Here is a 115,343-nt window from a genome sequence, read left to right as displayed (position 1 = left end):
GCGGCTAGTGGCGGCCATGTAACCCTGCGCCAATTCAGCTGAACTTGCGCCGGTCAGCGACGACGAGAACGGATGCGTGGGCGACCACCACACCTCGGAACTCAGGTTGTTGCCTGCGTTGCCCAAAGCTTCGACGGCCTGCGGGAACAGGATCGCCTTGCCGATGCTCGCCGCCTTAGGGGTGAAGCCTTGCTGCTTGGCCTGGCTCCAGAAGGTGGTGAAGTCAGGCGGGATGGGAACGCCGGTTACAATTTCAACATTCGCCTGGCGGAACGCGTTGATCTGGGCCGAGAAATCGTCGGTCAGGTTCTGGTACCGTCCGGGATCTGTCAGTGAATAGCCCAGTTCTGACAATACTGGCGGGAATCCTACATTCGGATCGCCCCAGGCATTGCCATCGCCGTCATTCGGGAACAATGCACCGACCTGCTTGTTGGTCTCCAACTGGCCCCACATCGCCGTAAAGACTGAGATAACGTCCTCAAGACCCCAGAAAAAGTGATAGGCGTAGTAGAACGGCTCCCAACTGGCTGGATCGCCGGGGTTGCCCTGCTGGCCGATGAACCACGGCTGCCACGGGGCAACAGTGGAAATACACGGTACTTCCTCGGCCTCACAGGTGGAGGCAACCGGGTTGGTCGTTTCGGGAGTCGAGGCAACCAGCATCAGGTCGATCTCATCGTCCACGATAAGCTCGCCCGCCACGTCTGCTGCTCGGTTCGGGTTCGACTGGCTGTCTTTGACGATGACTTCAAAATTCGCACCGGCCTCAGATGCGGCGAAATTGTCGAGAATAAACTTGTCGGCCTCAGAGAACGCGGCCAGAGGACCTGATTGCGGGCTGACATAGCCCAGCTTGATCTTGGCGCCCTGAGCGATAGCGGGCGCAGCGAGCGTGCCGGCCGCTAGGCCGAGGCCGGTTGCAGCGCTGGATTGCAGCAATTTGCGTCGTGTGATCATGTGTCCCTCCCTTGACACGGTGAAGTCAAACGCTTGGGGCGTTGCCCGCCCACGCGTTTTGAAGAAGCGCCCGCAGCCCATCAGCAGTGACCGGCTGCGGGTTCCAATACGGGTTCTTGAGTGCGATTTCGGTGGCGCGATCCAGATCGGCCTCTGATAAGCCGATGTCTTTAAGAGCCATTGGTGCGCCCATGGATTTGGAAAAATCCCAAAGAACCTGGCCGGGCTCAGAACCTCCAAGAATGTCCGACACGGGTGCCAACAGATCCGGTACACCCGCCGCGTTGTAGGCGATGGCATGGGGCAGAATGACCGCGTGGGTTTCCGCGTGCGGCAGATTGAAGGACCCGCCCAGCGTATGACAAAGCTTGTGATGCAACGCCATTCCGACCAGACCAAGTACCGTGCCGCAGGCCCATGCACCACGCTGCGTTTCTTCTCTGGCTTTCAGGTCGCCGGGGCTTTCGACAACGGTCGGCAGACCTTCCGCAAAGGCCCTAAGGCCGTCGATCGCCAATTCCGTGCTCTGATCCGTGCGATCCTTGGCATAAAGCGCCTCGGCTGCATGAGCCAATGCGTTCAAGGCGCTGGTCACGGTCATTGCGGGCGGCAATGACGCCACAAGTTCGGGATCGTACAGAATGACCCGCGGCAGAACCTTCGGGTCTGTCAGGGTAGTTTTGATGCCATCCTCAGTCTGGCCCAGGATTGGAGTGGCCTCGCTGCCGGCATATGTGGTCGGGATGGCGATTTGTGGCAAAGAGGTCCGAAGGGCAATCGCCTTGCCTAAGCCAATCGTCGAACCTCCACCGATAGAGACAATGCTATCGGCCTTGACTGACAAAGCGTGTTCAACCGCTTCTTCGGTCACGCCGACCGGAGTGTGCATTGTTGCCCGAGTGAACACGCCTGCAGCGCGATCCCCAACGGTTGTCGCAAGCTCCATTGCCATATCGACTTGTTGAGGCGTCGACAGGATCAGCGCCTTATTCGATCCCAACTCCGCCAACTCCGCGCAGATTTCGTTGCGCAAACCCACGCCGAACCGGACTTTCTGGCCATTGATGCTGGTGGTGCTAAGAGCCATTGGGCGAGTTCCTGACAAGCGATGGATTGCGGGTCTGGAGGGAAAGCTAGCAGGCAATGACAGCACTCTTGATCGAATTATCGACCATCAATATAACTTTGAGTTATGAAGCTTGATCCAAGACATCTTGAGATTCTCGCGGCTATTGTCGAGGCCGGAGGGTTGACCGAAGGCGCTGCTTTACTTGGGAAATCTCAACCCAGTGTCTCCAGAAGCGTCTCTCTCTTAGAGGACAGGGTGGGAGAGCCCTTATTCCTGCCGACCCGCAGACCTTTGCAACCCACTGAGCTTGGTCTTGCGCTCGCTCAGGAAGGTCAAAGAATCCTAAGCGCAGGTCGCCATGCAAGCCGCGTTGTGGACGAACACCGTCAGGGCATTGCCGGTGCAGTGCGGGTTGCGGGTACGCCGATCTTTATGGACGGTGTCATCTCGAACGTGATTGCAGAGTTTCAGGCCGAGTATCCCAATATTCGGATCGACCAATCCTATGGATACCCCACTGAACTATTGTCCCAACTGTCCGCTGAAACTCTGGACTTGGCCATTCTTCCTATGCGCCCGGCAGACGTGTCGGATGAGTTCGAATTTCGTCAAATCCTGCCTGGTCGAAACGTCATTGCGTGCCGTGTTGGGCACCCATTGGCGCGCAAAAAAGAGGTGAAGCTGGAAGACATTACCGAGTATTCCTGGATCGCGCCGCCTGCGAACAGCCCGCTTTTTCGTGACTTGAGAAACACGCTGGACGGTATCGGTATGCGAGACCTCAAAATCAGTTTCACAGGCGGGTCTTTGAGTGCGGTTGTGAACGTTCTGACCGGTTCAGACTCCCTGACCGTTTTGCCTTTTTCGGTGGTCTTCATGATGCAAAGGCAAAAAACTTTGGCAGCACTTCCGATAAAAATCGGTGACCCCGACCGGCACTTGGGATGCGTTACGCTAAGCACCCGAAGCATGCCGGCTTCATCGAACCGCGTGCTTGAGTTCATAAAGCAGAAGTTCGAAATGCTTGATCGGCTGATTTGTAGCGCGGGGTGATCCTTTTGGTCCAAGCAGCAACACAAAGCGCGTGTTGTTCAACAAGAGCTGTACTGGGTATCCCTTTGGATCTGGTTTTAACTTCTTTGATTTAGTCGTACTGGGTCAGAAGTAATTGATCGTTTTATGGCCTTAGGGCAAATCTTGAATGCACTGTAGTAGACGCCAAAACGGTCAATTTCCAGAAATTGATCTCCTTCAGATGACATCCGAGTGCCAACAAGGACGGCCAGAGTAGACAGGTTTGGATTTCGACGTCCTCTCTAAAAGTCAGCAGGAGAACAGTGAGCAACAGCCTCCCGCATTCCGACTTTGTAGCGTTCAGGGTGACGATTGCGAAATGAACGAGGAAAGGGATGAAATGAAGGAGGAAAGGGATAGTGAACGCGGCAATTCCGATCAGCCCTTAAGGTACGGCTACAACCAGTGTGCGGCAGGACTAGTGTCAACTTGCCTATGAGGTGGCATAGTCGGCTACCGCTGCCCGGCAACCATCTTGCCAGATTGAGGTCAGCCAAGCGTTGAAAGCTTCGGCAAACTGCGCGTTGCCAGCTAGCTCACCATAATACTGGCGTTGCTCGATCCACAATTTCGGGTCGGCCTTGGAGGCGCGAGCGGTGTTTTGCAAATGCTCCCATTGGGGGTCGTTTGGCGCGATCTCCGAGCCATCTTCACGAACGCCTGCGCACATCCGGCACCAGAACGCTTCGGCCAGTGCCAAACCAGTCAGAGAAGGGCCAGAGGTAAGGGCATCGCGTAACGACGGCAGCAAGAACCCTGGATGTCGTGAAGACCCGTCAAATGCCACGCGACGTGTCGTGTCGCGGATGGTGCTGTTTGCAAATCGCTTTTCAACCAATCCAAGATATTCAGTTGCCGTGGTGCCTGGAACGGCTTCGACATAGGGCAAAATCTCTTCTCTCTGAACCTTGTTGAAAAACGCTACGATGTCCGGATCCTGCATGCAGTCTGAAATCGTCGGTACATTCAGAATTTCCCCAATATTGGCAAGCAGCTGATGACCTCCGTTCAGAATGCGCAGTTTCATCATTTCATATCCGTGAACATCGTGGGTCATCGTGACCCCAGCCTGTTCGAGAGGTGGCCGCCCGGCACAGAAATCATCTTCGACGACCCATTGCCGAAAATTCTCATGCGAGACCGGAGCGCGATCGTCGATTCCAAGCGCCCGACATTGCGAAATGACCTGTTCGGTCGTTGCGGGCACGATACAATCCACCATCGAGTTCGGGAATGCGCCCTTTTGGGCGATCCAGTCGGCCAGCTCCGTGTCGACCAGACGCGCCAAACCAACAATGCAGGTTTTTAGTATTGTGCCGTTGCCCTGAAGATTGTCGCAGCTCAGCGCCGTAAACGGGTCCAATCCATTCTCACGTCTTTGCCTGTATGCCTCGACCATCGCGCCAAATACTGTACGTGGCTGGTGCGGGTTCTCGGCGTCGTGCCTTATGTCTTCATGATCCAAGTTGAACACGCCGGTGTTGGCATCCAGAAAATAGCCGCCTTCGGTTACAGTCAGGGACACAATTCGGATAGACGGATCAGCCATCCTGCGGATCAGTGCTGTGTTACCTGCCTCAATCGGTAGATAGTCGATCATCGGGCCTATGACCTCTGCGGATATTCCTTGTGGATCCAACTCGATCAACGTGGTCAGGCAATCCTGCGCCAACAGCCTCTCACGCATCTCGGCGTCATAGCTGCGCACTCCGGCTCCGATGATAGCCCAATCTTGGGCTTGGCCTTGCTGCAAAAGCTGATGAATGTACCACGCCTGATGGGCGCGGTGGAAATTTCCAAGACCGATATGAACAATGCCCGGTGTCAGCTCCGAACGCTGATAGTTAGGGGTGCGGACAATCGCTGGCAGGTCTGCAAGCCGGTCTTGCCGCAGCTGAATCAGAGGGTTTGAGTGTGCCATTGGGTTCATCAGCTCATCCAATTTCCACCATCGACATTGTAGGTTTGTGCAACGATGTATTTTGCCTCGTCCGAGGCGAGAAACACCGCCATGCCCGTCAGGTCTTCGGCCCGGCCCATGCGGCCATAGGGAACGGCAGCGGCCACTTCGCGTTTCTTCTGTCCCGGCGGTTTACCTTCGTGTTTGGCAAAGAACGCATCGACGCCGTCCCAATGTTCGCCGTCCACCACGCCCGGAGCTATCGCGTTCACGTTGATCCCGTGCGAGATCAGGTTCAGGCCCGCAGACTGGGTCAGGGAAATGATCGCGGCCTTGCTGGCACAATAAACGGCGACCAGCGGTTCACCGCGCCGCCCGGCTTGAGACGCCATATTGATGATCCGGCCTTTGGTGCCATGCGCAATCATATGGCGCGCGACGGCTTGCATGGTGAACAAGGCACCCGCGACGTTGATATCAAAGACGCGCTCGTAGTCGGCGCGCTCAATCTCGACAATCGGGGCAGCGGTGAAGATCGCTGCATTGTTGATCAATATGTCGATCGGGCCGAAATGCGATGCCGTGCGGGTGATGGCGTCGTCGATACTCTGCTGGTTTGTCACGTTCATTTCGACGGCCATGGCGGACGCGCCGATCTCGGCTGCGGCCCGTTGGGCGCGTTCGATGTTGATATCCGCGATGGCAACACGTGCGCGTTCCGCGACATAGGATTTGGCAAAGGCCAGCCCGATGCCGCGCGCGGCACCGGTGATCAGAGCGATTTTGCCATTCAGACGAGTCATTCGATCCGCAGTCCTTGTTCGTCGAAGCGGTGGATGACGTCGGCCCGTGGCGTCAGGTGAATACGATCCCCGTGACGGAACCCAACCTCGCCATCGGCGCGAACCGTGATCGTTTCGGTGAGTCCGGTATCGTGGACGTGGAAGAAGGTGTCCGAACCCAAATGCTCCGAGACGCTGACAACCCCGGACCATTCGCCTTCAGTTTCCGAAACAGCAATATGTTCCGGGCGGATGCCGATGGTTTTCGCGCCATGTTTTGCAGCCTCTTCACCCTCGATGAAGTTCATCTTGGGTGAGCCGATGAAGCCCGCGACGAACAGATTTCGCGGGGTGCGGTAGAGTTCCAGAGGCGAGCCGACCTGCTCGATCACACCAGCTTGCAGTACGACGATCTTGTCGGCCATGGTCATGGCTTCGACCTGATCGTGGGTCACGTAAATCATAGTGGTCGCCAGGCGTTCGTGCAGCTCACTGATCTCTAGCCGCATACCGACGCGTAGTGCCGCGTCGAGGTTTGACAGAGGTTCGTCGAACAGAAACGCCGCCGGTTCGCGCACGATAGCGCGCCCAATGGCGACCCGCTGGCGTTGGCCGCCCGATAGCTGGCCGGGGCGGCGGTCCAGATAGTCGGTCAGGTTCAGAACGCTGGCGGCTCCTTCGACGCGCTTGTCGATCTCGGCCTGATCCAGTTTTGCCATGCGCAGGGGAAAGGCGATGTTCTTGCGCACGGTCATATGGGGGTAGAGCGCATAGGACTGGAACACCATCGCCAGCCCTCGTTTCGCGGGTGGCACATCGGTGGCGTCCGCCCCGTCAATGTCGATAGAGCCCGAGGTGATATCCTCCAACCCAGCGATCAGACGTAGCAGGGTGGATTTTCCGCAGCCCGAGGGGCCGACGAAAACGGTGAACTCGCCATCTTCGATGGTCAGGTCCAGCGGTGGAATGACCTGTACGTCGCCGAAGCTTTTGGTCACGGACTTGAGTTGAATGCGTCCCATGTGTCGTGTTCCTTATTTCACAGCGCCGAAGGTCAGGCCGCGGACAAGTTGTTTCTGGCTGAACCAGCCAAGGATCAGAATTGGCGCAATCGCCATGGTCGAGGCCGCGCTGAGCTTGGCAAAGAACAGGCCTTCGGGGCTGGAGTAGCTGGCGATGAACGCTGTTAGCGGAGCCGCGTCGACGGCAGTGAGGTTGAGGGTCCAGAACGCCTCGTTCCAAGCCAGAATGAAGTTCAGCAGCACGGTCGAAGCGATGCCGGGGATGGCCATTGGCGTCAGGACGTAGAGAATTTCTTCTTTCAATGTCGCCCCGTCCATCCGTGCAGCTTCCAGAATTTCACCCGGAATTTCGCGGAAATAGGTGTAGAGCATCCAGACGATGATCGGCAGGTTTATAAGCATCAGCACGACGACCAGCCCTCCGCGCGTATCCAGCAGACCCAACTGAATGAACAGTAGGTAGATCGGATAGAGTACGCCGACCGCAGGCAACATCTTGGTGGACAGCATCCATAGCAGAATGTCCTTGGTGCGCTTGGACGGAACGAATGCCATCGCCCAAGCAGCGGGGACGGCGATGATGACGCCCAGAATGGTCGAGCCCCCGGCTATGATGACCGAATTCCATAGGAACCGCATATAGTCGGACCGTTCCTGCACAATGGCGTAGTTTTCCAACGTCCAGTTGAAGTTCAGGAACAGCGGTGGGCTGGCGATCGCCTGCGCCTCGGTCTTAAAACTGGTCAGAATGGTCCAGAGGATCGGGAAAAAGATCAGCAAACCAACGGCCCAGGCGAGGGCGGTATTCAGCGATTTGCGGCGGGTTGTGGCAGCGCGGGCCATGATCTTACCTCCTCACGCGTCCAGGTTCTTGCCGACGATGCGCATCAGGAAGATCGCAACGATGTTGGCTAAGATGATTGCGTAGACACCTCCGGCTGATCCAAGGCCGACGTTCTGGCTTTCCAAAACGCGCTGGAAGATCAGGTAGGTGAGTGTGCGGGTGCCGAACGCGCCGCCGGTGGTCACGAAAATCTCGGCGAAGATCGACAAAAGGAAGATCGTCTGGATCAGGATCACGATGGTGATCGCGCGGCTCAGATGCGGCAGGATGATGTGGTAGAAGCGTTTCAGGACCGGCGCGCCGTCCATTTCGGCAGCTTCCAACTGCTCACTATCCAGCGACTGGATCGCGGTCAGCAGGATCAGCGTCGCGAAGGGCAACCATTGCCACGAGACGATCATGATGATTGAGGTCATCGACGCCTCGGACAGCCATGAGATCGGCTCGGCCCCGAAAAAGCGCCACAGATGCGCCAGAAGGCCGTTCACCGGATCCATGAACATGTTCTTCCATACCAATGCAGACACGGTTGGCATGACAAAGAAGGGCGCGATCACGAGGATGCGGACAACACCTTGGCCCCACATCGGCTGGTCCAGTAGCATCGCCAGAAGGATGCCCAGGATAACGGTGATGACCAGAACCCCACCGACGATCACAAGCGTTGCCTGAACCGCGGGCCAGAAGGAACTGGACGATACGAACCGGACGTAGTTGTCGAAGCCGACCCAGCCCAGATCCCCACCGCGCAGGGGCAGATATTTCTTGAAGGAAAAATACAGCGTCATCGTCAGGGGCACGAGCATCCAGCCTAGCAGCAGGACCACTGCGGGTGCCATCATCAGGCGCGCGACGGATCGGGAATGTTGAGTAGCCATTACGCAAACCCTCTCTGTTCAGGCGTAGCTTAGCCTGCGAGAAAAACGTGGGTTGTGGAAGGGGTGAGCGGGGGGCAGCTCTCTGCCCGCCCGCGTGGGAGGATGCCTCAGTACCCTGCGGCTTCCATTTCTTCAGCAGTGAAGGCCTGCGCTTTGGCAAGTGCTTCATCCACCGTTTGCTGTCCGGCATAGACTGCCGAGAATTCCTGGCTCACCTGCGTGGCAATGCCTGCGAATTCTGGGATCGCAACGAACTGGATGCCAACATAAGGCGTCGGTTGCGCACAGCAGTTATCCGGATCGGCCGCAAGGATTGAATCCAGCGTTTTCTGGGCGAACGGAACCTTCTGGTATTCCGGGTTTTCATAGAGCGACGTCCGCGCACCCGGAGGCACATTGGCCCAACCTTCATTCTCGGCTACCAGTTCGATATATTCCTTGGACGTGGCCCATTCGATGAATTGCTTGGCCGCTTCTTCCTGTTGCGTGCCAGCCGGAACGGCCAGCGCCCAGGCCCAGAGCCAGTTGGCGCGCTTGTCGACACCTTCTGAATTTGGCGCCAACGCAAAACCGACCTGATCTGCGACAGTCGAGTCGTCAGGGTTGGTTACAAAGGATGCCGCAACGGTGGCGTCGATCCACATACCGCACTTGCCTTGCTGGAACAGCGACAGGTTCTCGTTGAACCCGTTTGTGGCATATCCTGCCGGGCCGGATTCATTCATCATGTCGACGAAGAATGTCAGAGCTTCTTTCCACTCGGGCTGATCGAACTGGGGCTTCCAGTCCTCATCAAACCAACGCGCGCCAAACGAGTTCCCGGTGACGGTAATGAAGGCGCCGCCTTCACCCCACCCGGCCTTGCCGCGTAGGCAGATACCGTTGATGTCGTTGTCGCGATCGGTCATGGCTGCCGCAGCTTCGCGGATGAACTGCCATGTCGGAGCGTCGGGCATCTCAAGACCGGCCTGTTCCATCAGGTCGGTGCGATACATCACCATCGAGCTTTCGCCGTAGAACGGTGCCGCATACAGTGTGCCATCATTGCTGAGGCCGTTGCGCATGGCGGGTAGAATATCGTCAACGTCATATTCGGCGGACATGCCGTCGAGCGGCACCAGCCAGCCATTTGCGCCCCAAATCGGGGTCTCGTACATACCAATGGTCATGATGTCGAACTGACCACCTTTTGTGGTGATGTCGGTAGTCACGCGCTGGCGCAGTACGTTTTCTTCCAGTGTCACCCACTCGACTTCAATGCCAGTCGCTTCGGTGAATTTGTCGGTGTAGCCCTGCATCCGGATCATGTCGCCGTTGTTTACTGTGGCGATCGTGATGGATTGTGCGTGGGCCGCGGCCGTCGCGACGAACGTCAAAGCAGTCGCCGCACGAAGTGCGTGTTTCAAGTACATCCCTGTCCTCCCTGAGCTTGGATGCTGTGCAGAAAGACTAGTTCAAGAATTGTCGCGCCGTCAATAAAAACTTTACGCGCGTTAATTTTTGGCGCTATGCGGATTCCCTGAGAACCAATCGTGCGGGGAAGAGGGTTTCTGTCCGCTTCTCAAATTTCCCACCGTTTTCAATGAGTTCGAAGAGCGTTTCGACACTTCGGGCCGCCACATTGTCATAATCATGTGCTGCGGTTGTCAGTGAGGGGCATGTGAACTTTGCAAAGGGATGATCGTCGTTCGAGGCCACACGCAGTGCACAATCCTCTTTCCGCCCGACACGAATCCCCTGCTCAAAACACGCCGCCAGAAAGCCGATGGCCAATCGGTCATTGCTGCACAAAACCGAATCCGTGCGCAATTTGCGTTCATCCAACACCCTAAGCGCACCCTGTCGGCCAATCTCTTCAAAGGCCCAGCCGGTGCCGTCGATTTTGATCACATGAGGTTCAAAACCCAAACGCTCCATCACCTCGACATAGGCCTTGCGCCGCTTGTTGGCGTTGGGGTTTGCAGGGGTCCGCATTTCGAAGAACGAGGGCGGTTCACCCGTGCGCGTCATGTATTCCACGGTCTGGGACACAAAGCTGAAATTGTCGGACCCGATAAACGCCGCGCCCAAACCGTCAAGATTGCTGTCGAACAGAACCGTGGGCACACTGGCGCAGAATTTCTCGATCACGGACTTGTCCGAGATACGCCCCAAAGGCGCCAGCAACACGCCCGCTGGTTTCAAAGATTGCAAACCGTCCAGGATTTCGTTTTCCAGCTTTTGTTCGCCATGAGAGCTGAACAGAAACGGGCGGTACCCGGCTGTGATACAGCTTTGTTCCAGATACCGCGCGATTTCAGCAAAGAACGGATCAGCCAGATAGGGCACGACAATGCCGATATTCTTGGTCAGCTTCCGGTTTTGGTTCACCGCATAGATGTTCGGGCGATAGTCAAATCGCTCCAGCGCCTCTTCGATCCGCGCCCTTGTCGTTGGGCGAACGCTATCGGGATCGTGGAAGTACTTGGACACCGTGGGCCGCGAGATTCCGCTGAGCGCCGCGAACTCTTCCATATTCTTGATTTTGGTCATGCCAGTCTGCCTGCGGGTCATAGCCGCCTTGAACTTATCTTACTTTTACATATTCTTTGCGCGCGCTAAAAATCAATAGCCAGACAAGTTCCAGTCGCCTTTGCCTGCAAGGGTAAGAATGCATCTTGGTATCGGAGGGTTTCCACACAAACCAGGATAAGCGGAGACGGATCGCATAATGGCGACATTTACGGCTCGTTCCTAGGATAGAACGGTTTGCCGCTCAGCCCAATATTGCGCGATGGGCTGTTCTGATATCTCCCAGAAAACCCCACATCGAGAGGTGCGGCTAGCAACCTAGTCAAAGGTGTCAAACGCAAGACACCTAAGCAATACTCAGTGAGGAGGAGATCGGGATTGTTTTGACTAGCCTCGGTGGAGATGTACATTGCCACTCTGTACTCGCGTGAAGGTGTAGCTGAAAGGCTGCATCCCTTCTGAGCGAAAGAGTTCCTCGAAGTTGGGGCAATCATCTAGCAGGTGACAGGGACTACCGGGCGACCACGTCGGAGGTTCAGAATGGCTATCCGAAGCTTCGGTCCAGATGCGCCGCGGTGGCCGCTTTTGGTAACAATCCTCTGAAGCAGGCGGGGCGTCCGAGCCTGCCTGCTTCTCCGGGCATTCAAGCGTTTTTAGGCGTCTGAGCGTAGGATGACGGGCGTGATCCGCGTGCCTTCGCCCTGAACATAGGCCATCTGAATGATCAACTCGGCCAGAGGTTCCAGATACCGTGCACTTAGCATAGCTCCGCTATCGACCGGGTCATAATTGATGGCACGCACCAGCTCGGCAACCGTTTCTTTTGCCTCGGTGTCATCCCCGGCCAGGAAGACCTGAGGGCGGATGCCGCCATAGGTCGGGTCCGAGTCAACAACATCAGCAAAGATCGCGTTGAAGGCCTTGACGACCGGAACGCCCGGCAGCTTCGCCTGGCAAACCTCACCTGCGGATGTGGTATGCCCCAGGGTCAGAGCCATGTAGTCATCGGTCAGAGGGTTAGTGCAGTCGACCACCACCTTGCCTTCCAGCGATCCCAGAGCCTCCAATGTATCGTCCAGCGCCGTGAACGGGACGGCGATGAACACAACCTCGGCGTGTTGAACCAGATCGGCTGCAAGGCCGCCTTTAATACCACGTCGGTCCGCGGCCTTGGCCCCCCGTCCGGCATCCCGCGAGCCGATATGAACCACATGATCCGTTGTAGAAAACCGGCGCGCAAGCGCGTTGGCGACATTGCCGGTTCCGACGATAAGCAAATTTCTTGAGTTGGGCACGACGACGTTCTTCCCCTTGATAATGTTGCGATTCCGAGGATAGTGGAATCGGTATCATGATGATAATTGTTTTTTTGCGCTCTCTTTCAGATTGCAGCGCTCTAGGCGGGCGATTGGTGTGCTGCAGCCGCGCTGTAATTGCCCGTCGGCAGGGTGAATGGTGAAACAACACGATGGCAATTGATCTCGACGATTGGCTGCGCGCGCTTGGAATGGAGCGCTACATCTCGGCGTTTCATGACCATGATGTGGATGGCAGCCTGCTGCCGACGATCACTGCAGAAGACCTCAGGGATATGGGGATCGCGTCGGTCGGCCATCGCCGTCAGTTACTGAACGCGATTGCCTTGCTGCGCAGCGGGCAGGCATCGGACCTGGCAAATGGTCCTTTTGCGGAAAAGGCGGATCGTAGCCACTCGGTCGCGCCGCAACAGCGGCGACAGCTGTCAGTGGTGTTTACGGATCTTGTCGGCTCGACCCAACTGTCCGAACAACTGGATGCAGAAGAGCTTTCGACCCTGTTGACCAGCTACAAAAGCGCCGTGACCGAGATCGTCGAGGAATATGGCGGCTTTGTCGCGCAATATCTGGGCGATGGCGTTCTGGCCTATTTCGGCTGGCCGCAGGCCTATGATCATGACGCCGAACGGGCGGTCCGATCGGGGCTAAGCATCGCCGACTCGATGCATTTTCTGGGGCGGCCGCATGGGGTTAAGCTGAATTGCCGCATTGGCATCGCCACGGGCAATGTCGTTGTCGGGGACCTGATCCGCAACTCGTATATCGAAGAGGATCAGGCCGTCGGGCGCGCGCCCAACCTAGCTGCCCGTATCCAGTTGATGGCAAAACCGGGCACCTTGGCGATTTCGGATGAAACCAAGAAGATCGTCGAAGGCAAATTCGATCTGACCGATCTGGGAAATCACAAATTGAAAGGCTTCCGGGGTGAGGTACGTATCTGGCGCGTCGAAGGTGCATCGGACGGCCCCACCCCCGATTTCAAACGTCGGTCCAAGGAGAAGCTGCCGATCATCAACCGCAAGTTTGAACTGGCCCAGTTGGATAGCGCGTGGGAACGGGTCGAGCAGGGCGTTCCTCGCTCGTCGCTCATTTCTGGGGAGCCGGGGATCGGCAAGTCCCGACTGGTGGAAGAGTTCGTATCGCATGTGCTTGAGGCCGACGGCGCCGTTCTGCGCTTTCAATGCTCGCCCTTTCACACCAATGATGCCTTGTATCCGGTACTGAACCAAATCTGGTCTATGGTTTTGGGCGGGGGGCAGCTTTCGGCCGGGGACACAGCCCAGCGGCTGGAACAGATTTTTTCGGCTACAACCCTGGATCCGGGCAAGACAGCCTCATTGGCGGATGCCTTGATGCAGTTTCGCGAACACGGGCGCGACACCACGCTGCCTCTTGATGCGCTGGGCCGGAAAGAGATGACGTTTCAGGCGCTGATTGCTCTGTTCGAATGGTATGTGCGCGACAAGAAAGTGCTGGTTGTCTTCGAGGACCTTCACTGGATCGACCCGACCACCAAAGAGCTATTGGGACGGCTGCTTGAAACGTTCAAAGATGAGCAGGTCATGGTGCTGCTGACCTGCAGGCCCGCGTTTCAAACCGCGTGGGAGGTCAATACCCGCATCGAGCTGACCCGGCTGTCCAACGAGGAAATCGGTGAGATTGCGGCACATGTCTACGATCTGAAACCGGTGCCGATGCCGGTGCTGGAATTAATCGCAGATCGGTCCGACGGGGTGCCGCTTTTTGCCGAAGAGCTTTCCAAGTCGTTCATAGAAACCGGCGTCTTTGACCGGACCGATGGGGGTGGCGCTTCGATTGATGAGACGGCAGTGCCGACCACGCTGAACGAGTTGTTGGTCGCGCGCCTTGATCGTCACCCCGAATCCCGACGCATTTTGCAGACGGCTGCAGCCATCGGTCGGGATTTTTCCTTCGACGTTCTGTCTGCCGTGATTGATGAATCCGATCATGCGCTGTCGGCTCATTTGAACACGCTGGTATCTGCGCAGATTATTGTTCCCGCCCCGGCTGCGGCTCGCAGATACTCATTCCGCCACGCCCTGATGCGCGATGCAGCGTATGAGACCATGCTGCGATCCGTGCGTGCAATGGTACATGCGCGTATTGCGGCTGTACTTGGTGCGCGGTTTCGCAAAATCACCCCCGCCCACGTTCTGGGCAGCCATTGGGGGTTGTCCGGCAACCACGCGGAAGCAACACGGTGCTTCCAGCAAGCGGCGGAGCAGGCAAGTTCGCGCTATGCAAATACCGAGGCCACGGCTTATTTCAAATCCGCGTTGAACCATCTGGAACAGGTCGCCCTGTCGGATGGGTTGCACCCCGGCACTCTGCCGGAACGTGCCGATCTGCTGGAACAGCTTGGCACCGTCTTGACCTTGGTCCACGATCTGGACGGCGCGGTTGCGGCCTACCGCGAAGCCGGAGGGCTGGTCCATGACAATCCCCGGAAAACTGCTCGGCTACACCGTCTGACCGGCAATGCCTTACAACAGGATCGCGCGGGATCACTGGCCGAACTTGCCGCCGCCGAGGCCGCGCTCGATCAAACCGCGTGGCGGGACGATGCCGAGCTGCTGCGGGAGTGGATCGACATCCAGCTGAATACGCTCAACGTTCATTACTGGAGCGGGGACGGTGGGGCGATGTCACAACTGGCGGCTGGACTGGCGCAGGATGTGGGCAGCATGACCGCAGAACAACGCGCCGAGTATTTCGATCAACTGGTACTGCGTGACCTCAGAATGTCGCGTTATGATCCCACCGAGGACACGATTGAAACCGCATCGAACTATGTGTCTGCGGCTGAGGAAACCGGCAATCTGGCCATTATAGCCTCGGCCCTGTTTATCCTTGGGTTCGTCAATCTGCACCGCATCCGCCTGCCTCAGGCACAAGAGGCGATGAGCGCGGGTCTGGAAGCCGCGCGCCAATCCGGTCACCGCAAGATCGAGTTGCGCTGCATGACTTATCTGTCCCTCGTCTACCGGCGCATGCACAACCCATCCGAGGCCACGCGCCTGTCTCATGAAAGCATCGCGTTGGCGCGGGAGCTCCAGATGCATGAATATATCGCATTGGCAACCGCCAACCTGTCGTGGGAGGCATGGCAGCGCGGCGCTGACAGCACCGCGTGCAAGCTGGCCCGCGACGCGATGATTCAGTTCGAGAAGACCTCAATCGCTTATCCGTTTGAATGGTCCGCGCTGTTGCCTTTGATCGCATCCAGCCAGACGCAGAAAGACCTTTCGGAGGTGCCAAAGCTGTGCGCGCGCCTTCTGGACAGCAGCCAGCAAAACCTGCCCGAGACGCTGCGCAATGTCGTGGCAGATATCGCCACCCTGACAGGCTCGGATGACATGCCCCTGATCAAACAGCGCATCACTGCGTTAATCGACGCTGCACGCTATTCTGGGTTCCTCTAACACGGCCCATTTGCGCAAGACTGCCCCAGCCCGAAGGAAAGCTTGCGGCAACGGGTTCGATTTGCTGTAGTGAACGTGCCTGTATTGAGTGGAGGAGACATAATGTCCGAAAGCGATATTGAAAACTTTAGACACGACCTGATTATTGCAAACGATGATGGCAGCGTTCTGTGCATCCCGCGCGAGGTTTGGGACAATGACGCCTATCGTGTTGATCCGAAAAAATACCAGAACGACGACGGCTGGGCCTTGGTCCGAGAGCTTCTGGAATGTGGTGTGAACCTTGCCACCATCCCGCCAAAAGACTTCCTGCCGCCTGACAAGTTCGAACCCGAAGGCACCTGCTATCTGGTCAATATCGACGGGCTGAAACAGAGGCACAAATTCACACGCAGCTAGGATCAGCCCCGCTGACAGACATGGGGCAGGAGGGGGAAGACCAGCACCGAGCGCCTGCCCACGCGGTTCCGTCCGTACAGGTTCTGGACCGCATCTTGCCCCATATGAAACGCCTTGGCGTTACCCGGCTGGCTGATCTGACCGGCCTGGATTGCATCGGCATTCCCGTCTACGCCGCGCATCGCCCGAATGCGCGGTCTTTGGCCGTGACGCAAGGCAAAGGCGCGACCATCGCGGATGCAAAGGTTTCGGCTTTGATGGAGGCGGTCGAGCTCAGCTACGCTGAAACTCCGGTTTTGCCCCTGCGTCTGGCAAGCGCCGATGACTTGGCGAAGTCGGAAAACGTGATTGATCTTGAGCGTCTGCCCCGGATCTCAGATCACCCCATTTCGCGCAGCAAACCCGTGCTTTGGGCCGAGGGCAAGGCGCTCTCAGATGATCATACGGTCTGGGTTCCTTACGAGCTGGTCCATATGGATTACACGTTGCCCCTGCAGCCCGGATTGGGGTGTTTTCTGATGTCGTCGACCGGCCTCGCCTCAGGCAGCAGCGTTGATGAGGCCACCTGTCAGGCGCTGGCCGAAACGCTGGAGCGTGATGCAGTGACCTTGTGGAAGCGCAACCCAAGCATCATGGCGTCCTGCCGGGTCGATCTGCACTCCGTCACAGACCCGACTTGCAAAGCGCTTCTTGACAGGTTCGACGCCGCAGGGGTGGCTTGTGCAGTCTGGGATGTGACCTCGGACCTTGGAATTCCCGCTTTCTTTGCAACGATCATCGACCGTCAGGATGACACGAGACGTGGCTTGCAAGCGGCCTCGGGGGCAGGATGCCACCCTGCGCGGGGCATAGCCTTGTCTCGTGCCCTGACCGAAGCGGCGCAAAGTCGGCTGACACTCATCTCAGGCGCGCGGGATGATCGGACGCGCGACTATTATGAAGCGCGGCGCAATGCGGAAACGCTCCGGTCTCAGCGCGCCGAGATCGTCGAGGCGGACACACCACACCGGTTCGATCAGGTGCCGTTGCATCAGGTCCGCTCCCCTCGTGATAGCCTCAACTGTATGCTGGCCGCGCTTGAACGCGCCGGGCTTGAGGTGCCGGTCGCCGTTGATCTTTCGGTGCCCGACCTGCCCGCGACGGTCATACGAGTCATTGCGCCGGGGCTTGAAGGTACATCCTATGCGCCCGGATACCGCCCCGGCGCGCGCGCGCGGAAGGTGTTATGAGCCAAGGTGACATCGTCCTCTTTGCCGGTCCTTCCCTGCCGCACCCGTGTGGTGTGGAAAACCGGTTGCCGATCCGACGCCTTGGGCCTGCGGCGCAGGGCGATCTGCTGAAGGCGGCGCTCGCCCGCCCACGTGCCATCATCCTGCTGGATGGCTATTTCGAGGCCTTGCCCGCCGTCTACCACAAGGAAATCCTTTGGGCGCTGTCCGAAGGCATCTCCGTCTATGGTGCCGCCTCGATCGGGGCTCTGCGCGCCTGTGAGCTTGGCAGTTTTGGCATGATCGGGGTCGGAGAGATCTTTGACGCGTTCGCCCAATTCCGGCTTGAGGCTGATGATGAGGTCGCTCTGATCCATGCGCCCGAAGAGGTTGGTTTTGCCAATCTCTCAGAGCCACTGGTGAACATCCGCTGGACACTGGATGCCGCTGTCGCCGCGCAGGTTGTTGAGCGGCGGTTGGCGGATGCCCTTGTCGTAGCCGCCCGCCGCAGGTTCTATCCCGATCGCAGCTTTGACGGGCTCTTGGAAGACTGTGCGGCTTTGGACCCAGCCGCCGCAGACCGCCTGAAGGTATGGCTTCCCGAGGGCCGAATTGATCAGAAAAACAGGGATGCGCTGGCCTGTTTGAAGCGTGTCGAGAGCGACTGGCGGAACGATACGCTTCCCGACGCGCCAGCGTTCGAGTTTCGGCATACGGATGCGTTCGAAACCCTTCTGACGGGTGTGCTGTCTCACAACCCGCTGAACGATCCCGAGGTTCTTATACGATGCAAGACAGCCTCCGGTGATCGGTTCGACGCGCTGCGCCTTGCCGCAGAGATCGACGCGTTGGCTCTTGCGCTGGACCAGCACTCAGGGCAACCCGTTCCGGGCGAAGACCTTGTGCGTGCAGTATCAGAGTTTCGGCAGCAGCACGGCCTGCTTGATCAGCAGGCGCTGCAGCACTGGCTGAGTCGAAACGGCGTGGATATCGACGCCTTGTCCCGCAAGTTGGAGGAAAGCGCACGGATCGCCCGTGCGCGGCAACAGATTGAGCCCCACCTGAACGATCGTATGCGAGACTTGCTCGTGTTCGCACAGGGGACGTCACAACCTGCGGACAAAGGCTAGCGCTGACGCCGTTTTCGTTCGACCTTACGCTTGATCTTGTCCTTCTTGCGCTTGGTGCTGACCGCCTTGCGTCTGGTTGCGCGTCCCTTCGGCCCGCGTCCTCGGGGCAAGGCCTGATCGTCGATGGAGAGCAGCTCTAACTCCAAGCCGCCCGTAACCGGCGTCGCCTCGGTCAGTCGCACGGTGACACGTTGGCCAATCGCTATGATCAGACCGGTATCCGAGCCCATGAGGGTTCCTGCCTCGCGGTCGAAATGGAAGAACTCGCGCCCCAGCGAGCGGACCGGCACCAGCCCATCCGCGCCGGTTTCGTCCATCTTCACGAAGGCCCCGAACCGCGCGATGCCGCTGATCCGGCCCGTGAACTCATTGCCGACACGCTCGCTGAGGTAGGCCGCCAAATAGCGGTCGGTCGTGTCGCGCTCGGCCATCATCGAACGTCGCTCGGTGTCAGAGATATGGGTCGCGGTTTCGTCAAGCCGGGCGATTTCATCTTCGGTCAGACCGTCATCACCCCAGCCATGGCCCGAGATCAGCGCGCGGTGGACGATCAGGTCGGCATAGCGCCGAATGGGCGAGGTGAAATGTGCATAGTTCCGCAGCGCCAACCCAAAATGACCGAAGTTTTCGGGGTTGTAATAGGCCTGCGCCATCGACCGCAGGGTCGTCAGGTTGATCAGCTCCGCGTCCTCGGTACCCGCCGCCGCGTTCAGCAAGGCGTTCAGGTGACGGGTTTGCAGAACCTGCCCTTTGGCCAAGTTCAGGCCCGCAGCTTGGGCCGTTTCACGCAGGCTCTCTAGCTTTTCGGGCGCGGGTTCCTCGTGGACGCGGAACAGCAAGGGCCGACGTTTTGCAATCAGCGTTTCAGCCGCCGCGACGTTGGCGAGGATCATGAATTCTTCGATCAGCTTATGCGCATCTACACGGTCGCGGAAGGCAACGCTCGTCACCTCACCCGTGTCGCTGAGGACGATCTTGCGTTCGGGCAGGTCCAGTTCCAGCGGTTGCCGCGCCGCGCGCGCGGTTTTCAGTGCGGTATAGGCGGCGTAGAGCGGTTTCAGGACTGTCTCCAACAGCGGTCCGGTACGGTCGTTGGGGGTGCCGTCGATGGCCTCCTGCACCTCAGCATAGTGCAGCGACGCGGCTGAGCGCATCAGGCCGCGCACAAAGCGGTGGCCGATCTTGTTGCCCTCGGCGTCGATCTGCATCCGTACGGCGATACAGGCGCGCGGAACGCCTTCGTGCAACGAACACAGATCACCGGACAGACGATCCGGCAGCATCGGCACGACGCGATCCGGGAAATAGCTGGAGTTGCCTCGCTTGCGCGCCTCGCGGTCCAGCGCGGTGCCGGGCTGCACATAGGCGGCGACGTCGGCGATGGCGACCCAGATCACATGACCACCGGGGTTCTTGGGGTCGTCATCGGCATGGGCATAGCAGGCGTCATCATGATCACGCGCATCCGAAGGGTCGATGGTCAGCAGCGGCATGTCGCGCAGGTCTTCGCGCCCCTTCAGGCCAACGGGTTTGGCCTTGTCAGCCTCGGCGATGACCTTGTCGGGAAAATCGTCGGGGATGCCGTGCTGGTGGATCGCGATCAGCGACACCGCCTTGGGTGCGGTCGGGTCGCCCAGACGTTCAACAATGCGGGCGCGGGGCAGGCCCATGCGCGATTTGGGCCCAGCCTGCTCGGCCTCGACCAATTCCCCATCCTTGGCACCCAGCAAGGCCCCTTCGGGCACTTGCCATTCGGTCTGCCCGGCCTTGTCGATGGGCACGATGCGCCCGCCCTCGGCCCCTTTGCGAAAGATGCCAACGATCTTGCGCGGGTTGGTGCCGATGCGGCGGATCAGGCGGGCCTCATAATTGTGGTCTTCTTCCTGCACCACGCTCAGTCGGGCCAGAATCCGGTCGCCCTCGCCCAAGGCGGGATCGCTGGCGCGGGTGATCAGCAGCACGACCGGCTCAACCCCTTCGCCATGCCACTCCAGAGGCCGCGCGAACAGGTCGCCATCCTCATTGGGGGCCTTCACCTGCAGCACGCTGACCGGAGGTAGACGGTCCGGGTCGCGATAGCTGCGCTTGCGCTTTTCCAGATGCCCTTCGGCCTCAAGCTCTTTGAGGATGCGTTTCAGATCAATCCGATCCGCGCCCTTGATGCCAAAGGCCTTGGCGATATCGCGTTTCGAGGTCAGGGTGGGGTTCGCCGAGATCCAGTCGAGGACCTCTTGCTTGGTGGGGATGCGAGTCATGGGTTTGGCCTAGCACGGCGGTGCGACGGCGTCATGACTAAAATCGCAGCCCCCTGACCCGCTCAGGCGAAGTAGTCTTTCAGAATGCGGGTGTAGATCGCCTTGAGTTGTTCGATCTGGGCCACCTCGACGCATTCATCCACCTGATGCATGGTCCGTCCGACCAGCCCGAACTCTACCACCGGACAGTGGTTCTTGACGAACCGCGCGTCGGATGTGCCGCCCGTGGTCGACAGCTCGGGCGTTATGCCGGTCTCGGCTTTGACGGCATTTGACACCAGATCGGACAGCGCGCCCGGAGGGGTCAGAAAGCTTTCGCCCGAGATCTTGATCCGGGTCTCAACCTCGACGCCGTAATCCTGCGCCACCTGATCGGCCTCCTGCAGCAACCAATCGCTAAGGGCAGCCCCGGAATGCAGCTCGTTAAAGCGGATATTCACTGCCCCACTGCATTGCGCCGGGATCACGTTGGTCGCGGCGTTGCCGGTGTCGATTGTCACAACGGCCAGCGTGGAGGCATCGAAGTGATCGCTGCCCTGATCCAACTCGTGACTGGCGAGCCGATCCATCAGCCGCGCCATCGCTGGCAGAGGGTTCTTCGCCCGATGGGGATAGGCCGAATGTCCCTGCACCCCGGTCACCGTGAACCACGCAGTCATTGAGCCGCGACGACCGATCTTGATCATCTCGCCCATATGGTTTGGACAGGTCGGCTCGCCCACCAGACAGACCGACATCTGCTCATCCGACTGATCCATATAGTCCAGCAGGGCCGTCGTGCCGTCCAGCGCATCGGCTTCCTCATCCCCGGTGATGGTCAGGATGATGGCCCCGTCAGGTGGTGTATCGCGCACAAAATCCACAGCCGCCGCTGCAAAGGCCGCAACCCCGGATTTCATATCGGTTGTGCCGCGTCCGAACATGACGCCGTCATGCACCTCGGCCCCGAACGGTGGCTTGGTCCAGGCGGCCTCGTCGCCCACCGGAACAACGTCAGTGTGGCCGTTAAAGCCAAAACTGCGCGCGTGCCCTTTGGCCCCCCAACGGGCGAACAGATTGCAGATGCCGCCGCGATCCACCCGCGTGCAGTCAAACCCCGCATCTGACAGCAGATTTTCCAACAAGACCAAAGCCCCCCCTTCAACGGGTGTGACCGATGGGCAACGGATCAAATCCGCTGTCAATTGAACTGCGTCCGTCATGTCGGGCCTCGGGGTTGGGTTTTCGCTCAGGTTCCCGCACAGATTCAACGAATTGGCCGGATTGCCAACCCCAATCCGCCAGATTTCCCCGGTAATTCCCACAATGTGTCGAGTTGAGACGCCAATAAAACATGGTGCTTTACCCTGCGGTGACCTTGCTGTTTTGACCTCAATCGCGCTACAGGGCGGCGAAACAGGTAATTTGACCATGAAACGCGCCTATTACGCATTGATCAGCCTGACTTTCGCCGTTCTCGCACAGCAAAGCCTGGCCCAAACCTTGAACGTCACCACGGTGACCCGCCCACCGTTTTCCTATGTTGAGGACGGTGCCGAGGCTGGTTTTTCCATGGATCTGCTGGCCGCCCTCGCCGAGTCGCTGGAGTGGGAGTACTCCGTCACCCGGGTCGAGGCCTTTGCAGACATGCTGGGGGCCGTGCAGGATGGCTCGGCGGATCTGGCGATCGCAAATATCTCGATCACTGCGCTGCGCGAGACGCAGATGGATTTCAGCCAGCCGATCTTCGAGGCTGGGTTGCAGATCATGGTGCCCTCGGATTCGGCACGCAAGCCGTCGCTGCTGCAGGCGCTGCTGTCGGCCGAGCTGTTCTTTGCCATCGGCTTGGCCTTTGCCATCCTTCTTGGGGGCGGCATGCTGATGTGGGGGTTCGAACGTCGCGCGCAGCCCTATTTCGACCGAAAATTGAACGAGGCTTGGTTCCCTTCCTTCTGGTGGGCACTGAACTTGGTCGTCAATGGCGGCTTTGAAGAGAGGATGCCGCGCACGCCCTTTGGCAGGATCTTGGGCGTCATACTGGTAGTGTCGTCCCTGTTCATCGTCTCGGTCTTCACCGCCCGGATCACCAGTGTAATGACGGTGGATGCGATCACCGGAAATGTGAACTCCGTCAATGACCTTTACGGCAAAAATGTCGGCACGATCGAGGGATCGACGGCCGCCAGTTTCCTCAACCGACGCGAGATCGAATACGTGGCCTATCCGGGGCTTGATGAAATGTTGGAGGCCTTCAAGGCCGAAGACCTGAACGCCGTCGTATTCGACGCCCCGGTCCTGTCCTATTTTGCCGCCCATGAGGGTCGCCGTATCGCCACGATGACCGGAGGGATCTTCCTGCGCGAAAACTACGGCATAGCCTTCCCGACGGGATCGCCCTTGGTGGAAGAGGTCAATCAGGCGCTTTTGGCTTTGCGCGAAGATGGCACCTATGACGAGATTTACCGCAAATGGTTCGGGTCGCGAAACTAAGGGGCAGGCCTCTGTTTTCACAGGGACAGCCAACTGAGCGGACCAGCTAAAACGCTACAATTATCGCCTATGGATGTCAGTGGTGCGGGTGGAGGGACTTGAACCCCCACGCCTTGCGGCGCCAGAACCTAAATCTGGTGCGTCTACCAATTTCGCCACACCCGCAACCGGACGCTTTTGCGTCGGACTGGAGCGCTGGATAGCAAAGCTTTTCCGCCAGCGCGAGGGGTAAAATCCACCCAATGGCAAGTTTTTGCGCTTGAACAAAACGCCATTGCGATTCGCTGGTGTTTGCCAAGCGCTGCGGTATAGTCCGCCAACGTTGCCAATTCGCGAACTATGCGGTTCGTCGCGAGATAGATGTTTTTGAAAGAGAACCCCATACACGTTGGGGTTGAGGCATTCTTATGAATCACGCGCCTTAATGGCGCCACATTTGAAACGCCAAAATATCTTATTCGCGTCAAATTAACACCGCCTTGAACGGGCTTCTTGGTCGCGTAGGAGTTAATGAGTCTTTTCTGCCACTTAGGCGCCTTTACGAGTTTTTTGCTCAACTCCAGTCTCGAGGTTCTTTGCTGTGACCGATCTGAACAACTCCGCTGCCCACGAGCAGGATGCCGTCATCTTTGCACGTGAGAGTTTTCTGGGTGAACTCAAAACCCTGAACCGTGATTACCCCAATACCGGCTTTGGAATTTCACTACGCACCCATTCGGGTCAGCACTATCTGCTGGCAAACGCGCGGATGCCGCTGCCTGCCAGCAAGTCTGATGGCTTCCCGACCGGGCGTCGCGTTGCCTGCCTTGAAAACGGCGACCGCTTCAGCTCAATCGAGGTTCTGGCAGATTCCGAAGGCTATGAAACCATTACACCACGGGCCGAGGCCGAAATTCTGGGCAACGCCCTGAACCTGATCGCCCGTATCGACACCCTGACCGGGATCCCGGCTCAAGGCGCGGACCACGCGCCCCGGATCACGGCAACAGGAACCGGAGGCTGAACATGGCGCGCAATGACCACCTTTTGTCTGTGGGCAATGAAGCTCTGATGCCGATGACGTCGGCGATGACGTCGTTGACATCGCAGATCGACCAACTGACAGAGGTGGCGGATGCGCGCTCCTCGGCGCGTCTGGCAACGCTCAAGACGCGAATGGAAAACTTCACCGCCAGCGTGACGATGGTAGGGCAGGTCAAGGCCGGCAAGTCCTCGATCGTTAACATTCTGGCAGGCCGTCCAGCGTTGCTACCGTCGGATGTGAACCCGTGGACTTCGGTGGTCACGACGCTGAACATCAACACGCGCCCGCCGGGCGACACCAAGTCCAAGTTCACCTTCTTCGAGCAGGAAGAATGGGACAACCTGATGGTGGGCGGCGGTCGTCTGGGCGAGCTGGCCAACCGCGCCGGTGCGGATGACGAAATGGACGATATCCGCCGCCAGATCGGTGAGATGAAGGCCAAATCAGAAGAACGTCTTGGCAAGCATTTCGACCTGATCCTAGGTCAAAGTCACCAGTACGATTACTTCGACGAAGAGCTGATCCAGCGCTACGTTTGTCTGGGCGATGAGGACGATCCGGATATCGACCCCAAAACCGGACGGTTCGCCGATGTAACCAAATCGGCCGAGCTTTACATGGACATCCCGCAATACCCGATTGCGCTGAAGCTCTGCGACACGCCCGGTGTGAACGATACCTTCATGGTGCGCGAGCAGATCACGCTGCGCAGCCTGCGCGGGTCCGAGGTTTGTGTTGTCGTGCTGGCCGCAAGCCAGGCGCTGACCACGATGGATATGGCGTTGATGCGGATCATCGCCCAGTTCGAAAACCGTCAGATCGTCCTTTTCGTGAACCGTATCGATGAGCTGGCTGATCCGGTGAACCAGGTGCCCGAGATCCGCGACCGGATTCAGGACACGCTGAAACAGAACAACATCGACGCTAACACAAGTGTCGTGTTCGGCAGCGCCCTATGGGCCGAAGCTGCCTTGACTGGCAACCCCGAAATCCTGACCGAGGAATCGCGTGAGGCCCTGAACACCTTCTATCTTGCCGCAGGGTTCGGGGATCAGGCGCCGTCGCTGGATAAGATCTGGGCGCTTTCGGGCCTGCCCGATCTGCTTTTGGCAATGAACGAACGTATCGCCGAAGGGGCAGGGGCCAGATTGCTGGACCGTGTGCGCCACCGGGCGCGCAACATTGCCAGCCAGATTCGCGCCACCGCGGTTGCAAAGACTCTGTCCGGGGGTGAGGGCGTCGTCCGTGATCTCGACGGTGCGTCGCCCGAGGATGCGATTGCCGCGGTTTCCGCCGAGTATGACAAAAAGGCCGCTGACTTGACCGCCAAGCTGCGCGACAAGGTGCTGGAGCGTTTGAACTCAGCCGAGACGAGCTTTGTCAAACGGGCCACCGACTCTCTGATTTCGCACCTGGAACAGAATGGCGAACAGGGTACGTGGCAGTATGATCCTGCAGGTCTGCGGACGCTGCAAAAAGCGGCCTATTTCAGCTTTGCCCGTTCGATGCGCAAGGAAGCTGGGGCTCTCTATTCGGCTGCGGCGGCGGATGTCGAGGCGCTCTATCAGAAACTACTTGGCAATCATCTGGGCGAGTTCAATATCGAAGCCCCGATTGTGCCCCGTGTACCGCCCCCGCTGGGGATTGGCCGCACCATCGCGCTGGACCTGCAAAGTACATGGTGGCGGCGCTGGTGGCAGAAGCGCAAAGGGTTTGAAGCTTATGCATCTGACTACACCCGCCTGATCGCGTCCGAGGCGAACTCGATCACCAAAGATATCGAGGAAAATCAGGTCGCCGCCGTACTTGAAAACGTACGGGCCGTCCTGACCGACTTCCTGCGCGAGCAGAAGGAAACCCTGCTGAATATCTCGGCCACGGCCGAGAAGGATGCAGGGCAGAATCCGGCGCTGATGGCAGGTCTGCAATTGCAGAAATCCCGTGACGAGATTCTGGGCAACATCCTCAAAGACCTAAGCAACGAAGCGGCGTAAGTAGAAAAATGGCAAAAGATATCCAAAACCGTTTCGTCACCCCCAAGGCATGGAAGCGTATCGAGCAGTGGTCGCGCCGTAAGCCGGTTTTCGCCCTCATGGGCGAGTTCAGCGCCGGTAAATCGACGCTTATGAATTTTCTGCTGCGCAAGCAGGCCTTGCCGACACAAGTCACCGCAACCCAACTGCCGCCGGTCTGGTTCAGCTATGGCAACCGCTCGGCCTACGTCAAACGCCATGATGGCAGCACCGAAGATATCTCGCTGGATCAGCTTGAGAGTGTGGGTGTCAACGACGCGCAGTTCATTCGAATCTTCCTTGAGGCCGATATTCTTGAGGCGGTGGATCTGATCGACACGCCCGGTATCTCGGATCCCAAAATCTCGACCGATGTTTGGCAGCGCGCTGTCGGGCAGGCCAATGGCGTTCTGTGGTGTACCCATGCGACGCAGGCCTGGCGGGAAACCGAACGGGCGACATGGGTCTCTCTGCCGGAACGGTTGCAGCACAACTCGATCCTGTTGATCACGCGCGCCGATGCCCTGGGCCAGAAGGACCGACAAAAGGTTCTGCGGCGGGTCAACCGCGAGGCGGGGCATCTGTTTAACCGTTCGATCCTGTTTTCTGCCCGAGATGCGATCACCGCGCGTGACAAGACCGGCGACGCCGAGATGTGGGCGCGCAGCGGTGGCGGCAAGATGATCGATTGCTTCCTCGGGATCACCGAGCAGATCATGGACACCCGCGCTGGCCATCTGTCGCGGTACCAAATTGACAAGAGCCAGTCTGACAGTCCGCTGGTGCGCCCGACCCGGCCCAAGCGCAAGGATGAGACCGCTGAGGTCGCGCCGCTGCAGCTGGTGGATCCGGTGCCTTCGGAGCCCCCGGAGGTGGCAGATCAGGACAGTGGCGTGGTCACCAATTTCCCAGTGCGCCCGTCCCGCGTCGAACGCCGCTCGGACGAGGTCGAGCGGGAGCGGATCAACGCGGATGAGGCCGAGCGCCTGCGCGCCGAAATGGTCCCGACGCCGGACGCTCAACCCGCCGAGACGGAAGAGGACCAACTGCGCGCCCAGTTCAGAGAAGAGCCGAAGGACCCGCTGGACCTGTCCTCTTTCGCTGACACCGAGGCGGACCTGGATGTGTTCGAATTCTCGGGCGCGGAAGGCGAAGATGAGAATGTCTTTGCCGCAGAGGTCGAAACACCCAGCCCAGCCAATGACGTGGCTGAAACAGCGCCTGAGGCTGAGGAATCCGAAGACCTTCTGGTGTCGCTCAACAAGACCCTGTCCAACACACCCGAGGTTGCGCCGGCGGAGGATACCGACGACCAGCCTGATGCGCCCGGGATCGAGGTTTCGGTCTCGTCGATCACCGCGCTGATGGCGGAACAATCGAAGAGCGATGAAGACGACTATGAGCCGGAGCCTGAGACCAACGGTCTGGTCGAAGTGCGGCTGATGCCGCAGCCCGAACCGGAAGAGGTTGAGGAAGATGCAAACGAGGGGCTGATGGACATCCCCACAGGTGAGCTTCCCAGCGCAGCCGCAATGTGGCGAGAGCTTGCCGCCGCCGGGGATCTGCCGACCGATGCCGAGGGGCTTCAACGCGCATTCTTGGCCTTCCTGGCCGAGTTCGACCAGATCGCCCGCGAGCACGCAGACTCTCAGACGAAAGAGGCGATCAGGTCCATTCCCAAAGCCGGGGAACACAGAGGGGCAGAATGGCATGTTCTATAGCCCACAAGACATGAAGAAGGTCAGGGGTTAGATGTCTATTCAAGCTGCTCTGACCACGGCGATGGAGACCATACCCGACTGCGTTGCAGCCGGGTATGTCGACATGGAAACGGGGATGTTGCTGGGTACCAGCGTCAAGGACCCTGATGCCTCGGATGTGCTGGACACGCTGGCTTTGGCCGCGGCAAACCTGTTTCAGGGGCGCGGGGTGGTGGCTTTTGAAACCATGCTGCGTGAAGCAGGTGGCGAGGCGTCTGAAACACCGGGGTTTGGGGAAATCGCGGTGTTTTCCGGCGAAAGGTTGATCATTTTCCAGCGGACCCGGGAGTATCCCGCACATGTGGTCTGCTACATCTGCAGCAACAGCGCGAATGTAGGGTTGGCGCTTACCAAATCACATCTCAGCCTGGGGCCAGTTGCGGCCGCAGTCTGAACGGGACCAGAGGGGGTCACGGTATGATGGATACGAACATACTCGACATGCTCGACAATATCGGGCGGTCCTCGGTTGCTCGTTTGTCGCCCGCCGTTACGGTCGAGGGTGAGACCTCGGTTGCGCGCCGCGCGGGCGTTCTACGCGCCATTCGCGGCACCGTTCTGCCGCGCCGGTTGGAGTTCACTGCGGCCAACGGGGACGTGCTGGCGATCGAGGTCAGCAATGCCCGCGTGACCGATGTGTTCCGCGTCCGGTCGGGTATGGTGCCGGATTTTGAAACCGAACCGCGCGAAGAATTGATCGGCAAGCTAGCGCAACTGGTGTCGGACATCGCCGACGCGCCCGCGCCGCTGGAATTTGTCTCGCTAAAACCCGACGCCGAGCTTGAGGCCGATGACGTTGGTGTCACGCTTGGCGAAATCGAAACGGCCTGCGCCCGGATCGAACTTCCGGCGGAGCCGATTGTTTCGGTTGTACCGGATGTTGAAGAGCCTGCATCTCAGGTATCTGATGTGGCCTCGGCCGCGCGGGGGTTCTTTGACAGTGCCGAGCGTTTCGCGCAGGCGCGTGGCCTGATCGACGGGGGTGATCCTCAGTTCGAAGGGGACGCTGCATTGAGCCCGGATGCCGATCTTTTAACGCGTTTCATGGCGGATCTGACCGGATGGAACGAGGATAGCCAGTCCGAGCTGCAGCAACCTCAGCTGATTGTCATGCGTCCTTCGGGGGGCAAGGGGGCCGCCGTGGCGGTGGTGCAGGATCAAGGCCAGACCGCTATTGCCGTCCATGACGCGCGCAAGCTGGGTGCTGTTGTTGGCCTGTGGACCAAACTTTCCGGGGGTGACTCATGAGCGCCTCCCGATCCTTCAAATTTTCCATCAATTCAAACCAGTGTTTCTTGTTATCAGGGTAAAAAGTTATGAGTGAGACCAGTCGCCGCGAGCTTATTCGCATCGCCGAAGACATGAACGAGACGAGCAATGACGAAACCCGTCAGTTCATCTCGCGCATTGTCGGAGACCTTTCGGGGTTGAAACCGTCGATTGCCTTTGTCGGGCAGATCAAGGCGGGAAAATCGCGTTTGATCAACGGCTTCACGGGGCAGGCGGAATACCTGCCCTCGGATGTGAATCCGTGGACGACGGTGATCACCGATATGCATTTCGGCCATCCTTCGGGTCGCACCGAGGGGGCAGAGTTCCACTTCTTCGACAATCACCAGTGGCAGGCCTTGATCGCCGAGGGTGAAGAGCTGCGCAACATGTTCCCTGATGAAGAGGACAGCTATAAGCGCGAGATGATCGAAGAGCAGGTCGAGGCGATGAAAACCCGCGCCCGTCTGCGTCTGGGCGACAGCTACGAACAATTGTTGGGTCAGCATCACGATCTGGAAGACCTGAACTCGGACGATCTGGCCCGCTATGTCTGCGCGGGCGATGACCCAAGCGATAGCGAAACCCACGATCCCGGCTCGGATCGGGGACTTTACAGCGATATCACCCGTAAGGCCGAGGTCTATTTTGACATCGGCCATTTTCCGTTTCCGCTGACCGTTACCGATACGCCGGGCGTTAACGACCCGCTGCTGATCCGCGAGGAAATCTCGCGCCAGTACCTCAAGGAATCCGATTTCTTTGTGGTGGTTCTGTCCGCGCATCAGGCTTTGTCACGGGCTGATCTGAAGCTGTTCCGCCTGATGCAAGCGCTGGAACTGGGCCAGATCGTCGTCTTCATCAACCGCGTGGATGAGCTGGGTGGCGGGGCCGAGGATGCTGGCAAGGTACGCAGCGACGTTCTGGACGGTCTGGAACAAGCGCTGGGCAACTCGGACATTGACGTGCTGATGGGCAGTGCCCAATGGGCGCATTATGCGCTGACCGGGGATGAGACCGGCGTCAATCACGATGACGTTCTGGCCTGGCTGCGCGCCCATCCCGAGCAAATGAAGCAGTATCTGGACGGTGTGGAAGAGATCAAGCAAGGTCCCGGCCCGATCAGCCGTGAGGGCGTGTTGCGCTTTGCTGCCATGATCGCCTCGGGCCTACCGGATCTGCGGCGGCATGTGACACAGGCCTTGGCCGACGGCCCTCGCAGCGAACAGCTGCGGATGGCGTGGCAACATCTGAACAGTTTTGCGCAGGGCGAATTGGAACGGTCGCAGGCCGAGCTGCGCGCGCTGGAGTCCGAGGACGGCTCGGCCACAGTCGATCTGGACGAAAACAACAAGACGCTTGGCGAACTCAGGGCGCTCGTCGCCGAGAAGACCGAGGTGATGACGCGCGACATGGACGACGTGCTGGCCAACCTGCGCGGCGTCATGGATGACACGGTGGCCGAGGCGGTCTCGGCCGTAGTGCGCGGCCCGGATGGCAATTCGCCTCTGTTGGCGAAAGGCGCTGAGACCGAGCTGAACTTTACCCCTCTGCGCGACCGGATGCGCGAGTTGATCCAGGGGGCCACGCAGGTCGTTCGCCAGCGCATGCTGAGCGAGCTTTACGCGATCGACATGCAGGCCAACGCGGCCCTGCGCGCCTTGCCCGGATGGCAGGATCCCGTTGACAACCGCATGAACACCAGCGCGGTGCGGTGGTTCCGTCCGGACACCACAGCTCTTACTCGCGGTATTACGGTGGAGTTGCGGGTGAACTGGCTGTCGCGCCTGATTTCGCGCAAAAGCGTCGTAACCCGTGCTGAGCGGATGATCGTTCAGGAATTCGAACTGATCGGGGATGATCTGATCGACACGGCGCGTGAAAACATGATGGAGCGGCTGAAAACGGTTCTGGACCACTATGTGGCGCTGTTGGGCGGTTATCTTGAACACCGGACCGGTTCGGGTGAAACTAATGCTCAGGCCGAAGCGCAGGATGCGTTCGACCGGGCCCGTCGCATCGCCGATGAACTGGAAACGGTGTTCGGCCCGGTGCGCGCGGATGAAGGACAAGCAAAGGCAGCGGAATGATCGAATTTCCCGGAACCGAACAGGACGTCAGGCAGCTTGAACGCTTTCTGAACGCAACCGAATCCCTGCCAATGGATTCGGCGCTGGAGGATATGCGCGCGAAGGCTCTCGCCCATGCCGAGCGTCTGTCCAACGCGGTCAATATCGGTTTTGCCGGGGAATTCGGGGCGGGCAAATCCAGCCTCGCCAATATGCTGGCGGGGGCGGACATCTTGCCCACCGGGCCACAGCATTTGAAGTTGCCCCTCGTGATCGTCGCTTATGCGGACGCACCGGAAACCACCGTCGGCTGGTGGGACAAGGAGCCCAAGACTTACTCAGGGATCGTGCTTGAGAAAGCAGCGGAAGATAAGCCCGACTTCATCTCGGTCGGGTTGAACACGCCTGCGCTGCGCGAGATCTCTCTGTTCGACCTGCCCGGCTCGGGCGCGTTGGATGAGACCTACAAGCCAACGCTCGACCTGCTGCGTTTCGTGGACTGCGCCATCTGGTGCACCAACGGCACAAACGCCTGGCGCGAGACTGAGCGTCATCTCTGGGCACAGGTCCCGCAGGAATTGCGCGACAACAGTCTGCTGGCCGTTACCCATACCGATTTGCCTCACGTCCGTGATGCTCTGGACCGTGTGCTTGCCCGATTGAACAAGGAAAAAACAGGCCTTTTCAACGCCGTGGTTCCAATCGGTACGCCTGTCGCTGTGAAAGCTATGGCGCAAGAGCCTGAACCAGATTTTGATCTGTGGGAAAACTGCGGCGGTCAGAATCTGGCCGAGAAGGTGCTCGAGGCGGCTTCCGCTCGTCGGATGCATGACCTAAACGCAGCCCGAAAAGACATCGCCGAGCTGTTCCAGCCATTTCTGGACACGCTCGCTGGCCCCGAGCCAGAGCCGGAGACCGAAAGCCCCTCGGTTCAAGCGGCGCTTGGGTCAGCCCTGCCACCGTTGAACAACCCGATCCTCGAAGACTGGCTGGCCGCGATTGCCAGCATCTATGAGGACCTGCGTGAATCCTCGGATATCGAACCGGCCGCTTTTCTGCAAAGCTGCCAGGAAATCGTTGAGGATTTTGCCGAACGTCTGGAACAGGGCGGTGAGATCGACCCCGATGCAGACTGGATTCCCGGTGAATTCGAAAAGGCCACCGACCTTCTTCTTCTCTTGCAATTCGAAAGCGGCGATGCGCCTTTGCGTGATGCCATCAGCATTCTGGCACAGCTGAGCGACAACCTGGCTTGGGCTGGTAGCACCGTGGCGACCGAGCAGTCCAAGACCGGAACCTGACGCGCGCCACCTGGAATTGAGCTGCACTGCGGCGATTCGAAGCCTGCCCAAAACGATTCCTTATTGTTTCGAATTCGTAGACCAACCTCGTGTTTTGGTCGGTTCAGTTTTCGAATTATATATGCAAGCTTACCACATATATGATTGCAATATAGGCTCAACACTATATGTTGATTTAGGGGAAATACGATCCATAGTGAAGCCATGAGGCGGCCCCAATAAAGTCAAATTTGAAACGTCTAACCGGACTTAAGTGTCCTGCGGTTGTTTTTGGTTATGAGTTCGCGGGCTGATTGCCCAGTTTTCTGTACCGCGATTTGAGAAATACGGGCGGATTGAAATGAGCCATAACCAGGCTGTCGGTGCATCGCACGACGAACCAAAAATTGAAGGTCTGCAACCCGGAGCCAAGCTCCTGCGGGGGCAGTATGAAATCCTGAGCTATCTCAGCAATGGTGGCTTCGGAATCACCTATCTGGCCCGTGACAGCCTGGAGCGGGACGTGGTGATCAAAGAATGTTTCCCCGGCGCGCTCTGCCGTCGCGACGGTGACCTTGTTGAAGCCGCTGATCCCTCCTACTCCGAAGACCTGCGCGCGATCGTGGACCTCTTCATCCAGGAAGCGCGTAACCACGCGCGGCTGGTGCATCCCAACATCGTCGACGTGCATCAGGTGTTCGAGGACAACAACACCGCCTATATCGCCATGGACCTGATCCGCGGATGCGACCTGCTGGACTACATGGACAAGCCCGAGAACGAAAGCGGCCCTGACTTCATCGTGCAGGTGACTGAAAAGATGCTGTCGGCGGTCTCTTTCATCCACCAGAGCGGCATGCTGCACCGGGACATTTCCCCCGACAACATCCTGATCGACGAGAATGGCGATCCGGTTCTGATCGACTTTGGCGCTGCGCGCGAGCAGGCGGCGAACAAGTCGGCGGCGCTGTTGACGCTGCGGGTGATCAAGGATGGCTACTCGCCCCATGAATTCTATGTGCGCGGAGCTGAGCAAGGCCCCAGCAGTGACCTCTATGTGCTGGCGGCAACGCTGTATCACGCGATCAGCGGTGAGCGTCCGATTGACGGTCAAAGCCGCCTGAACGCGTTCAATAACGGACAGGAAGATCCCTACACCCCGCTGACCGGTCGGTTCGAAGGCTATCCCGAAGGATTCCTGGAAGCGATCGACAAGGCGATGGAAGTTCACGCCACCGACCGTCTGCAATCGGCGCTGGACTGGCTGCGTATGTTCCGCGGGCCGGGGGTGATGTTCGACACATTCGCCTATCGTCCGGTCTCGGTCATCGTTGGTATGGACCGTGAAGACAAAGAGGCCGAGAAAGCCCGGATCAAGGCTGAAAGCGAAAATGCCGAGGCGGTTGTGACCGCTCTGCTGGCGGGCAATTCCGATATTGTCAAAGGCAATGAGGACAAGAAGGAAGACGACCTGTCCAAGCTCTCACCCCGCGAAGAACCGGCGGTTGCTGTTGATACGGTTGTCAAAAGCGGATCGAGCGGCAATGGCAAGCTGTTGGCAGGCGTGGCTGTTGTGGCCATCGCACTGGCCGCAGGTGGGTATGTGATGATGTCCGGTGATGCGGACAAGGTCGAGACAGCGGCGGTGGCCCCTGCGACGGAAGCGGCGGAACCCGCAACCGCAGCGGTGGAAACTGAAACGGCGGCGGTCGAACCGGCCCAAACTGAAGAGCCTTCACAGGAACTGGAACAAGTCAGCGCTGCAGTGCAGCCTGTCGAGCAGGAGCCGGTTGAAACTGCGGAGACGGTTGCCACAGAAGCAACCCCCGCAGAAACTGTGACCGAAGAAGCAACGCCTGAAGAAATCGCACCTGCGCCCGAAGAAACCGCAGCCACGCCCGAAGTGACCGCGCCTGAGGCTGAGGCCCCCGCAGCTCCGATCAATCTGGCCGAGGCTCAGGTTGCGTTCTCGCATTGGGATGTTGAGGTTCCGTTTGACACGTCCCGTCGTCGCGCCTCGACCGGCAATATGTTCTCGATCACGGGTGTGGACGCCAATCAGGATATGTCGGTGATCGGCGATTGGGTTCAGCGCGGAGCTACCATCTTTACTTTGAACGGCAAGCCGGTACGCGACGATGCCTCGTTTGCGGCACAGGTGCTTGAGAACCTGCAGGTGGATCCCGACGGGTATCTGCGCGTGGCTGCGCGCTACCGTCCTCTGGGGGAGACACGGGCGCAGAACGGATTGCTCGCTTTGCCCGCATTCCGCACGATTGGTTTGGAAAACGGCTACGGCTTTAGCGTCAACGGCAATGGGGCCGGTGGTTGGCAGACAGTTGTGACAGATGTGCCCGAGGGCGCGTCGGGCAGCTTGCAAACAGGGGATGTGCTGGTAAGCGAGGCCGAAACGGGTCTTGCGTTCGAAGGACCGGAAAGCCTTGATGCGGTGCTGGCGCAACTGGTGTCGGGCGAACAGCCTCAGGCGCGGTTTGCGGTATTGCGCAACGGTGCAAATGCCAACGCAACCATGCCTCTTGCGCAGGAGTGATCAGACCGGTTCGAACGTAATCTGCCAGCGTGTGTTTGCTGAGGGTGGCCCCCGAAAGACAGCCACCCTGACGGGATCCGGTCCGACGCAGAAAGGTAAAAAGTTTCCTGGTTTCAAGATTGAAGACCGCAGCGCGAACAGACGCGGTGCGGGTAGCGAAACGGCACAGAATTGCGTGCCAACAAGTTGAAGGTGTCGACACCATGTTCAAATACAAAAGCCCTCTCAGCCGGCTTCTAGAAGGTGCCGGCAAAGCCAAAGAAGAAGAAACGACCGAGGCAGCGGCCCCGGCCGAGGAAAAGCCCGAACCGATTGCGGATTTCAACGCGCTGCGCGCGGCGCTGGGCGGCGGCAATCTGGCTTCTGAGGCGTATGAAGAGACCTATGACGAAGAGGATGAGCTGACCGTCGAAGGCGAGATGCCCGAGTTTTCGGATGCCGAGGACGTGGCCGAGGACACCGAGGAAGAGACGTCGATCTTCGTAGAAGAAGCTCCGGTGACCGAAGAGGTGGCCGAGGAAGTAGCGATTGATGAGCCGGAAGCTGACGAGCAGATCGTGACCCTGCATCTCTCCGAAGACGAGCGGGTCGAAGCGCCGGTTCAGGATGAGGTCGAAGTGGCAGAGCCCGAAGTGATCGAACCTGTCGCAGTCGAACCCACTCCGGAACCGACCCCTGCGCCGGTTGAGCCTGTGGTCGAAGTTCAGGAACCGGTGGCGGAAGCCGCCGAACCGCAGCCTGAACCCGAGGTGCAGGCCGCAGTGGTTGAGCCGACGCCGACACCAGCGCCGATTCCGGCCCCAGCCGAGGACCGCCGCTCGCGCGTAAAGACCACTTTCCTGGGTTTCGAACGCGCAGATACCCACGTTCAGGACCTAATCGAAACCGCCGAGCCGGTTGCCAAGACCGAAGCCGCGCAAGAGACCTTCCCGGTGGGTTGGCTGGTTGTCACCCAAGGCCCCGGCCGTGGGTCCAGCATCACCCTAACCGAAGGTCTGATGCAGATCGGACGCAATGATGATCAGGCCATCCAGCTGGATTTCGGCGACACTGGCATTTCGCGCAGCAACCACGCCGTGATTGCTTATGACCCGGAAGATCGCAAATGCTATCTGGGTCACGGCGGCAAGGCCAATCTGGTGCGCCTGAATGGCAAGCCGGTCCTCAGCACCGTGGCGCTGTCGAATGGCGACCTGATCCGCATCAGCGAAACCTCGATCCGTTTCATGGCCTTCTGCGACGAAGGTTTTGATTGGCGGGATTCCTGATAGATGCTCGCGACTCCGGCATATGACGTTGCGCTGATCCTGAACCAGGGTCAGCGGGACACGCAGGAGGATGCTATCGCTGCGCGTATGTTCGACGCGGCGGATGCAGGCTATGTGGTGATTGCTGACGGTATGGGCGGGCATGAGGCCGGTGAGGTCGCCTCAGGCCTCGTGGTTGCCGCCTGGCGAGAGGCGCTGGACGCCGAGCTGGAAAGCGACACCCTGTCGGAACGCGCGGCGATAGATGCATTGCCTTTGGCGGCCATGCAGGCCAACGCATTGATTTCGAACCGCAATGAAGAACAGGGCGATGGCTGCAATATGGGGTCCACCTTGCTGGGCACCTTGCTGTTGGGGCAGCGTCTGTTCTGGATTTCGATTGGCGACAGCCCGCTCTACCTGTTTCGGGACGGCGCGCTGATGCAGATCAATGAAGACCACTCGATGGCGCCGATGATCGACGCGCAGGTTGCCGATGGGACGCTGACCGAAGCGCAGGCGCGGTCTCATCCGGACCGCAATCAGCTGACCTCGGTCATCATGGGCGGTGCAATTCCCAAAGTGGATTGCCCGGAAGATCCTATGGCCGTGACGGCTGCGGATATCCTCATCCTCGGCAGTGACGGCCTGCAGACCCTGACCGATGACGAGCTTCAGGCGGTCGTAGGCAGCCACGCGCAGGCATTGGCGCAAGAAATCGCAGAGGCACTGCAACAGGCAGTGCTGGCGAAGAACAACCCTGATCAAGACAACCTCTCAATCGCAGTCGTGAAACTTGCGAAACAATAATAAGGCAAAGCAACGGGACCCATGAAAAACACATTGATCATATCGAGCCTGGCCCTGGCGGCGGCTACAGGTGCAGCATCGGCGCAAGAGGCGTGCTCGAACTACGAGATTCAGCGCGGCGACAGTCTGCGAGAGCTGGCGATTCAGGTCTATGCGACGGAAGATTTCCGCATCATATTTGACGCCAACCGCGATGTGATTGGATCCAATCCGAACATCATTCGGGTCGGTGACGTGCTGGCAATGCCCTGCCTTGAAGATATCGGTCGTACTCCGGTTCTGGCTGATACCGAGGCCGAGCGTCTGGCCGCCGAAATGGCTGCCGAGCTGGTCAAAGCTGCCGAAGAGCGTGCAGAACAGGCGATCGCCGAGGCCGAAGCCCGAGTGGCTGCCGCCGAAGCTGAGGCCAAGCAGGTCAGTGAACAGGCCGTGGTTGAAGCAAAGGCCGCCGCGCGTGAGGAAATCGAGGCCGCACGCGCCGAAGGCGCCGCCCTGATCCGCGACGCCGGTACGGGCGAACGCCCTGAGGTGCGCGACCGTCAGGTGCTATTGATCACCGGCGGTGACTATCAGCCCTTCACCGACGAAGCACTGCCGCATCGGGGCCTCTATACGCATCTAGTGGAAACCGCGATGCTGCGCGCCGCACCTGAGCAGGCCTACAAGATTCAGTTCGTCAACGACTGGAACTCGCATCTGGATTTGCTGATGCCGACACTTGCGTTTGACGGCACGTTCCCCTGGTCGCGTCCGAATTGCGAAGAACCCGCGGCGCTGTCCGAAAACGACCGCAACCGCTGTGAGACCTACAACTTCTCGAACCCGTTCTACGAAGTGGTCGACACGTTCTTCGCCCGCGAAGGCACAAGCTATGTCGAAGCGCTCAGCTACGCTGATTTCGCCGGCACCACGATCTGCCGCCCTGAAGGTTGGTCGCTGTCACACATGGATGCGGTCAGCCTGTACGAGCCGATCATCACCTTGCTGCGCCCGGAATCGCCGGACGAGTGCTTTGAAGCCGTGATGACGGGCGAGGCCGACATTGTCGCAATCGAAGCGCACCTGGCCGACGGAGCCATCGGTCGTCTTGGCTACGAACACCGCATTGTCGAGAACCCGAATTTGGCGGCGATCAAGTCGCTGAATGTCATGACGCACAAGGACAACCCGGACGGAGAAGCGATTCTGGAAACGCTCAACAAGGGTCTGGCGATCATGCAGCAATCCGGCGAATGGCGAGACATCGTCTCATCCGCTCTTCGCTATCAAATGGAAAACGGCTGAGAAAACTGAAAAGCCATCTCAAATTTTATCTGGAGAAAACACCGAATGCCCAACTTCACGCTCCATAATGTTGCGTTGACAACCGCTGCCGTATTGACGGTCAGTGCCGGAGCCGCTGCCGCCCAACAAGCCTGTACGAATTATACCGTGCAGGACGGCGATACCATGGCGTCCATCGCGTTGACCGCGTATGGCACGTCCAACTACCAGCCGATCTTCAACGCGAACCGCGATGCGATCAGCAACCCCAACGCGCTGGATCCCGGGCTGTCTCTGGTCCTGCCTTGTGAGGACGGAAACCTGCCAAACGGTCAGAGCGCCAGCGACATCATCGCGGCACAGCAGGAACGTTTTGCAAACTCTGCACAAAGCAGTGCGTTCAAACGGCCGATCAAACTAGTGACCGGCAATGGCTGGGCTCCGTTCGCGGATGAAACCCTGAACGGTGGCGGGTTCATCACCCGTCTGGGCACCACAACACTGCAGCGTGGTGGCAATAACGAGCAATTCTCGATCAGCTTCGTGGATGACTGGAACTCGCATATCGAAACCCTGCTGCCGCTGGGCGCGTTCGATGTGTCGATGGCCTGGAACATCCCTGACTGCACCAACCGCAGCTATGAATGGTCATGGGAGACCGAGGTCCGCTGCACCCAGTTCCACGCTTCGGCGCCAGTCTACGACATCGTGTTCGGCTTCTACAGCGTGCCCGAGGGTAAATACGCCGGAGCCACAAGCTTTGACGACCTGCACGGCGCCACAATCTGCCGTATGGAAGGCTGGCCTCTGCACGATCTGGAGCAAGAAGGTTTGCTGCGCGACGATACGATGACCGTTGTGCAACCCGCCACCGCACGGGAATGTCTGGATGCGGTCATCACTGGAACAGCTGACATCGCCACGTTCGAATTGCAGCTGTTCGCAGACGCCATGAGCGAAATGGGCCTGAATGCCAACGACCTGGTCGAGAACCCCTATGTCTCGACGCTGTCGTCGCTTCGCTTCATTACTCACCGGTCCAATCCTCAGGGTCAAAGATACCTTGCCCTGATGAACAAGGGCCTGAACGAAATGCGTGAAACCGGGGAATGGTACGCCATCATCTCGGATAGCCTGAATGAGCATAACGAAAGACTGCTAGACGCAATCAACTGAAACCTCATCTCCACATTCCAACTTATGGGAGGAATAAAAAATGCTAAGAGAAAAACTCAATACCAAAGTGATGACGGCAACCGCCGTCCTCACACTCTCCGCAGGTGCTGCAGCAGCGCAGGAAGCCTGTTCAAATTACACCGTGCAGGACGGCGACACGATGGCAACCATCGCGATCGCAGCCTATGGCACATCGAACTATCAGCCGATCTTCAACGCGAACCGCAACGAGATCACCAACCCCAATTCGCTAGAGCCCGGTCTGGTCCTGGCTCTGCCGTGTGAGGATGGAAGCCTGCCCAACGGTCAATCGGCGCAGGAAATCATCGCGGCGGAAGAACAGCGTGCGGCCAGCGTGAAACGGTCGAACGTCTATGCACCGCCGATCAAGCTGGTTGCGGGCAACGGCTGGGAACCGTTCACGACAGAATCCCTGAGCGGTGGCGGCATCATGACCCGTCTGGCAACAACCAGCCTGCAGCGCGCTGGCAACAGCCGCGACTTCTCGGTCAGCTTCGTGGATGACTGGTCTTCGCACTTGGACACTCTCCTGCCGCTGGGCGCATTCGACATCTCGATTGCCTGGACGCTGCCCGATTGTACAAACCGCTCTTACGAGTGGTCTGAGGCAACCGAAGCCCGCTGCACGCAGTTCGTGGCGTCTGTTCCGATCTACGACGTTGTTGGTGGCTTCTTCACGCTGCCCGAAAGCGAATACGCCGCCGCAACAGAGTTTTCGGATCTCGAAGGCGCAACCCTTTGCCGTATGGCGGGTTGGAGCATGGTTGTTCTGGAAGAAGTTGGCCTGAACGGCAAAAACCTGAACCTGGTTCATCCCAACTCAGCGCGTGAATGCTTGGACGCCGTTCTCACCGGCACAGCAGACGTTGCTGCATTCGAGGTTGAGCTGTTTGCCTCGACCATGAATGACATGGGTTTGACATCGGACGATATCGTCGAGAACCCCTATGTGTCCACCCTGTCGTCGATGAGCTTCCTGGCCCACCGTTCGAACCCGTTCGCGCGCGAATACATCGCGATGATGAACAAAGGTCTGAACGAGATGCGCCAGTCCGGCGAATGGTACGCCATCATCTCGGACACGCTGCGCGAGCAGAACGAAAAGCTGAACGCCGGTTCGAACTGATCCCTCGGTTCAACTGATGTGGAAGGGCCGGTTGTTTCAACTGGCCCTTTTTCTTGTCATGGGGACAAAACCGGTGTTTGAATTCGATCCGTTCGGCACGCCTGTGCAAGCAGTCCGAACGCGCTGACTTTCCACAGGACTGAGCCATGATCCAAGACAACCCCGCGCTTATTGATGCCATTCGCGACAGGTTCGCCCATGTCGACACTTGCCCGTTTCAGGGCGAACGCATTTTCTTTGAGAATGCAGGCGGCGCCCTGACGCTGAAATCGGTGGCCGAGACCTCGGCTTTCTATGCGGCGATCCCGGACAATCCGGGCCGTATCAACCCTGCGGGGCAGGGTACGCAGAATGTGATCAACAAGGCCAAACAGGATCTGGGGGTGTTCATGAACGCCTCAAGCGGCCAGTTCTTTGCTGGCGAAAGCGGCACTGAGCTGTTATTCCGCATGATCCGTACCGCGTGTTTGGCCGCACCAAAGGGGGCCAAAGTGATCGGGTCCTCCATCGAACACCCGGCCACCCGCAGCGCCGCGCGCCGCTGGGCCGAGGTTGCGGGGCTCGACTATGTGAACGTGCTGCATGACAACGATACCGGTCTGGTCACGGCTGAGGACTACACCGCATTGATGTCCCCGGATGTGGCGGTGGCGACGATCCTGCATGCCTCGCCTGTGACGGGCATGGGCATGGATGTGGCCGCGATCTCGGCTGCGATCCGGGCGGTTGCGCCGGATTGCATGATCATTGTCGACGGGATCCAACACGCGGCCCACGGGCAGCTCGATCTGGATGCCTACAACGTCGATGGCTATGCGATCTCACCTTACAAAGTGTTCTCGCGCCACGGATACGGGATTGCATGGATCTCTGACCGGCTGACCCATACGCCTCACGACATGCTGATCGACGCCCCCGCGACAGGGTGGGAATTCGGCACCCGCGATACCGGTTCCTACGCGACGGTCTCGGATGTGGTGTCTTATTTCGACTGGCTGGGTGGAGAAGTATCGGACGAGACTGACCCGCGCGCGCGGATTGAGGCTGCGGGTCGTGCCATTCACGCCTATGAAACCCATCTGACCAACACCGCAATCAACGGCACGGGCAACCTGCCGGGTCTGCGCGATATGGATCACGTCACCATTCTGGCCGGGGCCGACAACCCAGCGCGAGAGGGGCTGGTGTCGATTGTGGTCAAAGGCAAGGCATCCGAAGACGTGGTTGAGACGCTGAACCAGCAGGGCATTCGAACCCATACGCGCAAGGCCGACCATTACTCGGGCAATGTGCTGGGGCCATTGGGACTATCGGATTGCATCCGCATTTCCTTCTGTCACTACAACACGGAACAGGAAATCGCCCGCCTTTTGGCCGCCGTCAAAGAGCTTGGGGAAGACGCGTAGCGCTATAGTCTCTGCCCGTCCTCGCCAAAGGCGAGGACGTTTGCCTGATCGAATGCGATCCCTGTCTGCGCGCCCGGTTCAACCCTGTGCTGGCCGAAGGCGCGGATGGTGAAGGGTTTTCCGGTTCCGATATCGACCATGATATTCGTATCCGCACCCAGATTTTCCACATGCACCACGGTACCGGATAGGGCCCCGGTCTCGGAATGGGTGGCGTATTCCGGGCGGATACCGAAATAGGTGCCCTTTGGCCCGCCGATCATATCCGCCGGGACAAAGTTCATGGCGGGAGAGCCGATGAACTCGGCCACAAAGCGGTTGGCGGGGTTGTTGTAGAGGTCCATTGGGCTGCCGATCTGCTCCACGCGCCCGTCCCTCAAAACCACGATCTTGTCGGCGAGTGTCATCGCCTCGGTCTGATCATGGGTCACGTAGATCATGCTGGCGTCAATCTGGCGGTGCAGATTGGCGATCTCGACCCGTGTATTCAGGCGCAGGGCGGCATCCAGATTGGACAGCGGCTCGTCAAATAGGAACAGTTTCGGGTTGCGCACAATCGCGCGCCCGATGGCGACGCGTTGCCGCTGGCCGCCTGAGAGTTCGGCAGGGCGACGCTCCAGGTAGTCATCAAGCGACAGCATCCGGCTGGCCTCGGAAATGCGGCGCGAGATTTCATCCTTCGGGTGGCCAGCCTGTTTCAGCCCAAGCGCCATATTCCCACGCACCGTGAGATGCGGGTAGAGCGCGTAGGACTGGAACACCATCGCGAGCCCGCGTTTCGCCGGGGGCACTGTGTTGACCTGTTCGCCGTCGATCTCGACCGTGCCCGAGGTTGCATCCTCCAACCCCGCAATCACCCGCAGCAAGGTCGATTTCCCGCAGCCTGAGGGGCCGACAAAGACCACGAATTCGTTCTCCTCGACGGTCAGGTCGATGTTCTTCAGCACCTCAACCGGCCCGAAGGATTTACACACTTTGCTCAGCTTCAGGGCGGTCACGTCACGCCTCCTTCAGGTCAACCGGCTGCCCGGTTCGAATGCTCTCATCGGCCGCCAGGCAGATCCGCAGGGATTGCACCGCGTCGCTCATGTGGCGGGTCAGGTCGATATCCTCGGCGATGGCGCGCAGCATGTAGGCTTGCTCTGCATCGCACAGCTCCTGATGGCCCGGTTCGCCGTCCATTTCGATCAGGCTGTCCCCATCCGGGCGATGCACCAGAATGCCGCCCACTTTGGTGTGCCCGTCCACGTCGTCCGAGGCGCCCTTGTTGCCCTCGGTGATCGAAACTGCCCCATTGGGTGAGATGATGTCTTTCACGAAGAACGCGGTTTCGGACATCATCGGGCCCCATCCGGCCTCGTACCAGCCGACCGAGCCGTCCGCGAACACCACCTGGAACTGGCCGTAATTGTACATATCCGGTGCGATCTCGTCCGACAGGCGTAGGCCCATGCCGTTGACCCGTACGGGTAGGGCATCGGTGATCTGGCACATCACATCCACGTAGTGGACGCCGCAATCGACGATCGGCGAGGTGGTCTGCATCAACGCCTTATGCGTCTCCCAAGTCGGGCCGGTGGATTGCTGGTTCAGGTTCAGGCGGAATACATAGGGGCCGCCCAGATCGCGCGCCTCAGAGATCAAACGCATCCATGAGGGGTGGTGGCGCAGGATATAGCCGATCACCAGCTTGCGCCCCGTCTCAACCGCTTTGGCGACAACACGGCGCGCATCCTCGACCGTGGTGGCCAGAGGTTTCTCGACAAATACATGCGCGCCTGCTTCCATCGCAGCGCAGGCATAATCAGCGTGGCTATCGGAATAGGTCGCGATGACCACCAGATCAGGAGTGGTCTCTGCCAGAGCGGTGTGGAAGTCCGAGAAGGCGGGATAGCCCTGCAACTCCGACTGGTCGACCTGACCAGAGCGATTGACTAACCCGACAATCTGCGCGTCTGGATGATGGTGATGCGCCAGCGCGTGGCTGAGGCCCATATTGCCCAGACCTGCGATAAGGACTCGGATCATTTGACCGCCCCCGAAGTGATGCCGCGGATCAATTGCCGCGAGAAGATGACATAGAGAACCATGACCGGCAGGATCGCCATGCTGAGCGCCGACAGAACCGCGTTCCAGTCGGTGACGAATTGCCCGATGAAGACCTGACTGCCCAGCGTGAGCGTCTTGGTTTCCTCGGCCGGGGCCAGGATCAGCGGGAACCACAGATCGTTCCAGATCGGGATCATGTTGAACACCGCCACCGTCGCCATCGCCGGGCGCACAAGCGGCAGAACCAGACGGAAGAAGATCGTGTATTCGCTGAGGCCATCAATGCGCCCCGCGTTTTTCAGATCGTCGCTGACCTGCCGCATGAACTCGGACAGGATAAAGACGGCCAGTGGCAGGCCCTGCGCAGTGTAGACCAAGATCAGGGCCATCAGCGTGTTCACCAACCCGGTTGCGACCATCATCTCGAGGATGGCGACCGTGCCGATGCGGATCGGGATCATGATGCCCAAGGCCAGATAGAGGCCCATCAGGGTATTGCCCCGAAAGCGATACTCGCTAAGCGCAAAGGCGGCCATTGCGCCGAACAGCAGGATGAAGAACAGCGACACCACCGTGACGATCATCGAGTTCTGGAAGTAGAGGAAGAAATCCCCCTGTTTCATCACTGTCTGATAGCCGATCATCGAGAATGTCTCGGCATCCGGCAGGGCCAGCGGCTCACGAAAGATCGCTTTGCGGGACTTGAAGCTGTTGATCACGATCACGAAGACCGGGAACAGCGCGATCAGGGTGTACAGGATCAGCGCGCCGTGCATCGCGGCGATATTGAACGGGTTTCTGCGGGCTTTGTTCATGTTTAGGCCCTCAGAACTGATACCGGCGGATGCGGGTCTGGATCAGGAACAGATAGACGCAGACGCCAGTCAGGATGATCGCAAACATCCCCGTCGCAATGGCCGAGCCCATATGCGGATCGCCAAGCTGCAACTGGAACCCGAAGAAGGTGCGGTACATGAAGGTGCCCAGAATATCGGTCGAGAAATCGGGCCCCGCCAGAGCTCCTTGGGCGGCATAGATCAGGTCAAACGCGTTGAAGTTCCCCACGAAGGTCAGGATCGAGATGATGCCGATCGACGGCAGGATCAGCGGCAGTTTGATCTTCCAGAAGGCGGCCATACCGGTGATGCCTTCGACCTCGGCGGCCTCAAGAATTTCTTCTGGGATCGACAGCAGGGCGGCATAGATCAGCATCATCGGGATACCGACGAACTGCCAGACCGACACAAGCGCCAAGGTGGTCAGCGCATATTCCTCTTTCCCCAACCATGGAGCATAGAGTGACTTCAGGCCAACAGCGGCCAGCATGTCCGGTGCGATGCCCCAGATCGGGGACAGGATCAGCTTCCAGGCAAAGCCAACGATCACGAAGGACAGGATTGTCGGGATGAAGATGGCCGAGCGGTAAAACGCGGCAAACCTCAGCCGCGGATGGCTGAGCATGGCGGCCAGAGCGATCCCGATCGGGTTCTGCACCAGCATGTGAATGAAGAAAAACCAGAAGTTGTTACCTAATGCATTCCAGAACGCATCCGACCATAAGGGATCGCCGAACAGGGTGCGGAAATTGTCCAGCCCGACAAAGACGCGGGATTGATCGACCTCGGTATAAAGCGCCAGCCGCAGCGTGTTGAACAGCGGCAGGATCATCACGGCGGTGTAAACCAGCACGGCGGGTGCAAGAAACACCACTATGTGCCATTTGATCCGGCTGTTGCCCATCTTATGCCTCGACTGTTCTGGGTGGGTCCGGCCCGAAGGCCGAACCCCTTGGTTTCGTGAGTGGTTATTGGTGCGGTGTGTACCAGGAGGCGAGGCCATCCTGCAGGCGCTGCCCGGCGTCCTCGGGGCTTTCTTCGCCCTTGATGACCTGAGCCGAGGCATTCCACGTCTCGTTCTCAAGGTTCGGCGTGCCGCGCGACAGGATCTGGTAGGTCGAGCGGATGGTCGAGCCACACTCACCACGCCAGCTTACGAATTCCTGCGCCAGCGGGTCCTCCATCGCCACGTCAAAGCTCGACAGCGAGAAGAAGCCGGGCAGGGCGTTGGCATAGATGGTCGCGAACTCTTCCGAGCCGACCCAATCCAAGAAGGTGCGTGCGGCCTCAGCGTTGGGTGAGGCTGCGTTCAGGCCGATGGCGATATCGGTGTGGTCCGAGATATAGCACTCATCGCCTGCATTCTGCACCGGAGGCTTAAACGCGCCCATTTCGAAATCGGCCAGGTTGTTGAACCCGCTGATCTCCCAGCTGCCAGCGGGATAGACGGCTGCGCGACCCAGAGTGAACAGGTTCTGGCTGTCCGGATAGGTCTGAGCTTCGAATCCGTCGCCCATGTACTCACCCCATTTCGCCAATTGGCGATAGGGAGCGACCCATGCTTCATCCGTCAGCTTCTGCGAACCTTCGATCAGAGCCAGACGCCCCTCTTCACCTTTCCAGTAGTTCGGGCCGATATTGTTGTAGCCCATGGTGGCCGCTTCCCACTGGTCATTGGTGCCCATGGCCATCGGGATATAGGTGCCGTCCTCTTTGATCTTGTCGAGCGCCGCGAAGAACTCAGCCTCGGTTGTCGGGACTTCGATGCCCAGCTCATTGAAGGCGTCTTTGTTGTAGATGAAGCCGTGAATGACCGAGGCCATGGGAACGCAGAAGGTCGCCGCGCCGTCATCGGTTTGCCATGCAGATTTCGCCACGTCCGAGAAATTGGCCATTCCGCCCAGATCGGACAGATCCGTCAGGTGACCGGCCTCATAAAGACCAAGCGAGGTATCGAACGGACGGCAGGTGATCAGGTCTCCGGCCGATCCGGCATCCAGTTTGGCGTTCAGCGCCGCGTTGTATTCTGCAGGGGCCGAGGGCGTGAAGCGGATCTTGATATCCGGATTCTGCGCCTCAAACGCGGGGATGATCTTTTCCTGCCACAAGGCCAGATCGTCATTGCGCCAGCTTTCGATGGTCAGAACCGTTTCGGCATAGGCGGCGCCTGCAAGGGCCGACGACGCCAGCAAAACGGCGCTTAGTGATATCTTCTTCATGGTCTTTTCTCCCTTGATGTTTTGTTTGGTTTTAAAGGTGTTTCAGCGCGGGGCGCAGGTGGCCATCGGATTGCGCCAAAAGCGCCTCGGCCCGGTTCGGGCTGTCGGCGCCTGCGGCCAGCAGGATCGCCTGTTTCACGTTGCCGGACGCGCGGCTCAGTGCATCGCTGGCCTGCTCTGCCGAAACCCCGGCGATTTTTCCAACGATCCCTTCGGCGCGCTGGCGCAGTTTGTGGTTGTCGGCGATGACGTTGATCATCATCCCGTCATGCACATGCCCAAGGCGGATACCCATCAGCGTGGACATCATATTCAGAGCCACCTTCTGCGCCGTCGCGGCCCCAAGGCGTGTTGAGCCTGCGATGGGTTCGGGCGGCGTATTCAGGTGGACGGCGCAATCTACGTAGTCGAATAGCGGGGCCTCTGCATTGTTGGCGATCCCGATGACCTTGGCGCCCTGCGCGCGTGCGTGACGTGCGAACTCCACGGCATAGGGCGTGCTGCCACTGGCCGAAAGGGCGATCACAGCGTCAACCGGTTGCACATTGGCCGCCGCTGTTTGCGCTGCTGTTTCGTCATCTTCGGTATGACCGGGCATCGCCGCGCCCTGTGGTACCCCGCCTGCCATGCAGATCGCCATGGACTCAGGCGAAAGGCCGAATGTCCCGGACAGTTCAGCTCCGTCCGCCAGTCCCATTAGGCCCGAGGAACCGGCCGCAGCGTAGTAAATCTTGCCGCCCTGACGCACGGTGTCCGTCAAAATGGTGGCCCCGTCCGAAAGGGCGCTCAGGCAGTCATCAAGTCCGCGCAACGCTGCCTTTTGTGCCTCAAGCAGATAGTCGAGGATGTCGACATCCGGGCGCAGGTCCAGCCCTTCGACTTCGTCGCGCAGCATTTCGGTTTGTGGCAGCATTTGATTCCTTCCCAGATGAGAGTAATACCTATATAATACCTTTTGTCTACCTTTCGTTGGCGAAATTCGTCTAAAAGCTCAATGAAATCGCAAAATGCGTGTATCGAGCGCGCTGGGGGCTTTTTTTTCTGCAAAAGGTATCTTAAAGGTATCTATATGGATGAGTCCTTCCAATACCTGATTGCAATCGACGGCGGTGGCACAAAGTGCCGGTTCGCGATGGCCACACCTGACGGTCGGGTCGAGGTGACATTGGGCAGTGCCAATGCTTTCTCGGATCGTCAGAAAGCGCTTCGCACCCTCGATGAGGGGCTGCAGTCCTTGGTCAATAAGGCACAATTGCCCCGAGCACATCTGGCCGAGATTCCGACCTACGCGGGGCTGGCTGGGGTGACGGATGCCGTTGCGGCGTCGGAGGTTGCGCGCAGTCTTCCCTCGCGGATCGTCGAGGTCGAAGATGATCGCAGATCGGCGGTTGTGGGCGCGTTGGGCGCGCAGGACGGTTCTGTGATCGGCGTTGGAACGGGATCTTTTCTGGCCCGTCAGGCCGATGGGCGAACGCAGTTTATTGGCGGCTACGGAGCTTTGATCGGCGATCAGGCCTCGGGCAACTGGTTAGGCGTTCAGCTGCTGCAACGCGTTCTATTGGCGATGGACGGCATTCAACCGCACAGCACGCTGACCCGAAAAATCAGCGCGGAATATGACGACGATCCCATGCAAATCGTTGCGTTTGTTGGTCAGGCGAACCCCTCGGATTTCGCAGGCCTCGCCCCCGAGATCATCGCGGCTGCGGCTGGTGGCGATCCCGTGGCGCAGGAACTGATGCAAGGCGGGGCCGACTATCTGGCGCAAGGGCTGCGCGCCCTTGATCACGCCGACGGATCGCCCATCTGCATGATCGGCGGGGTCGCACCGCATTATGCAGACTATCTGCCGCTTCACATGCAGGCCTGCCTGACCAAAGCTAAGGGCTCGCCGCTTGACGGTGCTTTGATTTTGGCGCGTCACCTGGCTGAGCGGGCAAAGGTAGGAGCGGGCTGATGAGCGACACGATCGAGACATTCCTGAAATCTGCCGATTGGCTGCAGGAGGCCACAGGCCCTCTTTACGTTCGGTTGCGCAAGCGACTTGAGCAAAGCATCGAGGCCGGCGTGCTGGCCGAAAGCGCCCCGTTGCCAGGCGAACGTGAGATGGCCCATCTGACCGGCCTGTCCCGTGTCACCGTCCGGCGCGCGCTGCAGGATCTGGTCGAGCGCGGTATCATTGTGCAGCGTCAGGGCTCGGGCAGTTTCGTGGCGGACGGAACGCCTCGGGTCGAACAATCGCTGTCCCTGCTGACCTCCTTTACCGAAGACATGACCCGTCGGGGGTTGGATTCGACCAGCGAGTGGCTGGACCGCGGCATCCACACACCCTCACCGGAAGAGGTCATGGCACTGGCCCTGTCCTCGGGCGAAGAGGTGGCGCGGCTGTCGCGCCTGCGCATGGCCAATGACAGGCCAATGGCGATTGAGCACGCGGCCCTGCCGGTCGATATCCTGCCGCATCCCGAAGGCGTAACATCCTCGCTCTATGAAGTGCTGGAACGCGATAGCAACCGCCCGGTACGCGCCATGCAGCGAATTTCAGCGATCAACCTTGAGGCCAACGATGCCGCCGTTCTAGGGGTCGAACCGGGCGTGGCCGGGCTGCGGATCGTAAGGACCTCGTTCCTGTCCAATCGACGCGTGGTGGAATTCACCCGCTCTGTCTATCGCGGTGACGCCTACGATTTCGTGGCCGAACTGCGCCTTGCAAACAGCTAGGAAAGCATATGCAACAACAGATCACCCGGATGCGCCGGGAAATCGACGAGATACCCGAAGCGGTCGAACGGCTGCTCAGCCGGGGTCAAAAGGACATCGCCTCCACCGCCGAGGTCGCCCGGACCCTTGATCCTGCCTTTCTGACAAGCGTGGCACGGGGGTCTTCAGATCACGTCTGCACCTATCTCAAATATGCATCAGAAATCCTGTTGGGCCTGCCCGTGGCGTCGGTCGGCCCTTCTGTCGCGTCGATCTACAACGCGCCGCTTCGGTTGCAAAACAGCCTGTGTCTGGCCGTGTCCCAGTCCGGGCAAAGCCCGGATATCCTGTCGATGGTCCGCAGCGCGGATCGTGATGGCGCACTGACCATCGGGTTGACAAATGACGCGAACTCTCCGCTGGCGGTATCCTGCGCCCATACGATTGATATACAGGCAGGCCCCGAACTAAGTGTGGCCGCGACCAAGACATTTGTGTCCTCCGCCGTGGCGGGCCTGTGGGTGTTGGCCGAATGGGCGCGGGATGAGGCGCTTTTGGCGGCCATTCGCGGCTTGCCAGAACAGCTGGCGCAGGCGGCGCGTATCGACTGGCCCGAGGTACGGGCTGCGATTGGGGCGAACCCGTCGCTGTTCACCTTGGGGCGCGGGCAGGTGCTCGCCATGTCCAACGAGGCGGCTTTGAAGTTCAAAGAGACCTGCCAGTTGCATGCCGAAAGCTATTCTTCGGCCGAAGTGCTGCATGGGCCGGTCTCGATTGTCGAAGAAGGGTTTCCGGTCCTCAGCTTTGCGGCTGCGGATGCTGCAGAATCCGCGCTGTCCGAGGTCGCCGACGCGATCAGCGCCAAAGGGGCCCGCGTTTTTGCCACCACAACAAAGGTCAAATCTGCGTCACCGGTCGAACATGTCCGCACGCTGCACCCGTTGACCGACGCGCTGAGCCTGATCGTTTCGTTCTATTCCATGGTCGAGGTTTTCGCCGCCTCACGCGGCATTGACCCGGATGCGCCCCGGCACCTTAAGAAGGTGACGGAGACGGTATGACCGAGACGACCCACGCCCTCATCGGAGCGGACATTCTGGCGCCGGACGGCATCGTGAAAGACCACGCGCTGTTACATAGGGGTGGGCGGGTTGATGGCGTCGTTCCCATGTCGGAACTTGGCTCTGGGCATGTGCCAGTCACGCTGGAGGGTGGACTTCTCGCGCCGGGTTTCGTCGATCTGCAGGTCAATGGCGGCGGCGGGGTGATGTTCAACAACCATCCGGATGTCGATGCGCTGAAGATCATGGCTGGGGCCCATGCGCAGATCGGGGCGACCTCGATCCTGCCGACCTTGATCACGGATTCGCCCGAAGTCACCGAAAGCGCCATTGCAGCCACGATTGAGGCTGTGCGGCAAGGCGTTCCGGGGATCGTCGGCCTGCACCTGGAAGGTCCGCATCTGGCAATCTCACGCAAAGGCGCGCATGACGCTGCCTTTATCCGCCCGATGGAGGATGCGGATGTCGCGGCCCTGCTTGAGGCCGCCGCCCAATTGCCGGTTCTGAAAGTGACGCTGGCACCTGAAAGCGTCACGAACGCCCAGATTGAAACACTGACGGCGGCAGGTGTATTGGTCTCCTTGGGGCACACCGATGCCAGCTATGAGGTTTGCGTTGCTGCCGCCAAGGCCGGTGCGCGCTGTGTGACGCATTTGTTCAACGCGCAAAGCCAGATGCAAGGACGCGCGCCGGGAACCGTTGGCGCGGCGTTGGCCGAGGGGAAATTCTCGGCAGGTCTGATCGCGGACATGATCCATGTGCATCCCGTCATGATCCGCACTGCGTTGAACGCCAAGCAGGGGCCGGGTGAGATCTTTCTGGTCAGCGATGCCATGGCGACGGCAGGGTCGGATATCCGCGTGTTTGAACTTAATGGTCGAGACATCCACCGCGAGGACAATCGGCTGACGCTGGCCGACGGAACGCTGGCAGGCGCGCATCTGGAATTGCTACAGGCGGCGTGGAACCTGACCGCGCAGGTCGGTGTGCCGTTTGATAAGGCGCTGCAGATGGCCAGTCTTGTGCCTGCGAACCTGATAGGCAACCGCCAGATCGGACGTCTGGTCAAAGGCGCGCTGGCGCATGTCCTGCATATCGGCCCCGAGGGGGATTTGCTGGCCGTTTGGCAGGACGGACAGAAAATCCGGGGCTGACCCTGTCGGCTGAACTGGTCTGCGTGCTTTGAAAATCGCCCATTTTGCGCTATCCTGAGGCAGAGCAGTAATCAGGAAAAAACGGAATGCGTAAATGCATAGGCGGCGTCATGACCGTCGCATTGTGGGCATCCATGATGCAGGCAGGTTTAGCGGAAACTTCTCAAAGGTCAGAAAATCGACTTTTGGACAATCGGGTGCAATTGGCCTCGGCGGATGTGGTGGTCTCTCTCCGGCCGGTGCCGCGACCCTCGGCTGAGGCCGTTCGGGTGTCGGTAAAAGGCAATGCCCGCTTTCAGGCATGGCTCGGCGCGTTTCAGCGGCGGGCGGTTGCGCAGGGGATCACTCAGCAGACCTTGGATCAAGCACTGGCCGGGTTGAGTTATGATCAAAATGTCATCAAGCGGGATCGCAATCAGGCCGAGTTTTCAAAGCCGATCTGGGAGTATCTGGACGCGGCTGTCTCGGATACACGTATCGCCAATGGCCGCGCGGCATTGGGCCGACATCGGAAAGTCCTGCGGCAGATCGAGGCGCAATATGGCGTCGAGAAAGAGGTCGTAACTGCCATTTGGGGCCTCGAGACCTCCTTCGGGTCCTATCGTGGCAGCAATCAGACGATCCGCTCGCTGGCGACATTGGCCTTCGATGCCCGTCGCGCTTCGTTTTTCGAGACCCAGTTGATTGCCGCTTTGCGGATCATTCAGGCCGGGGATGTGAGTACGGGTCGTATGGTGGGCAGCTGGGCTGGCGCAATGGGGCACACGCAATTCATGCCGACCTCGTATCTGGATCACGCGGTTGATTTCGATGGTGATGGGCGACGCGACATCTGGTCGGAAGATCCGACAGATGCGCTGGCCTCGGCTGCAGCTTATCTTGCCCGGCATGGGTGGACCAAGGGGCAGCCCTGGGGGGTCGAGGTGCGTCTGCCCGAGGGGTTCGACTATGCGATCGCCAAGCGGGACTACACTCTGATGCCGTCAGACTGGGCGGCGCGTGGTGTGGTCGGGCTGGATGGCAAACCGGTGCGAGACCATGGACAGGCAGCGATCTTGCTGCCTGCGGGCGGGCAGGGTGTAGCGCTGATGATCTTCGACAATTTCAGCGTGATCGAGGCGTATAACGGTGCGGATGCCTATGTGATCGGCATCGGTCACCTATCGGATCGTCTCAGCGGAGATGCTCCGTTTCAGGCCAGTTGGCCGCGTGGCGACCGGGTGTTGAGTTTTACCGAGAAAAAGGAATTGCAAACGCGGTTGACGCAGGCCGGGTTTGATACTCAGGGCATAGATGGGCGCACCGGGCCGAATACGGTGAATGCAGTACGGGCCTATCAACTGGCGCAAGGGTTGCTGCCAGATGGCTATGCGTCCATTCGTTTGCTTGAGCGGTTGAGGTAGAGGAGGGGGGCTCTGCCCCCGCCGCCTGTCGGCGTCTCCCCCGGGATATTTTTGGCCAGATGAAGGGCGGATCAGGAGGCCGCTTTCATCAGACCCTGCGCGATGATCTCGGCCTGTGCTTCGTCCAGGGATTTGTGGATGCGCACGAACATCTCGTCGATATCCGCCGTCGTCAGGATCAGAGGCGGAGAGATGATCATCCGGTCGCCCACATGCCGCATGATCAGGTTGTTGGCAAAGCAACGGTCGCGGCAGATATAGCCCACCGTACCGGGGTCTGAGGCGAATTTGGCGCGGTTGGCTTTGTCCGGGGTCAGTGCGATCGACGCCATCATGCCGACAATCTTGGCCTCGCCCACCAGCGGGTGATCGGCCAACGCCTCCCACTTCTGTTTCAAGTACGGGGCGGCGAAGTCGCGGACATGCTCGACGATCTTTTCTTCTTCGAGGATGCGCAGATTCTCCAGAGCAACAGCGGCCGCGACCGGGTGGCCGGAATAGGTGTAGCCGTGGTTGAATTCAGTGCTGCCGATCACCTCGGCGATCTCGTCATTGACGATTGACCCACCAATCGGCGCGTAGCCCGAGCTGAGGCCCTTGGCGATGGTCATGATGTGTGGCTTGATGCCGACGGTTTGCGATCCGAACCAATTGCCGGTGCGGCCAAAGCCACAGATCACTTCATCGGCGATCAGCAGGATATCGTATTTGTCGCAGATGCGCTGGATTTCCGGCCAGTAGGTATCGGGGGCGACGATAACGCCACCTGCACCTTGTACAGGCTCGGCGATAAAGGCCGCGACGCGGTCTTCGCCGAGTTCCAGAATGGCTTCTTCCAGTTCGCGTGCGCGGGCGAGGCCGAACTCTTCGGGCGTCATGTCACCGCCTTCGGCCCACCAGTTGGGTTGATTGATGTGGTGGATGTTCGGGATCGGGATACCGCCCTGCGCGTGCATTCCGGCCATACCACCCAACGAGGCAGAGCCCACTGACGAGCCATGGTAAGCGTTGTGCCGGCTGATAATGATGTTCTTGTCGGGCTGCCCTTTTTCGGCCCAATAGGTGCGCACCAGACGGATGTTGGTGTCGTTCGCTTCGGACCCGCCAGCGGCGAAGAACACGTGGTTCAGGTCGCCCGGGGCAAGCTCTGCCAGTTTGTTGGCCAGTGCAATTGCGGGCACGTGGGTCGTTTTGAAGAAGGTGTTGTAGTACGGAAGCTCGCGCATTTGGCGGGCGGCGGCGTCAGCCAGTTCATCGCGCCCGTAGCCGATATTCACGCACCACAGGCCGGCCATTGCATCCAGGATCTGTTCGCCTTCGCTGTCTGTCAGATAGACGCCGTTGGCGCGGGTGATAACGCGCGCGCCCTCTTTCCCCAGCGCTCCGTTGGCGGAGAACGGATGCATGTGGTGGGCGGCATCCAGCGCCTGCAACTCAGCGGTGGGCATGTGGTTTGTGATCGTGGACATCCGAAAGACTCCTGCAACGGTGGTTGTGAGTCACAATATGATCAAATTATTTCCTGTCAATCGAATCGGTGTTTTCTATATGTCCGAGGCAGCGTCGATCATCAGTTCCATGCCTTGCTCGATATCCTGAGCGGTCGCTTTCGCCACCTTTTCCGCATCCCCGGCGCGCAGCCCTGCGATGATGTCCTTATGGCGATCAGGCAGGCTTTGAGTGCCGAAGCGGCCGCAGACCACACGCAAGGATGGCCCGAATCGGAGCCACAGACGCTCGGCCAGATCGCTCAGAACGGGCGCATCGGCATGTGCATATAGCGTTTCGTGGAATCTGTGGTTGAGATGCAGGTAGCCATGAACGTCACCATCGGCGATCATCTGATCCAATTGCTGGTCGATAGATTCCAGTTGATCAATGTCGCTGGCGGACATTTTGGCGGCGGATCGCCTTGAAAGCTCTGATTCTATGGCAATTCTGGCGAAGATCACCTGCTCAACATCGCCGCTGGACAACAAGGGCACACTGACCCTGCGATTGCCCTGAAACACCAATGCGCCGTCCGAGATCAGACGTCGAATCGCCTCGCGTACGGGGGTCATGCCGACGCCGAGCGAATCAGTCAGGCCCTGAATGGTGACGGGCTGACCGGGGACCAGCTCGCCGAACATGATCATGGATTTGAGGGTATGGTAAACCTGTTCATGCGCGGGCCGTTTCCCGGCGTCAATATTGGGCTTAGGTGCCTTATTTTTGATCAAATCCAATTGGTTTGCCTTGTCTCGATGGGTGCCGGCTTGCCGGGCTGTTGACCTTTTGGAACCATAGTTCACAAAGTCGAAAAACGCAAAACTTGATCAAATCCAAAAAAACGGGACAATACCCATCATAATCGCAGGGAGAACAAAAATGACGTTCAAGACGCTGACACTGACAGCGGTTCTCGCATTGGGGACTTCGGCGGCCTTCGCCGAAGAGGTGCGAGTCTATAACTGGTCGGACTATATCGACGAGGAGCTTCTATCGAAGTTCGAGGAAGAGACAGGGTTGACCCTGATCTACGACGTGTTCGACAGCAACGAGGTTCTTGAAACCAAGATGCTGGCTGGAGGTTCAGGGTATGACGTTGTCGTACCTACTGCGGACTTCATGCAAAGGCAGATTCAGGCTGGTGTTTACCAGAAACTAGACAAGTCCAAATTGCCTAATTTGGCCAACATGTGGGACGTCATCGAAGAAAGGACGTCCAGATATGATCCCGGCAATGAGTACTCGATAAACTATATGTGGGGGACCACCGGACTGGGACTCAATGTCAACAAGGTCAAAGAGGTATTAGGTGACGATTTTCCGTTGGACACGATGGACCTCGTGCTGAAGCCTGAAAATATGGAAAAACTGGCGACATGTGGTGTGCATTTTTTGGATGCCCCTACTGAAATAATTCCAATGGTCCTGCAGTACTTGGGTGAGGATCCCGATAGTTCCGATCCAGATGTCATAGCGAAGGCCGAAGCACCATTGTTGGCGGTGCGCCCACATATTCAGAAATTCCACAGTTCGGAATATGTCAACGCCTTGGCCAATGGTGAAATCTGCGTGGCAGTCGGTTGGTCGGGCGACGTTTTACAATCTCGCGATCGAGCTATTGAGGCAGAAAACGGCGTTGAAATCGTCTACAATCCTTTCGCCGAAGGTTCGCTAATGTGGTCGGACCAGATGCTAATTCCAGCGGATTCTCCAAATCCAGACGGTGCGCATCAATTCCTTAACTTCATAATGGATGCGCAAAACATGGCGACGGCCTCGAACTATGTTTACTACGCCAACGGCAACAAGGCGTCACAAGAGTTTCTATTGGAAGATGTAATCGGCGATCCGGCGATTTATCCGACGGAGGAAACGATGAGCAATCTATATACTAAGTCGCCCTATGACTCGAAAACGCAACGGGTTGTGACCCGTCTGTGGACCAAGATCAAATCGGGCACCTGATCCGATTTCGCGCAAGGCGGCGGGGATCGCCTTGCGCCCACTTCCAGATTGTCGAACGGGGGCCGTTTTGAACTCTGACGTCTTTGCGCCGTGGGATGACCCGCAGGCGAAACCCTTGATCCAATTCCAGAATGTCACCAAACGGTTTGGAGATTTCACGGCCATAGACAATCTGTCGCTGGACATTTTCGAGAAAGAATTCTTTGCCCTGCTCGGTCCGTCGGGTTGCGGCAAGACGACGATGATGCGGATGCTGGCGGGGTTCGAAACGCCGACCGAAGGGCACATCATTCTGGGCGGTCAGGACATTGACCCGATCCCGCCCAACAAACGCGCAGTGAACATGATGTTCCAGTCCTACGCGCTGTTTCCGCATCTCAGCATCTGGGAAAATATCGCCTTCGGTCTGCGCCGGGACAACATGCCAAGGCATGACCTTGAGGACCGGGTGGAAGAGATGCTGCGCTTGACCCGGCTCGAGCAATTCGCCCGCCGCAAGCCGCATCAGATCTCGGGCGGTCAACGGCAACGGGTCGCGCTGGCCCGGTCGCTGGCGAAGGCGCCTAAGCTGTTGCTGTTGGACGAACCTCTGGGCGCGTTGGACAAGAAACTGCGGCAGGACACGCAGTTTGAATTGATGGATATTCAGGAGAAGACCGGCACAACCTTTGTTATCGTCACCCACGATCAGGAGGAAGCCATGACCGTGGCCAGCCGCGTGGCGGTAATGGATCAGGGCAAGCTGATGCAGGTCGCCACGCCCGATCGCATCTATGAAAACCCGAACTCGGTCTATGTCGCTGACTTTATCGGCGACGTAAACATCATCAAAGGCCACGCCACCGCGAATGGTGAGGAAACCTATCGGATCGACTGGGCCGAAGGGCAGGCTCCGCTGACGGCGACCTCGGCGAACGGCTTCTCGGAGGGTCAGGCCTGCCACCTGGCGATCCGGCCCGAGAAAGTGACGATCTCAACCGACCGCCCTGCCGAGGCAATCAATGCCGTGCAAGGCAAGGTGTTGGACATCGCTTATCTGGGTAACCTCTCAACCTATCATGTCGAATTGCCGAATGGCACGATCATCAAGGCGCAGACGGCCAATACTCGCCGCATCTCGCGCCGGTCATTCACATGGGAAGACCCGGTCTGGCTGTCCTGGACAGCAACGGCTGCGGTCCTGTTGGCAAGCTGATGCGCCGCGCGCTGCTGATCGCAGTTCCTTATGTCTGGTTGTTGGCGCTGTTTCTGGTGCCGTTTTTCATCGTCCTGAAAATCTCACTCTCGGACACGGAACTGGCGATCCCGCCCTACACGCCGACCTTGGACCTGTCGCAGGGTTGGGCCGGGATCAAGGATTTCTTCAGCCAGCTGGACTTTGAGAATTTCGTCTGGCTGACCGAGGATGACCTGTATTGGAAGGCTTACCTTTCCAGCCTGAAGATCGCTGTGATCTCAACCTTTCTGACGTTGCTGGTGGGATACCCGATTGCCTATGGCATGGCGCGCGCGCCGGCCGAATGGCGACCGACACTTATGATGCTGGTGATCCTTCCGTTCTGGACCTCATTCCTAATCCGCGTTTACGCGTGGATGGGGATCCTTTCGAACGAGGGGTATCTGAACCAGCTCTTGCTTTGGACGGGTATCATCTCGACCCCGTTGACCATTCTGAACACCAATACGGCGGTCTATATCGGGATCGTCTACACCTATCTGCCGTTCATGATCCTGCCGATCTATTCCTCGTTGGAGCGCATGGACGAGTCGCTAATCGAAGCCGCCGAGGATCTTGGATGCTCGCGCCTTCAGGCCTTCTGGCTGGTGACGATCCCCTTGTCGCGCCCCGGCATCATTGCGGGCTGTTTCCTTGTGATGATCCCGGTGATCGGTGAGTTCGTGATCCCCTCGCTTCTGGGCGGCTCGGGCACCCTGATGATCGGCAAGGTTCTGTGGGAGGAGTTCTTCTCAAACCGTGACTGGCCGGTCGCAAGCGCGGTGGCGGTGGTTCTGTTGCTGATCCTCGTGGTGCCGATTGTGCTGTTCCAGCGCAACCAGCAGAAACAGGCGGAGGCCGAGAAATGAACAGGTTAAGCTGGTTCAACACGGTTTCCCTGACGCTAGGGTTCGCGTTCCTGTATATCCCGATGATCATCCTAATCATCTTCAGCTTCAACGAAAGCAAACTGGTCACTGTTTGGGCGGGGTTCTCGACCAAATGGTACGGAGAGCTGGCCCAAAACGAAGCGTTTCTGGACGCGGCATGGGTGACGATCCGGGTGGCGGTGTTCTCATCGACATTGGCAACCATTCTGGGCACCGCCGCGGCCTATGTCCTGGTACGCGGAGGGCGCTTCTTTGGCCGCACCCTATTCTCGGGAATGATCTACGCGCCGCTGGTCATGCCAGAGGTGATCACCGGCCTGTCCCTGTTGCTGCTCTTCATCGGCATAGGATTGGACCGGGGGATTCTGACCATCGTTCTGGCCCATACGACCTTTTCGATGTGCTTTGTGTCGGTGGTTGTCTCCTCGCGTCTTGTGACCTTTGACCAGTCGCTGGAAGAGGCCGCCTTGGACCTTGGTTGCTCGCCCGCGCAAGCGTTTCGTCTGGTAACCCTGCCGATCATCGCACCGGCGGTGATCTCAGGCTGGCTGCTGGCGTTTACCTTGTCGCTGGATGATCTGGTGATCGCATCCTTTACTTCGGGTCCGTCGGCCACGACCTTGCCGATCAAGATTTTCTCGGCCGTGCGGCTCGGTGTCAGCCCTGAGATTAACGCGCTGTCGACCCTCATGATCGCGGTTGTGACGATCGGCGTCATCACCGCCTCATTGGTCACGAAGCGTACCATGATGCGGCAAAAGCAGGATGAGATGGCCGCTATGCGCGCCGAATGAAACGGATATTTCCAGACTACACCTATGGTGATGGGCCAAGGCAGGGGTGCTGGTGGGACGAAACGATCGCCGCCCCCGACTGGCCTGAACAGCAGGGTGATTTGCAGGTTGATGTTGCCATAATCGGTGGCGGCTTCACCGGAGCTTCGGCCGCACTGCATCTGGCGGATGCCGCCGTGTCCGTCGCAGTATGTGAAGCCGAAACACCCGGTTGGGGGGCTTCGGGACGCAATGGTGGGTTCTGCTGTCTGGGGGGATCAAAACTCAGCTACAAGGCCATGTGTCGCCGCTTTGGTGAGGCTTCGGCGCAAGCTTATTCCGAGGCTGAAAGCGACGCGGTGCAACTCGTCGCAAGCCTTCTGGACCGCTACGGGATCGACGTGGATCGGCATTCAAAAGGTGAGACGCAACTGGCCCATTCCCGCCGCGCGATGGAGGCACTGAGGCACAATGCCGATGAGAACGGCATACTGCACGAAGCTGCTGATCTGTCCGGTCTAGGCCTGAATGGGCCGTTTCACGGTGGGTACACAACTCCGGTTGGCTTCGGTCTCAACCCCCGGAAATACCTTTTTGGCCTCACCCAAGCCGCGCAGGCGCAAGGCGCAGTGTTTTTTCAGAACAGCCCCGTTCTGAGCATTGAGAAGACCGCGTCAGGCTTTGCTGTACGAACACCAAAAGGCCAAATCCGAGCCAACAAGGTGTTGGCCTGCACCAATGGGTACTCCAGCGAAGATATCCCGTCCTGGATGTCGGCGCGTTACATGCCAGCCCAATCCACGGTGCTTGTCACCCGTCCTCTGACACAGGTCGAGAAGGCGGCGCAGGGTTGGACCTCGGATCAGATGTCCTACGATACGCGCAATCTGTTGCACTATTTCCGCCTGATGCCGGATGGCCGGTTCCTGTTTGGCATGCGGGGCGGGCTGCTGTCCTCACCCAAAGCTGAGGCAGCGATCCGCATGCAGGTGCAGCGCGACTTCAAGCGTATGTTCCCGGCATGGTCCGAGGTGGACGCTACACACATCTGGTCGGGCATGGTGTGCATGTCGCGCGATCTGGTGCCTTTTGTTGGGCCGGTTCCGGGACAGGCAGGGATGTTTGCGGGCTTTGCTTATCACGGCAACGGGGTCGCCATGGGCACCTATAGCGGTCGGGCTCTGGCGCGGTTGGCGCTGGGTCAGACCAGCGGATTGCCAAATGTCATGTCCGAGACCGCCCGGCGCTTTCCTTTAGGCCGGTGGCGACGCGCCCTGATGCCGCCCGCCTATGCCGCCATGGGACTGGCCGATCTGTGATCCGCTGCCAAAGGTGAAACAGAAACAACCCATCGGCGCTTGAGGCCTGCGTGAAAATACTGGAACGTGTGGCAGACCCCATGAAACCCGACCGGAGGGCAGAAGATGAAAATTGGCGGTGTTCACTACCACTCGATCTGGCGCGACGCTGAAAGCGGTGAAGTCAGGATCATCGACCAGCGCTGGCTGCCGCATGATTTCCGGATCGCCACCCTGTCCTCTCTGGCCGAGTTTGAGGCCGCAATCCGCGAGATGTGGGTGCGTGGCGCGCCTCTGATCGGGGCGACCGCTGCTTATGGTATGGCGGAGGCGATGTCTCGGGACCCGTCTGATCAGAATTTTGAACATTCAGCTTCGGTTCTGAACGCGACCCGCCCAACGGCGGTGAACCTGAACTGGGCGTTGCAGCGCTGCCGGGAGGCCTTGCTGCCCCTGCCGCCCGATCAACGCGCCGCTGCGGCCTGGGCGTTGGCGGACGAGATCTGCGAAGAGGATGTCGAGATCAATCGCCTGATCGGAGAACATGGGCTTGCTTTGATCCGCGACATCGCCGCCCGCAAACCCGCGGGTGAACCGGTGCGCCTGCTGACCCATTGCAATGCCGGGTGGCTGGCCACCGTGGATTGGGGCACTGCGACCAGCCCGATGTATCAGGCGCATAACGCCGGGGTGCCGATCCATGTCTGGGTTGATGAAACGCGACCCCGGAACCAAGGGGCCTTGACTGCGTGGGAGTTGGGCGAACATGGCATCAGTCATCAATACATCGTCGACAATGCAGGCGGTCACCTGATGCAGCATGGTCTGGTCGATCTGGTGATCACCGGGACAGATCGGACCACCTCAACCGGCGATGTCTGCAACAAGATCGGCACCTATCTTAAGGCCCTGGCCGCGCGTGACAACAACGTGCCGTTTTATGTGGCCTTGCCCTCACCCACCATCGATTGGACGCTTCGGGACGGGGTCGCCGAAATCCCGATCGAGGACCGACCGGACCGCGAAATCTCGCATGTGTTCGGCATGACAGAGGGCGGCATCGGTGAGGTTTGCGTGGTCCCCGAAGGCTCGGATGTGGGCAACCCGGCCTTTGACGTCACGCCGAACCGTCTGGTCACCGGCTTGATCACCGAGCGGGGCGTCTGCGACGCCAGCGCCGAAGGTCTGGCAGCCATGTTCCCCGAAAAGGTTGGCCAAGCCGCCTGAGCGCAGAAAGACAAGGATACAAAAGACATGATCGAAGCGCCCGGACTGCCGGGTGTATGGCTTGAGCCGCTGTTGAAGCTGCGCGCGTTAAGCTGTCGGACGAAGACATGGTAATTTCGCCTTTGGAGCCACCGCGCAGGAAAGCTATGACAAGATCGTTCAGCATACCAATGAGGTAGCTGACTATCTCGGCCTGACCGAACTGACGCCAATTGGTGAACGTCTGCCTGCCAACGGGCTGGAAATGTTGCCCGTCTTGCGTGGTGTGATCGCCGAGGTCACGGCGGATCGGGACGGCGCAATGCCGGTCTTTGATCTAAGAAATGGCTCCGCGACACATGCGTTTATGGCGCGCGGCGATGTGGACGCGCTGGCGACTCGCGGCATGGCCTCACCGGATCACGTGCTACGTACCAAGGGCCGGCCGCTGGTGCTGAAACAGGCGGACCTAACCGACCGAGAGAGCATCAAGGCCAAGGTCGAAGCCTTCGCTGTGGATTACCGCGCCTATTTCGACCGTCAGGCCCCTCAGGCCGCGGAACCCAAGACCATGCTGACCCCTGATCCCAAACATGCGTGGATCGCAGGGATCGGTGTTCTGGGGATTGGGGTGAACGCCAAGGCGGCCTCAGCCTCGGCTGATCTGGCCGAGTAGAACATCCGCGTGCGCGCCGTCGCAGAAGATGCGGGCGGGTTCTATCCCATCGGTGAAAAGGACATGTTCGATTGCGAATATTGGTCGTTGGAGCAAGCAAAGTTGGGCAAAGGCACCCCTCCGCCGTTTCAGGGCCGGGTCGTCATGGTGACCGGAGGGGCAGGCGCGATTGGTCTGGCAACCGCCAAGGCCTTTGCGGCCAAGGGCGCGAATGTCGTTCTGGTGGATCGGGATCAAGCGGCTCTGGATGCCGCACTATCCCAGTTGGGTCGCTGGCATGCGGCCTGCGCGCTCGACATCGCGCAAGCTAACGCTGCCGATAACGCGATGACCGATGCGGTCACGGCCTTGGGTGGGCTGGATTTTCTCGTGTCGAATGCGGGTACGGCCACAGGGGGCGCTCTGGTCGAGCTGGAGGATGATGTCTTCCGAGCGGCTTTCGAGTTGAACTTTTTCGCGCACAAGGCTTTTGCCACCGCCGCTGCCAAGTTGATGCAGGATCAGGGGCGTGGTGGGCAGATACTGTTCAATATCTCCAAACAGGCGGTCAATCCCGGTCGCAATCTAGGCGCCTATGGAACCCCCAAAGCCGCCACGATGTTCCTGATGCGGCAACTGGCGCTGGAACTGGCGGGGGCTGGTATTCGGGTCAACGGGGTCAATGCTGACAAGATCAGATCAGGCCTGCTGACGGATGCGTTCATCAAGGAACGCGCCGCCGCGCGAGGTGTCAGCGAAGAGGTCTATATGGGCGGCAACCTTCTGGGCCGCGAGGTCGAGGCGCATCATGTCGCCGAAGGGTTCGTCAATCTGGCTTTGATGGAGCGCACGACCGGCCACGTCATCACGGTCGATGGTGGCAATACTGAGGCCGAACTGCGCTAGCTTCGCCCCCTGAAAACACCTGCGCGCGACCGATGAACGGCCGCGCGTAGGAAAGACTTGTCCAATGCGGCGTTAGAAATGCGCCGATTGAGTGGCCGGGTTTTTCGCAACCGGTGGGGCGAACTTGGTCAGGTCGATCCCTTCCACCGAGGCTTTGTATTCCTCGATCGTGGGCGTCCGGCCCAGAATGGCCGACAGGACAACAACTGGGGTCGAGGCCAGTAGGGACTCACCCTTCTTGTCGGGCGCATCTGCCACGACGCGGCCCTGGAAAAGGCGGGTCGAGGTGGCCAGAACCGTGTCGCCCTTGGCGGCTTTTTCCTGGTTGCCCATGCACAAGTTACAGCCAGGACGTTCGAGATACAGGATGTTCTCGTACTCGGTCCGCGCCTTTTCCTTCGGGAACAGGTCGTCGAATTCGAAGCCCGAGTATTTCTCGAGCACTTCCCAGTCGCCCTCTTCCTTCAACTCGTCAATGATGTTGTAGGTCGGGGCTGCGACGACCAGCGGGGCCTGAAATTCGACCTTGCCGGTTTCCTTTTCAAGGTTCTTCAGCATCTGGGCCACGATCTTGATGTCGCCCTTATGCACCATGCACGAGCCGACAAAGCCCAGATCCACATGCTTTTCGGCATTGTAGTACGAGATCGGGCGGATCGTGTCGTGGGTATAGCGCTTGGACACATCGGCGTTGTTGACATCCGGGTCGGCGATCATCGGTTCAACGATCTGGTCCAGATCAACGATAACCTCAGCGTAGTATTTCGCGTTGTCATCCGGGCGCAGCGCTGGCTTTTCGCCAGACTTGATCTCGGCAATGCGCGCATCGGCGATGTTGATCAGCTTTTGCAGCATGCCGTTTTCATGCTCCATGCCTTTGTCGATCATGATCTGGATGCGCGACTTGGCCAGCTCAAGCGAGCCGATCAGTGTCTCGTCATTCGAGATACAGACCGATGCCTTTGCTTTCATCTCAGCCGTCCAGTCGGTGAAGGTGAAGGCTTGGTCGGCCAGCAGCGTGCCGATGTGAACTTCGATCACGCGGCCCTGGAACACGTTGTCGCCATGCTGTTCCAGCATCTGCGCTTGGGTGGCATGCACGACGTCGCGGAAATCCATATGCTCGGCCATCGTGCCTTTGAAGGTCACCTTGACCGATTCAGGGATCGGCATCGAAGCCTCACCCGTGGCCAGCGCCAAAGCAACAGTGCCCGAGTCCGCCCCGAAGGCCACGCCTTTGGACATACGAGTGTGGCTGTCGCCGCCGATGATGACCGACCAGTCATCCACGGTGATGTCGTTCAGCACTTTGTGGATCACGTCGGTCATCGAATGGTAAACGCCTTTCGGGTCACGCCCGGTGACAAGGCCGAAGTCATTCATGAATTTCATCAGGCGGGGGGTGTTGGCTTGCGCCTTAGCATCCCACACAGAGGCCGTGTGACAGCCGGACTGATACGCCCCGTCGACGATGGGCGAGACAACAGTTGCCGCCATCGACTCAAGTTCTTGCATGGTCATCAGGCCGGTTGTGTCCTGCGAGCCGACGATGTTGACCTTGACGCGCACGTCCGATCCGGCATGCAGGGTCTTGCCGGGGGTGGTACCCACGGCGTTCTTGTTGAAGATCTTTTCAACCGCTGTCAGGCCCTGGCCCTCGTGGCTGATTTCTTTCGACGGCGCAAAGACCAGCGGTGCTTCAACACCCAGTGCCTCGGCTGCGAATGTCTGCAATTTCTTACCAAAGACGATGGCGTAGGAACCGCCTGCCTTCATGAACTCGACCTTTTGCGGTGTGAAGGACGAGGTCACGTCGACTAGCTCTTCCCCGTCTTCGCTCAGCAGTTTGTGGTCTTTGGTGTTGATCTTCAGAACCGTACCAGTGGCAACCGAGTACTTCTCTTCCAGGATCGGGTTGCCGTCATTGTTGAGGATTGCGTTGCCATCCTCATCGACCTTTTTGACCCAGTTCTTCAGGTCCAGCCCGATGCCGCCGGTCACGCCGACAGTGGTCAGGAAGATCGGCGAAATTCCGTTGGTGCCCGCAACGATGGGGGCGTAGTTGACAAAGGGCACATAGGGGCTGGCTTGTTTGCCGGTCCACAGGGCCACGTTGTTCACACCCGACATACGGGACGATCCCACACCCATGGTGCCTTTTTCCGCGATCAGCATGACGCGCTTGCCTGGGTGCTTCAGCTTGAGCGCTTCGATCTCTTGTTGTGCGGTCTCGGAGATCAGGCATTTGCCGTGCAATTCGCGGTCCGCGCGCGAGTGTGCCTGATTGCCGGGCGACAGCAGGTCGGTCGAGATGTCACCCTCGGCAGCAACATAGGTGACGACTTCGATCTCTTCATCAATGGCAGGCAGTTTGGTGAAGAACTCGGCCTTGGCGTAGCTTTCAAGGATGTCTTTCGCGACGGCATTCCCTGCATCGAGCGCTGCTTTCAGCCGGTCGGTATCCGCGTCATAGAGGAAGACCTGAGTCTTCAGAACCTCAGCCGCTTTGCCCGCAATTGCCGCATCGTCGCCCAATGCCAGATCCAGCAGTACCTTGACCGAGGGGCCGCCCTTCATGTGCGACAGCAACTCGAACGCGAAATCCTGCGAGATTTCTTCGACATCGGCCTGACCCAGAATGATCTCTTTCAGAAACGCCGCCTTCTCGCCCGCGGCGCTGGTTGTGCCGGGCAGGGTGTTGTAGATGAAGAAGTGCAGCGAGTCCGCACGGTGTTCATTCTGAGGGTCGCGGATCTGGTCGATGATCTCTTTTGTCAGGGCACCGTCATCGACGGGTTTGGGGTTCAACCCCTGCGCTTTGCGTGTTTCGATCTCGGCAAGGTAATCAGTATACAGGCTCATGGCTATCCCGACGTATTGGCATTAGAAGGTGCTTGAGGTCCCGGGCTCAGACATGGGTCTGATGCCCGGATTTGCTCTTTGTATGCGGCGGTATACTAAATCAATAGAGATTGCAAGTCGCGACACTGGGACAGGTTGCCCCAGGCGCGATGTGTTATTCCCGGAATGCCCGCGTGAAGTAGTCGGTCAGTGGCTTGGTCAGGTAGGACAGCGGAGTGCGCTCATCGGTTTTGATCATCGCCTCGACCGGCATGCCGGGCAGCAGAGTTTGCCCGTTCAAGCGATCCAGCTGACCGTCATCAGGAACCAGCTCGGCCCGGTAGAAGGTAAAGCCTGTGCCTTCATCGGTGAATGTATCTGCCGAGACATTGATGACATGGCCATCCAGTTCCGGGGTTTCACGTTGGTTGAAACTGGGAAAGCGCAGGGCGACCTCTTGCCCACGAAACAGCTGGTCCACGTGGATCGCATCGACCTTGGCTGCCACAAGAAGCGGCGTATCCTGAGGCACCACATACATCATCTGTTCAGCCGGTTGGATGACCGACTGCAGGGCGAAAACCTGACTGTCATAAACGGTTCCAGAAACGGGCGCGCGAATATCCAGACGCGAAAGGCGCTCGGTCAGCGATAGGCGCCGTTCAGCAAGCTCTGCGATGCGCGTCTGTGCGTCACGCAGCGTTGTAATCGCTTCTTCGCGGCGGGTCGCGTTCAGCTCCAGTATTTGGATCTCAGTCGAGGCGATTTGCCCTTTCAGTCGGGCGATGGTCGCCTCGAGCCGCCCGATGGCGCCTGTCAGGTTGGCCTCTTCACGTTGCAGGGCAGATACACGGCTGGCCTGCGTCAAGCCGCGCTGCAACAGGCTTTCCTGATCCTTGAGCTCTTCACTGATCAGCTCCACTTGTTTTTGGGCGGCGGTTAACTGCGCCTGTGTGCCGTCGATTTCGTTTTCGATCTGGGTTTTCTGACGAGTCAATTGTTCAGTCTGTTGCGTCAAAGTCTCGTTGCGGGCGTCAAACAAGCGCTGCTGACCTGCGATCAGATCGTCTGGGATGTTTTCGCGTTGCTGTACATCGCGCAGCTTTGCCGCCAACTCCTCGGAGGTGGCCCCATCGCGTTCCGCTTCCAACCGGGCCTGACGACTGAGCAGTTCGAACAATTGCGACTCGACTACCGTTTTCTCCGAGGCCAGAAACGTATCGTCGAGACGTAATAGTAAATCGCCGCTTTCCACCAGATCCCCGTCGCGCACAAAAATCTCGCCGACGACCCCGCCATCGGGATGCTCTACCACTTGACGGTTGCTTTGCACCTCGATCACACCCTGTGAGATGATCGCACCGGCCAGTTGGGTCCGAACGCTCCAGATGCCGATGCCCACAACAAGGATGAGCAGCGCAAAAAAGCCCACAGTTGCTGGGAAGGTTATGCGCCAACTGCGGCGCGCAGGAGGGTTGCTCATTTCTCACCCACTTTATTGAGGTGCCGTTTGATCGCACCGGCATTCTGGACCATCGAGCCCAGAACTTCGTCCCGGCTGCCTGCTTTGACGATCTGGCCTTTCTCAACCACGATCAGGTCATCACATTCGGAAATCGCCTGCGGGCGGTGCGTCATGATGATCGCGGCCTTGCCGCTTTTCTTGAGGCTGCGCACCGCGCGGTTCAGCGCTTCGGTGCCATCCGCATCCAAGGCCGAGTTCGGCTCATCCAAAATCAGCAGAACAGGATCACCATAGAGCGCTCGGGCAAGCGCGATCCGTTGTTTCTGACCGCCGGACAACTGGCTGTCATTGCCTTCCAGAAAGGTGTCATAGCCCTTCTCCAAAGACATAATCAGCTCATGTGCGTTGGCCTTCTTTGCGGCGGCGACAACAGCGGCGTCATCGGGTTGTTGCGACATCCGGGCGATGTTCTCTGTCACGGTTCCGTTGAACAGCGTGACCTGCTGCGGCAGGTAACCAATGTAGTGGCCCAGATCATCTGCTGCATATTGATCCAGTGTCGCGCCACCCAAGCGAATCTCGCCCGCTGCGGGGGTCAGCAGACCCAAAAGCGCCTTGGCCAGAGTTGTCTTGCCCGAGCCACTTTTGCCGATCACACCCAGCGCCTTGCCGGGTTCCAATAGCAGCGAGGCATTGCGCAGGGTCGGCTTTTGAACGCCCGGCGGAATGACCGTCAGACCTTTTGCGACGAGACGCGCCTCGGGCACGGGCAGCTTGGTTTTGGTTTGCTCAGGCGGAGTTTCATCGAGGAAGGTGCCAAGACGAGACCACGCGGTTCGCGCGTTTTCGATCAGCCCCCATTGGCCTACCGCCATTTCCACAGGTGCCAAAGCGCGGCCCAGCAAGATCGAACCGGCGATCATGGCCCCGGCTGTCATCTCGTTGCGCAACACCAGCCAAGCGCCAAGCGCCAGCATCGCTGATTGCAGGAACAAGCGCAGCGATTTGGTCAAAGACGTAAAACTACCGGTCCAGTCGCTGGCCGAGATGCTCTGTGACAAGGCGTTGCTGCGCTGTGACAACCAGCGCTGCGCGACGTCGCCCTGCATGCCTTGCGACCGAACAACCTCGGCAGCTTGTCGCGCTTGTTCCGCAAAAGCATTGGCCCGGCCAGAGGCAACCTGTGCTTCGGCCACCTTCTGTTTGGTGAGGACCTGGTTGAGCAATGCGATGACGATGAGCAAGCTACCACCAGCAACCGCCAGCCAGCCGAGCAGCGGGTGAAACAGGAAGATCGCCGCCAGAAAAACGGGCGTCCACGGAATATCCATAACGGCGAGGAATACGGGCGAGGCGCAAAGCGACCGCACGGCCTCCAGATCGCGCAAGGCCGTTGCCGGGGCGGAACGCACCTGTGGATACAGTGCCCTCCGGATGGTTCCGTCAAAAACCCTCTCGTCCAGTGAGGATTGGAATTTGGCCCCGAAACGCGCCACGATCCGGCCGCGCGCGTAATCCAGCATGGCCATCAGGCCGTAGAGCAGCCCGACTAGCAGAAACAGTGCCGTAAGCGTCTCGACCGAGCGCGAACTGAGAACCCGGTCATAGACCTGAAGCATGAACAGCGGCCCGGTCAGCATCAGCAGGTTGACGAAGATGCTGAATAGAAACGCGACACCCAGAAACGATACGCTCTGGTTGCGCACGCTCTGAAGCTCTCGCCTCGGGTTGGGCGGTTTGCGGTTTGTCTGTTTCAAATCAATGTCCCCGACACGATGTCCAGCCTGATGCGGCTACGTTTTTTTACCGCGAACCGAGTCTCGAAGAAAGAGAAACGGTATGCAACTCGATCGTCACAGAACCAGCGAAATCCGGCCAAACGGTAAACCCCCGGACGAAAGCTGCACCCCAATTAGGCATTGCAAGTTTCAGAATGATTTGGATTATCAAGGGCACGTTGATCGCGCTTCGTCGATCACCCGCCATCCGTGCGGGTCAAAAAAGAATTGGGGAGATTACAATGAAAGTGAAACACTTGCTGGTCGCAGCCAGTGCCATGGCCCTGTTGGCCGGTGCTGCCTCTGCGGAAACGCTGCGCTGGGCGCGCGCGGGCGACTCGCTGACGATGGACCCGCATGCGCAGAACGAGGGTCCGACCTCGGCCATGGCGCATCAGATCATGGAAACGCTGGTGATGCGCGACCATGCCGGGGCGCTTGTGCCGTCGCTGGCGACCGAATGGGCCCCGTCCGAGGAAAACCCGAACGTCTGGGTGTTCAAACTGCGTGAAGGCGTGACCTTCCATGACGGCGCCGAGTTCGACAGCGAAGACGTTGTCTTCTCGCTCAACCGCGCGATGACGCCAGATTCGGACTACAAAGAGCTGCTGGCCTCGGTCAAAGAAGTGCGCGCGCCGGACAAATACACGGTTGAGATTGAAACCGACGGTCCGAACCCGATCATGCCCAACAACCTGACCAACATGTTCATGATGGACAAGGCTTGGGCCGAGGCGAATAACGCCGTGAAGGTGCAGGACTATGAAGGGGGCGAGGACACATTCGCCGCCAAGAACGCCAACGGTACCGGCCCCTACAAGCTGGTCAGCCGTGAACCCGACGTGAAAACTGTTCTGACCGCGAACGAGAACTACTGGGGTAGGGATGAGTTCCCCCTGGAAGTGACCGAGATCATCTATACCCCGATCCAGAACGCCGCGACCCGGGTTGCTGCTTTGCTGTCGGGTGAGGTCGATTTCATTCAGGACGTTCCGGTGCAGGATTTGGCCCGCGTTGCGGATACCGATGGTCTGGACGTGCGGACCGCGCCTCAGAACCGGGTGATCTTCTTCGGCATGAACATGGGTGATGCTGATCTGGGCTCGGATAATGTGGACGGGAAGAACCCGCTGGCCGACGTACGCGTGCGTCAGGCGATGTCCAAGGCCATCAACCGGGATGCTATCAAACAGGTCGTTATGCGTGGCCAGTCGGCCCCTGCTGGCATGATCGCACCGCCTTTCGTGAACGGTTGGGATGAGGGCATGGACAGCTCCTCCACGACCGATATCGAAGGCGCCAAGGCCATGATGGCCGAGGCTGGATACCCGGATGGGTTCTCGATCACGCTGAACTGCCCGAACGACCGCTATGTCAACGACGAAGCGATCTGTCAGGCTGCCGTCGGCATGCTGGCGCAGATTGGTGTCACGGTGAATCTGGATGCCAAACCCAAGGCGCAGCATTTCCCGCTGCTCTCGAACCTCGAGACCGACTTCTACATGCTGGGCTGGGGCGTTCCAACCTACGACTCGGAGTATATCTTCAACTTCCTGGTTCACACCAAGGGTGAGAAATACGGCTCGTGGAATGCGACCCGCTACAACAACCCAGAGTTGGACGCCAAGATCCAGGGGTTGGCCTCTGAAACCGACCTTCCGAAGCGCGACGCCCAGATTGCCGAGATCTGGCAGGTTGTGCAGGATGATCAGCTGTATATCCCGATCCACCACCAAGTGCTGAACTGGGGTATGAAGTCGAATGTTGGCACTATCGTTGAGCCGGAAGATTCGCCGAAGATCAAATACTTCACCATGAACTAAGGTTCAGGACCCAAGACAGGGCAGGGCGCGGACCAGCGCCCTGTCATTTGGTGTTTCACGACAGTTCACCTAAAACAGAGAGGTATCGCCATGACCTTCAAGGCAACGGCCATCGGTTTGGCCTTTTTGGCCGCAAGCGCTGCTCAGGCGGCCGAGTTCAAATGGGCCTCGACCACCGATCCACAGACCATGGACCCGCATGCCGTCAATTCGGCTGCTGTTCTGGGCTTCCTCAACAATGTCTACGAAGGGCTGGTCCGCCGCGGCAAGGACATGAGCGTCGAGCCCGCTTTGGCCACTAGTTGGGAACCGATTGGAGACGGCGAAGGCTGGCGGTTCACCCTGCGCGAGGGCGTAACGTTCCACGATGGCAGCACATTCGACGCGCAGGACGTTCTGTTCAGCTATCTACGCGCTTCGGATGAGGTCTCGGATACCCGCAGCTGGTTTGCACCGATCAGCGAGGTCAAGGTGGTGGATGACTATACCGTCGATTTCATGACAACAGCACCCAACCCGCTTTTCCCGTCGTCCATCGCAAACTGGATGATCATGGATCAGGGCTGGGCTGAGACCAATGAGGCCGCTCTACCCGACAAGGAAACCGGAAACTACGCGACGCTGAATGCCAACGGAACCGGCGCGTTTCAGATCACCGCGCGCGAGCCCGGTCTGCGCACCGTGTTGGAACCTTTTGACGGTTGGTGGGGTGAAGCCGAGCACAACATTACCCGCGCCGAATTCAACCCGATTCAGAACTCTGCCACTGCGGTCGCGGCCTTGCTGTCCGGCGACGTCGATATGATTGAGCCCGTTCCGATTCAGGACGTGGCGCGCCTTCAGGGCAATGATGAGGTCGAGGTCATTCAGGGGATCGAGGCCCGCGTGATCATGCTGGGCTTTGATCATCAGGCTGAGGCCCTGAAATATACCGACGATGCTGGCAAACCGAACCCATTTCGGGATGCGCGCGTACGTCAGGCTGTGGCGCATGCGGTGAATGTCGACGCGATCCTTGCCACGATCATGCGTGGTAGTGCTGAGGCGGCCTCACAGCTCGTAAGCCCTGCGATGAGCGGTTACTCGGCGGCCAACGCAGAGCGACCCGCCTACGATGTCGAGGCTGCAAAGGCCTTGCTGGCCGAGGCCGGATACGCGGATGGGTTTTCGTTCGGCCTCAAATGCCCCAATGATCGCTATCTGAATGACGAGGCCGTCTGTCAGGCGATTGTCGGCATGCTCGCGCAGATCGGATTAACTGCCGAACTGGACGCGATGCCGGTGCGCAACTACTGGCCCGAGCTGCGCGAAGACAATTATGACATGTACCTGCTGGGCTGGAGCCCGGGCACGTTCGACGCCGAACATCCGGTGCGCTTTCTGGTCGCGACACCCAACGAAGAGAAAAAGCTGGGCAGCTGGAATTTCGGCGGCTTCTCGAACGCGCGTGTCGATGAACTGCTGCCGCAGATTCAATCCGAACTGGATGAAGGCGCCCGTCAGGCCATGCTGGACGAGGTCACCAGCATCATTCAGGATGAGCAGGTCTATGTTCCGATGTATGTGCAACCTCTGGTCTGGGGAACGCGCAGCAATATCGAGCTGACCCAACGCCCGGACAACTTCTTCATCCTGCGGTGGGTGACCGTAAACTGAAAACGCTGTTCAAGGGGCCGGGTCGTTCTGGCCCCTGTTTCGTTAGCGGTATCTTGACCATTTGGTCAGACGCGGCTTAGACAGGCCGATCAACCGGGGATTCTGAATGTTCGCATATATTGTTCGAAGGATGTTCCAATCCGTGATCGTTTTGCTGGTCGTGGGTCTGGTCGCGTTCTCGATGTTTCGTTTTGTCGGCGATCCGATCGACAACATGCTGGGTCAGGAACGCACACAGGCCGATATCGACCGGTTGAGGACGGAATTGGGCCTCGATCAGCCGTTTATCGTGCAATACGCCAAGTTCCTGCAGGGTGCCGTTCAGGGCAACTTCGGCGTCTCCTATCGTCAGGGCCGCCCGGTCTCGACCATCATCGCCGAACGCGCGCCCGCGACGCTTGAGCTGGCCTTCGTGTCAGGCTTTCTCGCCATCACGATGGGCATTGCGCTGGGCGTCTTCACCGCGATCCGACGACAAGGGGTTGCGGCGAATATCATCATGACGGTCAGTCTGATCGGGGTCTCTCTGCCCACCTTCCTGATCGGGATATTGCTGATTTACATCTTCTCGGTCGAACTTGACCTCTTACCCAGTTTCGGCAGGGGTGAGACGGTCATGATCGGAGGCTGGTCAACCGGGTTTCTAACGACCTCGGGCCTGAAGGCACTGATCCTGCCGGCGATTACGCTGGGCCTGTATCAGATGACCCTGATCATGCGTCTGGTGCGGTCCGAGATGCTCGAGGTCCTGCGCGCCGACTACGTCCGTTTCGCCCGAGCCCGAGGGCTGTCGGACAGGGTGATCAACTTCCGCCACGCGCTGAAAAACACGCTGGTGCCGGTGATCACGATCACTGGTCTGCAGTTGGGGTCAATTATCGCCTTTGCCATCATCACTGAGACCGTGTTCCAATGGCCCGGTGTCGGGCTGCTGTTCATCAACGCGATCCAGTTCGTCGATATTCCCGTCATGGCCGCCTATCTGATGCTGATTTCGGTCATGTTCGTGACGATCAACCTGATCGTCGATCTTCTCTACTATGCCATTGACCCGCGCCTGCGTGTCGACGCGAGGGCTACATGACCGAAACGATCGAAACCCCGCAACCCGCCTCCAAGTCGCGCTTTGCCAAAGCGTGGGACAGCGATTTCGCATGGTCTTTTCGGCATTCGCCCGTGGCTGTCATCGCCTCGGCTGTTGTCCTGATCCTTGTGTTTTGTGCTATTTTCGCGCCCTTGATCGCGCCTTACAATCCGTTCGATCCGGCGACTTTGAACCTGATGAACGGCTTCACACCGCCGGGCACACCGAATGCGTTTACGCAGGAAACCTTCCTGCTGGGCACGGATGACCAGGGTCGGGACGTATTCTCGACCATCCTCTACGGGCTGCGCATTTCCTTGTTCGTCGGGGCTGCCGCCGTATTGCTGGCTCTGATCATCGGAGTCGTTCTGGGTTTGGTCGCGGCCTATTTTGGTGGCTGGGTCGAAACGCTGATCATGCGGATCGCCGACGTCCAGCTGACCTTTCCAGCCATTCTGGTAGCTATGCTGATCTTTGGCATCGCCAAGGGCGTGACCCCGCCTGAATATCGCGATGAAATGGCGATCTATGTGCTCATCATCGCCATCGCCTTGTCCGATTGGGTGCAGTTTGCGCGCGTCGTCCGCGGGGCAGCGCTGGTCGAAAAGAACAAGGAATATGTGCAGGCTGCGCGACTGATCGGTCGCGGCTCGATCCCGATCATGTTCCGTCATATCCTGCCCAATGTCCTCAGCCCGGTTCTGGTGATCGCCACCATCTCGCTGGCGCTGGCCATCATCGCCGAGGCGACGCTGAGCTTCCTTGGCGTCGGCGCGCCTCCGACCCAACCTTCGCTGGGAACGCTGATCCGCATTGGACAGGGGTTCCTGTTCTCGGGAGAGTGGTGGATTCTGTTCTTCCCCGCCTGCACCCTTCTGGCCCTCGCCCTGTCCGTGAACCTGCTGGGCGACTGGCTGCGCGATGCGCTGAACCCAAAACTGCGGTGACCTAATGAGCCTTCTGACCATCCAAGACCTCACCGTCGAATTCCCGACCCGCCGCAGGCTGTTCACTGCGGTGGATCGCGCAGACCTGTCCGTCGAGCCGGGTGAAATCCACGGTTTGGTGGGCGAATCCGGTGCAGGCAAATCCACCATCGGTGCGGCTGTCATGGGGCTGCTGGAACGTCCCGGGCGGATCGCCAGCGGCCAGATCAAGCTGGGCGGAGAACAGATCAGTGGCCTCGATGCCGAAGCGATGCGCGGTCTGCGCGGCAAGAAGATCTCGATGATCTTTCAGGACCCGCTGACCTCGCTGAACCCTTTGTTCACGGTGCGAGAGCAGCTGACCGAAACCATCCTGGCCCATCTGGGTTGCACCGACGCCGAGGCCAATCAACGCGCCCGGGACCTGATTGACCGGGTGGGTATCCCGGACCCCGATACACGCTTGGATCAGTACCCGCACCAATTCTCGGGCGGGATGCGCCAACGGGTGGTGATCGCCTTGGCGCTGTGTACCGAACCAGATGTGATCATCGCTGATGAGCCGACAACGGCGCTGGATGTCTCGGTTCAGGCGCAGATTCTGGACCTGATCAAGGAATTGGCGCGGGAACGGCAGGTCGGCGTCATTCTGATCACCCATGACATGGGCGTCATCGCCGATACGACCGACCGCGTGACCGTTATGTATGCTGGCAAGGTTGTCGAAACCGGAACAACCGCGCAGGTGATGGGGCAGCCCCAACACGAATACACGCGGTCGCTGATCGCGGCGGTGCCACGGCCGACGCTTAAGCTGCACCGTTTCCCTCAGATCAGCTATGGCGGGCGTGAGACGCGCTTCGCGATCGAGGATATGGCGCGCCATTGGCCGAAAGTGGACAACGACACGTCCAAGCCGGTGTTCGAAATCCGCAACCTGACCAAACGCTTCCTGCAACGGCGCGGACTTTTACCTTGGGATCGGACCTATTTTACCGCCGTCGATTACGTGAGCTTTGATATCCGTGCGGGCGAGGTGTTCGGCGTTGTGGGTGAATCCGGCTCGGGCAAGTCCACCGTGGCGCGGATGATTGCTGGCTTGTACCCGGTCGATGGCGGCTCGATCATGTTTGATGGGCAGTTGGTCAGTGATTTGGGCGACAAAGCCGTTCAGGATGCTTATCGCAAGAACATACAGATGATCTTTCAGGATCCCTATTCCTCGCTGAACCCCAGAATGCGCGTGGACGAGATCGTGGCAGAACCGATCCGCCATCACCGCCTCATGAGCGGTTCAGACGTCAAGCGCCGGGTGGATGAGCTGTTGGATCAGGTCGGGCTGGGCTCGGAAGCGGGCCTGAAATACCCGCATGAGTTCTCGGGCGGGCAGCGTCAGCGGATCTCCATCGCGCGCGCCTTGGCGACGCAGCCTCGGTTCCTGATCTGCGATGAGCCGACCAGTGCGCTGGACGTCTCGATCCAGGCGCAGATCCTGAACATTCTGAAGGACCTGCAAGAGCATTTGGGCCTGACGATGCTGTTCATCAGCCACGATCTTCCGGTCGTGAGGCAGATGTGCGACCGCGTTGCGGTGATGAAGGCAGGGCAGATGGTCGAGATCCAAGAGACCGATGCCCTGTTCGCCAACCCGCAGACGGACTACGCCAAGAAACTATTGCACCTGATGCCGCGACTTGATGATCTGTCGACCGAAGGACTGGACGTTTAGGTCTTGGTTCTGGGGTCCACATAAGTCCAGCGATAGGCGGGCGGGGTCGGTCCCTTATTGCGGCCACCTTGCTCCATCTGCTCCCATGCGTGAGTCAGGATGCCGACCGAACGGGAAAGACAGAACAACCCTCGTGCCAAAGGTGGGGCAAAGCCTAACTCGGCATAGATCACTGCCGTCGCGCCATCGATATTCATCGGGACGGGTATACCTTTGCGATGGGCCAGCTCAGCCTCAATCGCCTGCCCGATCCCCATGAAATCACCGCTGCATGCCCCTTGTTCGACGGCTTCGGCGACCAGTGCCATCAGGCGCGGGGCGCGCGGATCGGTCGGAGTGTGAAAGCGATGGCCAAAGCCCGGCAGAATCTTTCCGTGAGTGGTGATCCAATCATCCAACGCTTGCCCCAATTCGCCCGAATGCCCTGCAACAAAGTGATAAAGCAGCACCGCCTGCTCTCCGGCCCCGCCATGCACATCGCCCAGCATGTTGACCGCGCTTGCCATCGCGTTGTTCAGGGGCAGACCGCAGGTGACTGCCATGCGGGCGGCTGCGATTGAAGGCGCTTGCGGACCGTGATCGACCGCCGCAACCAAAGCTGCTTCGAACAAACGAGCTTGTGCTTCGGTCGGTTTCTCGCCGCGCAGCATGAACCAGATCATTTCGGCGAAACCCAGATTGCCGATCAAAGCCTGGATCGGCTCTCCACGCAGGTGTATCCGGCCAGGCTCCATGTCGATGATCGAGGTTTGCCACCAATCGGATACATCGCTCATATGATGCCCTCCTTTTTCAAGGCGTCGATCTCATCCTGCGACAGCCCGAGTTCAGACCAGATTTCGGAGTTATCAGCGCCCAATTCCGGCGGCGGGGTCCCAGGATGTTTGCGCGCGCCGTCCATGACAATAGGGCTGCCAGCGAGCTGTAGGTCTTCACCGTGAATGTCCAGGGTACCGATCAAACCGCGCCCAAATAATTGCGGGTCGTCGAGCGCATCGGCGACGGTTAGAACCTGCCCGGTGGGCACACCAATATCATTCAACTCTCGCACCCAATCCTTTGCTGGTCGCGTGGTCAGCGTGTGCTCCAATTCCGCGCGCAAGGCGTGACGGTTGGTCTTGCGATCTTCTCGTGTTGTGTAGGCTGGATCGTCCAGCAGGTCGTTCCGACCCAGTTGCCGAGCCAGTGCTTGCCATTGTTCTTCCCGATTTGCAGCGATGTTGATCGGACTGTCTGCAGTGGCAAAGGTGCCCGAGGGGGCCGAGGTTGTGTTTTCGTTCCCATGCGCGGCAGGCGTAACGCCACCGATCAGGTAGTTCGAGACGACCCAACCCATCGTAGAAATCACCGCCTCGGTCATCGCAACATCCAGAAACGCGCCACGTGGGGTCTCGTTCAGGGCGGATGAGATGGCGAATGCTGCGGTCAGGCCGCCAACTGTATCAGCCAGAGGGTAGCCAACACGATAAGGGGCCGTGTCCGGCGCGCCGGTGATGGACATGACGCCGCTGATGCCCTGTACGATCTGGTCATAGGCTGGATCATCGCGGCGGGGTCCGTCCTGCCCAAAGCCGCTGATCGCGCAGTAGATCAGTCGCGGGTTTTCGGCTTTCAGAATTTCAAAGCCCAGACCCAATCGATCCATAACACCGGGCCTGAAATTCTCGACCAGAACATCGGCGGTTCGAACAAGCTTTTTCAGCAGAACTTTGCCGTGCTCATGTTTCACATCCAGCGTAACGGATTTCTTCGCGGCATTTTGCGCCAGAAAGCTTATTCCCATTCCAGCTTTGTTGCGCTCAGGATCAGCACCCAACACCCGGGCAAGATCGCCGGAGCCGGGGCGTTCGACCTTGATCACCTCGGCGCCCATCAATGCGAGCTGGTAGCAGCAATAGGGGCCGGCAAGCACGTTCGTCAGATCCAGAACGCGGATGCCGGACAGAGGGTCAATCCCCATCCGCAATCCCCGCGGCCCGTGCCCGCGCACGGCGAGCGCGGTAGCTTGGCAGCAGAACCAGAAGGACGGCGATCACCAGCAGGCCTAGGGTCATCGGGCGTTCCCAGATGAAAGCGATACCGTCATAGAGCTGCATCGAGCGGGCAAAGTTGTCCTCCATCATTCCTCCAAGGATGAACCCGATCAGAAGCGGTGCGAGGGGGTAATCGGCGAATTTCAGCGCGGTGGCGCAGATGCCGAAGCCGACGAGGATCAGCAGTTCGGTCGCGTTGTTCTGGCCGATATAGGCACCCATCAGGGTGAAGAACAGGATGAACGGGATCAGGAAATTGCGCGGTACGGCCAGCACTTTGGCGATGTAGGGGATCAGCGGCAGGTTCAGGATCAGCAGCACCAGGTTGCCGATGAACATCGACATGATGACGGCCCAGAAGATCTGAGGCTCATCCACCATCAGGCGCGGGCCGGGTGTCACGTTCAGCGCGATCAGAGCGCCCAGCAGGATGGCCGTCGTGCCCGACCCCGGGATGCCCAGCGTTAGCAGTGGTACGAATGACCCGGTACAGGCCGCGTTGTTGGCAGATTCCGGTGCGGCCAGACCTTTGATCGAGCCTTTGCCAAACTCTTCCTGTTCCTGCTTCGGTGCAATATTGCGTTCGACCGCGTAGCCAAGGAAGCTGGCAATTGTCGCCCCAGCCCCAGGCAAGACGCCGATGAAAAAGCCCTGAACCGACTGACGGCCAATGACGGGTGCAATTGCTTTCGCTTCGTCCTTGGTTATGCGCAGGTCTTTGATTTCTCCGTCGTCGCCTTTCAGGTCTTTGGGCTTCAGTACCAGAAACAGCGCCTCGGGCAGTGCGAACATAGCCATGGCAAGCGTAATGAAGCCAAAGCCGGACTGCAGGTCCATGATCCCCATGGTGAAGCGGGGCAGGTTGAACAATGCGCCTTCGCCAACGGTTGCCATGATCAGGCCGAGGATCGTCATGATCATTGCTTTGGCGACCTGACCCGACCCTGCAAAGGCCGCGATGGCGGACAAGCCTACGACCATAAGGGCAAAGTACTCGGCCGAATGGAACAGCAACGCGACTGAGGACAGTGCTGGCGCGAAGACCATCAACAGAATGGCGCCGAGCGTGCCACCCGCGAAGCTGGCAATGGCCGCGATGGTCAGTGCTTTACCGGCCTTGCCTTGCCGCGCCATTGGGTAGCCATCGAAACTAGAGGCCACGGTACCCGCAACCCCCGGTGCGTTCAGCAGAATGGAAGAGGTCGATCCGCCGAAAATCGCGCCATAGTAGACGCCTGCCAGCAGGATCAGGGCCGCGGACGGATCGCCCATTGAAATTGCGACCGGGATCATGATGGCGATGATCGACATCGGGCCGAGGCCCGGAAGCATCCCGATGAAGGTGCCGATCAGACAGCCAGCAATGACCATCAGCAGGTTTTGAATTGAGAATGCCGTTTGCAGGCCGATCAGAAGTCCTTCAAGCATGTCAGCCTCCGAAAATGCCCGGCAGGGGGCGCATGTAGATGCCCAGGACTTCCTGAACCAGATACCAGACCGCGCCGGTGGCGATGAAGGCGACCGGTAGCATGATGTGCCACTTGCGCTCGCCCAGAATGAACGAGCCGAGGATCAGGAAGGCAGAAGTTGAGATCAGAAAGCCGACGGGCCGCAGGCACAGGGCGTAGATCACCATCAGGGCCAACAGCATTAAAGCTTGATTAAGGTGGTAGTCACCCAGACGGCGGTAGTCGATATCGGCCGCTTTCGGCTCGGATTTCTCAAACCCCAGCAGGATGATCGTGCAGGCGATGATGCCCAGAACAGACAGCACTTTCGGGAAGGTGCTTGGCCAAATGGGGTTGCGCTGCATGAAGGGGGGCAGGCTGCCATCCATCGTAAACCAAGCGGCGTAGCCATAGGCCAGACAGACCCCAAGCAAAACAAGCGCGATCCAGCGATCCAGCGCCATGACATCCCCTCCCTCGTGTTTTTTGTTGATTGTGGCAGAGCGGGCGGGCCGCTCTGCCGTGAGTGGTGCTTAGAGGAAGCCCAGCTTCTTCATCAGATCGCTGATCTGCTGTTCTTGCTGCTCGAGGAAGGTCGAGAAATCGTCGCCCGAGTTGTGGATGTTCACCCAACCATTGCGCGCACGTACTTCTTCCCACTCGGGGGTGTCATACATCTTGGCGATGGCGTCTTGGTAGGCGGCCAGCTTGTCTTCGGGCAGGCCGGGCGCTGCGAAGAAACCGCGCCAGTTGACGAAGGTGGTGTCGATGCCCTGTTCCTTCATTGTCTGTGCGTCGGGCGCTGCGTCCACACGCTCATCCGCAGTCACACCGATGATTTTCACCTCGCCCGCATTGGCCAGATCAACCGCTTCCGAGAAGCCGGTGGACAGCGCTGCGATCTCACCCGACAGCAAGGCTGCCATGGCTTTGCCGCCTGCATCATAAGGAATGTACTTAACGCCAAGCGCGTCCTTGCCTGCTGCTTCCATCACCATGGCCGCAACCAGATGGTCCATGCCGCCCGGAACCGAGCCGCCGCCGATTGCTGTTGCACCCGGGTCCGCGTCATAGGCGGCCAGCAGGTCCGCCATCGAATTGATCGGGCTGTCCTTGCCCACAACAATGGCCGCGTAGTCGCCGATTGTGCCCGAGACCAGCGTCAGGTCGCGGAAGTTATGTGGGAACACACCCGTCAGTGAGCGGATCACGATGGGGGTCGAGTTCACCATCAGAGTGCCGTGGTTGCTTTCGGCGTTTTCGATCAGGTAGCCAATGGCTTTACCACCGCCGCCGCCCGACATGTTCTCGTAAGATGCGGTACCCACAAGCCCCGCTTTGGTCAGCGCCTCGCCTGTGCCACGCGCAGTGCCGTCCCAGCCGCCGCCTGCGCCGCCGGGGATCAGGAAGTGGATGCTGTCCACGACCTCATCGGCGAAAGACGGCCCGGCAAGACCAACAGCGGCCACAGCCGCGATCAGGGCGCGACGGCCCAGTTTGAAAGTTGTCATGATGTCCTCCCATTTGACAACTGGCCGCTTGGCGGCTCAGATTGTGGTCAAGAAAACACATCAACCTGACATCAACCTGTCACGCGCGAAAATACTACGAACGCCTCATGAAATTCCTGCTGGTCGAAGACAATATGGACCTCGCGAACGCTATCGGTTCGCGGATGCGACTGGACGGCCATGTCGTTGATCATGCTGCAACTTTGGACGATGCAACCGCGTTCGTCGAGGCAGAGGAATACGACCTGATCCTGTTGGACATTATGCTGCCCGATGGGGATGGGCGCGATTTCCTCAAACGCCACCGTGCAAGTCATCTGGATACACCTGTCATCGTTTTGACCGCCCGCAGTCAGGTGTCGGATCGAATCGGGTCGCTGGATCTGGGGGCCGACGACTATGTCACCAAGCCCTTCGACCACGCCGAGCTTGAGGCCCGCTGCCGCGCCGTTTTGCGTCGCAAATCCGGGATCGCCAAATCGACGATCGAGATCGGCGGTATCGTCTTCGACCCGGTTGCCGGTCACCTGATTGTCGGCGGTGAGACCCTGTCGCTGCGCAACCGGGAACTGCGCCTGTTGGAGTTCTTCATCAATGCGCCCGGTCAGGTGTTCTCGAAACAAAAGCTGGCGGACAGGCTGTTTTCCTATGACGACGATGTCTCGGACAATGCGATCGAGGTCTATGTCGCCCGCCTGCGCAAGCATCTGGAGCGATCGGAGTTGAAGATCACCACGTTGCGTGGCCTAGGCTACAGGCTGGATCATGTCAGCTAGCCCCGCGGTTTCAGGATCTCTGCGCAACCGTCTGGTGCTGACCCTGATTGGCGGCGCGGCCATTCTGGCGTTGCTTTTGTTCTTTACAGTACGCAGCTATGCCGCGCGCGTCGCGCAGCAAGGGCAGGACAATATCCTTGGTGCCTCCGTCACCTCGATCCTCGATGCCGTCGCTCTGCGGGACGGAGAGCTTGAGGTCGACATTCCCTACGCCGCCTTCTCGATGCTAAGTACGCCGTCGGATGATCGGGTGTTTTACGCCATCTTTCAGGACGGAGAACTGCTATCCGGCTACGATGATCTTTCAGCCACGAATGGAAGGCCCAACGGCGAATGGGTTTTTCAATCGGGCGAGGTGCGCGGAGAGACCATTCGCCAGGTCAGCGCCAGCCGCACTTTGGTAGGGCTAGGAACCCGGACCGAAGTCGAAGTGGCCCTTGGTCAAACGCAAGACGCACTAGCCGAAACTCTCAGGCAGATTTCACGAAATGCGGCGTATCTGGGGATCGGTTTTTTTACCTTGGTCGCCGGGTTATCTTTCTGGGCGACCTCGGCCACCATCGGGCAGTTGAACAAGCTGACGACATCGGTGACGCGCAGGGGGCCTCAGGACCTCAGCCCGTTCAGAAAACCGGTGCCACGGGAAATGGCCCCGCTTGTGTCGTCGTTGAACTCTTTGATGGGGCGTTTGGATCAGTCGCTCAGCCAGTCCGAGGATTTTATAGCCGAGGCGGCGCACCGGGTTCGGACGCCATTGGCAACGGTTCGGTCTTATGCGGACGCGACGTTGCAACGCGTTGAAAAGGAAGAGAATCGAGAGGCTTTGCGCTCGATGGTACGGGCGATTGACGAAAGCTCTCGGGCGGCGGGGCAATTGCTGGATCACGCAATGATCACTTTTCGCGCCGATCATCTGGAGCGGGAAGAGATTGATCTTGTCGCCCTCGTCCGCGATCTGGTTCAGCGCCTCACACCCATTGCCGAGATGAAGGACCTTTCCCTGACATTGGTCGGAGACCCCGTTGTGATCTATTCGGGCGATCCGATCCTGATCCAGAATGCGGTACGCAACATGGTCGACAACGCGCTAAAATATGCCCCCGCCGAAAGTGTGGTCGAGATCGAGGTCTCGCAAGGGACGCAAGCGCAGATCAGCGTGCGCGATCAGGGGCCGGGCTTTCCACCAAGCGAAATTGACACGCTCACCCGGCGGTTCGAGCGCGGCAAGAATGCGGCCGGGACCATTGGCTCGGGGCTTGGTCTTACCATCGTTCAGGATGTCGCGAAGGCCCATGGCGGCGATCTGATTCTGACCAACCGAAAAGGCAAAGGCGCATGCGTTACCTTGTCGCTTTGATCGTCACACTTCTGGCCTCAGCCTGCATGGCCGAGGAGTGGGAGGACCAGCGGGTGTTCAACGCTGCCGCTGATGGTCCGCGTTTGCGCATCATCTCCAGCACCGACACCGCGCTTTTCGCACCGTTGATCGAGGGGTTCCTGACGCAAAACCCGGACGTCTCCGTAGAGTATCTGGTGACCGGAACCGCCGATCTGAATGCGCGTGTGCGGTCAGCGCCTGAGGCGTTTGATGTTGTCATTTCCAGCGCGATGGATCTGCAGTTGAAACTTGCGAATGATGGGTTCGCAATGCCGCTGGAGAATATGCCCGGTTCGGACTGGGCGCAGTGGCACGACAGCCTGTTTGCCTTTACCCAGGAACCGGCGGCCATCGTCATCAACCGTGCGGCCTTCGCTGGGTATCCCGTTCCGCAAACCCGGCAGGAACTGATCGAGGCCCTGCGCGCGCGCCCCGAAGCCTTTCGTGGGAAGGTCGGCACCTATGATATCCGCCAATCTGGCTTGGGTTATTTGTTCGCCACGCAAGATGCCCGCGCCTCCGAGACCTTTTGGCGCCTGATGGAGGTCATGGGCGGGCTGGACCTGCGTCTGTATTGCTGCTCGGGCGACATGATTGACGATCTGACAAGCGGCTCGATCGCGGTCGCTTATAACGTGCTTGGCAGCTACGCGACGGCACGGGTTGAAGGCAAAGAAGCGCTCGAGGTCATTCTGCCCAGCGATTTTCAGACCACTATGATGCGAACGGCAATGGTGGTGAAAAACACGCAATATCCTGCCGTCGCCGAGGCGTTTGTCCGCCACCTGATCGTTGCAGGGCCTGAGCTGGCACCTTTACCCTTGCTCACGTCACAGCAGGAGCAAGAGACCGCAGTTATCACGCTGGAGCCCGCTTTGTTGACCTATCTCGACACGCTCAAACGCAGGAAATTCCTGACGGCCTGGGAAGATGCCGTCATTCAGAAATAGCGCGATCCTCAAGGGCCTTTAGCTCAAGCTGCAGGCCCTTTTCATAGTCTGTTGATCCGTTCTCAGACCGCCACAGGCAATAGGCCGCCATTCGCCACGCGTACCATGGTTGCAACGCGTCGTAGCGGGTAACTGTCTCGGGGTCACCATACTCAGTCAGGAATCGTGCGCGTTCGTCCGGGGCCAGCGGTGCGCCATGATACAGATGCTGCATGGCAGGCGATAGGAACAGGGCCAGATCCTCGCAAGGATCGCCAATCGCCGGGCATTGCCAGTCGATCAGGGTCAGGTTGGAGCCGTCCACCAGAATGTTCCCGGCCACAGGGTCGCCGTGGATCAGACACGTTCTTTTTGTTGGCGGCACGGGGTCCTCGGGCCGCATTGCGGTGACGCGATCTCGCAAGCTGGAGGAACACAACGCCAAGAGCTCGGCCCCGTGGCGGGCCAAATCAGCGCTGCCGTTCCGTCCCGAAGGAAGCGGTAAATCGACCGTCGAGCCATGTAATTTGCGCAGCAAAGAAGCGACCTGAGCCGTGCCACTTTCCCAAGGGCGACCCGGTGCGTGATCGTACAGAACCCAGGCGTCGCCCTGATGTTGTCCCGTTGCCTGCAATCGGGGCACGAACCCGTCCTGCTCAAACGCGCGCAGACACAGCGCTTCGAGGTGGGCATCATTGCGGAACATGGGGTTGCGCAGTTTGTTTCGGTAAAGCTTCAATACCGTGTCGCCACTCTCCCCCAGAACCTTCCACACCATATTGGTTCGACCCCCAAACAGAGGTTCGAACTGCACGGACCCCGTGATCAGCTTGCGCGTGCGCAGCTGGTCAAGCAGATCTGGTGGAGGCACGTTGATATGGGGCAGGGGACATACCGCTCAGCAAGGGAATCGTGATCTGCCAAGGTTTGGACTGTCGGCCCAGCCAGATCAAGCGCCTGTTCGGATCGCCGTCACTTCATCCGAGCGCACAGCGGCCCCGCTTTGCAGGGATAGATGCACCGTTCCATCAGCGATTTGCGCCTCAACCACGCGGTTATAGCTGGCGGCCAGACGTTGCGATAACAGCTCGTCATCCTTGTAGCTCTCCAACGTGGCGGAATACGTGCCTTGTCCCAGCGGATTGCCCGAAGCGTCGGTTCCGGCCCAGAGGAATTCAGTGTCTGTGTGATTGACGGGAATGCGGTCGATCACGGTACCGGTTGAATTGCGGATCACCATGATGGCTTCATCACTTGTTGCATCGGCCTGAGCAAACAGAGTGACCGGCTGGCCTTCGAATCGAAAGGCTGAAGCGGATCGAACATCGACGCCCACCCAATTGGACAGTTCACTCAGCTTTTGCCCCCCCAAGGCCGTACTCAGGGAAGAAAGCAGGTCATTGGTCTGAACCTGCTGTTCAACCATCGAGAACTGAGCCAGCTGAGACGCGTATTCCGAGGAATCCATAGGTTCCAAAGGGTCCTGGTTTCGCGCTTGTGCGGTGAGCATCAGCAAAAAGGTCTCAAAATCCGAGGTCAGCTTGGACGCTTGTGATGCGGCCGAGGTCGGGGTCTGTGCTGCCGTCTGGGCGGAACTTATGGGAGTGATCATTGGTCAAAGCCTCATATCAATGCCACGGCCCGAGAGATTTCGGGGAATGACCGGAGCGCTTGGCGTATCCGATTCAGCCGAATGGGAAAGGCCATAGTCGCTTGCCTTCGGGTTTGCGGTATCATCCTGCGCATCGTCCGATGTGCTTAGATCAAACGAAATGTCGCCATATCCAAGGCTTTGGAATTCGGCCTCCAACACAGCAAGATGCCGGCGCATCAGGTCCAGTGTTTCGGGGCGCTCGGCGGCTATGGTCAGAACCATCCCATCCTCGCGACCATTGAGCGTGATGGAAACCCGCCCCAGTTCCTCGGGGCTGAGCGCGATCTCGATCGCGCCGGAACCAGTCCGAACCTGAATCGCTGCTGCCATCTGCCCGGCGATGGCGCGGGTGATCTCAGCTCTGGCAGCCTGCGTTGCGGGCTGTGCAGCCGACGCCGTGTCGCGGACGTTTTGAAACAGTGGTTCTTCGCGCGTGGCAATCACCCCATCAGTTTCACGAATCGCCGTGGCGGTTTCGGCATCTGCGTTCCGCACGGACGCCATCACCTGCATCTGCGCAAGAGTCGGCGTGGGTCTGGGAGGCTGAGGCGTAGTTGGAGCCGCGTTTGTCTGGAGCGCAGCCGCTGTTTCAGCGGATAGCACCGAAGCGGAAGGTTGCGCACGCTCAACTGGAACAGGCGGTCCAGCAATCGGCTTCGCAGGCAAGGCCTGACTGTCCGAGGCCTTGGTTGGCTCCGGTTGGATTGTGGTGGGCTGTGGTTGAACAGCTGAATTGTGCGTGTTTTCGACCTCGGGGCGCGGCGGTGGCGCAATCGAAACCTGTTGCATTGCACCCGAGTCGGTTTTCGGCGCCTCTGCACCCTCAATTTTTGAGGAACCAGGCGCAGTTTCAGACCCTTGCGGTACCTGCGTCGCGCTCGGCACGGGCAGTGCGGCGAGGTCCTCAAACACCTGTTCCTCAGGAGCGTCGGGCTTGACTGGCAGGGGGTGCCCGAGAACTTCTTCGAGAGCAGAGTCCTCGGGCACGATGTCCTGTTCAACGACGGCTTCATCCTCGGTTTCAGGCTGCGGCGTCTCTTCCTCCAGAATGTCCTGAAAGCGCGTGGACGTCTCCGGAGTGGATTCGCGTGTCCCCGGTTTTGCGGCCGCGGTTTGCGTTGGTGTCATCAGCGTAAGAGGGTTGGGCATTTTGCTCCGGCTCCGTCGTGGTTGACCGTCAAACTGCCCAAAGGAGGTTACGTTTATTTTAACTGCTTTCGTCTTTGATCAAGAAAGTTCGATGCAATTTTCGGAGAAGCCGATGAATATCCCTCCCCTCCAGTCGATGCCGCCACCCTCGACCCAAGACCGCCTGCAAGCGGCTGCGGTCGAGCTTGAGGCGGCGTTTCTGGCCGAAATGCTGAAATCCACAGGCTTGGGTAAAGCACGCGATTCGTTCGGAGGCGGGGCCGGAGAGGACCAGTTCTCGTCCTTTCTTGTGCAGCAACAGGCCCGGCAAATGGCACAATCCGGCGGTGTCGGCTTGTCTGAACTTCTGTTCCAATCCTTGATGGAGAATTCCGATGACACATGAACCCAATCTTCTGATCAAATCACTGGAAGAGGTTCTTGATCTTGAGCGTGCCGCGCTTGTGGACGGTGATCTTGAGCGTCTCAATCATATGGTCCCTGAAAAAGAGAAACTGATCGGTGCGATCAACGATCTTCAGGTGCTGAGCAGCGATGATCTGCTTCGCGTCCATCAAAAGGTGGAGCGCAATCAGGCGCTGCTGAACAGCGCGGCCGAGGGGATTCGCGCGGTTGCCACCCGCATGGCCGAGTTGCGTCGCGTCCGGCAGGAATTCAGCACCTATGGGGCCGACGGGCAGCGCAATGGATTCACCGTGCGAGGTCAGGCAAAGCTGGAAAAACGCGCATAGGACCAGAGTTGATTCAAATCTGAAATTTCGAGTTGGGCCGCTTTAGCACTCCGTTAGGGGATCAAGGTCAAAGGTGGTTCTGCACCTGAAACAGCGGGTGGCGCGAAGGGCCGGACGGCGCATCGCACAGGTCAGAAAGACACCAAAGCCCGCTGATCTAGCGGGGTGATCTTGGGCGCTGAAGCCCTAACGCAAAAGGATGGAACTATGTCCAGTATTCTGACAAATAACGGCGCGATGGTTGCGCTGCAGACCCTGAAATCGGTCAACAAAAACCTCGAGATGACCCAGAACGCGATCTCCACCGGCAAGGATGTCGCAACAGCAAAAGACAACTCGGCCGTCTGGGCGATTTCCAAAGTGATGGAATCGGACGTCAAAGGCTTCAGCGCGATCAAAGACAGCCTTTCGCTGGGTGAGTCGACGGTCGCCGTTGCGCGGAACGCGTCTGAAACTGTCACCGACCTTCTGACCCAGATGAAGGAAAAGATCGTTGGGGCGCAGGAAGACAACGTGGATCGTGCCAAGATCAACGCTGACGTAAGCGCGCTTAAGGATCAGATCGAATCTGTTGTTGGTGCGGCTCAGTTCAACGGTCTGAACCTGGTGAACGGGTCCTCGGGTCCGGCGTCGATCCTAGCGTCTCTGGATCGTGATGCGGCGGGTGACGTGACCGCGTCTTCGATCAGCGTCGCTGCTCAGGATCTTTCGGTTGGTGGCTACACCGCCAAGGGCGTTCTGGCAGGTTCGGACAACGTGACCACTGACAACGACACTGCTGGTTTCACCATGGATAAGACCGGTGGCAGTGGTGATATCGTGATCGACAGCTCGACCGACAACTTCGAAGCGGGCGACAAGATTTCGATTGCGGTGGGTGATCAGGTTGCGACCTATACCGTTCAAGACTCTGATCTCGATCCCTCGGGCACCTATGATGCAGCCTACACGGATGCGATCGTCGCCGTGGGTCTGAAGAACAAGATCGACTCTTTGGGGATCACGGGTGTCGCGATCGACTATGACTCCGGCAGCCCGGGAACCCTGAGTTTTGTGACCGGTACTGCAACGGCTGGTGCTGATGCCGATCGTGACGTGACCATCGCGGCCCAATTCACAAATGCCGGCGCGGGGGGGCTTGGTGCTCTGGATTCGATCGACGTTTCGACCGACGCTGGAGCATTGGCTGCTTTGGGTACCATTGAGGGTCTGATCGACACAGCGATCGACGCCTCGGCCTCCTTCGGCTCGGCGCAGGGTCGGATCGAAACACAGAAAGAGTTCATTTCGAACCTGTCGGACTCGTTCAAATCGGGCATCGGCTCGCTGGTTGACGCCAATATGGAAGAAACCTCGGCCCGTTTGCAGGCTCTACAGGTGCAGCAACAGCTGGCTACCCAGTCGCTGTCGATTGCCAACCAAGCGCCGCAGTCGATCCTGTCTCTGTTCCGTTAAATCCGGAACCTGGCCGGGGCGTGAACATCACGCCCCGGTCCTGACTGCCTGAAGACGGCCTATTGGAAGGATTTCAAGTGACACTGCAAAGCTACGCTCAACGCGCTTATGCGCAATCTGCCGCTCCGACCCGCACGCCGCGGGATACTGAGTATGAGGCGATCTCGAAAATCACGCACCGGCTAAAGGCAGCAGCAGCCCGGAAAGCGACGGATTTTTCCGGATTTGTTCAGGCATTGCATGAAAATCGGCGGTTGTGGACCGTGCTGGCAACCGGCGTGGCGGACTCGGATAACTCGCTGCCGAAGGATTTGCGCGCGCGGATTTTCTACCTGGCCGAATTCACCGAGCAGCACAGCGCCCAGGTTTTGGGGAATACTGCGACGGTAGAACCTTTGCTGGAGATCAACATGGCCGTTCTGCGCGGCCTACGGCACATGAGGGCCGCCGGATGAGTGGCCTGGTCCTGAAACTTGCCCCGAAAGAGCGGGTGTTGATCAATGGTGTAGTGATCGAGAATGGAGACCGCCGCAGCCGGTTTTCGATCATGACACCGCAAGCCAACGTTTTGCGTCTGCGAGATGCGATCCACCCGGACGAAGTCACAACGCCTGTGCGCCGCGTTTGCTATGCCGCGCAGCTGGTGCTGTCCGGTGATATGGAGCCCGATCAGGCGCGACAGCAATTGCTGCGCCGGGTTGAGGAGTTGAGCCAGGTGTTCACGGATTCAGACAGTCGTCGTGTTCTGAGCGAGGCGACCGAAGCACTGGTGGCCGAGCAATATTACAAATGTCTCAAGTCCCTCCGCTCCTTGCTGCCGCGGGAAGAGCGGCTGATGGCCTACCAGCAATGACATTCCAGCCTGTCATACCCTCTGGCGGCATTGTGGGCTGGCGTTTTTTGCAGCGGACCTATGACGCGCAGCTGGAGAGCTTTACGAACTCCAGCGTCAACCAGAGGGACAGGCAGTATTTTCTGGAAAACATAAGCAAGGTTCAATCCGCAGAAGATCTGGTGTCGGATCGCCGGTTGCTACAGGTGGCCTTGGGCGCCTTCGGGTTGGAAGAGGACATCAACAATCGGTTCTTTATCCAAAAGATATTGGAGGATGGAACCAGAGCCGATGATGCCCTGTCCAACCGATTGTCCGACAAGCGGTATCGCGAGTTTTCTCAAGCCTTCGGTTTTGGCCCCGGAGAGGTGCGCAAGACCGGACTGATCACGAATATGGAGCAGATCGCCGAAGACAACCTGGTGTCCCGTTTCGAAGTTTCCGTGGGTGAGACGAATGACACAATGCGGATTTCCCTCTACGCGCAACATGCACTTGGCGAATTGGCTGCCGGTGACAGCAGCGCGGATACGAAATGGTTCGATTTGATGGGCTTGCCACCCTTGCGCAGCATGATGGAGACCGCGCTTGGTCTGCCATCCTCGTTTTCGCAGCTCGATCTGGATAGGCAGCTTGAGGTGTTCAAGGACCGTTTGTCAGGCCTGACCGGATCGGATGATCTGGCCCAATTCACAGAGCCCGAGGCCATTCAGAAACTGACCGATACGTATCTGGCTCGCAGTCAGATCGCGCAGCTGCAAAGCACAATATCACCGGCGCAGACCGCTTTGATCTTGTTGGGTGCAGGCTAGAGTTGGTGCTTTTTGTACCAATCGTCAGGGTGGTGGAATGGGACCCAATCTAGCCTGCGCATCATATGGTCGAACCAAATCAAACGCAGCGAGCTTGATAATTCGCCGAGGTTAAGCTGGACCACCGACCTCAACATCTGCCGCCGTTCGCAGGGCAAAACACCTGACTGGCTGGGACACGTTGCGTAGTTTGATATCGCCGAGCGGGATTGCATTGCAGCATGCTGGCTCAATGTCTTGCGACACGACAATGCGGTAACCGGTCGATTTGCTATGCTCACCCAGACGCGCTGCGACGTTGGCGGCTTGTCCGATAACGGTGAAATCCAGCCGTTCGCGCGAGCCGACATTGCCATAGGTCACCCGGCCAAAGGACACGCCGATCGAGCAGTCGCAGTGGATATCGGGATCCGTTGAACGCAGCTCGGCAAGTTTTTCGACGATTTCTGTTGCCGCCTGTTGGGCATTCGCGCGGGCTTGCGCGGGTTCCTCACCCGCTGGGAAAACGGCCAGAACGGCGTCGCCGATGAATTTCAGAACCTCGCCTCCGTTTTCATCCACGATACCTGAGACCGTCTCAAAGAACTCGTTCAGCAAATTGATATAGGCATCCCGGTCAAGGCTCTCCTCCAGGCTGGTCGAGTTGCGCAAGTCGCAGAACATGATGGCCGCATCAATCTCATCTCCGTCGCCGCGCCGGATCTCTCCGCCCAGCACGCGCGCGCCTGAGCGTTTGCCGACATAGGTTTCCAGCAGAACTTGCGCATTTTCGCGCTGCATAAACACCTCGTAAAAACGGGCGATCACGGCGGAGCATTCGAACACCAGACCAAGGTTCTCTGTCGTGAACCCATCGGGATGATCGCAGCTGAGCGTTAGTACGTTTGTTCGACCGTCCGAGAAGGGCAGCGGCATGGCGACATAGTCCGTAGCTCCTTTGGCGCGAAGATCCTCGATAATGGGAAAGCTGTTATGCGGGTTCTCGTCGTTCACCCTTTGTCGCACGCCGCCCAAACCATTGGAGACATGGCGCAACGGGCTGTTGATGAACGCAGGGTGGTCGTAGATTTCATAGGTGGGCGCGCGGGTCAGGATCTCATCCTCGCCCTTTTCCCAGATGAAGTGTTTCCCCGCGATCAGGGGATGCAGGGACCATGCAAGAATGCTGAGGCGCTGGATCGCGATACCGTGTTCCAGCATCTTTTCGGCCAGCGCCTTGGTGAATGCTTCGGGCGTATCCGACAGCGACGCCCCACGCATCAGCCAGTCGATCAGCGGACCGCTGATATTGGTGTCTTCGGTGTCGCGCAGTTGGTTCTTGCCCAGGTCGATATCCGTATAGGCACTGGGCATGAACCCAATATGCCCTTGAATTGCAGCGCTCTCTGGCAGGGCGTCGTCATAGGCCCATACCGAATTGGCCAGGCGATCTCCGGGCAGATTGATATCGTGGTAGGTCGCGGTTCCTTTGAAAGGGCAAAAGGTTTGCAGGCCGGTTTCACCGCTCAGGTCGACGCACACATCCGAACGAGGGACGTAGATCGTCGGCGGTAGCCGGGTTTCATACATCACCTTGGCGTTCCGGCTTTCGGCCAACAGCAGGCCATCGCGAAAAATCGCGATCCTGTCGGACAGGTGTTCGACCGAGATGTCATAACCGTTGGATTTTGGTGTGGTGTGGACGTTCATCGCCATCCCTCCCTTGCCCGGGGTCCCTATAGAATGGGCGTTTTGGTCGGGCATTCCAAGAGGGGCGCGGATTCTAAACCATCTGGATGACGTCTTTTTCGATCGACAGCATATAGCCCTTTTTGGCGATATTCTTGACCAGCAACTCACTGACCATCTGATTGCCCAAGGCGTCGCGCAGCCGTTTTATACGGGTGGCGCCTGCGGCTTCGTCACAATCGGCAGCATCGCGACCCGAGATCGTCGCCTCGATCTGTGCGCCTGACAGGACCTCATCATCCAATCGGGATTCTGCCAGCACCGAGAGGGTCTCCATGGCCGCTGGGGTCAGTTTGAAATCCATGTTGTTGAGATAGACGGTATTCTCCTCGCGACTGATCAGCAGGGATGTCACCTGAATGCCGGTGCGTTCGATCTGTGCCATGCGCCGGTTCAGTAGCGCAAGCATCACCAGAAACACCAAGGCCGAGATCATCATTGCGCAGGCAAAGACCAACAGCACATAGATCACCATGCGATAGCTGGAAAGCGTATCGGCAAAGGCTGTTCCCGATTGGGCCAGAATCTCAAGCAACCGGATTTCCGTTTGCGAGGTCAGATCCGCCTCGACAAACAGCCGTTCGACGCGGGCGTTGAATGCGTTGGCATCGGGCAGCGTCCAGAACAGGAACAGCGCGGCGGTGATCAGGATCACGACAATGGCGGCAATGCCCAGACCGACAAGACGCACGCCCGAGCGTCGCGCCTCAGAAACGGAGATAGAATTTTCCGGCATTGGCCTTCCTTTGATCCAACCCTTCCGGCCCGAAGACGGACTGGACATTCAGCAGGGTCCACCCAGAACCGCTAAGGCGCTGGGCGACTTCACTCGTTGCCTGTCCCTTGTCGCAGGACGAAACCTGCATCACGCCGTAGTGCAGGCGCAACGGGTTGTCCTGTTTGGCCTTGTAGTCGGCATAACACTCCGCGGCCAAAGCCACCGGGGCCACCGATATCAGCGCAGCTGCGACCAGAGAAGAGAAGATCTGTTTCATAAGCTGCATCCTGCGCATGGCTTGGGCTGATATTCAATGACCAAAGGGGTTTGCAGCGCCTGATATCCAATAACACGGGGCCGATATTGCTTGTCTGAGGGGGGTGGACCCAGTGTTGAGGCATCAAAGACGCGGTCCATCACGGGGTCGCCAAAAATCTCGGAAAGGACAGGCATCATGCACAAGAAATTCATCGCTCTGATCATCGCGACAGCTATGGCGATTACCGGCGTATCGGCCTCAAAGGCGCGTGCTGCGGATACGGGGGATATCCTCGGGGGGTTGGCCGCGATCGCGATCATTGGCGCGGGGGTGCATTACTACAACAAGGAAAAGCGCAAGGATCGCGAGAAGGCCGCACGGCAATACAACCACGTGCAAACCGCGCCTCAGGTCAAACACCACAAGGTGAAGCCATTGCCCAGACACGTGGCGCGGTATGACCTGCCACAACGCTGCCTGCGCCAGCATGACAATTACGGGCAACGTCCGCTGCTAGGCACGAAGTGCCTCAAGAAGCACTACAAACATGCCAACAGCCTGCCGCAAGAGTGCAAGGTCGGGTTCTGGAATGGCAACAAGGTAAAGCGGGCGTATGAACCTGCATGCCTGCGCCATCACGGATACCGCGTCGTTTACAAGTAACACGGTCGAGCAGGAGTGGTGCAAAACAGCACCGCGCTGAGAGAGGGTGGCGCAAGCTGCCCTCTCTTTTTTTTTGTTGCGGCGGCTTTGAAAACGCGGTTTTCCGAAGGGATGACAAAACCGACTTATGAACTTGAACAGGGGCTGCAGGCGCAGGGCCATATCCGGATTGCAGGCGTGGATGAGGTCGGGCGCGGCCCGTTGGCCGGACCTGTGGTTGCTGCCGCCGTGATCCTGAACCCCGACGATATTCCCGAAGGGCTGAACGACTCCAAGAAGCTCTCGCTCAAGCGACGCACAGCGTTGGAGGCAGAGTTGCGGGACCGGGCCGAGATCGCCGTGGCCGAGGCCTCGGTCGCAGAGATTGATGAGCTCAATATCCTGCGCGCCTCGCATCTGGCCATGGTGCGCGCGGTGCAGGCACTGGATCCGGCACCCGACTATCTTCTGATCGACGGGAACATGATTCCAAACGGGCTGCAGATCCCGTCCGAAGCTGTGATCAAGGGGGATGGTAAATCTGTGTCGATTGCGGCGGCTTCGATCATCGCAAAAAACTGGCGCGATCAGCTGATGGTGGATTTAGCGCAACAGCATCCCGGCTACGGCTGGGAGGCGAACGCCGGATATCCGACAAAACAGCACCGCGAGGCGCTGCAAAATCTTGGCGTGACCCCACATCATAGGCGTTCGTTCAAGACGGTACACAATATCTTGTATCAAGAGTAAATCGTAAGTCGCTGATTCAAAAAAGAAATTGACGGCGAATCGTCTTTGACTCATCCTTGTGTCAACCAAATGAGCGCAAAAGCGCCGTGGATACTTGAGGCAGTGATATGACAACGACCACCAAAAAGGGCGCAAAAGCGCTCCCTTTAAACACGATTCTATCTGGGGACTGCATCGACGTGATGAACAGTCTGCCCGAGGCGTCGGTTGATCTGATCTTCGCGGATCCGCCCTATAATTTGCAGTTGAAAGGCCAGTTGCATCGCCCCGATAACAGCCAGGTGGATGCGGTCGACGATCACTGGGATCAATTCTCAAGCTTAGGTGCTTATGACCGGTTCACGCGTGAATGGCTGAAGGCGGCTCATCGTTTGCTCAAGCCGAACGGCGCGATCTGGGTGATCGGCTCGTACCACAACATCTTCCGCGTGGGCTCGGCCCTGCAGGACGCGGGATATTGGATTTTGAACGACGTCGTATGGCGCAAGTCGAACCCGATGCCGAATTTCCGCGGCAAGCGATTCACCAATGCGCATGAAACGATGATCTGGGCCTCGAAGCGCGAAGGCGCGAAATACACGTTCAACTACGAAGCTCTGAAAGCGCTGAACGAAGGCGTGCAGATGCGCAGTGACTGGGTTTTGCCGATCTGCACCGGGCATGAGCGCCTGAAGGACGAAAACGGCGACAAGGCGCATCCGACACAGAAGCCCGAGTCTCTGCTGCACCGCGTTCTGATTGGCTCGACCAATCCGGGTGACGTGATTTTGGACCCGTTTTTTGGCACAGGCACGACTGGGGCCGTCGCCAAGATGTTGGGCCGTGAGTTCATCGGCATCGAGCGCGAGGAAAGCTATCGTAAAGTGGCCGAGAAGCGGATCTCGAAGGTGCGCAAGTTCGACCGCGAGGCGCTGGAAGTCAGCGCCAGCAAACGCGCCGAGCCGCGTGTACCGTTCGGCCAGTTGGTTGAACGTGGGATGCTGCGCCCAGGCGAAGAGCTGTATTCGATGAACCAGCGCCACAAAGCCAAGGTTCGCGCGGATGGAACGTTGGTTGGCGACAACGTCAAAGGTTCGATCCATCAGGTTGGCGCACATCTTGAGAACGCCCCTTCCTGCAACGGTTGGACCTATTGGTGCTTCAAACGCGATGGCAAAACGGTGCCGATCGACGTTCTGCGCCAGCAGATCCGGGCCGAGATGCACAACTGATATCACGAAAACCGCCGGTGCCTGTGGCCTGACACAAGGCACTACGCCTTGCCCCGCCGTTCTCGGCGGGGTCTTTTGTTTTGCAGTCAGAGGTGATTGCATGGGCGCGCCGCCAGCACTGCCTCAGAGGTTCCTGTCATGAGCGAGACAACTGCCAGCCCATCCAGACTGGAACGGTTCGCCGTTACGCAGCCGGATGCTGTGGATCTGGACAACAAATACACCGAAGCCGCAATGCAACGGCACAAGCAGGAGGGTCTGGAACTGGCCGTCCGCGCACGCTGGATCGCTATGGCTTTAACCGGGGTATTGTTGATCTTTCTGAACCCGCAATGGGAGGTTCTGTGGTATCAGTTCATTCTGCTTGTCCTCTGCGCGAATGGCTGGTTGATCCGGCGCGCAGGGCGGGTTGGGCAATCGCGGACCGAGCTGTTGCTGATCTTTGTCGATCTGCTGATCATGACGCTTGGGATGATTGTTCCGAACCCGTTCAGCGATGATGTGCGGCCGTTGGCAATGCAGTACCGGTTCGATAATTTTCAGTATTTCTTCATCATTTTAGCTGCTGGGACGCTGGCCTATTCGTGGCGCACGGTTGTCGCGATTGGCTCCTGGACGGCCCTGATCTGGACGGCGGGTTGGATCATCGCCTGGTGGGTGGCCACGCCGATTCCGGGGATCAGCCAGAAGGTCGCGGCGGCTTTGCAGGGCTATCCGGACGTCGCAGAGCTGTTGGATCCCAACAGTTTCGATATCCCGCAGCGCATTCAGCAGGTGGTCGTGTTCGTGATGGTCGCAGTGACGCTTGGCGTGTCGATGCGACGGCTAAATCGCTTGTTGATGAGCAACGCGGGGCTGGAGCGGGAACGGGCCAACCTGTCGCGTTACTTCTCGCCCAATGTGGTCGATGAGCTCAGCAAGAATGACGAGCCGTTAAAGCAGGTGCGCAAGGCGGATATTGCGGTGCTGTTCATTGACATTGTGGGCTTCACGAAATTTGCAGCCGGACGGGACCCTTACGAGGTGATTGAGGTGTTGCGCGGATTTCATGCTCGGATGGAGGCCGAGGTGTTTCGTCACCATGGCACTTTGGACAAATATCTGGGCGACGGGCTTATGGCGACGTTTGGCACGCCGGTCGCAACGCCTTTGGACGCCAGCAATGCGCTGGGCTGCGCGCGGACGATGGTCAGCGTCATCGACGAGTGGAACCAGGAACGACTTCGAGCGGGAGAGCATGATATCCATGTCGGGATCGGCGTGCATTTTGGTTCGGTCGTTCTAGGGGATATCGGGGCCAACCGGTTGGAATTTGCAGTGATTGGGGATGCGGTGAATGTCTCGGCAAAGCTGGAGGCGATGACCCGCGATTTTCAGGCCCGGATCGTGGTCAGTGACGCGTTGCGGGAGCAAGCCGTACGCGAGAATCCGAATGTTGGAGCGTTGATGGATGGGTTTCAGAAACGCCAGGGTCAGACCGTTCGCGGAGTTGAAACCCCTATGGATATCTGGGTTTTGTGAACGGCTCCCGCCTGTTTGGGCAGCATCAAAGATGCAGCCCCTCCAGTTGGGCCGGGCAGCGCGCGATGCGCGCTGCGGTCACGCCCTTGGGCCGGGGTTCAGTGCTTTGTTATAGGGGTGCCAATCGGTGATCTCGGGGTAGTAGTGCCGCCGCCAGGCGCGGACGCGCGGGTTCATGACGCGGCGCCATAGCGGCGGGATCATCGCGGCGACGGTCATGACCGGATAGCCGAAGGGCAGTTGCGGCGCGTCCTCTTGCGGGTGGTTTTGCAGCAGCGGGAAGCGACGGTTGGGTTTGTAGTGATGGTCCGAGTGGCGCTGCAGGTTGATCAGCAGCCAGTTCGACGCTTTTTGTGAGGCATTCCACGAATGCCGGGGCAGAACGTGTTCGTATTTGCCCTCGCCCAAATGTTTTCGGGTCAGGCCGTAGTGTTCCACGTAGTTGACCAGCTCTAACTGCCAGATCGCGACGCCCGCTTGCAGTAGGAACAGGGCGAGGCCGGGCCATCCTCCGATCAGAGCAGCGAGGATCAGCATGCCGGTTTGCAGTGCCCAGTAGCGCCAGAACGGGTTCGAGCGGTCAGTCCAGGGGCGGTCCTTGCGGGCCAGCTTGTCCTTCTCGGCCCGAAAAGCTGAGATCAGGCATTGCAGCAGGACGCGAGGATAGAAGCGGTGGAAACCTTCGTTGTAGCGCGCCGTCACCGGGTCGCGCGGAGTGCCGACGTGGCGGTGATGGACCAGCAGATGCTCGGACCGGAAATGAGAATAGAGGACCATTGCCAGAAGGAGATCGCCCAGCCAACGCTCAGATCGGGATTTTTGGTGCATCAGCTCGTGGCTGTAGTTGATCCCGATCGTGCCCGAGATGACGCCCATACCGAAGAACAGCCCGATCTTCGACCAGCTCGACAAGTGATCGCTATGGGTTGCGTACCAGATCAGGCCAAACAGCGTGAGGAATTGGACAGGCGCCCAGAGCTTGGTCAGCAGGATGTACCAGTGCAGCGCGTCATCGGGGGTTTCAGGGTCGGCGTTTTGCAGGTTGAGGCCGGTCAAGCGGTCCAGAACCGCAAAGGCCCACCATGTGGACAAGGGGATCAGCAATACCCACCAACCCCCTGCAAAGGCCGTTGCCCAGATCAGGGGGATCAGCAGGAAGGACACCCAATAGGGCAAAGCGGCTTGCCAGTGCGAGAGGGGTTGAGTCGCGATCATCCTAGATGCTCCGAATAGGCAGATGCACCCTAGCCGGACGGACCGAGCTTGCCCAGCGGGCTTATTGCCCCCGCCAAAGGTCGTAGGCTTTTCGCATCACCGTAGGCAGGTCGCTGGGTTTGAAGTCATGCTTGGGCAATAGGGTCAGCCCGTCGGGTTCGGTGCCATCGGGCAGCGGTGCGCTCCAGATTCGCAGCACCAGATGGAAATGTGTGAAGGTGTGGCGCACCTCGCCGTTCAGAACGCGCCACTCTGCCGAAAACGGAGGGGCCTCGGGCGGAGCCTCGGACCAGTCCGAGCCGGGCCAGCCCAACATGCCACCCAGAAGACCCTTGTCCGGGCGGCGTTCCAGCAGGAACGCTCCGTTTGGGTCTTGCGCGATATAGACATGGCCGAATCGCGTGGGTTTCGGCTTTTTGGGCGTCTTCTTCGGCAGCTCTGGCTGCGTGCCAGCAGCGCGGGCAAGGCAGGGGGCTTGCACGGGGCAGATTCCACAGGCCGGGGATTTGGGTGTGCAGATTGTGGCCCCAAGATCCATTACGGCCTGTGCGTAGTCTCCGGGTCGCAGTGCTGGTGTCAGCGCGGCTGCTTTTTCTTTCAGAACAGGTTTTGATCCGGGCAACGGGTCGTGAATATCGTAGAGCCGGGCCATCACCCTCTCGACATTGCCATCCAGCACGGTTTCGGGCCGATCAAACGCAATGGCCGAGATCGCAGCGGCGGTGTAAGGGCCGATCCCCGGCAGGTCCAGCAGCGCGTCGTAGGTGTCGGGGAACTGTCCGTCGTGATTCTCGGCCACGACACGGGCGCATTTCAGCAGATTGCGGGCGCGAGCATAATACCCGAGGCCCGCCCATTCCCCCATGACCTGATCATCGGGGGCGGCGGCCAGCGCCTGCACGGTGGGCCAACGCGTGGTGAAGCGGGTGAAATAGTCCCGCACGGCGGCGACGGTTGTCTGTTGCAGCATGACCTCGGACAACCAGACCCGGTAAGGGTCCGGCACAACGCCTGCGGCGCGATCGGCGGGGCCAACACGCCATGGCATCTCGCGCGCGTGGCGGTCATACCAGTCGAGCAATTCAGCGCTCAGGTTAAATTCGGGGCTGTCACGCAAGTTTTATCTATCTCACTGTCGGGTTTCGCTGGCGCCTGCTGGCTTGCTTATTACAATAGCGGTGCAGGAGTTGGAAACCAGATGCAGCGCAGACGTTCTTCGACCCGCGGGTTCAAACGCACCGCGACATTGCTGAACGATCAGATCAGACGCGCCGGCGAAAGCCGGGGCTTTGCGGTTTCGCGCCTTCTGACCCACTGGGCCGAGATCGTGGGTCAGGACACTGCCGCCATCGCAAGACCGGTGAATGTGGGCTATGGCCGGAACGGGATGGGGGCGACCCTGACCGTGCTGACAACCGGGCCGCAGGCCCCCATGCTGGAAATGCAGAAAGAACAACTGCGCGGCAAGGTGAACGCCGTCTACGGCTACAATGCGATCAGCAGAGTGCGCATCACCCAGACCGCCCCGACCGGATTTGCCGAGGGGCAGGCCAGTTTCGACCACAAGCCGAAACAAGCGAAACCAGAGATCAAACCTGAAATCATGGCCGAAGCGGGCAGGGTCTCGCAGGATGTCCATGATGAAGATTTACGTGCGGCCCTTGAACGTCTGGGCCGCAACGTTTTATCCAAGCAGAAACGCTGAGAAAGGGCTGAGAATGAGCCGTATTGCAACCGTAATCTGTGCGGCTGTCGCAGTGGCCGCTGGTGGCTATTGGATGACAGCTTCGAACACAAACTCCGTCAATCCTCTGGTCGGCAGCGCCATCGCGCAAGAGGCCGATCTCGACACCTCGACGATCATCGAGATGGTGCAGGGGGCCGAGGATGCGCCGGTCGAGATCATCGAATATGCCTCCTATACCTGTCCGCATTGCGCCAATTTCCATCAGGGTGCCTACAAGCAGCTGAAGAAGGACTTCATCGATACCGGCAAGGTCAAGTTCATCTATCGTGAGGTCTACTTTGATCGCTATGGCCTGTGGGCGTCGATGGTTGCGCGCTGCGCTGGGCCCGAAAAGTTTTTTGGCATTACCGATCTGATCTATCAGGGCCAGTCCGAATGGACCCAAGCAGGTGGTCCAACCGAGATCGTGGACGAGCTGCGCAAGATCGGCCGTCTGGCGGGTATCGACAATGACCAGCTTGAAGCCTGCCTGCAGGACGGTACACGTGCGCAGACTCTGGTGGCGTGGTATCAGGAAAACGCTGAGCGCGATGACGTGACGGGCACCCCGTCCTTTGTTGTGAACGGCAAGAAGGTTTCGAACCAGTCCTATGAGGACTTCAAGCAACTGATCGAAGACGAATTGGGCAGCTAATTGCCTATTGGTCGGCCTGTTCTCGGGCCGACCATTCTCGTGACTTGGGGCCGGTCACTTGGGGGATGGGGCCGCTTTCAGGATCATCTCTTTGACCTGCTCGGGGTCGTTCACTTGCAGCCGGACAGGCAGGGTGACGACCTTGTTGCGGAAAGCTTGCGGCAGGCGCACTGCGTCTTTTTCCGTCGTCACCATCTGAGCGCCAAGCAGGCGCGCCTCGTTTTCAAGCCGGGTCATCAGAGCCGGGGTTAGCGGTTGATGATCGTCGAGTGCCTCGGCCCGCAAAAGCTCAGCCCCTTGTTGGCGCAGGGTTTGGAAGAACTTCTCGGGGTGGCCGATCCCGGCAAAGGCCAAAACCCGCGATCCAGCCCAGTCCATGCCGGTTTGCAACGGCGCGACAACGCCCGTCGCATGGGGCACCGTTAGCTTAGGGACCCATTGTGCGGCGAAGACTTCTTGCGCTTGCGTATCGCCCAATGACAGAACCAGATCGGCGCGTTTCAGGCCGACCTCTACGGGTTCGCGCAGGGGACCAGCTGGCAGGCACAGGCCGTTGCCAAACCCACGCTCGGCATCCACCACAATGATCGAGGAATCCTTGGCGACCGCCGGATTCTGGAAGCCATCATCCAGAACGATCACGCTTGCGCCCGCCTCGGCCGCAGCGCGCGCACCTGCGGCACGGTCCTTGGCGACCCAGACCTCGGCAAACATGGCCAGCAGAAGCGGCTCATCCCCGACCTGCGCGGCACTGTGTTTGGTGGGGTCAACCCGCACCGGGCCTTCCAGCGAACCGCCATGGCCGCGCGTCACAACATGCGGCTCGTGCCAGGCGTTGCGCAGCTCTTCCAGTACCCAGATCACCGTGGGCGTCTTGCCGGTTCCACCTGCGTTGAGGTTGCCGATGCAGATCACTGGCACACCCGGCTTCACTCCGGGATCAGAGTTGACCCGGCGCGCCGTCGCTGCCGCATAAAGCCGCCCCAACGGGCTGAGTAACCGGGCACGTAGCGCCGGGCGTGCGGGGTCCGAGTTCCAGAAGTCAGGGGCGCGCATCGTGGTTACTCCGCTGGTCCAGAAGGTCCTGCAGCATGTCGACTAGCCTCTCGGCCTGAGGTGCCCCTTCGGTGATCGCCTGCCATCCCGCCAGTGCCATCCCGGCCGCGCGATCCGGGGCAAGAAGAGCGACGACCGCATCTCCAAGCTCGGTCGCAGTTTTGACCGGATGGGCGGCACCAGCCTCGGCAAGGCGGGCATAGACCGTCTGGTAGATATCGACATGCGGGCCATAGATAACCGCCGATCCCAGCGCGACAGCATCCAGCGGGTCCTGCCCGCCGGCGCCGCGTTCCAGCGAGCTGGCCATGAAGGACACCGGTGAAACACGCTGCCAAAGGCCAAGATCTTCGGGCTCAGAGCTGACAATCACCTGTGTCGTGTCCTCTATAGAGCCGCCGTCGTCCCAATTGGAACAGCGCAAGTCCATGGTTTCAAGCCGTCGCTGCAGCGGCGCGGCCTCGGCCCGATCCGCCACGTGCAGGATCAACGCCAAACGCGGCAGAATGCGCAGCGCCTGCCGATGGGCGCTGAGGACCGAGATGAACTCTTTCGCCTGAACCCGCGCCGCCAGCCAGACCGGACGCCCGGCGAGGGCGTGGTTGGTCTCGATCAATTCGTCCTCAGGCCAGGGTGAGGGGTTCGGGCTGAACTGCAGCGGCGGCGCTTTGCGCACTTTGGAGGAGGCAACCCCCATTCGCCGGATCTGGCGGGCCGTTTCGTCGGTGGTGGTGAGTATATGTTCGAAGCAATCGAAAGTATATCTGCTGATATCCGGCAGCCACCGCGCATTGCGGGACAAAACGACATCCAACTGCGCCTCAATCAGAAGCATCGGGATTTTGCGCTCTTCCGCGCGGGTGATGATGCTGGGCATCAATCCCCCTCCGACCCACAGACCCAGATCGGGTTTCCAATGGTCCAGAAAAGCCCGCGCTGCGCCGGTTTGTTCGGCGGGTAGGTTGACCATGGGAAAGGGGATTCCTGTCCAGCGGCTCAGGTCGATCTCGGGCGGGGTGCTCAGCAGGATCGACAGGCCGGGTCGGGCCTGTTGCAGTCTGAGGCAAAAGTCACTGATTGCACGCAGGCGGTCGCGGGTTGCGATGTGAACCCAGACAAGCTCTCCGTCCGGGCGAGGCTGATCTGGTCGGATGCTTTGCTGCGCCCCTCCCCAGGACAGGACCCGGTAGGCGGCAAGGCTCAGAGATCGCGGTTTGCTCATGGGGCAATGCCGGGGCCGTTCGGGTCAAGCCGGGAGGAAAGCTGGGTGTGGATACCCTGCGCCGTGGCCAGAACGCCGTTTAGCCGAGGCTGCGCGTTGTTGAACCTCAGGGGCTGGCCTGCGCGGTCGGTGCACATTCCTCCGGCCTCGCGAATAATCAGGTCGCCCGCCGCGATATCCCATTCCCAACTGGGTCGCAGGGTCAACATGCCGTCAAAACGCCCCTCGCCTACCAGGGCCATGCGATAGGCCAGCGACGGGCGATAGGCACGGTCAAACTCGGGCACCTCGCCATCGCGCCAATGGTGGCTGTTCATGTTGGGCCTGGCGGCCAGAATTGTGGCAGTTCCAAGCGTCGAAGCCTCCGAGGCGCGGATTGGCGCACCGTTCAGGGTGGCGCCCTGACCTTTCGCCGCCGCATAAAACAGGTCGCGAAGGGGCAGGTAGATCACGGCGGCGGTAACCTCTCCGTGCTCCGTAACGGCAAGCGAATGCGCCCAGGTGCGCGAGCCTTCGGCAAAACTGCGGGTGCCGTCAATCGGGTCGATGATGAAGGCGCGGTCCCGCGATAGGCGGTCCGGACTATCCTCGGTCTCTTCGCTGAGCCAGCCATAGTCGGGCCGCGCCGTCGGCAGCATCTGTTCCAGCATGTCGTTGACGGCCAGATCGGCCTCGGTCACCGGCCCGGCACCGTCGGGCTTGTCCCAACGCTGCGCCTGCGCGCCCGAGAAACGGGTCGCGATCTCTCCGGCCTTGCGTGCGGCTTCAATCAGCAGTGGCAGGTCAGTTGCCGGCAAGGGTCATCCCTTCGATCAGCACCGAGGGCACAACGCGCGACAGGTAGGGGCGCGCGTCATTGGCCGGGATGATCCGTTTCAGCATGTCGCGCAGGTTGCCCGCGATGGTGCATTCATTGACCGGATGCGTGATCTCGCCATTCTCGACCCAAAAGCCCGAGGCCCCGCGCGAGTAGTCCCCGGTATTGGGGTTGATCGTCGATCCGATCATCGAGGTGACCAGCAACCCTGTTCCCATATCGCGCAGCAGGTCGGCGCGGCTTTGGGTGCCTTGGGTCAGGCTGAGGTTCCAGTTGCTGGGCGAAGGCGGCCCCGAGACACCGCGCGCTGCATTGCCGGTTGAGGTCATGCCAAGCTTGCGGGCGCTGGCCAGATCCAGCGTCCAGCCGGTCAGCACTCCGTTCTCGACAATCGCCCGGCGGCGCGTTGCCAGCCCTTCGGCGTCAAACGGGCGTGAGCCTGAGATACGTGGGCGGTGCGGGTCTTCGATCAGCGACAGATGCTCGGGCAATACCTGTTCGCCCAGACAGTCTTGCAGCCACGACGCCCCTCGCGCGATCGCTGCGCCGTTGCTGGCGGCCAGTAAGTGCCCGATCAGTGAGGATGAAATGCGCTCGTCAAACAGTACCGGAAAACTGCCCGTTGCGGGCTGGCGCGCGCCAACCTGTTCGACCGCGCGTTCCCCTGCCTTGCGTCCGATCTCCTCGGCATCGCGCAGGTCGGCTTGGAAGGTGCGGCTGTCGCCGTCATAGTCCCGCTCCATCCCGGTGCCTTCGCCCGAGATCGCAACGCAGGATGTTGACCGGCTGCTGCGCGCATACCCGCCCGAAAACCCGTTGGTGGCAGCCAGATGCACCCGATGTATGCCATAGCCCGCCGCCGCATCAGAGACTTGCGATACACCGGATACAGCCAGAGCGGCAGCCTCAGCCGCCAGCGCATCTTGCATCAGCGCTTCGGCAGAGGGTTCTGGGGAGGGGTCAAACAGCTCAAGCGCGTCGAGATCCCAACCGCCCGTCAATTCCTCGCTGGCCGCCAGACCGGTGAACGGGTCCTCAGGCGCTTCGCGCGCCATGGCGACGGCCCGTTCGGCCATGGCCGTCAGCGTTTCGGGACGGCTGTCCGAACTTGAAACAATGGCCTGTTGCTTTCCCAGAAATACCCGAAGCCCCAGATCGGTGCCTTCTGAGCGTTCCGCATGTTCCAGCGCGCCGCCACGTACCTCGACCGATACGGAAGATCCGTCGATCACGATGGCATCTGCCGCCTCGGCCCCGGCGAGGCGTGCGGCGTCAAGCAATTGCTGGCTGATTTCTTCTGGTGTGCGGGTCATACGGCCTCCGGATGTGTTGCCAAGGACCTAGCCTTGCACCGCGCCTCTCGCAAGACCCTGACGGTATTGTGTGGGAGGGCCGATCACTGGCGGCCCTCCCCGATATCATCACTTAATGCGCTGACCATTGGCCTTAATCTGACCGTCTTCAGTGAATTCGATTGTCGAATTCAGCGTGTCGGGTTCATCGCCCGGAACAGCCATCATGCCCATCATCATACGCGCACCCAAGGCGTCGTTGTCGGACATCAGGCCCATGCCGATCAGTTTGTCGATCAGTGCGTTGGCTCCAACCAATTGCAGGTTCGCAACGCCAGTCGGAATAGGCATGCCGAATTCGTCGAGGTTCTCGTTGTCCAACGTGAAATCACCGTCCCCGGTTAGACGCGCGCCAACCATCGAGACCAGCAATTCGTTGATTTTCAGCGAATGCAGCTCGGCAGGGACTTCGCCTTCTTCTTCAAGCGCCGCCGCCTGTTCCGGATCGAAGATGTTCAGCAAGACTTTCGCCGTGCCGGTGGTGTCCAGCGCAATGGTGGCTGGATCGCGCGGCAGGTTGCCCGCCGGGTCGAAAATGCTCCAAAGGACGTCAGACATGGTGAAATCGGTCAGGTTCAGACCGAAGGCGAAGGGTGCGGCCTCCTCCGATTCCTGCACCGGGATGTCCAGGTTCAGACCCGCCTTCGCCATTGCGATCTCGATCGGGAAGGGCAGATCACCGGTGGTCACGGCCAGTTTCGCGTCATTCTGTTCTAGGTCATAGGCCACACGTTCGCCATCTACGCTGGCCTCAAGTCGGCCACCTTGGGACGAGCTTGCCATGGTGAATTGCTCACCTTCGCTGACGCCGCTGATGTCTGTCTTGCCCGAGCCATAGGCGATCATGCCGGAAAAGGCGAAGCCTGCGTCATACAGTGCCTGCGGGTCGGCCAGATCGAACCCAGTGGGCAGAACACTGTCGCCGCTGGATGTCAGGTCGTTCAGTGCCCCGTCAATCAACCCCGATTCTCCGGTTTCGGGGTCCTTGAAGCTGAACTTATAGGCCATTTGCGCGGCGTCGAGGGTCTGCGTGATCTCGCGATTTTCGCCGATCAGCATACGCGATGTGCCAGCCATACCTGTAAATTCGATACCACCTTCCAGCGCATCTTCGGGAATTGGATCGTCTCCGCCCTCGATCGAATCTAACACGATCCCAAGGGTCGCCGCCGAGTAGTCATAGGTCATGTCGGACGGATCACCTGACACAACCATTTCCAGATCTGTCTGGCTGTAGGTCAGGTTTGCTGTGAACTGCTCATCTTCGACGCCGCCCGAAATGACCATCGGAAAGCTTCCGGGGAAGCCGACGTTGACGGTGCCATCGCCGTTTTCGGTCAATGTGACCTCGGGCATGGTCATCTGGAACTGGCCGTCCTCTTCGGGGAAGTCCATGGACAGGGTCATATCGTTGATGGTCATGACATCGCCAGAGCTGCTGGGTTCGCCCTCGACCGTGTAACCTACGGACCGGAAATACTCTTGCCAGTCGTTCCAGACGTCATTTGCAGTCAGGTCGGCATATGCACCTTGAGTTGCGACCGCATAGGCTAGAACGGCGCCACAGCTGCGGCGGATGAAAACAGACATAAGGTAACCCTTCTTGATCAATTTGCGCGCATGGTCGGGGTTGTGGCAGGCATCGTCAAGGGGGCAAGGGCTGGACCCTTTCCCCGTTTCCGCGTTACGCCTGTAGCCAAAGGTCAGCCCAAGACGTGAGGAGCGTTAAATGCAGGGAAAAACAGTGCTCATAACAGGGGCCAGCCGCGGAATCGGCGCCGAGGCCGCGCGCGTGTTTGCCGCAGCCGGGGCGAATGTCGCGCTGTTGGCCCGCAGTCATGATCAGATTGACGCGCTTGCGGCCGCTTTGGGCGACAATGCGATGGCGCTGGCCTGTGACGTCAGCGATTTCGCGCAGGTCGAACAAGCGGTGGCCGATTGCGTCGCGCGTTTCGGCGGTTTGGACGTTTTGATCGGCAACGCTGGTGTGATCGAGCCGATCTTTCACTTGTCCAACGCTGATGTCAGTGCATGGAGCCAGGCCATTGATATCAACCTCAAGGGTGTTTTCTACGGAATGCGTGCCGCTCTGCCGGTGATGCGGGCGGCGGGCGGAGGGACGGTTCTGACCGTCTCGTCCGGCGCGGCGTCGAACCCGGTTGAGGCGTGGAGCCACTATTGCGCCTCGAAAGCCGGCGCGAAAATGCTGACAGAATGTCTGCATCTGGAAGAGGCCCATAACGGCATCCGCGCCATGGGCCTGTCGCCGGGCACAGTGGCAACCGATATGCAGCGCGTCATCAAGGCCAGCGGCATCAACCCAGTCAGCCAACTGGACTGGGATGTTCATATCCCGGCGGACTGGCCCGCAAAAGCACTGCTGTGGATGTGTTCTTCGGATGCTGACGAGTATCTGGGGGCCGAGATTTCCCTGCGCCAAGACGACATTCGCCAAAGGATCGGCCTGACGTGATTGAACTGACCAAGGAAGACGGGTTGTGGACCGTCACGATCAACAACGCTGACAAGGCTAACGCTCTGACCGGCGCGATGTTGACCGAACTTGCTGAAATCGCCGAGGCCGCGGCTGAGGCGCGCGCCCTGATCTTGACCGGCGCTGGCAAGGTCTTCAGCGCTGGTGCTGATCTGGAGGAAGCCCGCGCGGGGCTTGCGACCTCGGACGTCTGGGAGCGGTTGTCGGGTGCAATCGCGGCGCTGCCCTGCCTGACCGTTGCGGCACTGAACGGAACGCTGGCGGGTGGTGCAAACGGCATGGCCTTGGCCTGCGACCTGCGAATCGCGGTGCCTTCGGCCAAGTTCTTCTATCCGGTGATGAAGCTTGGTTTTCTGCCGCAACCCTCCGACCCCAAGCGCATGGCCGCATTGATTGGTCCGGCGCGCACCAAGTTGATTCTGATGTCGGGCCAAAAGATCTCGGCCGAGGAGGCTTATGCGTTCGGTCTGGTGGATCGCATCGCCTCGCCGGACGATTTGATGCGGACGGCGCGCGCGCTGGTGGCCGATAGCCTCGCGGCCAAACCAGAGATCGCAGCAGGGATTGCAGAGCTTTGTCGCTGAGGTTGTCCGCAGTCAGGCTGCGCGTCGCTGATCCGGCGCGACTGGCCGGGTTCTATCGGGACGTTTTGGGTATGTCCGTGCAGGAAATCGGCGATTCCCGGCGTGTAGGATATGCCGGTGAAGATGCTGATCTGCTGCTGCTACCAGGGGGCAGAGGGTATTCCCACGATCAGGGGCATCGCTATTGGAAGATCGGGATCACTCTGCCCGATGTCGATCTGGCCGCCGATACGCTGCGGGCCAAAGGCTATGCTGTCAGTGAACCACGTCAGTTCCTCGATATCGGGTATATGGCGCATCTGAGCGACCCCGAAGGCTTTGTGATCGAGCTTTTACAGCATGATTTTGAAGGCAACCGCCCGGAAAATGCTGCCGACCCTGCGGCCCCGTTTGCCGAGGCGCGAGTGGCTCAGATCACCTTGCGCACAGGGGATATCGCCGCCGAGGATGCGTTCTGTCGTGCTCAGGGTATGAAGCTTCTGTCGATGCAGGATGTGGCGACCTATGGGTTTGACCTGAATTTCTATGCCTTCACGCATGAGGCTCCGCCCGATCCTGACCTTTGGGCGGTTGAGAATCGCGAATGGCTCTGGAAACGACCCTACACGACGCTCGAGTTCCAGCATGTGCAAGGTGCCAAATTTGCGCCTGTTCCCGACTATCAGGGGATCGAGGTCGAGCGTCTGCCCGCCGCGCTTTCGGATGCCTTTGGCGATCCGGTTCTGCCCGGCTAAAGCGTTTTGCGTTTCACGGGAGGCAAGGCCATCGAAATGCGCGTTCGACCGAGGGTAGAGGCAGCGTATTTCGATTCAAATCAAACCCAAAGCGATTTGATCAGCGCCCGCGCCGTTTACCCGGAACTTTTGAACGGAAACCGGGCGGGCGTTTGCGCACCCAGTTGAGGAATTTCTCAAGCCTTGGATGGGCGCGCAGGGCCTCGACCGTGTTGAAGCTGCGTGCCAGCTCGGCCTCGGACAGGGTGGCGTGGACCTCTTTGTGGCAAATCTGGTGTAGCAGAACGGTTGGTCCGCCCTTGCCTCCTTTGAGTTTTGGGATCAGATGATGCAGGCTGCCGCCGCCATGGGGAATGGGGCGGTCGCAAAGCGGGCAGATCGGATCGCTGTTCGTCATGGTTGGGAATGATGCGCCTGCGGGCGGCGAAGGCAAGAGGGCGAGGATGGCGCAGGCAGTGGTGATCGGGGCAGGACCGGCCGGGTTGATGGCGGCCGAGCAGCTTGCCCTTTCCGGTCACTCGGTTCTGGTGGCCGAGGCCAAGCCTTCGGTTGCGCGCAAGTTCCTGATGGCCGGAAAGTCGGGTCTGAACCTTAGCAAGGATGAGCCGTTCGAGACCCTGATCCAATCCTATGATGAAGCCGCCGACTGGCTGCGCCCGATGCTGGCTGAGTTTGATGCGCAGGCTGTGCAGGACTGGGCGCGCGCCTTGGGGCAAGAGCTTTTCACCGGCTCAACAGGCCGTGTTTTCCCGACCGTTATGAAGGCCTCACCCTTGCTGCGTGCATGGCTGGCGCGTCTGGCTGACCGCGGTGTCGAGATCCGAACCCGCTGGCGCTGGACCGGGTGGGAAGGGGAAGCGCTGGTGTTTGATACCCCGGATGGCCCGCAGCGCTTGCAGCCCGACGCAACCGTGCTTGCAATGGGCGGGGCCAGCTGGGCACGGTTGGGCTCGGACGGGACCTGGGCACCATGGCTGGCAGCGAAAGGCGTGCAGCTTGCGCCGTTTGCACCTGCAAACGCAGGGCTTTTAGTCGACTGGTCGGATCACATGACCGCGCATTTCGGCGCGCCGATCAAAGGGGTCGCGCTACAAGCCGGAACCCAGCGCACACGGGGCGAGGCGGTGATCTCGGCCCGCGGTTTGGAAGGCGGGGGCATCTACTCCATCTGTAAGCCGGTGCGAGAGGGCGCGCCCCTGACGATCGACCTGATGCCTGACCTGCCTGTCTCAGAAGTGGCGGCACGCCTGGCAAAACCGCGCGGCAAGATGAGCCAGTCCAATCATCTGCGCAAAGCTCTGAAACTCGGGCCGGTGCGAACCGCGTTGCTTATGGAGTTCGCCCGCCCCCTTCCAACTGCGCCCAACGACGTGGCGGCGTTGGTCAAAGCCCTGCCGGTACGCCACGCAGGATTGCGCCCGATGGATGAGGCGATCTCAACCGCCGGAGGCATCACAAGCGCTGCCGTGACCGACGGATTGATGCTGACTGCACTGCCCGGCGTGTTCTGCGCCGGTGAGATGTTGGATTGGGAGGCTACCACCGGAGGCTATCTTCTAACCGCCTGTCTGGCGACCGGGCGCTGGGCAGGAAGGTCGGCGGGCGACTGGCTGAACCGCTAACGCGACCGGGCCAGCATTGCCAGCCGGATCATCGCACGTTCGACCAAGGCCATCGCAGGGGCCGTTTGCCCGGCCGAGCGCAGCGACAGGTCGGTATCTGTCAGCACTGTCAGCGCCGTCTGCAGCTTTGGCGCGCCCCACCCTTGAGCCTGCCGTAAAATACGGTCGCGTCGTTTTCCGTAGACAGGCGGGCGTAACTTGCCGATCCCTTGCGCTGCTCCACCGGGGTCAGAGGCACAGGCGTAAAGCGTGCGAAAATGCCGAGTCGCGCCGATGCACAGCGTAACCCCGTTGGTGCCCTGCGCCTGAAGGCGACGGATCAGCGGGCCTATTTCTCCGGCGCGGCCTTCGGCGACCACGTTCAATACATCATCCAGCGCCGCCTCGGTCGAGCGGGGTGCGCAGGCTTCGATATCGTCAAGGCTGAGTTCGCTCGCGTCGCCGCGTTTATAAAGCGACAGCTTCTCGACCGTTTGGGTGAAATCACCGGGGCTGAGGCTGACCGCCAACTCTCCCAGCGTCGACATCGCGTCGCGCGGGATGTTCTGCAAACCGGCTTGTGTCAGAATCCGTTCGACCTCGGCCCGAGAGGGCGGGTCGTCGTAAATGCCCACCGCATAGGCCGCCGGATGCGATTCGAAGGCCTTGCGGATTTTCGAACTGGCTTTCAGCTGGCCTGCTGTCACGATGACCTGAGCATCACCGGGGGCCCAATCCTCAAGCGCGGCAAGGATCGAGGGCGCGGCGGTATCGGTTGCCTCTTCCACAAATACCGCGCGGGGGCCAGGGAAAAACCCAACCGCTTTGACTGCATCCAGCAGTAGCGCCGGGTCGCCGCGCAGATCGCTGCCGGGCATCCGGGTCAGGCGCATTTCTTCTTCGGCGTTCGCCCCAAGCAAGGCGGCCAATACCTGCTGACGTTTCAAAGCCACACGCATCGTGTCGGCACCGTAGATCAGCAACCCGGTTTTGTCCGCGTCCGGTCTGGCAAAATACCCGTCAGCCTCGCGCGGGCTCAACTTCATGAGGTCAGGCCCGGCGTCGCATAGAGGCGATTTACGATCTGGTCGGACAGAATCACCATCAGGCGCTCTCGGGCGTCGCGCTCATCCGCCAGGGTCGAAACGGTGGACCCTGCCGCCGAATAGCCTACGAAATCAGTGACTTCGCCAGAGGCCAGAATCTGACCTGTTTCATTCGATTTCAGCGTGTATTCCGCACGCCCGTCGATGGACAAGCGGTTGATTTCGTTGGTGGTCGTGATCGCGGCGGCCTGAACGGCGGTCTCAACACGGACATCCAGACGGTAGGCATTGCCTGAGGTCGCGCTGCGCCCCAGCTTTTGTTCGAGGTTCTGAACCAGCAGGAAGCTGTCGACCGTGTTCGGGGCCGATACCTCAACCTTGCCAAAAAGCTCCGAGCCCGCCCCACCGGGCGCATAGATCGGTTCGAACCCGCAGGCGGCCCCAAGGAAACAGGCAGCCAGCGGGGCGAGCAAGAAACTTCTGCGGTTAAACGACGACATTCACGATCCGGCCCGGGACAACAATCACCTTCTTCGGCGCGGCTCCCTCCAACGCCTTTTGCACAGCTTCGGTGCTGAGCGCGATTTTTTCAACCTCATCCTTGGGCATATCCTTGGGAACGCTGATTTCCGCGCGGCGTTTGCCGTTGATTTGGATTGGCAAGGTGATGGTGTCATCGACCAGCATCGCCTCATCCGCGACCGGCCAAGCAGCGGTTGCCACTAGACCCTCACCACCCAGCAGCTGCCAGAGTTCCTCGGACAGGTGTGGCGTCATCGGCGACATCAACTGTGCCAAAGTCTTAGCGGCTTCGCGCTTGGCCTCGGTTCCCGCTTTCGACTTCGCCAGAGTGTTGGTGAAGGCATAAAGCTTGGCAATCGAGGCGTTGAAGCCAAAGGATTCGACACCCCCCGAAACATCATGGATCGCTTTGTGCATCTCGCGCAGCAGGGTTTCGTCTTCACCATTGGCTGGAACGTCCGACTCGGCGATCTCGGAGGCGATGCGATGCACACGGCTTAGGTGCTTGAACGCGGCCTCGGCGCCGGAAGCTGTCCATTCCACGTCCCGCTCGGGCGGCGAATCGGACAGGACGAACCAACGGGCAGTATCTGCGCCGAAGGCCGAGATAATGCTGACCGGGTCGACAACGTTTTTCTTGGATTTCGACATCTTGGCCGAGGGGATGATCTCGACCTCGGTGCCGTCGGCCAATTTGCCGTCGGCCACGTCCTCGGGCAGGTGATAGACCGGGCGGCCATTGGCGTCGCGCGTCTGGTAGATCTCATGCGTGACCATGCCCTGGGTGAACAGTGCGTTGAACGGCTCGATGGCCTTTTTCGGCAGATGGCCGGTGATCTGCATCGCACGGGCGAAGAAGCGGGAATAGAGCAGGTGCAGAATCGCATGCTCAATACCGCCGATATACTGGTCGACATTCATCCAGTATTCGGCCTCAGCCAAATCAGTCGGGGTTTCCGCGCGTGGAGCGGTGAAACGGGCGTAGTACCAGGACGAATCGACGAACGTGTCCATCGTGTCGGTTTCGCGCTTGGCCGGTGCGCCGCAGGACGGGCAAGGCGTATCCCGCCAGCTGGGGTGACGGTCCAGCGGATTGCCGGGGATCGAGAAGTCGATGGCTTTGCCGTTGCCGTCATCATAGGGCAGCGCGATCGGCAGATTCTCTTTCTTCTCGGGCACCGTCCCGCATTTTTCGCAGTGAACAACGGGAATCGGGCAACCCCAGTAGCGCTGGCGGCTGAGACCCCAGTCGCGCAAACGGAATTTGGTGACACCTTCGCCCCAACCGGCCTTCTCGGCAAAATCGACGGTGGCGTTGATGGCCTCTTCGCCGGTTGCCTCGGTCAGACCCGCGAAATGGTTCACCCAGCGGACTTTCTCGGTT

The 115,343-nt window shown here is 59.3% G+C and carries 102 protein-coding genes and 1 tRNA gene (2 of these 103 only partly in view); 57 read left to right on the top strand and 46 right to left on the bottom strand.

The window, feature by feature from the left end; all coding sequences use genetic code 11:
• Together J7394_RS11515 and J7394_RS11510 are read right to left on the bottom strand one after the other, a co-directional pair.
• On the bottom strand, window positions 1-960 hold the 5' portion of the coding sequence (locus J7394_RS11515; RefSeq protein ID WP_170680889.1) for an ABC transporter substrate-binding protein. Its footprint begins 315 nt before the window's first position; only the first 960 of its 1,275 coding nucleotides appear in the window; the start codon lies at window positions 958-960; the stop codon falls past the left edge of the window.
• Window positions 961-985: 25 nt separating this feature from the next.
• Window positions 986-2,047, bottom strand: coding sequence for a maleylacetate reductase (locus tag J7394_RS11510; RefSeq protein WP_209253125.1), 1,062 nt, complete (start codon window positions 2,045-2,047; stop codon window positions 986-988).
• A gap of 105 nt (window positions 2,048-2,152) precedes the next feature.
• Between J7394_RS11510 and J7394_RS11505 the strand changes: the two genes are divergently transcribed.
• The gene (locus tag J7394_RS11505; RefSeq protein WP_209253123.1) at window positions 2,153-3,082 is read left to right on the top strand and encodes a LysR family transcriptional regulator; all 930 of its coding nucleotides are present in this window, start codon (window positions 2,153-2,155) and stop codon (window positions 3,080-3,082) included.
• A 454-nt stretch (window positions 3,083-3,536) separates the two neighbouring features.
• Here the strand turns inward: J7394_RS11505 and J7394_RS11500 are convergent, their stop codons facing one another.
• The 8 genes from J7394_RS11500 to J7394_RS11465 all read right to left on the bottom strand — a co-directional run bounded on the left by J7394_RS11500 (window position 3,537) and on the right by J7394_RS11465 (window position 12,335).
• Complete coding sequence (locus tag J7394_RS11500) at window positions 3,537-5,024, bottom strand: mannitol dehydrogenase family protein (protein ID WP_371812002.1); 1,488 nt, start codon at window positions 5,022-5,024, stop codon at window positions 3,537-3,539.
• A gap of 8 nt (window positions 5,025-5,032) precedes the next feature.
• Window positions 5,033-5,806: an L-iditol 2-dehydrogenase gene (locus tag J7394_RS11495; RefSeq protein WP_209253119.1), complete on the bottom strand. Its 774-nt coding sequence runs from the start codon at window positions 5,804-5,806 to the stop codon at window positions 5,033-5,035.
• Entirely contained in the window at window positions 5,803-6,807 is a 1,005-nt protein-coding gene (locus J7394_RS11490) for an ABC transporter ATP-binding protein (RefSeq protein ID WP_209253118.1), read from the bottom strand. The genes J7394_RS11495 and J7394_RS11490 overlap by 4 nt, the downstream gene beginning before the upstream one ends.
• 12 nt (window positions 6,808-6,819) lie before the next feature.
• Window positions 6,820-7,650 (bottom strand): carbohydrate ABC transporter permease, encoded by an 831-nt coding sequence (locus J7394_RS11485; protein ID WP_209253117.1) that lies wholly within the window; start codon window positions 7,648-7,650, stop codon window positions 6,820-6,822.
• A gap of 12 nt (window positions 7,651-7,662) precedes the next feature.
• Entirely contained in the window at window positions 7,663-8,529 is an 867-nt protein-coding gene (locus tag J7394_RS11480) for a carbohydrate ABC transporter permease (RefSeq protein WP_170375757.1), read from the bottom strand.
• A 107-nt stretch (window positions 8,530-8,636) separates the two neighbouring features.
• Window positions 8,637-9,941: a sugar ABC transporter substrate-binding protein gene (locus J7394_RS11475; RefSeq protein ID WP_209253116.1), complete on the bottom strand. Its 1,305-nt coding sequence runs from the start codon at window positions 9,939-9,941 to the stop codon at window positions 8,637-8,639.
• Between the two features lie 94 nt (window positions 9,942-10,035).
• The gene (locus tag J7394_RS11470) at window positions 10,036-11,061 is read right to left on the bottom strand and encodes a LacI family DNA-binding transcriptional regulator (RefSeq protein ID WP_209253115.1); all 1,026 of its coding nucleotides are present in this window, start codon (window positions 11,059-11,061) and stop codon (window positions 10,036-10,038) included.
• A 632-nt stretch (window positions 11,062-11,693) separates the two neighbouring features.
• Window positions 11,694-12,335 (bottom strand): NADPH-dependent F420 reductase, encoded by a 642-nt coding sequence (locus J7394_RS11465; RefSeq protein WP_209253114.1) that lies wholly within the window; start codon window positions 12,333-12,335, stop codon window positions 11,694-11,696.
• A gap of 173 nt (window positions 12,336-12,508) precedes the next feature.
• Here J7394_RS11465 and J7394_RS11460 point away from each other — a divergent pair, with 173 nt between their 5' ends.
• From J7394_RS11460 to J7394_RS11445, 4 genes are all read left to right on the top strand, one after another.
• Window positions 12,509-15,799, top strand: coding sequence for an adenylate/guanylate cyclase domain-containing protein (locus J7394_RS11460; protein WP_209253113.1), 3,291 nt, complete (start codon window positions 12,509-12,511; stop codon window positions 15,797-15,799).
• Between the two features lie 102 nt (window positions 15,800-15,901).
• Window positions 15,902-16,198 (top strand): hypothetical protein, encoded by a 297-nt coding sequence (locus J7394_RS11455; protein WP_209253111.1) that lies wholly within the window; start codon window positions 15,902-15,904, stop codon window positions 16,196-16,198.
• 20 nt (window positions 16,199-16,218) lie between these two features.
• Window positions 16,219-17,427, top strand: a complete 1,209-nt coding sequence (locus J7394_RS11450) for a YcaO-like family protein (protein ID WP_209253110.1) — start codon at window positions 16,219-16,221, stop codon at window positions 17,425-17,427.
• Complete coding sequence (locus tag J7394_RS11445; protein WP_209253109.1) at window positions 17,424-18,536, top strand: TfuA-like protein; 1,113 nt, start codon at window positions 17,424-17,426, stop codon at window positions 18,534-18,536. Before J7394_RS11450 ends, J7394_RS11445 begins: the two co-directional genes overlap by 4 nt.
• Here the strand turns inward: J7394_RS11445 and rnr are convergent.
• Together rnr and dapE are read right to left on the bottom strand one after the other, a co-directional pair.
• Window positions 18,533-20,791, bottom strand: coding sequence for a ribonuclease R (gene rnr, locus J7394_RS11440; RefSeq protein ID WP_209253108.1), 2,259 nt, complete (start codon window positions 20,789-20,791; stop codon window positions 18,533-18,535). The genes J7394_RS11445 and rnr overlap by 4 nt on opposite strands.
• A gap of 62 nt (window positions 20,792-20,853) precedes the next feature.
• On the bottom strand, window positions 20,854-21,993 hold the full coding sequence (dapE, locus tag J7394_RS11435; protein WP_209253107.1) for a succinyl-diaminopimelate desuccinylase: 1,140 nt from the start codon (window positions 21,991-21,993) through the stop codon (window positions 20,854-20,856).
• A 208-nt stretch (window positions 21,994-22,201) separates the two neighbouring features.
• Between dapE and J7394_RS11430 the strand changes: the two genes are divergently transcribed.
• Window positions 22,202-23,260 carry a transporter substrate-binding domain-containing protein gene (locus tag J7394_RS11430; protein WP_209253106.1) on the top strand — a complete coding sequence of 353 codons (1,059 nt, stop codon included), beginning with the start codon at window positions 22,202-22,204 and terminating at the stop codon, window positions 23,258-23,260.
• 80 nt (window positions 23,261-23,340) lie between these two features.
• Here the strand turns inward: J7394_RS11430 and J7394_RS11425 are convergent.
• Window positions 23,341-23,425 (bottom strand) — tRNA-Leu (locus J7394_RS11425).
• Between the two features lie 415 nt (window positions 23,426-23,840).
• Here J7394_RS11425 and J7394_RS11420 point away from each other — a divergent pair.
• The 14 genes from J7394_RS11420 (at window position 23,841) to J7394_RS11355 (ending at window position 42,274) form a co-directional block, all read left to right on the top strand.
• Window positions 23,841-24,263, top strand: coding sequence for a hypothetical protein (locus J7394_RS11420; RefSeq protein WP_209253105.1), 423 nt, complete (start codon window positions 23,841-23,843; stop codon window positions 24,261-24,263).
• A gap of 2 nt (window positions 24,264-24,265) precedes the next feature.
• Window positions 24,266-26,278 (top strand): dynamin family protein, encoded by a 2,013-nt coding sequence (locus J7394_RS11415; protein WP_209253104.1) that lies wholly within the window; start codon window positions 24,266-24,268, stop codon window positions 26,276-26,278.
• An 8-nt stretch (window positions 26,279-26,286) separates the two neighbouring features.
• Entirely contained in the window at window positions 26,287-28,017 is a 1,731-nt protein-coding gene (locus J7394_RS11410; RefSeq protein ID WP_209253102.1) for a dynamin family protein, read from the top strand.
• Between the two features lie 31 nt (window positions 28,018-28,048).
• Window positions 28,049-28,450: a hypothetical protein gene (locus tag J7394_RS11405; protein WP_209253100.1), complete on the top strand. Its 402-nt coding sequence runs from the start codon at window positions 28,049-28,051 to the stop codon at window positions 28,448-28,450.
• Between the two features lie 23 nt (window positions 28,451-28,473).
• Window positions 28,474-29,304: a hypothetical protein gene (locus J7394_RS11400; RefSeq protein WP_209253098.1), complete on the top strand. Its 831-nt coding sequence runs from the start codon at window positions 28,474-28,476 to the stop codon at window positions 29,302-29,304.
• Between the two features lie 68 nt (window positions 29,305-29,372).
• Window positions 29,373-31,415: a dynamin family protein gene (locus tag J7394_RS11395; RefSeq protein ID WP_209253096.1), complete on the top strand. Its 2,043-nt coding sequence runs from the start codon at window positions 29,373-29,375 to the stop codon at window positions 31,413-31,415.
• Window positions 31,412-32,695, top strand: a complete 1,284-nt coding sequence (locus J7394_RS11390; RefSeq protein WP_209253094.1) for a dynamin family protein — start codon at window positions 31,412-31,414, stop codon at window positions 32,693-32,695. Before J7394_RS11395 ends, J7394_RS11390 begins: the two co-directional genes overlap by 4 nt.
• A gap of 340 nt (window positions 32,696-33,035) precedes the next feature.
• Window positions 33,036-35,225, top strand: a complete 2,190-nt coding sequence (locus J7394_RS11385) for a serine/threonine-protein kinase (RefSeq protein WP_209253093.1) — start codon at window positions 33,036-33,038, stop codon at window positions 35,223-35,225.
• Window positions 35,226-35,428: 203 nt separating this feature from the next.
• Window positions 35,429-36,493, top strand: a complete 1,065-nt coding sequence (locus tag J7394_RS11380; RefSeq protein ID WP_209253092.1) for an FHA domain-containing protein — start codon at window positions 35,429-35,431, stop codon at window positions 36,491-36,493.
• 3 nt (window positions 36,494-36,496) lie between these two features.
• Window positions 36,497-37,282 (top strand): PP2C family serine/threonine-protein phosphatase, encoded by a 786-nt coding sequence (locus tag J7394_RS11375; RefSeq protein ID WP_209253091.1) that lies wholly within the window; start codon window positions 36,497-36,499, stop codon window positions 37,280-37,282.
• Window positions 37,283-37,303: 21 nt separating this feature from the next.
• Window positions 37,304-38,566 (top strand): transporter substrate-binding domain-containing protein, encoded by a 1,263-nt coding sequence (locus tag J7394_RS11370; protein ID WP_170375717.1) that lies wholly within the window; start codon window positions 37,304-37,306, stop codon window positions 38,564-38,566.
• Between the two features lie 45 nt (window positions 38,567-38,611).
• Window positions 38,612-39,721, top strand: a complete 1,110-nt coding sequence (locus tag J7394_RS11365; RefSeq protein ID WP_170375715.1) for a LysM peptidoglycan-binding domain-containing protein — start codon at window positions 38,612-38,614, stop codon at window positions 39,719-39,721.
• A gap of 40 nt (window positions 39,722-39,761) precedes the next feature.
• Complete coding sequence (locus J7394_RS11360; protein WP_209253090.1) at window positions 39,762-40,868, top strand: LysM peptidoglycan-binding domain-containing protein; 1,107 nt, start codon at window positions 39,762-39,764, stop codon at window positions 40,866-40,868.
• Window positions 40,869-41,014: 146 nt separating this feature from the next.
• Window positions 41,015-42,274 carry an aminotransferase class V-fold PLP-dependent enzyme gene (locus J7394_RS11355; RefSeq protein ID WP_209253089.1) on the top strand — a complete coding sequence of 420 codons (1,260 nt, stop codon included), beginning with the start codon at window positions 41,015-41,017 and terminating at the stop codon, window positions 42,272-42,274.
• A gap of 2 nt (window positions 42,275-42,276) precedes the next feature.
• On the opposite strand, the gene J7394_RS11350 is transcribed toward J7394_RS11355, so the two are convergent.
• The 6 genes from J7394_RS11350 to J7394_RS11325 all read right to left on the bottom strand — a co-directional run bounded on the left by J7394_RS11350 (window position 42,277) and on the right by J7394_RS11325 (window position 48,291).
• Window positions 42,277-43,272 (bottom strand): ABC transporter ATP-binding protein, encoded by a 996-nt coding sequence (locus tag J7394_RS11350; protein ID WP_170706159.1) that lies wholly within the window; start codon window positions 43,270-43,272, stop codon window positions 42,277-42,279.
• A 1-nt stretch (window position 43,273) separates the two neighbouring features.
• The gene (locus J7394_RS11345; protein WP_209253088.1) at window positions 43,274-44,302 is read right to left on the bottom strand and encodes a Gfo/Idh/MocA family protein; all 1,029 of its coding nucleotides are present in this window, start codon (window positions 44,300-44,302) and stop codon (window positions 43,274-43,276) included.
• A complete protein-coding gene (locus J7394_RS11340; RefSeq protein ID WP_170375704.1) occupies window positions 44,299-45,138 on the bottom strand; it encodes a carbohydrate ABC transporter permease in 840 nt (279 codons plus the stop codon). The genes J7394_RS11345 and J7394_RS11340 overlap by 4 nt, the downstream gene beginning before the upstream one ends.
• 10 nt (window positions 45,139-45,148) lie before the next feature.
• The gene (locus tag J7394_RS11335) at window positions 45,149-46,063 is read right to left on the bottom strand and encodes a carbohydrate ABC transporter permease (protein ID WP_170459957.1); all 915 of its coding nucleotides are present in this window, start codon (window positions 46,061-46,063) and stop codon (window positions 45,149-45,151) included.
• 64 nt (window positions 46,064-46,127) lie between these two features.
• Window positions 46,128-47,378, bottom strand: a complete 1,251-nt coding sequence (locus J7394_RS11330; protein ID WP_209253086.1) for an ABC transporter substrate-binding protein — start codon at window positions 47,376-47,378, stop codon at window positions 46,128-46,130.
• A gap of 31 nt (window positions 47,379-47,409) precedes the next feature.
• Window positions 47,410-48,291: an N-acetylmuramic acid 6-phosphate etherase gene (locus tag J7394_RS11325; protein WP_209253084.1), complete on the bottom strand. Its 882-nt coding sequence runs from the start codon at window positions 48,289-48,291 to the stop codon at window positions 47,410-47,412.
• Between the two features lie 156 nt (window positions 48,292-48,447).
• Between J7394_RS11325 and J7394_RS11320 the strand changes: the two genes are divergently transcribed.
• The 5 genes from J7394_RS11320 (at window position 48,448) to J7394_RS11300 (ending at window position 53,696) form a co-directional block, all read left to right on the top strand.
• The gene (locus tag J7394_RS11320; protein ID WP_209253082.1) at window positions 48,448-49,335 is read left to right on the top strand and encodes a BadF/BadG/BcrA/BcrD ATPase family protein; all 888 of its coding nucleotides are present in this window, start codon (window positions 48,448-48,450) and stop codon (window positions 49,333-49,335) included.
• Window positions 49,335-50,099 (top strand): GntR family transcriptional regulator, encoded by a 765-nt coding sequence (locus J7394_RS11315; RefSeq protein WP_209253080.1) that lies wholly within the window; start codon window positions 49,335-49,337, stop codon window positions 50,097-50,099. The genes J7394_RS11320 and J7394_RS11315 overlap by 1 nt, the downstream gene beginning before the upstream one ends.
• 8 nt (window positions 50,100-50,107) lie before the next feature.
• Entirely contained in the window at window positions 50,108-51,139 is a 1,032-nt protein-coding gene (locus tag J7394_RS11310; protein WP_209253078.1) for an SIS domain-containing protein, read from the top strand.
• The gene (gene nagA / locus J7394_RS11305; protein ID WP_209253076.1) at window positions 51,136-52,293 is read left to right on the top strand and encodes an N-acetylglucosamine-6-phosphate deacetylase; all 1,158 of its coding nucleotides are present in this window, start codon (window positions 51,136-51,138) and stop codon (window positions 52,291-52,293) included. The genes J7394_RS11310 and nagA overlap by 4 nt, the downstream gene beginning before the upstream one ends.
• Before the next feature lie 86 nt (window positions 52,294-52,379).
• A complete protein-coding gene (locus tag J7394_RS11300; protein ID WP_209253073.1) occupies window positions 52,380-53,696 on the top strand; it encodes a lytic murein transglycosylase in 1,317 nt (438 codons plus the stop codon).
• Window positions 53,697-53,767: 71 nt separating this feature from the next.
• On the opposite strand, the gene J7394_RS11295 is transcribed toward J7394_RS11300, so the two are convergent.
• Entirely contained in the window at window positions 53,768-55,165 is a 1,398-nt protein-coding gene (locus J7394_RS11295) for an aspartate aminotransferase family protein (RefSeq protein ID WP_209253071.1), read from the bottom strand.
• Window positions 55,166-55,240: 75 nt separating this feature from the next.
• A complete protein-coding gene (locus tag J7394_RS11290; protein ID WP_209253069.1) occupies window positions 55,241-55,924 on the bottom strand; it encodes a GntR family transcriptional regulator in 684 nt (227 codons plus the stop codon).
• A 142-nt stretch (window positions 55,925-56,066) separates the two neighbouring features.
• On the opposite strand from J7394_RS11290, the gene J7394_RS11285 reads away from it, so the two are divergent.
• The 8 genes from J7394_RS11285 to J7394_RS11250 all read left to right on the top strand — a co-directional run bounded on the left by J7394_RS11285 (window position 56,067) and on the right by J7394_RS11250 (window position 64,096).
• Window positions 56,067-57,152, top strand: coding sequence for a polyamine ABC transporter substrate-binding protein (locus J7394_RS11285; protein WP_209253067.1), 1,086 nt, complete (start codon window positions 56,067-56,069; stop codon window positions 57,150-57,152).
• Window positions 57,153-57,219: 67 nt separating this feature from the next.
• Window positions 57,220-58,347, top strand: a complete 1,128-nt coding sequence (locus tag J7394_RS11280) for an ABC transporter ATP-binding protein (RefSeq protein ID WP_209253065.1) — start codon at window positions 57,220-57,222, stop codon at window positions 58,345-58,347.
• Window positions 58,347-59,237, top strand: coding sequence for an ABC transporter permease subunit (locus J7394_RS11275; RefSeq protein ID WP_170376046.1), 891 nt, complete (start codon window positions 58,347-58,349; stop codon window positions 59,235-59,237). The genes J7394_RS11280 and J7394_RS11275 overlap by 1 nt, the downstream gene beginning before the upstream one ends.
• Window positions 59,234-60,052: an ABC transporter permease gene (locus J7394_RS11270; protein WP_209253064.1), complete on the top strand. Its 819-nt coding sequence runs from the start codon at window positions 59,234-59,236 to the stop codon at window positions 60,050-60,052. Before J7394_RS11275 ends, J7394_RS11270 begins: the two co-directional genes overlap by 4 nt.
• On the top strand, window positions 60,049-61,350 hold the full coding sequence (locus J7394_RS11265; RefSeq protein WP_209253063.1) for an FAD-binding oxidoreductase: 1,302 nt from the start codon (window positions 60,049-60,051) through the stop codon (window positions 61,348-61,350). Before J7394_RS11270 ends, J7394_RS11265 begins: the two co-directional genes overlap by 4 nt.
• A 105-nt stretch (window positions 61,351-61,455) precedes the next feature.
• The gene (mtnA, locus tag J7394_RS11260) at window positions 61,456-62,556 is read left to right on the top strand and encodes an S-methyl-5-thioribose-1-phosphate isomerase (RefSeq protein WP_209253062.1); all 1,101 of its coding nucleotides are present in this window, start codon (window positions 61,456-61,458) and stop codon (window positions 62,554-62,556) included.
• A gap of 244 nt (window positions 62,557-62,800) precedes the next feature.
• Window positions 62,801-63,211 carry a hypothetical protein gene (locus J7394_RS11255; protein ID WP_209253061.1) on the top strand — a complete coding sequence of 137 codons (411 nt, stop codon included), beginning with the start codon at window positions 62,801-62,803 and terminating at the stop codon, window positions 63,209-63,211.
• Window positions 63,212-63,220: 9 nt separating this feature from the next.
• Window positions 63,221-64,096, top strand: a complete 876-nt coding sequence (locus J7394_RS11250; protein WP_209253060.1) for an SDR family NAD(P)-dependent oxidoreductase — start codon at window positions 63,221-63,223, stop codon at window positions 64,094-64,096.
• 72 nt (window positions 64,097-64,168) lie between these two features.
• Here J7394_RS11250 and J7394_RS11245 read toward each other — a convergent pair whose 3' ends face one another.
• From J7394_RS11245 to J7394_RS11235, 3 genes are all read right to left on the bottom strand, one after another.
• Window positions 64,169-66,958, bottom strand: coding sequence for a bifunctional aconitate hydratase 2/2-methylisocitrate dehydratase (locus tag J7394_RS11245; RefSeq protein ID WP_209253059.1), 2,790 nt, complete (start codon window positions 66,956-66,958; stop codon window positions 64,169-64,171).
• Between the two features lie 154 nt (window positions 66,959-67,112).
• A complete protein-coding gene (locus J7394_RS11240) occupies window positions 67,113-68,420 on the bottom strand; it encodes an HlyD family type I secretion periplasmic adaptor subunit (RefSeq protein ID WP_209253057.1) in 1,308 nt (435 codons plus the stop codon).
• The gene (locus J7394_RS11235; protein WP_209253055.1) at window positions 68,417-70,159 is read right to left on the bottom strand and encodes a type I secretion system permease/ATPase; all 1,743 of its coding nucleotides are present in this window, start codon (window positions 70,157-70,159) and stop codon (window positions 68,417-68,419) included. Before J7394_RS11235 ends, J7394_RS11240 begins: the two co-directional genes overlap by 4 nt.
• Window positions 70,160-70,422: 263 nt before the next feature.
• Between J7394_RS11235 and J7394_RS11230 the strand changes: the two genes are divergently transcribed.
• The 5 genes from J7394_RS11230 to J7394_RS11210 all read left to right on the top strand — a co-directional run bounded on the left by J7394_RS11230 (window position 70,423) and on the right by J7394_RS11210 (window position 77,398).
• Complete coding sequence (locus J7394_RS11230; RefSeq protein WP_209253053.1) at window positions 70,423-72,003, top strand: ABC transporter substrate-binding protein; 1,581 nt, start codon at window positions 70,423-70,425, stop codon at window positions 72,001-72,003.
• A gap of 90 nt (window positions 72,004-72,093) precedes the next feature.
• Window positions 72,094-73,659 (top strand): ABC transporter substrate-binding protein, encoded by a 1,566-nt coding sequence (locus J7394_RS11225; RefSeq protein WP_209253051.1) that lies wholly within the window; start codon window positions 72,094-72,096, stop codon window positions 73,657-73,659.
• 106 nt (window positions 73,660-73,765) lie between these two features.
• Entirely contained in the window at window positions 73,766-74,743 is a 978-nt protein-coding gene (locus J7394_RS11220) for an ABC transporter permease (RefSeq protein ID WP_170483132.1), read from the top strand.
• Complete coding sequence (locus tag J7394_RS11215; RefSeq protein ID WP_209253049.1) at window positions 74,740-75,690, top strand: ABC transporter permease; 951 nt, start codon at window positions 74,740-74,742, stop codon at window positions 75,688-75,690. Before J7394_RS11220 ends, J7394_RS11215 begins: the two co-directional genes overlap by 4 nt.
• A 4-nt stretch (window positions 75,691-75,694) precedes the next feature.
• Entirely contained in the window at window positions 75,695-77,398 is a 1,704-nt protein-coding gene (locus J7394_RS11210; protein WP_209253047.1) for an ABC transporter ATP-binding protein, read from the top strand.
• Here J7394_RS11210 and J7394_RS11205 read toward each other — a convergent pair.
• From J7394_RS11205 to J7394_RS11185, 5 genes are all read right to left on the bottom strand, one after another.
• Entirely contained in the window at window positions 77,395-78,174 is a 780-nt protein-coding gene (locus J7394_RS11205; RefSeq protein ID WP_209253045.1) for a citryl-CoA lyase, read from the bottom strand. The two genes, J7394_RS11210 and J7394_RS11205, sit on opposite strands and share 4 nt — an antisense overlap.
• On the bottom strand, window positions 78,171-79,358 hold the full coding sequence (locus J7394_RS11200) for a CaiB/BaiF CoA-transferase family protein (protein WP_209253043.1): 1,188 nt from the start codon (window positions 79,356-79,358) through the stop codon (window positions 78,171-78,173). The genes J7394_RS11205 and J7394_RS11200 overlap by 4 nt, the downstream gene beginning before the upstream one ends.
• On the bottom strand, window positions 79,348-80,859 hold the full coding sequence (locus J7394_RS11195) for a tripartite tricarboxylate transporter permease (protein ID WP_170375649.1): 1,512 nt from the start codon (window positions 80,857-80,859) through the stop codon (window positions 79,348-79,350). Before J7394_RS11195 ends, J7394_RS11200 begins: the two co-directional genes overlap by 11 nt.
• Window position 80,860: 1 nt before the next feature.
• The gene (locus J7394_RS11190; protein ID WP_209253042.1) at window positions 80,861-81,343 is read right to left on the bottom strand and encodes a tripartite tricarboxylate transporter TctB family protein; all 483 of its coding nucleotides are present in this window, start codon (window positions 81,341-81,343) and stop codon (window positions 80,861-80,863) included.
• 69 nt (window positions 81,344-81,412) lie between these two features.
• Window positions 81,413-82,390 carry a tripartite tricarboxylate transporter substrate binding protein gene (locus J7394_RS11185; RefSeq protein WP_209253041.1) on the bottom strand — a complete coding sequence of 326 codons (978 nt, stop codon included), beginning with the start codon at window positions 82,388-82,390 and terminating at the stop codon, window positions 81,413-81,415.
• Between the two features lie 107 nt (window positions 82,391-82,497).
• On the opposite strand from J7394_RS11185, the gene J7394_RS11180 reads away from it, so the two are divergent.
• Genes J7394_RS11180 through J7394_RS11170 form a run of 3 tightly spaced genes read left to right on the top strand, consistent with a single transcriptional unit; the run spans window position 82,498 to window position 85,494 of the window.
• Window positions 82,498-83,166 (top strand): response regulator transcription factor, encoded by a 669-nt coding sequence (locus J7394_RS11180; RefSeq protein WP_170460004.1) that lies wholly within the window; start codon window positions 82,498-82,500, stop codon window positions 83,164-83,166.
• Window positions 83,156-84,523, top strand: a complete 1,368-nt coding sequence (locus J7394_RS11175) for a sensor histidine kinase (protein ID WP_209253040.1) — start codon at window positions 83,156-83,158, stop codon at window positions 84,521-84,523. Before J7394_RS11180 ends, J7394_RS11175 begins: the two co-directional genes overlap by 11 nt.
• Window positions 84,502-85,494, top strand: a complete 993-nt coding sequence (locus tag J7394_RS11170; protein ID WP_209253039.1) for an ABC transporter substrate-binding protein — start codon at window positions 84,502-84,504, stop codon at window positions 85,492-85,494. The genes J7394_RS11175 and J7394_RS11170 overlap by 22 nt, the downstream gene beginning before the upstream one ends.
• Here J7394_RS11170 and J7394_RS11165 read toward each other — a convergent pair.
• The 3 genes from J7394_RS11165 to J7394_RS11155 form a co-directional block, all read right to left on the bottom strand.
• Window positions 85,481-86,344: a phosphotransferase family protein gene (locus J7394_RS11165; protein ID WP_371812001.1), complete on the bottom strand. Its 864-nt coding sequence runs from the start codon at window positions 86,342-86,344 to the stop codon at window positions 85,481-85,483. The two genes, J7394_RS11170 and J7394_RS11165, sit on opposite strands and share 14 nt — an antisense overlap.
• A 78-nt stretch (window positions 86,345-86,422) precedes the next feature.
• Window positions 86,423-87,085, bottom strand: a complete 663-nt coding sequence (locus J7394_RS11160) for a flagellar hook capping FlgD N-terminal domain-containing protein (RefSeq protein ID WP_209253038.1) — start codon at window positions 87,083-87,085, stop codon at window positions 86,423-86,425.
• A gap of 3 nt (window positions 87,086-87,088) precedes the next feature.
• A complete protein-coding gene (locus tag J7394_RS11155) occupies window positions 87,089-88,276 on the bottom strand; it encodes a flagellar hook-length control protein FliK (protein ID WP_209253036.1) in 1,188 nt (395 codons plus the stop codon).
• A gap of 112 nt (window positions 88,277-88,388) precedes the next feature.
• Here J7394_RS11155 and J7394_RS11150 point away from each other — a divergent pair, with 112 nt between their 5' ends.
• From J7394_RS11150 to J7394_RS11125, 6 genes are all read left to right on the top strand, one after another.
• Window positions 88,389-88,661, top strand: coding sequence for a rod-binding protein (locus tag J7394_RS11150; RefSeq protein ID WP_209253035.1), 273 nt, complete (start codon window positions 88,389-88,391; stop codon window positions 88,659-88,661).
• Window positions 88,651-89,007, top strand: coding sequence for a flagellar biosynthesis protein FlgN (locus J7394_RS11145; RefSeq protein ID WP_170483155.1), 357 nt, complete (start codon window positions 88,651-88,653; stop codon window positions 89,005-89,007). Before J7394_RS11150 ends, J7394_RS11145 begins: the two co-directional genes overlap by 11 nt.
• A 207-nt stretch (window positions 89,008-89,214) precedes the next feature.
• On the top strand, window positions 89,215-90,462 hold the full coding sequence (locus J7394_RS11140) for a flagellin (protein ID WP_209253034.1): 1,248 nt from the start codon (window positions 89,215-89,217) through the stop codon (window positions 90,460-90,462).
• A gap of 77 nt (window positions 90,463-90,539) precedes the next feature.
• Window positions 90,540-90,917, top strand: a complete 378-nt coding sequence (gene flaF, locus J7394_RS11135; protein ID WP_170460019.1) for a flagellar biosynthesis regulator FlaF — start codon at window positions 90,540-90,542, stop codon at window positions 90,915-90,917.
• Window positions 90,914-91,315, top strand: a complete 402-nt coding sequence (flbT, locus tag J7394_RS11130) for a flagellar biosynthesis repressor FlbT (RefSeq protein WP_170375637.1) — start codon at window positions 90,914-90,916, stop codon at window positions 91,313-91,315. The genes flaF and flbT overlap by 4 nt, the downstream gene beginning before the upstream one ends.
• Window positions 91,312-92,106 carry a DUF1217 domain-containing protein gene (locus J7394_RS11125; protein ID WP_209253033.1) on the top strand — a complete coding sequence of 265 codons (795 nt, stop codon included), beginning with the start codon at window positions 91,312-91,314 and terminating at the stop codon, window positions 92,104-92,106. The genes flbT and J7394_RS11125 overlap by 4 nt, the downstream gene beginning before the upstream one ends.
• Window positions 92,107-92,217: 111 nt before the next feature.
• On the opposite strand, the gene J7394_RS11120 is transcribed toward J7394_RS11125, so the two are convergent.
• From J7394_RS11120 to J7394_RS11110, 3 genes are all read right to left on the bottom strand, one after another.
• On the bottom strand, window positions 92,218-93,795 hold the full coding sequence (locus J7394_RS11120; RefSeq protein WP_209253032.1) for a DUF427 domain-containing protein: 1,578 nt from the start codon (window positions 93,793-93,795) through the stop codon (window positions 92,218-92,220).
• 73 nt (window positions 93,796-93,868) lie between these two features.
• Entirely contained in the window at window positions 93,869-94,570 is a 702-nt protein-coding gene (locus J7394_RS11115; protein WP_170460025.1) for a helix-turn-helix domain-containing protein, read from the bottom strand.
• On the bottom strand, window positions 94,542-94,829 hold the full coding sequence (locus tag J7394_RS11110) for a hypothetical protein (protein WP_170375633.1): 288 nt from the start codon (window positions 94,827-94,829) through the stop codon (window positions 94,542-94,544). The genes J7394_RS11115 and J7394_RS11110 overlap by 29 nt, the downstream gene beginning before the upstream one ends.
• A 177-nt stretch (window positions 94,830-95,006) precedes the next feature.
• Here J7394_RS11110 and J7394_RS11105 point away from each other — a divergent pair, with 177 nt between their 5' ends.
• From J7394_RS11105 to J7394_RS11090, 4 genes are all read left to right on the top strand, one after another.
• Entirely contained in the window at window positions 95,007-95,474 is a 468-nt protein-coding gene (locus J7394_RS11105; protein WP_170471446.1) for a hypothetical protein, read from the top strand.
• Between the two features lie 111 nt (window positions 95,475-95,585).
• Window positions 95,586-96,203 (top strand): ribonuclease HII, encoded by a 618-nt coding sequence (locus J7394_RS11100; RefSeq protein ID WP_209253031.1) that lies wholly within the window; start codon window positions 95,586-95,588, stop codon window positions 96,201-96,203.
• Window positions 96,204-96,310: 107 nt separating this feature from the next.
• The gene (locus J7394_RS11095; protein ID WP_209253030.1) at window positions 96,311-97,414 is read left to right on the top strand and encodes a site-specific DNA-methyltransferase; all 1,104 of its coding nucleotides are present in this window, start codon (window positions 96,311-96,313) and stop codon (window positions 97,412-97,414) included.
• Window positions 97,415-97,552: 138 nt separating this feature from the next.
• Window positions 97,553-98,935 carry an adenylate/guanylate cyclase domain-containing protein gene (locus tag J7394_RS11090; RefSeq protein ID WP_209253028.1) on the top strand — a complete coding sequence of 461 codons (1,383 nt, stop codon included), beginning with the start codon at window positions 97,553-97,555 and terminating at the stop codon, window positions 98,933-98,935.
• A gap of 78 nt (window positions 98,936-99,013) precedes the next feature.
• On the opposite strand, the gene J7394_RS11085 is transcribed toward J7394_RS11090, so the two are convergent.
• Window positions 99,014-100,150 (bottom strand): alkane 1-monooxygenase, encoded by a 1,137-nt coding sequence (locus J7394_RS11085; RefSeq protein WP_209253026.1) that lies wholly within the window; start codon window positions 100,148-100,150, stop codon window positions 99,014-99,016.
• A gap of 61 nt (window positions 100,151-100,211) precedes the next feature.
• On the bottom strand, window positions 100,212-101,267 hold the full coding sequence (gene mutY / locus J7394_RS11080; protein ID WP_209253024.1) for an A/G-specific adenine glycosylase: 1,056 nt from the start codon (window positions 101,265-101,267) through the stop codon (window positions 100,212-100,214).
• Window positions 101,268-101,348: 81 nt separating this feature from the next.
• On the opposite strand from mutY, the gene J7394_RS11075 reads away from it, so the two are divergent.
• Complete coding sequence (locus tag J7394_RS11075) at window positions 101,349-101,855, top strand: DUF721 domain-containing protein (protein ID WP_170375623.1); 507 nt, start codon at window positions 101,349-101,351, stop codon at window positions 101,853-101,855.
• 13 nt (window positions 101,856-101,868) lie between these two features.
• The gene (locus J7394_RS11070) at window positions 101,869-102,531 is read left to right on the top strand and encodes a DsbA family protein (protein WP_209253023.1); all 663 of its coding nucleotides are present in this window, start codon (window positions 101,869-101,871) and stop codon (window positions 102,529-102,531) included.
• A 54-nt stretch (window positions 102,532-102,585) separates the two neighbouring features.
• On the opposite strand, the gene lpxK is transcribed toward J7394_RS11070, so the two are convergent.
• The 5 genes from lpxK to J7394_RS11045 all read right to left on the bottom strand — a co-directional run bounded on the left by lpxK (window position 102,586) and on the right by J7394_RS11045 (window position 108,568).
• Window positions 102,586-103,587, bottom strand: coding sequence for a tetraacyldisaccharide 4'-kinase (gene lpxK, locus J7394_RS11065; protein WP_209253021.1), 1,002 nt, complete (start codon window positions 103,585-103,587; stop codon window positions 102,586-102,588).
• On the bottom strand, window positions 103,574-104,809 hold the full coding sequence (locus J7394_RS11060) for a 3-deoxy-D-manno-octulosonic acid transferase (protein ID WP_209253018.1): 1,236 nt from the start codon (window positions 104,807-104,809) through the stop codon (window positions 103,574-103,576). The genes lpxK and J7394_RS11060 overlap by 14 nt, the downstream gene beginning before the upstream one ends.
• Window positions 104,806-105,606: a 3'(2'),5'-bisphosphate nucleotidase CysQ gene (locus tag J7394_RS11055; RefSeq protein ID WP_209253016.1), complete on the bottom strand. Its 801-nt coding sequence runs from the start codon at window positions 105,604-105,606 to the stop codon at window positions 104,806-104,808. Before J7394_RS11055 ends, J7394_RS11060 begins: the two co-directional genes overlap by 4 nt.
• Window positions 105,593-106,939 carry a TldD/PmbA family protein gene (locus J7394_RS11050; RefSeq protein WP_209253014.1) on the bottom strand — a complete coding sequence of 449 codons (1,347 nt, stop codon included), beginning with the start codon at window positions 106,937-106,939 and terminating at the stop codon, window positions 105,593-105,595. The genes J7394_RS11055 and J7394_RS11050 overlap by 14 nt, the downstream gene beginning before the upstream one ends.
• 108 nt (window positions 106,940-107,047) lie before the next feature.
• Window positions 107,048-108,568 carry a DUF2125 domain-containing protein gene (locus J7394_RS11045; RefSeq protein WP_209253012.1) on the bottom strand — a complete coding sequence of 507 codons (1,521 nt, stop codon included), beginning with the start codon at window positions 108,566-108,568 and terminating at the stop codon, window positions 107,048-107,050.
• A 139-nt stretch (window positions 108,569-108,707) separates the two neighbouring features.
• Between J7394_RS11045 and J7394_RS11040 the strand changes: the two genes are divergently transcribed.
• From J7394_RS11040 to J7394_RS11030, 3 genes are read left to right on the top strand one after another with little or no spacing between them, the layout of a single operon-like run.
• The gene (locus J7394_RS11040) at window positions 108,708-109,451 is read left to right on the top strand and encodes an SDR family oxidoreductase (protein ID WP_209253010.1); all 744 of its coding nucleotides are present in this window, start codon (window positions 108,708-108,710) and stop codon (window positions 109,449-109,451) included.
• Entirely contained in the window at window positions 109,448-110,056 is a 609-nt protein-coding gene (locus J7394_RS11035; protein ID WP_209253008.1) for an enoyl-CoA hydratase/isomerase family protein, read from the top strand. The genes J7394_RS11040 and J7394_RS11035 overlap by 4 nt, the downstream gene beginning before the upstream one ends.
• Window positions 110,047-110,790 (top strand): VOC family protein, encoded by a 744-nt coding sequence (locus J7394_RS11030; protein WP_371812000.1) that lies wholly within the window; start codon window positions 110,047-110,049, stop codon window positions 110,788-110,790. Before J7394_RS11035 ends, J7394_RS11030 begins: the two co-directional genes overlap by 10 nt.
• 100 nt (window positions 110,791-110,890) lie before the next feature.
• Here J7394_RS11030 and J7394_RS11025 read toward each other — a convergent pair whose 3' ends face one another.
• A complete protein-coding gene (locus J7394_RS11025) occupies window positions 110,891-111,187 on the bottom strand; it encodes an HNH endonuclease (RefSeq protein ID WP_209253006.1) in 297 nt (98 codons plus the stop codon).
• A 46-nt stretch (window positions 111,188-111,233) separates the two neighbouring features.
• Here J7394_RS11025 and J7394_RS11020 point away from each other — a divergent pair, with 46 nt between their 5' ends.
• Window positions 111,234-112,412: a TIGR03862 family flavoprotein gene (locus tag J7394_RS11020; RefSeq protein WP_209253004.1), complete on the top strand. Its 1,179-nt coding sequence runs from the start codon at window positions 111,234-111,236 to the stop codon at window positions 112,410-112,412.
• On the opposite strand, the gene holA is transcribed toward J7394_RS11020, so the two are convergent.
• The 3 genes in view from holA to leuS are tightly spaced (each overlapping or abutting the next) and all read right to left on the bottom strand, a layout consistent with a single transcriptional unit that may run on beyond the window.
• Window positions 112,409-113,437 carry a DNA polymerase III subunit delta gene (gene holA / locus J7394_RS11015; RefSeq protein ID WP_209253002.1) on the bottom strand — a complete coding sequence of 343 codons (1,029 nt, stop codon included), beginning with the start codon at window positions 113,435-113,437 and terminating at the stop codon, window positions 112,409-112,411. The two genes, J7394_RS11020 and holA, sit on opposite strands and share 4 nt — an antisense overlap.
• Window positions 113,434-113,937 carry an LPS assembly lipoprotein LptE gene (gene lptE, locus J7394_RS11010; protein ID WP_209253000.1) on the bottom strand — a complete coding sequence of 168 codons (504 nt, stop codon included), beginning with the start codon at window positions 113,935-113,937 and terminating at the stop codon, window positions 113,434-113,436. The genes holA and lptE overlap by 4 nt, the downstream gene beginning before the upstream one ends.
• Window positions 113,924-115,343, bottom strand: the 3' portion of a protein-coding gene (leuS, locus tag J7394_RS11005) for a leucine--tRNA ligase (RefSeq protein WP_209252998.1). The gene runs 1,133 nt beyond the window's last position; the window shows 1,420 of its 2,553 coding nt (coding positions 1,134-2,553); the start codon falls outside the window, past its right edge; its stop codon occupies window positions 113,924-113,926. Before leuS ends, lptE begins: the two co-directional genes overlap by 14 nt.

This window comes from Ruegeria sp. R13_0, assembly GCF_017743995.1.
In the GTDB taxonomy this organism is placed as follows: Bacteria; Pseudomonadota; Alphaproteobacteria; order Rhodobacterales; family Rhodobacteraceae; genus Ruegeria.
Note: the sequence above shows the minus strand (reverse complement) of the source record. Positions and strands in the feature narration are given on the sequence as shown.

Coding starts and splice junctions, on each gene's coding strand:
- J7394_RS11510 (WP_209253125.1), bottom strand. CDS start 2,047: ATGGCTCTTAGCACCACCAGCATCAATGGCCAGAAAGTCCGGTTCGGC.
- J7394_RS11505 (WP_209253123.1), top strand. CDS start 2,153: ATGAAGCTTGATCCAAGACATCTTGAGATTCTCGCGGCTATTGTCGAG.
- J7394_RS11500 (WP_371812002.1), bottom strand. CDS start 5,024: ATGGCACACTCAAACCCTCTGATTCAGCTGCGGCAAGACCGGCTTGCA.
- J7394_RS11495 (WP_209253119.1), bottom strand. CDS start 5,806: ATGACTCGTCTGAATGGCAAAATCGCTCTGATCACCGGTGCCGCGCGC.
- J7394_RS11490 (WP_209253118.1), bottom strand. CDS start 6,807: ATGGGACGCATTCAACTCAAGTCCGTGACCAAAAGCTTCGGCGACGTA.
- J7394_RS11485 (WP_209253117.1), bottom strand. CDS start 7,650: ATGGCCCGCGCTGCCACAACCCGCCGCAAATCGCTGAATACCGCCCTC.
- J7394_RS11480 (WP_170375757.1), bottom strand. CDS start 8,529: ATGGCTACTCAACATTCCCGATCCGTCGCGCGCCTGATGATGGCACCC.
- J7394_RS11475 (WP_209253116.1), bottom strand. CDS start 9,941: ATGTACTTGAAACACGCACTTCGTGCGGCGACTGCTTTGACGTTCGTC.
- J7394_RS11470 (WP_209253115.1), bottom strand. CDS start 11,061: ATGACCAAAATCAAGAATATGGAAGAGTTCGCGGCGCTCAGCGGAATC.
- J7394_RS11460 (WP_209253113.1), top strand. CDS start 12,509: ATGGCAATTGATCTCGACGATTGGCTGCGCGCGCTTGGAATGGAGCGC.
- J7394_RS11455 (WP_209253111.1), top strand. CDS start 15,902: ATGTCCGAAAGCGATATTGAAAACTTTAGACACGACCTGATTATTGCA.
- J7394_RS11450 (WP_209253110.1), top strand. CDS start 16,219: ATGGGGCAGGAGGGGGAAGACCAGCACCGAGCGCCTGCCCACGCGGTT.
- J7394_RS11445 (WP_209253109.1), top strand. CDS start 17,424: ATGAGCCAAGGTGACATCGTCCTCTTTGCCGGTCCTTCCCTGCCGCAC.
- rnr (WP_209253108.1), bottom strand. CDS start 20,791: ATGACTCGCATCCCCACCAAGCAAGAGGTCCTCGACTGGATCTCGGCG.
- dapE (WP_209253107.1), bottom strand. CDS start 21,993: ATGACGGACGCAGTTCAATTGACAGCGGATTTGATCCGTTGCCCATCG.
- J7394_RS11430 (WP_209253106.1), top strand. CDS start 22,202: ATGAAACGCGCCTATTACGCATTGATCAGCCTGACTTTCGCCGTTCTC.
- J7394_RS11415 (WP_209253104.1), top strand. CDS start 24,266: ATGGCGCGCAATGACCACCTTTTGTCTGTGGGCAATGAAGCTCTGATG.
- J7394_RS11410 (WP_209253102.1), top strand. CDS start 26,287: ATGGCAAAAGATATCCAAAACCGTTTCGTCACCCCCAAGGCATGGAAG.
- J7394_RS11405 (WP_209253100.1), top strand. CDS start 28,049: ATGTCTATTCAAGCTGCTCTGACCACGGCGATGGAGACCATACCCGAC.
- J7394_RS11400 (WP_209253098.1), top strand. CDS start 28,474: ATGATGGATACGAACATACTCGACATGCTCGACAATATCGGGCGGTCC.
- J7394_RS11395 (WP_209253096.1), top strand. CDS start 29,373: ATGAGTGAGACCAGTCGCCGCGAGCTTATTCGCATCGCCGAAGACATG.
- J7394_RS11390 (WP_209253094.1), top strand. CDS start 31,412: ATGATCGAATTTCCCGGAACCGAACAGGACGTCAGGCAGCTTGAACGC.
- J7394_RS11385 (WP_209253093.1), top strand. CDS start 33,036: ATGAGCCATAACCAGGCTGTCGGTGCATCGCACGACGAACCAAAAATT.
- J7394_RS11380 (WP_209253092.1), top strand. CDS start 35,429: ATGTTCAAATACAAAAGCCCTCTCAGCCGGCTTCTAGAAGGTGCCGGC.
- J7394_RS11375 (WP_209253091.1), top strand. CDS start 36,497: ATGCTCGCGACTCCGGCATATGACGTTGCGCTGATCCTGAACCAGGGT.
- J7394_RS11370 (WP_170375717.1), top strand. CDS start 37,304: ATGAAAAACACATTGATCATATCGAGCCTGGCCCTGGCGGCGGCTACA.
- J7394_RS11365 (WP_170375715.1), top strand. CDS start 38,612: ATGCCCAACTTCACGCTCCATAATGTTGCGTTGACAACCGCTGCCGTA.
- J7394_RS11360 (WP_209253090.1), top strand. CDS start 39,762: ATGCTAAGAGAAAAACTCAATACCAAAGTGATGACGGCAACCGCCGTC.
- J7394_RS11355 (WP_209253089.1), top strand. CDS start 41,015: ATGATCCAAGACAACCCCGCGCTTATTGATGCCATTCGCGACAGGTTC.
- J7394_RS11345 (WP_209253088.1), bottom strand. CDS start 44,302: ATGATCCGAGTCCTTATCGCAGGTCTGGGCAATATGGGCCTCAGCCAC.
- J7394_RS11340 (WP_170375704.1), bottom strand. CDS start 45,138: ATGAACAAAGCCCGCAGAAACCCGTTCAATATCGCCGCGATGCACGGC.
- J7394_RS11335 (WP_170459957.1), bottom strand. CDS start 46,063: ATGGGCAACAGCCGGATCAAATGGCACATAGTGGTGTTTCTTGCACCC.
- J7394_RS11330 (WP_209253086.1), bottom strand. CDS start 47,378: ATGAAGAAGATATCACTAAGCGCCGTTTTGCTGGCGTCGTCGGCCCTT.
- J7394_RS11325 (WP_209253084.1), bottom strand. CDS start 48,291: ATGCTGCCACAAACCGAAATGCTGCGCGACGAAGTCGAAGGGCTGGAC.
- J7394_RS11320 (WP_209253082.1), top strand. CDS start 48,448: ATGGATGAGTCCTTCCAATACCTGATTGCAATCGACGGCGGTGGCACA.
- J7394_RS11315 (WP_209253080.1), top strand. CDS start 49,335: ATGAGCGACACGATCGAGACATTCCTGAAATCTGCCGATTGGCTGCAG.
- J7394_RS11310 (WP_209253078.1), top strand. CDS start 50,108: ATGCAACAACAGATCACCCGGATGCGCCGGGAAATCGACGAGATACCC.
- nagA (WP_209253076.1), top strand. CDS start 51,136: ATGACCGAGACGACCCACGCCCTCATCGGAGCGGACATTCTGGCGCCG.
- J7394_RS11300 (WP_209253073.1), top strand. CDS start 52,380: ATGCGTAAATGCATAGGCGGCGTCATGACCGTCGCATTGTGGGCATCC.
- J7394_RS11295 (WP_209253071.1), bottom strand. CDS start 55,165: ATGTCCACGATCACAAACCACATGCCCACCGCTGAGTTGCAGGCGCTG.
- J7394_RS11285 (WP_209253067.1), top strand. CDS start 56,067: ATGACGTTCAAGACGCTGACACTGACAGCGGTTCTCGCATTGGGGACT.
- J7394_RS11275 (WP_170376046.1), top strand. CDS start 58,347: ATGCGCCGCGCGCTGCTGATCGCAGTTCCTTATGTCTGGTTGTTGGCG.
- J7394_RS11270 (WP_209253064.1), top strand. CDS start 59,234: ATGAACAGGTTAAGCTGGTTCAACACGGTTTCCCTGACGCTAGGGTTC.
- J7394_RS11265 (WP_209253063.1), top strand. CDS start 60,049: ATGAAACGGATATTTCCAGACTACACCTATGGTGATGGGCCAAGGCAG.
- mtnA (WP_209253062.1), top strand. CDS start 61,456: ATGAAAATTGGCGGTGTTCACTACCACTCGATCTGGCGCGACGCTGAA.
- J7394_RS11255 (WP_209253061.1), top strand. CDS start 62,801: ATGTTGCCCGTCTTGCGTGGTGTGATCGCCGAGGTCACGGCGGATCGG.
- J7394_RS11245 (WP_209253059.1), bottom strand. CDS start 66,958: ATGAGCCTGTATACTGATTACCTTGCCGAGATCGAAACACGCAAAGCG.
- J7394_RS11240 (WP_209253057.1), bottom strand. CDS start 68,420: ATGAGCAACCCTCCTGCGCGCCGCAGTTGGCGCATAACCTTCCCAGCA.
- J7394_RS11230 (WP_209253053.1), top strand. CDS start 70,423: ATGAAAGTGAAACACTTGCTGGTCGCAGCCAGTGCCATGGCCCTGTTG.
- J7394_RS11225 (WP_209253051.1), top strand. CDS start 72,094: ATGACCTTCAAGGCAACGGCCATCGGTTTGGCCTTTTTGGCCGCAAGC.
- J7394_RS11220 (WP_170483132.1), top strand. CDS start 73,766: ATGTTCGCATATATTGTTCGAAGGATGTTCCAATCCGTGATCGTTTTG.
- J7394_RS11215 (WP_209253049.1), top strand. CDS start 74,740: ATGACCGAAACGATCGAAACCCCGCAACCCGCCTCCAAGTCGCGCTTT.
- J7394_RS11210 (WP_209253047.1), top strand. CDS start 75,695: ATGAGCCTTCTGACCATCCAAGACCTCACCGTCGAATTCCCGACCCGC.
- J7394_RS11205 (WP_209253045.1), bottom strand. CDS start 78,174: ATGAGCGATGTATCCGATTGGTGGCAAACCTCGATCATCGACATGGAG.
- J7394_RS11200 (WP_209253043.1), bottom strand. CDS start 79,358: ATGGGGATTGACCCTCTGTCCGGCATCCGCGTTCTGGATCTGACGAAC.
- J7394_RS11195 (WP_170375649.1), bottom strand. CDS start 80,859: ATGCTTGAAGGACTTCTGATCGGCCTGCAAACGGCATTCTCAATTCAA.
- J7394_RS11190 (WP_209253042.1), bottom strand. CDS start 81,343: ATGGCGCTGGATCGCTGGATCGCGCTTGTTTTGCTTGGGGTCTGTCTG.
- J7394_RS11185 (WP_209253041.1), bottom strand. CDS start 82,390: ATGACAACTTTCAAACTGGGCCGTCGCGCCCTGATCGCGGCTGTGGCC.
- J7394_RS11180 (WP_170460004.1), top strand. CDS start 82,498: ATGAAATTCCTGCTGGTCGAAGACAATATGGACCTCGCGAACGCTATC.
- J7394_RS11175 (WP_209253040.1), top strand. CDS start 83,156: ATGTCAGCTAGCCCCGCGGTTTCAGGATCTCTGCGCAACCGTCTGGTG.
- J7394_RS11170 (WP_209253039.1), top strand. CDS start 84,502: ATGCGTTACCTTGTCGCTTTGATCGTCACACTTCTGGCCTCAGCCTGC.
- J7394_RS11160 (WP_209253038.1), bottom strand. CDS start 87,085: ATGATCACTCCCATAAGTTCCGCCCAGACGGCAGCACAGACCCCGACC.
- J7394_RS11155 (WP_209253036.1), bottom strand. CDS start 88,276: ATGCCCAACCCTCTTACGCTGATGACACCAACGCAAACCGCGGCCGCA.
- J7394_RS11150 (WP_209253035.1), top strand. CDS start 88,389: ATGAATATCCCTCCCCTCCAGTCGATGCCGCCACCCTCGACCCAAGAC.
- J7394_RS11145 (WP_170483155.1), top strand. CDS start 88,651: ATGACACATGAACCCAATCTTCTGATCAAATCACTGGAAGAGGTTCTT.
- J7394_RS11140 (WP_209253034.1), top strand. CDS start 89,215: ATGTCCAGTATTCTGACAAATAACGGCGCGATGGTTGCGCTGCAGACC.
- flbT (WP_170375637.1), top strand. CDS start 90,914: ATGAGTGGCCTGGTCCTGAAACTTGCCCCGAAAGAGCGGGTGTTGATC.
- J7394_RS11125 (WP_209253033.1), top strand. CDS start 91,312: ATGACATTCCAGCCTGTCATACCCTCTGGCGGCATTGTGGGCTGGCGT.
- J7394_RS11120 (WP_209253032.1), bottom strand. CDS start 93,795: ATGAACGTCCACACCACACCAAAATCCAACGGTTATGACATCTCGGTC.
- J7394_RS11115 (WP_170460025.1), bottom strand. CDS start 94,570: ATGCCGGAAAATTCTATCTCCGTTTCTGAGGCGCGACGCTCGGGCGTG.
- J7394_RS11110 (WP_170375633.1), bottom strand. CDS start 94,829: ATGAAACAGATCTTCTCTTCTCTGGTCGCAGCTGCGCTGATATCGGTG.
- J7394_RS11105 (WP_170471446.1), top strand. CDS start 95,007: ATGCACAAGAAATTCATCGCTCTGATCATCGCGACAGCTATGGCGATT.
- J7394_RS11100 (WP_209253031.1), top strand. CDS start 95,586: ATGACAAAACCGACTTATGAACTTGAACAGGGGCTGCAGGCGCAGGGC.
- J7394_RS11095 (WP_209253030.1), top strand. CDS start 96,311: ATGACAACGACCACCAAAAAGGGCGCAAAAGCGCTCCCTTTAAACACG.
- J7394_RS11090 (WP_209253028.1), top strand. CDS start 97,553: ATGAGCGAGACAACTGCCAGCCCATCCAGACTGGAACGGTTCGCCGTT.
- J7394_RS11085 (WP_209253026.1), bottom strand. CDS start 100,150: ATGATCGCGACTCAACCCCTCTCGCACTGGCAAGCCGCTTTGCCCTAT.
- J7394_RS11075 (WP_170375623.1), top strand. CDS start 101,349: ATGCAGCGCAGACGTTCTTCGACCCGCGGGTTCAAACGCACCGCGACA.
- J7394_RS11070 (WP_209253023.1), top strand. CDS start 101,869: ATGAGCCGTATTGCAACCGTAATCTGTGCGGCTGTCGCAGTGGCCGCT.
- lpxK (WP_209253021.1), bottom strand. CDS start 103,587: ATGCGCGCCCCTGACTTCTGGAACTCGGACCCCGCACGCCCGGCGCTA.
- J7394_RS11060 (WP_209253018.1), bottom strand. CDS start 104,809: ATGAGCAAACCGCGATCTCTGAGCCTTGCCGCCTACCGGGTCCTGTCC.
- J7394_RS11050 (WP_209253014.1), bottom strand. CDS start 106,939: ATGACCCGCACACCAGAAGAAATCAGCCAGCAATTGCTTGACGCCGCA.
- J7394_RS11045 (WP_209253012.1), bottom strand. CDS start 108,568: ATGTCTGTTTTCATCCGCCGCAGCTGTGGCGCCGTTCTAGCCTATGCG.
- J7394_RS11040 (WP_209253010.1), top strand. CDS start 108,708: ATGCAGGGAAAAACAGTGCTCATAACAGGGGCCAGCCGCGGAATCGGC.
- J7394_RS11025 (WP_209253006.1), bottom strand. CDS start 111,187: ATGACGAACAGCGATCCGATCTGCCCGCTTTGCGACCGCCCCATTCCC.
- J7394_RS11020 (WP_209253004.1), top strand. CDS start 111,234: ATGGCGCAGGCAGTGGTGATCGGGGCAGGACCGGCCGGGTTGATGGCG.
- holA (WP_209253002.1), bottom strand. CDS start 113,437: ATGAAGTTGAGCCCGCGCGAGGCTGACGGGTATTTTGCCAGACCGGAC.
- lptE (WP_209253000.1), bottom strand. CDS start 113,937: ATGTCGTCGTTTAACCGCAGAAGTTTCTTGCTCGCCCCGCTGGCTGCC.